94 protein-coding genes, 6 pseudogenes and 1 riboswitch are annotated in these 115188 nt (G+C 68.3%); of the genes and pseudogenes, 32 read left to right on the top strand and 68 right to left on the bottom strand.

What is annotated here, in order from left to right:
- The 12 genes from KF903_RS10750 to KF903_RS10695 form a co-directional block, all read right to left on the bottom strand.
- The coding region (locus tag KF903_RS10750) for a VWA domain-containing protein (protein ID WP_291214483.1) at window positions 1-1526 on the bottom strand (1526 nt) is incomplete at its 3' end.
- Window positions 1523-2524, bottom strand: coding sequence for a VWA domain-containing protein (locus tag KF903_RS10745; protein WP_291214481.1), 1002 nt, complete (start codon window positions 2522-2524; stop codon window positions 1523-1525). The genes KF903_RS10750 and KF903_RS10745, both read right to left, overlap by 4 nt.
- On the bottom strand, window positions 2517-3041 hold the full coding sequence (locus tag KF903_RS10740; RefSeq protein WP_291214480.1) for a DUF4381 family protein: 525 nt from the start codon (window positions 3039-3041) through the stop codon (window positions 2517-2519). The genes KF903_RS10745 and KF903_RS10740 overlap by 8 nt, the downstream gene beginning before the upstream one ends.
- The gene (locus tag KF903_RS10735) at window positions 3038-3964 is read right to left on the bottom strand and encodes a DUF58 domain-containing protein (RefSeq protein ID WP_291214478.1); all 927 of its coding nucleotides are present in this window, start codon (window positions 3962-3964) and stop codon (window positions 3038-3040) included. The genes KF903_RS10740 and KF903_RS10735 overlap by 4 nt, the downstream gene beginning before the upstream one ends.
- Window positions 3965-4124: 160 nt before the next feature.
- Entirely contained in the window at window positions 4125-5111 is a 987-nt protein-coding gene (locus tag KF903_RS10730) for a MoxR family ATPase (protein ID WP_291214475.1), read from the bottom strand.
- A gap of 91 nt (window positions 5112-5202) precedes the next feature.
- Window positions 5203-6360 carry an EAL domain-containing protein gene (locus KF903_RS10725; RefSeq protein ID WP_291214474.1) on the bottom strand — a complete coding sequence of 386 codons (1158 nt, stop codon included), beginning with the start codon at window positions 6358-6360 and terminating at the stop codon, window positions 5203-5205.
- Window positions 6361-6507: 147 nt separating this feature from the next.
- Window positions 6508-8745 carry a hypothetical protein gene (locus tag KF903_RS10720; protein WP_291214472.1) on the bottom strand — a complete coding sequence of 746 codons (2238 nt, stop codon included), beginning with the start codon at window positions 8743-8745 and terminating at the stop codon, window positions 6508-6510.
- A gap of 69 nt (window positions 8746-8814) precedes the next feature.
- Window positions 8815-11082, bottom strand: a complete 2268-nt coding sequence (gene pilQ, locus KF903_RS10715; RefSeq protein WP_291214470.1) for a type IV pilus secretin PilQ — start codon at window positions 11080-11082, stop codon at window positions 8815-8817.
- 23 nt (window positions 11083-11105) lie between these two features.
- Entirely contained in the window at window positions 11106-11636 is a 531-nt protein-coding gene (locus KF903_RS10710) for a pilus assembly protein PilP (RefSeq protein ID WP_291214468.1), read from the bottom strand.
- Window position 11637: 1 nt separating this feature from the next.
- Window positions 11638-12324 carry a type 4a pilus biogenesis protein PilO gene (gene pilO / locus KF903_RS10705; RefSeq protein ID WP_291214466.1) on the bottom strand — a complete coding sequence of 229 codons (687 nt, stop codon included), beginning with the start codon at window positions 12322-12324 and terminating at the stop codon, window positions 11638-11640.
- Window positions 12321-12953: a PilN domain-containing protein gene (locus tag KF903_RS10700; protein WP_291214463.1), complete on the bottom strand. Its 633-nt coding sequence runs from the start codon at window positions 12951-12953 to the stop codon at window positions 12321-12323. Before KF903_RS10700 ends, pilO begins: the two co-directional genes overlap by 4 nt.
- The gene (locus KF903_RS10695) at window positions 12953-14011 is read right to left on the bottom strand and encodes a pilus assembly protein PilM (RefSeq protein WP_291214462.1); all 1059 of its coding nucleotides are present in this window, start codon (window positions 14009-14011) and stop codon (window positions 12953-12955) included. The genes KF903_RS10700 and KF903_RS10695 overlap by 1 nt, the downstream gene beginning before the upstream one ends.
- 225 nt (window positions 14012-14236) lie before the next feature.
- On the opposite strand from KF903_RS10695, the gene KF903_RS10690 reads away from it, so the two are divergent.
- Both KF903_RS10690 and KF903_RS10685 read left to right on the top strand, forming a co-directional pair.
- Window positions 14237-16681, top strand: coding sequence for a penicillin-binding protein 1A (locus tag KF903_RS10690; protein ID WP_291214460.1), 2445 nt, complete (start codon window positions 14237-14239; stop codon window positions 16679-16681).
- A complete protein-coding gene (locus KF903_RS10685; RefSeq protein WP_291214458.1) occupies window positions 16681-17313 on the top strand; it encodes a hypothetical protein in 633 nt (210 codons plus the stop codon). Before KF903_RS10690 ends, KF903_RS10685 begins: the two co-directional genes overlap by 1 nt.
- A 92-nt stretch (window positions 17314-17405) precedes the next feature.
- Here KF903_RS10685 and KF903_RS10680 read toward each other — a convergent pair whose 3' ends face one another.
- The 5 genes from KF903_RS10680 to recG form a co-directional block, all read right to left on the bottom strand.
- On the bottom strand, window positions 17406-18698 hold the full coding sequence (locus tag KF903_RS10680) for a citrate synthase (RefSeq protein ID WP_291214457.1): 1293 nt from the start codon (window positions 18696-18698) through the stop codon (window positions 17406-17408).
- A 305-nt stretch (window positions 18699-19003) separates the two neighbouring features.
- Window positions 19004-19246: a type B 50S ribosomal protein L31 gene (locus tag KF903_RS10675; RefSeq protein WP_291214455.1), complete on the bottom strand. Its 243-nt coding sequence runs from the start codon at window positions 19244-19246 to the stop codon at window positions 19004-19006.
- Between the two features lie 168 nt (window positions 19247-19414).
- On the bottom strand, window positions 19415-20359 hold the full coding sequence (locus KF903_RS10670) for a nucleoside hydrolase (protein WP_291214453.1): 945 nt from the start codon (window positions 20357-20359) through the stop codon (window positions 19415-19417).
- A complete protein-coding gene (locus KF903_RS10665; protein ID WP_291214451.1) occupies window positions 20356-21102 on the bottom strand; it encodes a class I SAM-dependent methyltransferase in 747 nt (248 codons plus the stop codon). Before KF903_RS10665 ends, KF903_RS10670 begins: the two co-directional genes overlap by 4 nt.
- The gene (recG, locus tag KF903_RS10660; protein WP_291214449.1) at window positions 21103-23241 is read right to left on the bottom strand and encodes an ATP-dependent DNA helicase RecG; all 2139 of its coding nucleotides are present in this window, start codon (window positions 23239-23241) and stop codon (window positions 21103-21105) included.
- Window positions 23242-23323: 82 nt separating this feature from the next.
- Between recG and KF903_RS10655 the strand changes: the two genes are divergently transcribed.
- Window positions 23324-23890 carry a hypothetical protein gene (locus tag KF903_RS10655; protein ID WP_291214447.1) on the top strand — a complete coding sequence of 189 codons (567 nt, stop codon included), beginning with the start codon at window positions 23324-23326 and terminating at the stop codon, window positions 23888-23890.
- 22 nt (window positions 23891-23912) lie between these two features.
- Here the strand turns inward: KF903_RS10655 and KF903_RS10650 are convergent, their stop codons facing one another.
- The 3 genes from KF903_RS10650 to rpoZ form a co-directional block, all read right to left on the bottom strand.
- Entirely contained in the window at window positions 23913-24296 is a 384-nt protein-coding gene (locus KF903_RS10650; RefSeq protein WP_291214445.1) for a RidA family protein, read from the bottom strand.
- 53 nt (window positions 24297-24349) lie between these two features.
- Window positions 24350-26509 carry a bifunctional (p)ppGpp synthetase/guanosine-3',5'-bis(diphosphate) 3'-pyrophosphohydrolase gene (locus KF903_RS10645; RefSeq protein ID WP_291214491.1) on the bottom strand — a complete coding sequence of 720 codons (2160 nt, stop codon included), beginning with the start codon at window positions 26507-26509 and terminating at the stop codon, window positions 24350-24352.
- A 72-nt stretch (window positions 26510-26581) separates the two neighbouring features.
- Entirely contained in the window at window positions 26582-26875 is a 294-nt protein-coding gene (gene rpoZ, locus KF903_RS10640; RefSeq protein ID WP_291214444.1) for a DNA-directed RNA polymerase subunit omega, read from the bottom strand.
- A gap of 187 nt (window positions 26876-27062) precedes the next feature.
- On the opposite strand from rpoZ, the gene KF903_RS10635 reads away from it, so the two are divergent.
- The gene (locus KF903_RS10635) at window positions 27063-27884 is read left to right on the top strand and encodes a VacJ family lipoprotein (protein ID WP_291214442.1); all 822 of its coding nucleotides are present in this window, start codon (window positions 27063-27065) and stop codon (window positions 27882-27884) included.
- A 75-nt stretch (window positions 27885-27959) separates the two neighbouring features.
- On the opposite strand, the gene KF903_RS10630 is transcribed toward KF903_RS10635, so the two are convergent.
- The 8 genes from KF903_RS10630 to KF903_RS10595 form a co-directional block, all read right to left on the bottom strand.
- Window positions 27960-28259: an STAS domain-containing protein gene (locus KF903_RS10630; RefSeq protein ID WP_291214440.1), complete on the bottom strand. Its 300-nt coding sequence runs from the start codon at window positions 28257-28259 to the stop codon at window positions 27960-27962.
- A complete protein-coding gene (locus KF903_RS10625) occupies window positions 28259-28864 on the bottom strand; it encodes an ABC transporter substrate-binding protein (protein ID WP_291214489.1) in 606 nt (201 codons plus the stop codon). The genes KF903_RS10630 and KF903_RS10625 overlap by 1 nt, the downstream gene beginning before the upstream one ends.
- A gap of 65 nt (window positions 28865-28929) precedes the next feature.
- A complete protein-coding gene (mlaD, locus tag KF903_RS10620; RefSeq protein WP_291214438.1) occupies window positions 28930-29469 on the bottom strand; it encodes an outer membrane lipid asymmetry maintenance protein MlaD in 540 nt (179 codons plus the stop codon).
- A 10-nt stretch (window positions 29470-29479) separates the two neighbouring features.
- On the bottom strand, window positions 29480-30256 hold the full coding sequence (gene mlaE, locus KF903_RS10615) for a lipid asymmetry maintenance ABC transporter permease subunit MlaE (RefSeq protein ID WP_291214436.1): 777 nt from the start codon (window positions 30254-30256) through the stop codon (window positions 29480-29482).
- Window positions 30253-31149, bottom strand: a complete 897-nt coding sequence (locus KF903_RS10610) for an ABC transporter ATP-binding protein (protein ID WP_291214434.1) — start codon at window positions 31147-31149, stop codon at window positions 30253-30255. The genes mlaE and KF903_RS10610 overlap by 4 nt, the downstream gene beginning before the upstream one ends.
- Window positions 31150-31244: 95 nt before the next feature.
- Window positions 31245-31862, bottom strand: a complete 618-nt coding sequence (gmk, locus tag KF903_RS10605; protein WP_291214432.1) for a guanylate kinase — start codon at window positions 31860-31862, stop codon at window positions 31245-31247.
- 80 nt (window positions 31863-31942) lie between these two features.
- Window positions 31943-33961, bottom strand: a complete 2019-nt coding sequence (locus tag KF903_RS10600; RefSeq protein WP_291214430.1) for a serine hydrolase domain-containing protein — start codon at window positions 33959-33961, stop codon at window positions 31943-31945.
- Window positions 33962-33999: 38 nt separating this feature from the next.
- Window positions 34000-34863: a YicC/YloC family endoribonuclease gene (locus tag KF903_RS10595; protein WP_291214428.1), complete on the bottom strand. Its 864-nt coding sequence runs from the start codon at window positions 34861-34863 to the stop codon at window positions 34000-34002.
- A gap of 138 nt (window positions 34864-35001) precedes the next feature.
- Between KF903_RS10595 and rph the strand changes: the two genes are divergently transcribed.
- From rph to hemW, 4 genes are read left to right on the top strand one after another with little or no spacing between them, the layout of a single operon-like run.
- Complete coding sequence (gene rph / locus KF903_RS10590) at window positions 35002-35730, top strand: ribonuclease PH (protein WP_291214426.1); 729 nt, start codon at window positions 35002-35004, stop codon at window positions 35728-35730.
- On the top strand, window positions 35727-36137 hold the full coding sequence (locus tag KF903_RS10585) for a VOC family protein (protein ID WP_291214424.1): 411 nt from the start codon (window positions 35727-35729) through the stop codon (window positions 36135-36137). The genes rph and KF903_RS10585 overlap by 4 nt, the downstream gene beginning before the upstream one ends.
- Complete coding sequence (gene rdgB / locus KF903_RS10580; protein WP_291214423.1) at window positions 36134-36730, top strand: RdgB/HAM1 family non-canonical purine NTP pyrophosphatase; 597 nt, start codon at window positions 36134-36136, stop codon at window positions 36728-36730. The genes KF903_RS10585 and rdgB overlap by 4 nt, the downstream gene beginning before the upstream one ends.
- Before the next feature lie 11 nt (window positions 36731-36741).
- Entirely contained in the window at window positions 36742-37914 is a 1173-nt protein-coding gene (gene hemW, locus KF903_RS10575) for a radical SAM family heme chaperone HemW (RefSeq protein ID WP_291214421.1), read from the top strand.
- A 27-nt stretch (window positions 37915-37941) separates the two neighbouring features.
- On the opposite strand, the gene KF903_RS10570 is transcribed toward hemW, so the two are convergent.
- Window positions 37942-38382, bottom strand: coding sequence for a hypothetical protein (locus KF903_RS10570; RefSeq protein ID WP_291214419.1), 441 nt, complete (start codon window positions 38380-38382; stop codon window positions 37942-37944).
- A 144-nt stretch (window positions 38383-38526) separates the two neighbouring features.
- Window positions 38527-38781: riboswitch (cobalamin riboswitch) on the top strand.
- Window positions 38782-38903: 122 nt separating this feature from the next.
- Here KF903_RS10570 and KF903_RS10565 point away from each other — a divergent pair.
- From KF903_RS10565 to KF903_RS10555, 3 genes are all read left to right on the top strand, one after another.
- The gene (locus KF903_RS10565; protein WP_291214417.1) at window positions 38904-40727 is read left to right on the top strand and encodes a TonB-dependent receptor; all 1824 of its coding nucleotides are present in this window, start codon (window positions 38904-38906) and stop codon (window positions 40725-40727) included.
- A 97-nt stretch (window positions 40728-40824) separates the two neighbouring features.
- Entirely contained in the window at window positions 40825-43164 is a 2340-nt protein-coding gene (locus KF903_RS10560) for a DUF1631 family protein (protein ID WP_291214415.1), read from the top strand.
- Complete coding sequence (locus KF903_RS10555; protein WP_291214413.1) at window positions 43161-43508, top strand: PilZ domain-containing protein; 348 nt, start codon at window positions 43161-43163, stop codon at window positions 43506-43508. Before KF903_RS10560 ends, KF903_RS10555 begins: the two co-directional genes overlap by 4 nt.
- A gap of 91 nt (window positions 43509-43599) precedes the next feature.
- On the opposite strand, the gene KF903_RS10550 is transcribed toward KF903_RS10555, so the two are convergent.
- Complete coding sequence (locus KF903_RS10550; RefSeq protein WP_291214412.1) at window positions 43600-44283, bottom strand: TetR/AcrR family transcriptional regulator; 684 nt, start codon at window positions 44281-44283, stop codon at window positions 43600-43602.
- 584 nt (window positions 44284-44867) lie between these two features.
- Here KF903_RS10550 and KF903_RS10545 point away from each other — a divergent pair.
- Together KF903_RS10545 and KF903_RS10540 are read left to right on the top strand one after the other, a co-directional pair.
- Window positions 44868-45527: a protein-L-isoaspartate O-methyltransferase gene (locus KF903_RS10545; RefSeq protein ID WP_291214410.1), complete on the top strand. Its 660-nt coding sequence runs from the start codon at window positions 44868-44870 to the stop codon at window positions 45525-45527.
- Between the two features lie 40 nt (window positions 45528-45567).
- Window positions 45568-46956, top strand: coding sequence for a TolC family outer membrane protein (locus KF903_RS10540; RefSeq protein WP_291214408.1), 1389 nt, complete (start codon window positions 45568-45570; stop codon window positions 46954-46956).
- A 25-nt stretch (window positions 46957-46981) separates the two neighbouring features.
- Here the strand turns inward: KF903_RS10540 and waaA are convergent, their stop codons facing one another.
- Window positions 46982-48265 carry a lipid IV(A) 3-deoxy-D-manno-octulosonic acid transferase gene (waaA, locus tag KF903_RS10535; RefSeq protein WP_291214406.1) on the bottom strand — a complete coding sequence of 428 codons (1284 nt, stop codon included), beginning with the start codon at window positions 48263-48265 and terminating at the stop codon, window positions 46982-46984.
- 140 nt (window positions 48266-48405) lie between these two features.
- Between waaA and lpxL the strand changes: the two genes are divergently transcribed.
- Genes lpxL through KF903_RS10520 form a run of 3 tightly spaced genes read left to right on the top strand, consistent with a single transcriptional unit; the run spans window position 48406 to window position 53534 of the window.
- Window positions 48406-49326, top strand: a complete 921-nt coding sequence (gene lpxL, locus KF903_RS10530; RefSeq protein WP_291214404.1) for an LpxL/LpxP family Kdo(2)-lipid IV(A) lauroyl/palmitoleoyl acyltransferase — start codon at window positions 48406-48408, stop codon at window positions 49324-49326.
- A gap of 51 nt (window positions 49327-49377) precedes the next feature.
- A complete protein-coding gene (locus KF903_RS10525) occupies window positions 49378-52146 on the top strand; it encodes a DUF2339 domain-containing protein (protein ID WP_291214402.1) in 2769 nt (922 codons plus the stop codon).
- Complete coding sequence (locus tag KF903_RS10520; RefSeq protein ID WP_291214400.1) at window positions 52143-53534, top strand: DUF3999 domain-containing protein; 1392 nt, start codon at window positions 52143-52145, stop codon at window positions 53532-53534. The genes KF903_RS10525 and KF903_RS10520 overlap by 4 nt, the downstream gene beginning before the upstream one ends.
- A gap of 63 nt (window positions 53535-53597) precedes the next feature.
- Here the strand turns inward: KF903_RS10520 and KF903_RS10515 are convergent, their stop codons facing one another.
- The 3 genes from KF903_RS10515 to KF903_RS10505 form a co-directional block, all read right to left on the bottom strand.
- Entirely contained in the window at window positions 53598-54860 is a 1263-nt protein-coding gene (locus KF903_RS10515) for an O-antigen ligase family protein (RefSeq protein ID WP_291214398.1), read from the bottom strand.
- Between the two features lie 64 nt (window positions 54861-54924).
- Entirely contained in the window at window positions 54925-56031 is a 1107-nt protein-coding gene (locus KF903_RS10510) for a glycosyltransferase (RefSeq protein WP_291214396.1), read from the bottom strand.
- On the bottom strand, window positions 56028-56270 hold the full coding sequence (locus tag KF903_RS10505; RefSeq protein WP_291214394.1) for a zinc-finger domain-containing protein: 243 nt from the start codon (window positions 56268-56270) through the stop codon (window positions 56028-56030). The genes KF903_RS10510 and KF903_RS10505 overlap by 4 nt, the downstream gene beginning before the upstream one ends.
- Window positions 56271-56533: 263 nt before the next feature.
- On the opposite strand from KF903_RS10505, the gene KF903_RS10500 reads away from it, so the two are divergent.
- Window positions 56534-57793 carry a Yip1 family protein gene (locus KF903_RS10500; RefSeq protein WP_291214392.1) on the top strand — a complete coding sequence of 420 codons (1260 nt, stop codon included), beginning with the start codon at window positions 56534-56536 and terminating at the stop codon, window positions 57791-57793.
- Between the two features lie 158 nt (window positions 57794-57951).
- Here the strand turns inward: KF903_RS10500 and KF903_RS10495 are convergent, their stop codons facing one another.
- Window positions 57952-58533, bottom strand: a complete 582-nt coding sequence (locus tag KF903_RS10495; RefSeq protein ID WP_291214390.1) for a YceI family protein — start codon at window positions 58531-58533, stop codon at window positions 57952-57954.
- A gap of 143 nt (window positions 58534-58676) precedes the next feature.
- On the opposite strand from KF903_RS10495, the gene KF903_RS10490 reads away from it, so the two are divergent.
- Window positions 58677-59657, top strand: a complete 981-nt coding sequence (locus KF903_RS10490) for a mitochondrial fission ELM1 family protein (protein WP_291214388.1) — start codon at window positions 58677-58679, stop codon at window positions 59655-59657.
- A 69-nt stretch (window positions 59658-59726) separates the two neighbouring features.
- On the opposite strand, the gene KF903_RS10485 is transcribed toward KF903_RS10490, so the two are convergent.
- Complete coding sequence (locus KF903_RS10485) at window positions 59727-62102, bottom strand: protein kinase (protein ID WP_291214387.1); 2376 nt, start codon at window positions 62100-62102, stop codon at window positions 59727-59729.
- Window positions 62103-62367: 265 nt separating this feature from the next.
- Between KF903_RS10485 and KF903_RS10480 the strand changes: the two genes are divergently transcribed.
- Window positions 62368-64989, top strand: a complete 2622-nt coding sequence (locus KF903_RS10480) for a hypothetical protein (RefSeq protein ID WP_291214384.1) — start codon at window positions 62368-62370, stop codon at window positions 64987-64989.
- A 66-nt stretch (window positions 64990-65055) separates the two neighbouring features.
- On the opposite strand, the gene glnE is transcribed toward KF903_RS10480, so the two are convergent.
- A complete protein-coding gene (glnE, locus tag KF903_RS10475) occupies window positions 65056-67920 on the bottom strand; it encodes a bifunctional [glutamate--ammonia ligase]-adenylyl-L-tyrosine phosphorylase/[glutamate--ammonia-ligase] adenylyltransferase (RefSeq protein ID WP_291214382.1) in 2865 nt (954 codons plus the stop codon).
- Window positions 67921-68042: 122 nt separating this feature from the next.
- Here glnE and KF903_RS10470 point away from each other — a divergent pair, with 122 nt between their 5' ends.
- From KF903_RS10470 to KF903_RS10460, 3 genes are all read left to right on the top strand, one after another.
- On the top strand, window positions 68043-69854 hold the full coding sequence (locus tag KF903_RS10470; RefSeq protein WP_291214380.1) for an LTA synthase family protein: 1812 nt from the start codon (window positions 68043-68045) through the stop codon (window positions 69852-69854).
- A 247-nt stretch (window positions 69855-70101) separates the two neighbouring features.
- Window positions 70102-70542 (top strand): hypothetical protein, encoded by a 441-nt coding sequence (locus KF903_RS10465; protein WP_291214378.1) that lies wholly within the window; start codon window positions 70102-70104, stop codon window positions 70540-70542.
- Window positions 70543-70584: 42 nt separating this feature from the next.
- A complete protein-coding gene (locus KF903_RS10460) occupies window positions 70585-71079 on the top strand; it encodes a hypothetical protein (RefSeq protein WP_291214376.1) in 495 nt (164 codons plus the stop codon).
- Window positions 71080-71136: 57 nt separating this feature from the next.
- Here KF903_RS10460 and KF903_RS10455 read toward each other — a convergent pair whose 3' ends face one another.
- Window positions 71137-72672, bottom strand: a complete 1536-nt coding sequence (locus KF903_RS10455; protein ID WP_291214374.1) for an FAD-dependent oxidoreductase — start codon at window positions 72670-72672, stop codon at window positions 71137-71139.
- 298 nt (window positions 72673-72970) lie between these two features.
- Between KF903_RS10455 and KF903_RS10450 the strand changes: the two genes are divergently transcribed.
- Both KF903_RS10450 and KF903_RS10445 read left to right on the top strand, forming a co-directional pair.
- Complete coding sequence (locus KF903_RS10450; protein ID WP_291214372.1) at window positions 72971-73168, top strand: hypothetical protein; 198 nt, start codon at window positions 72971-72973, stop codon at window positions 73166-73168.
- A gap of 181 nt (window positions 73169-73349) precedes the next feature.
- A complete protein-coding gene (locus tag KF903_RS10445; protein WP_291214370.1) occupies window positions 73350-75887 on the top strand; it encodes a diguanylate cyclase in 2538 nt (845 codons plus the stop codon).
- A 126-nt stretch (window positions 75888-76013) separates the two neighbouring features.
- Here the strand turns inward: KF903_RS10445 and KF903_RS10440 are convergent, their stop codons facing one another.
- From KF903_RS10440 to KF903_RS10405, 8 genes are read right to left on the bottom strand one after another with little or no spacing between them, the layout of a single operon-like run.
- Window positions 76014-77204 carry an acetate/propionate family kinase gene (locus tag KF903_RS10440; RefSeq protein ID WP_291214368.1) on the bottom strand — a complete coding sequence of 397 codons (1191 nt, stop codon included), beginning with the start codon at window positions 77202-77204 and terminating at the stop codon, window positions 76014-76016.
- Entirely contained in the window at window positions 77201-78637 is a 1437-nt protein-coding gene (locus KF903_RS10435) for a bifunctional enoyl-CoA hydratase/phosphate acetyltransferase (protein WP_291214366.1), read from the bottom strand. Before KF903_RS10435 ends, KF903_RS10440 begins: the two co-directional genes overlap by 4 nt.
- A gap of 17 nt (window positions 78638-78654) precedes the next feature.
- On the bottom strand, window positions 78655-79791 hold the full coding sequence (locus KF903_RS10430; RefSeq protein ID WP_345777756.1) for an ABC transporter permease: 1137 nt from the start codon (window positions 79789-79791) through the stop codon (window positions 78655-78657).
- Window positions 79792-79795: 4 nt separating this feature from the next.
- Window positions 79796-82528, bottom strand: a complete 2733-nt coding sequence (rbbA, locus tag KF903_RS10425) for a ribosome-associated ATPase/putative transporter RbbA (protein WP_291214364.1) — start codon at window positions 82526-82528, stop codon at window positions 79796-79798.
- Window positions 82525-83595, bottom strand: a complete 1071-nt coding sequence (locus tag KF903_RS10420; RefSeq protein WP_291214361.1) for an efflux RND transporter periplasmic adaptor subunit — start codon at window positions 83593-83595, stop codon at window positions 82525-82527. The genes rbbA and KF903_RS10420 overlap by 4 nt, the downstream gene beginning before the upstream one ends.
- Window positions 83592-85058, bottom strand: coding sequence for an efflux transporter outer membrane subunit (locus tag KF903_RS10415; RefSeq protein WP_291214359.1), 1467 nt, complete (start codon window positions 85056-85058; stop codon window positions 83592-83594). The genes KF903_RS10420 and KF903_RS10415 overlap by 4 nt, the downstream gene beginning before the upstream one ends.
- A gap of 6 nt (window positions 85059-85064) precedes the next feature.
- Window positions 85065-85832, bottom strand: a complete 768-nt coding sequence (gene fabI / locus KF903_RS10410) for an enoyl-ACP reductase FabI (protein WP_291214357.1) — start codon at window positions 85830-85832, stop codon at window positions 85065-85067.
- A 2-nt stretch (window positions 85833-85834) separates the two neighbouring features.
- Window positions 85835-87514: an alpha/beta fold hydrolase gene (locus tag KF903_RS10405; RefSeq protein ID WP_291214355.1), complete on the bottom strand. Its 1680-nt coding sequence runs from the start codon at window positions 87512-87514 to the stop codon at window positions 85835-85837.
- Here KF903_RS10405 and KF903_RS10400 point away from each other — a divergent pair.
- Window positions 87450-87659 (top strand): hypothetical protein, encoded by a 210-nt coding sequence (locus KF903_RS10400; RefSeq protein WP_291214493.1) that lies wholly within the window; start codon window positions 87450-87452, stop codon window positions 87657-87659. The genes KF903_RS10405 and KF903_RS10400 overlap by 65 nt on opposite strands.
- 614 nt (window positions 87660-88273) lie before the next feature.
- A complete protein-coding gene (locus KF903_RS10395; protein WP_291214353.1) occupies window positions 88274-88510 on the top strand; it encodes a hypothetical protein in 237 nt (78 codons plus the stop codon).
- Here the strand turns inward: KF903_RS10395 and KF903_RS10390 are convergent.
- Together KF903_RS10390 and KF903_RS10385 are read right to left on the bottom strand one after the other, a co-directional pair.
- Entirely contained in the window at window positions 88461-89063 is a 603-nt protein-coding gene (locus KF903_RS10390; RefSeq protein WP_291214351.1) for a hypothetical protein, read from the bottom strand. The genes KF903_RS10395 and KF903_RS10390 overlap by 50 nt on opposite strands.
- Window positions 89064-89377: 314 nt before the next feature.
- Window positions 89378-90216, bottom strand: a pseudogene (locus KF903_RS10385) (TCP-1/cpn60 chaperonin family protein); the annotation flags it as partial.
- A 398-nt stretch (window positions 90217-90614) separates the two neighbouring features.
- On the opposite strand from KF903_RS10385, the gene KF903_RS10380 reads away from it, so the two are divergent.
- Window positions 90615-92198 (top strand): diguanylate cyclase, encoded by a 1584-nt coding sequence (locus KF903_RS10380; protein WP_291214349.1) that lies wholly within the window; start codon window positions 90615-90617, stop codon window positions 92196-92198.
- Window positions 92199-92372: 174 nt separating this feature from the next.
- Here KF903_RS10380 and KF903_RS10375 read toward each other — a convergent pair.
- From KF903_RS10375 to KF903_RS10360, 4 genes and pseudogenes are all read right to left on the bottom strand, one after another.
- Window positions 92373-92492 (bottom strand): annotated as a pseudogene (locus KF903_RS10375) (IS3 family transposase); the annotation flags it as partial.
- A gap of 362 nt (window positions 92493-92854) precedes the next feature.
- A pseudogene (locus KF903_RS10370) lies at window positions 92855-93133 on the bottom strand (TCP-1/cpn60 chaperonin family protein); the annotation flags it as partial.
- Entirely contained in the window at window positions 93132-93380 is a 249-nt protein-coding gene (locus KF903_RS10365; protein WP_291214347.1) for a hypothetical protein, read from the bottom strand. The pseudogene KF903_RS10370 and the gene KF903_RS10365, both read right to left, overlap by 2 nt.
- A gap of 60 nt (window positions 93381-93440) precedes the next feature.
- On the bottom strand, window positions 93441-94682 hold the full coding sequence (locus KF903_RS10360) for a M23 family metallopeptidase (protein WP_291214345.1): 1242 nt from the start codon (window positions 94680-94682) through the stop codon (window positions 93441-93443).
- Between the two features lie 67 nt (window positions 94683-94749).
- Here KF903_RS10360 and KF903_RS10355 point away from each other — a divergent pair, with 67 nt between their 5' ends.
- Window positions 94750-95754: a hypothetical protein gene (locus tag KF903_RS10355; protein WP_291214343.1), complete on the top strand. Its 1005-nt coding sequence runs from the start codon at window positions 94750-94752 to the stop codon at window positions 95752-95754.
- A 201-nt stretch (window positions 95755-95955) separates the two neighbouring features.
- Here KF903_RS10355 and KF903_RS10350 read toward each other — a convergent pair whose 3' ends face one another.
- Window positions 95956-97119, bottom strand: coding sequence for a transposase (locus tag KF903_RS10350; RefSeq protein WP_291214341.1), 1164 nt, complete (start codon window positions 97117-97119; stop codon window positions 95956-95958).
- A 32-nt stretch (window positions 97120-97151) separates the two neighbouring features.
- Here KF903_RS10350 and KF903_RS10345 point away from each other — a divergent pair, with 32 nt between their 5' ends.
- Complete coding sequence (locus KF903_RS10345) at window positions 97152-98486, top strand: choice-of-anchor Q domain-containing protein (RefSeq protein ID WP_291214339.1); 1335 nt, start codon at window positions 97152-97154, stop codon at window positions 98484-98486.
- A 136-nt stretch (window positions 98487-98622) separates the two neighbouring features.
- Here the strand turns inward: KF903_RS10345 and KF903_RS10340 are convergent, their stop codons facing one another.
- Together KF903_RS10340 and KF903_RS10335 are read right to left on the bottom strand one after the other, a co-directional pair.
- Complete coding sequence (locus KF903_RS10340) at window positions 98623-99744, bottom strand: transposase (RefSeq protein WP_291214485.1); 1122 nt, start codon at window positions 99742-99744, stop codon at window positions 98623-98625.
- An 81-nt stretch (window positions 99745-99825) separates the two neighbouring features.
- Window positions 99826-100077: a hypothetical protein gene (locus tag KF903_RS10335; RefSeq protein WP_291214337.1), complete on the bottom strand. Its 252-nt coding sequence runs from the start codon at window positions 100075-100077 to the stop codon at window positions 99826-99828.
- Between the two features lie 184 nt (window positions 100078-100261).
- Between KF903_RS10335 and KF903_RS10330 the strand changes: the two genes are divergently transcribed.
- Window positions 100262-100585 (top strand): hypothetical protein, encoded by a 324-nt coding sequence (locus tag KF903_RS10330; RefSeq protein ID WP_291214335.1) that lies wholly within the window; start codon window positions 100262-100264, stop codon window positions 100583-100585.
- Between the two features lie 33 nt (window positions 100586-100618).
- Here the strand turns inward: KF903_RS10330 and KF903_RS10325 are convergent, their stop codons facing one another.
- The 7 genes and pseudogenes from KF903_RS10325 to KF903_RS10295 all read right to left on the bottom strand — a co-directional run bounded on the left by KF903_RS10325 (window position 100619) and on the right by KF903_RS10295 (window position 107869).
- Window positions 100619-101551, bottom strand: coding sequence for a DUF6683 family protein (locus tag KF903_RS10325; RefSeq protein WP_291214333.1), 933 nt, complete (start codon window positions 101549-101551; stop codon window positions 100619-100621).
- Between the two features lie 185 nt (window positions 101552-101736).
- Window positions 101737-103014, bottom strand: a complete 1278-nt coding sequence (locus KF903_RS10320) for a hypothetical protein (RefSeq protein WP_291214332.1) — start codon at window positions 103012-103014, stop codon at window positions 101737-101739.
- Between the two features lie 121 nt (window positions 103015-103135).
- Entirely contained in the window at window positions 103136-103846 is a 711-nt protein-coding gene (locus KF903_RS10315) for a transposase (RefSeq protein WP_291214331.1), read from the bottom strand.
- Between the two features lie 114 nt (window positions 103847-103960).
- Window positions 103961-104356: pseudogene (locus KF903_RS10310) on the bottom strand (TCP-1/cpn60 chaperonin family protein); the annotation flags it as partial.
- 143 nt (window positions 104357-104499) lie between these two features.
- The gene (locus KF903_RS10305) at window positions 104500-105984 is read right to left on the bottom strand and encodes a choice-of-anchor Q domain-containing protein (protein WP_291214329.1); all 1485 of its coding nucleotides are present in this window, start codon (window positions 105982-105984) and stop codon (window positions 104500-104502) included.
- Window positions 105985-106067: 83 nt separating this feature from the next.
- A complete protein-coding gene (locus KF903_RS10300) occupies window positions 106068-106778 on the bottom strand; it encodes a hypothetical protein (protein WP_291214327.1) in 711 nt (236 codons plus the stop codon).
- A 146-nt stretch (window positions 106779-106924) separates the two neighbouring features.
- Window positions 106925-107869: a VWA domain-containing protein gene (locus KF903_RS10295; protein ID WP_291214323.1), complete on the bottom strand. Its 945-nt coding sequence runs from the start codon at window positions 107867-107869 to the stop codon at window positions 106925-106927.
- Between the two features lie 124 nt (window positions 107870-107993).
- Here KF903_RS10295 and KF903_RS10290 point away from each other — a divergent pair, with 124 nt between their 5' ends.
- Window positions 107994-110441, top strand: a complete 2448-nt coding sequence (locus tag KF903_RS10290; protein WP_291214321.1) for a serine/threonine-protein kinase — start codon at window positions 107994-107996, stop codon at window positions 110439-110441.
- Here KF903_RS10290 and KF903_RS10285 read toward each other — a convergent pair.
- From KF903_RS10285 to groES, 6 genes and pseudogenes are all read right to left on the bottom strand, one after another.
- Window positions 110377-110919: an ECF-type sigma factor gene (locus KF903_RS10285; protein ID WP_291214319.1), complete on the bottom strand. Its 543-nt coding sequence runs from the start codon at window positions 110917-110919 to the stop codon at window positions 110377-110379. The two genes, KF903_RS10290 and KF903_RS10285, sit on opposite strands and share 65 nt — an antisense overlap.
- 24 nt (window positions 110920-110943) lie before the next feature.
- On the bottom strand, window positions 110944-111252 hold the full coding sequence (locus KF903_RS14285) for a hypothetical protein (protein ID WP_343214986.1): 309 nt from the start codon (window positions 111250-111252) through the stop codon (window positions 110944-110946).
- Window positions 111250-111483 (bottom strand): annotated as a pseudogene (locus KF903_RS14280) (polyphosphate kinase 2); the annotation flags it as partial. The gene KF903_RS14285 and the pseudogene KF903_RS14280, both read right to left, overlap by 3 nt.
- A gap of 53 nt (window positions 111484-111536) precedes the next feature.
- Window positions 111537-112053: pseudogene (gene moaB, locus KF903_RS10275) on the bottom strand (molybdenum cofactor biosynthesis protein B).
- Between the two features lie 398 nt (window positions 112054-112451).
- Window positions 112452-114098, bottom strand: a complete 1647-nt coding sequence (groL, locus tag KF903_RS10270; protein ID WP_291214315.1) for a chaperonin GroEL — start codon at window positions 114096-114098, stop codon at window positions 112452-112454.
- A gap of 137 nt (window positions 114099-114235) precedes the next feature.
- Entirely contained in the window at window positions 114236-114526 is a 291-nt protein-coding gene (groES, locus tag KF903_RS10265; protein ID WP_291190108.1) for a co-chaperone GroES, read from the bottom strand.
- Between the two features lie 275 nt (window positions 114527-114801).
- Here groES and KF903_RS10260 point away from each other — a divergent pair.
- On the top strand, window positions 114802-115188 hold a 387-nt coding region (locus tag KF903_RS10260), incomplete at its 3' end, for a hypothetical protein (RefSeq protein WP_291214313.1).

Genomic DNA, 115188 nt, shown 5'->3' with positions numbered 1-115188 from the left:
GGCTGTTCGCCGTCGTGCGGGTCCTGTTGCTGACCCTGCTGCTGCTCCTTCGGCGACCCTTGCTGCTGGTCCTGGCCTTGGCGACCTTGCTGCTCCTGCTGTTGTTGCTGCTGTTGTTGCTGCTGTTGTTGCTGCTGTTGCTGCTGCTGTTGCTGTTGCTTGAGCGCTTCCTCGACGATGCGCCGGTTTTCGATCGCATCGGCCATGCCGGGCGCGCGCTTGAGCGCGTCGTCGTAGGCGGCCAGCGCGTCCTCGTATTGGCCCGCCTGGGCCAGTGCGTTGCCACGGTTGTAGGCGCCATCGGCGCTGCCGAGCCGCGCGTATTCGTCGGCCGCCTGCGTGTAGTCGCCCTCACGGTAGGCGGCGCTGCCACGCCAGGCCGCATCGGGCGCGACGTGCGCCGCGCGCTTGGCATCACCCTGCGCGAGCGCGGCCGCCGCCTGCTGGTCACGGCGCTGCCACAGGTCGGCCAGGCTCGCGGCCTGTGTCGATGGTGCCGGCAGGTACAGCGCGAGCACGAGCAGCATGAGCCAGCCGCGGCGGAAGCCGATCGCCGCCAGCGGCAGCAGCGCCAGCAGCAGCCATGGCCCGCGATCGCGCCAGCGATCACCCTGCGCCGTGGCGTGGCCGGAAGCATCCTTGGCGGCGGCGACGTGCGCCTGCTCGGGCAGCACGGCATCAAGATCGCGGCGATCGGCGGCGAGCGGCGCATACTGGCCACCGCCGGCGGCGGCGAGTTCGCGCAGCGCCGCCTCGTCGATGCGCGCGAGCACGACGTTGCCGCGGTCATCCTTGAGGAAACCGCCATTGGGCAAGGCGATCGGCGCGCCCGCATTGCTGCCGACTCCGAGCACCGACAGCGTGTAGCCCTGCCGACGCGCACGCCGGGCCGCCGCCAGCGCATCGGGCCCGGCCGAGTCGGCGAGCAGCACGATCTGGCCCTGGTGCTGACCGGCCTGCTCGATGAGTGCGGCGGCGCGGTCGATCGCCTGGCCGGTGGCATTGCCCTGCACCGGCATCGTCGAGGGATCGAGCGCCTCGACCAGATGGCGCACGGTGGCGACATCGTCGGTGAGCGGGGCGACGACGAAGGCGGCGCCGGCATAGGCGACCAGCGCCGTCTGGTAGTCGCGGCTGCGCGCGAGCATGTCGTCGAGCTTGAAGCGCGCGCGCTCGAGGCGGCTGGGTTTGATGTCCTGCGCCAGCATCGTCGGCGCCAGTTCGAGCGCGAACACCCGCGCGGCCTCGTTGCGCAGCAGCGGCATCGACTCGCGTTCCCACGTCGGACCGGCCAGGGCCAGACAGGCGATGAGCCAACCCAGTCCGGCCAGCACACGTGGCAGCCGCGCGGCCCTGCCGTCACTGCGCTCGATCAGGTACGGCAGCAGCTGAGGATCGACCGCGTGGCGCCAGCCACCGGCATCGCCGCCGCCGCGTCGCAGCAGCAACCACAGCAGCGGCATGGCGGCGAGCGCGAGCAACGCCCATGGCCGCAGGAAATGAAAATTGGCGACGAATCCGCTCATGCGTCCACCGCCTTGCGCCAGGCACCGCCGGCCAGTGGCGCGCCGAACGCGAACGCCGCGCACAGCAGGGCCGCCGCCAACGGCAACCAGTACAGTTCGTCGACCGGGCGCAGGCTTTGCGTGGCGTCGGCAGCCGGTTCGAGCGTGTCGATCTCGCGGTAGATGTCGGCCAGCTCCTCGCTGTTGCGCGCGCGGAAGTAGCGCCCGCCCGTGGCCTGCGCCATCTGCGTGAGCATGGCTTCGTCCAGGTCCCCGGACGGATTGACGTAGCGCGAACCGAACAGCGAGTCGACGCGCAGGCGATCGGCGCCGATGCCTATCGTGTAGATGCGCACATGGTTGGCGCTGGCCAGCTCGGCGGCCTGGCGCGGTTCCAGCTCACCGGCGTTGTTGACGCCGTCGGTGAGCAACACGAGTACACGCTGATCCTGCGGGCGGTCGCGCAGACGCTTGACGGCAAGGCCGACGGCATCGCCGATCGCGGTTTCGCGGCCGGCCAGGCCGATCGCCGATTCCATGAGCTGCTCGCCCACGGTGTGCAAGTCGAACGTGAGCGGCACCAGCAGATAGGCGCGCGATCCGAACAGGATCAGGCCGACGCGATCGCCGGCGCGGCGCCGGATGAAATCGCTGCCGATGGCCTGGATCGCGGCGAAACGCGGCGCCGCACGTCCGCCCAGTTGCATGTCCTCGATGCTCATGCTGCCAGAGGTGTCGATCGCGAGCATGAGGTCGCGACCCGAACGCGCCACGTCCTCGGGCGGTCCAAGCCACTGCGGCCGCGCGGCGGCCACCACGAGCAAGCTCCACGCCAGCAGCGCAAGCCAGCGCCGCAGCGGTGTCACTGGCGACACCTCGCGCTGCTGCGGCAAAGCCAGCCCCAGGTGTGGCAGATGCAGCATGGCGCCGCCCCAGCCATGCGCGCGCGGCAGCAGCCACGCCGCAAGCAGCGGCAAAGGCAGCAGCACGAACAGCCATGGCCAACCCCAATCAAACATGGTCGGCCCTCATCACCAGCACATGCTCGAACCAGCGCCGCGCCAGTGCGAGCAAGTCGCGCGCCTCGTCACCGGCGGCGGCGTCACGACGCCGATACGGCAGATCCAGCAAGGCGCGGCCGGCGCCATGGCGAAACGGTCCGCGCGCGGCTTCCGCCGGCGGAAACTGGCGATCGAGGAAGTCGAGCCAGGCTTCGCCCTGCAACGCGGCCGCGGCCGGATCGAGCAGCAGGCTGGTGCGGCGCAGGAGCTGCGAAACGGCGGCGGCCAGGCGTGCATCGTCGCCAGCGCGCTGCCCGTCGGCGACGATGCGCTCGAATTCGGCGCGCACGCGGGCGCGCCAGCGCCGTGCGCGCAGGCGGCGCCGCGCCACGCGCACGAGCCACCACAGCGCAACCACCACGACGGCCGCCAGCAGCCACCAGCCTGGTGCAGGCGGCCACCACGATGGCGCCGGCGGCAAATGGATGTCGCGCAGCGGCAGGGCCGGCGGAGTGCTGGCAGGTACTGCGCTCATGTCACCACCGCCGAGCGCCGTGCACGGGCCAACAGCGGCGCGAGCGCGCCGCGCAGATCGGCGTCGGTGTCGAGCTCGATCACGCGGATGGCCAGTCGCCGGCACTGATCGAGCAGGCCCGCGCGCGAGCTCGCGAAACGTTCGGCCCAGGCGTGGCGCACGCGCGCGTCGGCAAAGTCGACGATGCGTCTTGCCTCACCCAGATGCAGCGCGTAGCGCCCCGGCGGCGGCGCCGCCAGTTCGAGTGCGTCGCGCAGCAGCACCACGACGATATCGTGGCGTGCAACGAGCTCCGACAGCGCGCCCGGTGCCGTGGCGCCGAACCCATCGCTGAGGATCACCAGGCGTATGCCGGGCCGCAGCAGGTGGCGTGCCCGCGCCATCGCCTGGCTCAGGTCCTCGGTCAGCGCGAGGTCGCGTGCGCGGTCCCAGTCACGCAAGGCGCGCAACACGCGCAGCACGCCACGGCGCCCGCCGGCCGGCCGCACTTCGCCGCTGATGCCGCCGCCGAAGCCGAGGGCGCCGATGCGATCGCCGGCGCGACTGGCCATCCACGCGATCAGCGCGGCGGCGCGTGCGGCCTGCACGCTCTTGAACCGCTCGCGCGTGCCGAAATGCATCGATGGGTTGAGATCGACCGCAAGCAGCAGGGCCTGTTCGCGCTCTTCCTCGAACAGCTTGGTGTGCGGCTTGCCGGTGCGCGCGGTCACGCGCCAATCCATATGGCGGATCTCGTCGCCGGGTTGGTAGATGCGCGACTCGCGGAAATCGACGCCACGGCCGCGCCAGCGTGAGCTGCGGGTGCCTGCGCGCAGCGCCACCGAGCGCCGCTGGCGTGCCAGCGCGGCGCCTTGCGCATAGGCAGCAAGCGCGATGAGTTCATCGAGCGCTACGTGGACGGGGTTGCTGGTGGGGCTGGACATGGCATGACGGGTGGTCGGGGGCGGCAACGCTCGGGGGCAAGGTGAGGACCGGTCTGGCGGAGCGGCGGCGATGGCGGCGATCGAAGGTCGGGCGCGAGCCGGCCCCGATCTTGCCGGTGCATCCGGTGCACGAGGCAGCGCCATCAGGACTCGGCGGCGGTCACGGCAACGGCAGGCGTTCGAGCAGGGTCGCGATCACGCGATCGGCATCGATGCCTTCCGCCTCGGCCTCGTAGCTCAGCAGTACGCGATGGCGCAGCACGTCGGGCGCGATCGCGTGGACGTCTTCGGGCGTGACGTAGTCGCGGCCCTGCAGCCACGCATGCGCCCGCGCGCAGCGATCGAGTGCAATCGTGCCGCGCGGACTGGCACCGAAGGCAACGTAACGTGCCAGTTCGGCGCCGTGGGCGCCCGGATCGCGCGTGGCGAGCACGAGTTGCACGATGTAGTCCTCGAGCTGCGGCGCCAGATGCAGGTCGAGCACCTGGCTGCGTGCCGCGAACACCTGTGCCTGGCTCAGGCGCACGGCGGCCGTCGCGGTTGCCGCCAGCGATTGCCTGGCGCGGTCACGGGCGAAGCGCAGGATCGCCGCTTCGGCCTCGGCCTTGGGGTAGTCCACGCGCACGTGGAGCAGAAAGCGGTCGAGTTGGGCCTCGGGTAGCGGGTAGGTCCCTTCCTGCTCGATCGGGTTTTGCGTAGCCATGACGAGGAACAGCGCCGGCAGCGCGAAGGTGTCGCGGCCAACCGTCACCTGCCGCTCGCCCATCGCCTCGAGCAGGGCCGACTGCACCTTGGCCGGTGCACGATTGACCTCGTCGGCAAGCACGACGTTGTGGAAGATCGGGCCGCGCTGGAACTCGAAGCTGCCGGTCTGCGGACGGTAGATTTCGGTGCCGGTGAGATCGGCCGGCAACAGGTCGGGCGTGAACTGGATGCGATGGAAGTCGGCCTCGATGCGGGTGGCCAGCTCCTTGATCGCCGTGGTCTTGGCCAGGCCCGGCGCGCCCTCGACCAGAAGATGGCCATCGGCGAGCAGGGCGATCAGCAGGCGGTCGATGAGCGCGGCCTGGCCAATGATGCATTGGCTCAGTTGTTCGCGAAGGCTGGCAAAGGCCGAGTGGGCCGTGGGTGCTTGGGGCATGTCCATGGAAGAAGTGCTCTGGAGACCGACAATGGTCGCATGAATGCGCGCCGGGGCATGGACAACGCCCGGCGCGCAAAGTTTTGCCGCGTCGATCTCAGGCGTTCAGCACCTGCTCGATTGGCTGCGGCCGACCCACCAGCCAGCCTTGGGCATAGCGGCAGCCGAGGCGATGCAGCGTCTCGCGCTGCTCGCGCGTCTCCACGCCCTCGGCAATGAGGTCGGCGTCGAGCGCCCGCGCCATGCCGACCACGACGCCGACCACCGACCGCCCACGTGGCCGGTCGAGTGCGCGCACGAAACTGGCATCGAGCTTGATCTGGTCGAAGTCGAGCGTGAGCAATGGGCCCAGATTGGAAAAGCCGGTGCCGAAGTCGTCGAGTGCGACCGGCATGCCAACCGCGTGGCAGCGCGCCAACAGGCTGCCTATCCGCTCGTGGTCGAGCACGAGGCTCTCGGTGATTTCGATCTTGAGCCGGTTGGGCGGCAGGTCCCGCGCGCGGACCTGGCCGATGATGCGGTCGACGAGGCCGGGGTCGTCGAGCTGCCGAGCCGACACATTGAGCGCCACGAACGGCAGCGGCTTGCGCCCGCGCCGGCGCAGCTCGACCAGCACGTCGCAGACGCGCTCGAGCATGTAGTCGCCGATTGGCACGATCAGCGAAGTCTCCTCGGCAAGCCGGATGAACTGCGCCGGCGAGACGTCACCGCGTTGCGGGTGGGTCCAGCGCACGAGAGCCTCGTAGCCGGCGACATGGCCGCTCTCGATCTCCTCGATCGGCTGCAGTCGCACTTCAAGCTCGCGCCGATCGAGCGCCGTGCGCAGCTCGCTCTCGAGACGGATCTTGCCTATTGCGGACGCATCGCCGTGCGCGTCGAGGCGCGGTTCGTCGGCATCGTCGCTGCCACCGGTCAGCTTGGCCAGTGCGGATCGGTAGCGCGTCAGCTGGCTCAGCAGCAGGGCGCGTACCACCGGGTCGGCGCTGGCCAGGCGTTCGGCGAATTGGCCGGCATCGATGCGGGTCAGACGACAGGAGGTCAGCGCCCGCGCCGTGGCCGTACGTGGCGATGCGTCGAGCACGGCCATCTCGCCGAGCAGCATGCCGGGGCCGAGCTCGCCGAGCACACGGCGCTCACCAAACTGGCGCGTACTGATTTCGATGCGCCCGGATTCAATCAGGAAGGCTCCATTCGGCGGATCGCCCTCGCGGAAGATGACGTCACCGTCCGCGAACAGCTCGCTGTAGGACTGCATGGCGCGCCTCCCCAGGATGAGTCCACGCCGAGGCAGCGGGGACTGGATGGGGATCGTAAACGCGACTGAGCCGTGTGACCAGCGTCACGAAAAAGCGAAGGGCCGCATTGCTGCGGCCCTTGCTCGTTGCTCCATCCGAATGCTGCGTCAGCTGCAGGGCGGACTTGGCACGCTGGCGTCGGGAATGGCAACCGGCACCGTGAGCGCGGCCACACCGGGCGCTGTGAAGGTACAGCTGCCGCTCGTTCCGGCCGGACCCGTGAGGCTGAACATCGCGGCCGTACCACCCGGCCCCGTCATCGCCGTCGCCGGATTGGCGGTGACGCCGCTGCAGGCTGCCGACACCGTGACGCCGGCCGCGGGATTGCCCTCGGTGTCGAAGGCGCGGATGCCGATGTCGATCTGGCGTGCATGGTTGACGCACACGACCGAAGAGCCGCCGACCGAGATGAAGGACAGCTGCACCACGATGTCAACCGATGCCGAAGCGCCGCCGACACTGAAAGTGACCTTGCCCGAGCCGCCGGTGCCACTCGATGCCGGCACGCCGCTGGTCTGCACGACCGCATCGACGCAGCCGTTCGAGTCGGTCACGTTGTCGAGCGCCCCCGAGCTGCCGTTGCCGTCCACCGAGCCCGTGCCGCCGGCGAGGCTCAGCGCGAACGCGATGCGGATGCCCTGGATCGGCGAGTTCATCGCGTCCATGAGGCAGACGGTCACGTTGGTGGTGCGGTTGCCAGGAATCGGCGATGGGAAAGCGACGATCTGCAGCGGCGCCACACCCGGATAGACCAGCTGCACGGCATCGGTCACGCGGCGCGGCTGGCCGGTGACGCGATCGATGCCATCACCCTGCGCCCACATCGCAACGATGTGGCCGAGGGTCGCGGCGGTGTAATTCAGGGTCGCGTGGGCAACACCGATGTCGTTGGTCGTGGCCGCCGCAGTGATGTTGCCGTGCTGGCTGCGCCCGATCAGGTAGGGCAGGACCGCGCCATAGTCGACGCTCGTGCCGGTGGTGTCGTTGCGGTTGAAGGCCGAGGCGGTGGTCAGGTTCGTCGCGCTGTTCACACGCTGCACGGTCACCACGCTCTCGAGATCCTCGTTGCCGTGCGGCGCGCCATGGTGGGTCTTGCCGAACACCACAAGTGCATCGCCCGGGCCGGCGCCGCCGCCAGCGGTCGTGAAGTGACCGGTCGGTGCGGTGAAGGTGGTGCCGCCTTCCTGCGGATTGCCGTCATTACCGGCGAGCAGGAACTGGTTGGCCCATACACCCGCATCGGGCGTGCCCACGGGCTCGTCGATCGAACCAAAGCGGATCGGCGTTCCCGGCAGCACGGGGTTGCCCTGACGGTCGGTACCGAGCGCGCTTACGGTGAGGCTGTAGGTGGCATCGGGGTTGCCCGATGTGCCCGGTTGCACCGAGGTATCAGGGTCAACACTGTTGACGCGAATCGCGTCGACGTTGGGCGAAGTGATCGTGACGCTGTAGAGCTTGCCGTCGGAGACGATGACCGACGCCGTCGCCATCACCGGATCCTGGATGCCGTTGGAGACATTGTTGTCGGCACGATCGACCGTGGTCTGCAACTGGATCGGCCCCTGCGGGGTGCCCTCGCCAGCCTGGAACGAAACCACCGCCACGCCGCTGACCGTGTGCGAGGTGACCTTCTTGCCGGTGGCAGGGCCGCCGGCCGCATTGGTGCTGAGGACCGCGTCGCCCGTGGTGCCGAGGATCTCGAATTGGATGTTGTCGGTGCCGCTGGGCGGATTGGGGACGACCTGATTGCCGCCATCGCGCACGAGTGCCTGGAACTGCGGCGCATTGTTGCCACCCGAACTCGGCAGATAGGCCGCGGCCGAACTCGGTGTGACCTGGATCGAGGCCGGGCTGGGGCCGACGCCGCTGCTCACGGTGAAGGTGAGCGTGTTGCTGATTGTGCGGCTGGTGTTCGGGTCGATCGTAGAGGCCGTCACGGTCGCCGTGCCAGCGATGAGGCGGCTGTTGACCCATGCGGTGGCGACGCCGTTGGTGCCCTTGATCGTGAAGGAGCCCCACAGGTTGTTGCCGTCATCGTTGCCGTCCTGCACGAGGAAGGACAGCGCGGCCACATCCACCGGCGAGACGCTCACCGACACGTCCTTGCCGACCATGAGCGTGCCGTCGGCGTTGCGGATCGTGATCGTGATTTCGGCCTGGGTCGGGCCGTGCTGCGTGGGCAGGTAGCCCATCGTGTTGAGTGGCAGCGTGCGTGTGGTCGCCACGAGCTCGATCTTGCCGCTCTGCGGCGGCAGGGTCGCACCACCATCGCCGCCGCCACCACCGCAGCTTGCGAGCGCAAGGGTGGCGACGACGAGCCCCAAGGCCTTGCCAAAAAAGTTCATAGGTTCTCTCCAGTCCTGCAAATTCGGGCGCGCAACGCGCGAGTTCTCATGTTCGCCGTCCAGGCGCGCTTACTTCAGGTTGTCGCTGAGAATGCGGGGCGTGACGAAGATCAGCAGTTCCGCCCGGCTGTCCGAGCGAGCCGTGTTCTTGAACAGGTTGCCGATGAACGGCACATCGCCAAGCATCGGAACCTTGTTGACCTTGTCCGACTTGTTGACCTCGTAGACGCCGCCCAGCACCACGGTCTGCCCATTGTCGACGAGCACCTCGGTGCTCACCTCGCGCTTGTCGAGCGTCGGCACGCGGCCGCCACCCGGAATGTCGACGAAGCCCGAAACCGCGTCCTTCTTGACGTTGAGGTTCAGCACCACGCGATCGTCGGCGGTGATGGTCGGCGTCACGCGCAGTTCCAGATCGGCTTCCTTGAAGGCGACGGTCGGCACCGCCACACCACCGGCTGCAGCGCCACCCGAGTACTGCAGGTAGCCGACCTCGACACCCTGCTTGATGTTGGCCTCACGCTGGTTGGCGGTGATCACCTTGGGGGAGGAAATGACTTCGCCGCGGCCTTCGGTCTGCGCCGCCGACAGTTCCAGGTCGAGCAGGTAGTCGGCGCCCAGGATGGCGAGGCCGAAGCTGCCCGCTGGGTTGGTGGCGGGCAAGTTGACGTTGAGGCGATCGGCCAGCGTCGGCACGAGGATGCCGGCGCCAATCTGGCCTGGCGCAGTATTGGGCAGGCCGCGACCCGGTCCATTGAACCGGTTGTTGAGCACGACATTGCTCATGCGGTCGGTGCCCTGCGCGGTGCCGGCCGTGCTGACGACATTGCCGTTGTGGTCCATGTAACCGCCGCTGACACCGAACTTGGCGCCCAGTTCACGCGCGAAGCTGTCGGTAGCGATGACGATGCGCGACTCGATCAACACCTGCTGCACTGGTCGGTCGAGCACGGCGATGAGCTGGCGGATCTCCTGGATCTTGGACGGGATGTCGCTGACCAGCAAAGTATTGGTGCGGTCGTCATACGACACACTGCCGCGTGCCGACAGGAAGCCGCGATCCGCCTGGCCACCGCTGCCCTGTGCCTGCCCCCCTGCCTGGTTGGTCTGGGTTTCCTTGGTCAGCAGCGCGGCAATGTCCTTGGCCTTGCCGTAGCTGATCGGAATGTAGTCGGTGACCAGTTCCTCCTTGGTTTCCATCTTGAGCCGCGCATCGGCAATCGCTTCCTCGCGGTCGGCGATTTCCTTCTGCGGCGCGACCCAAATCACGTTGCCCTGGCGGCGCTTGTCGAGACCCTTGGCCTGCAACACGATATCGAGCGCCTGATCCCACGGCACGTTGATGAGGCGCAGCGTGACATTGCCCTGCACGCTGTCGGCAACCACGATGTTGAGATCGGACACGTCGGCGATGAGCTGCAGCACCGAACGCGTCGGGATGTCCTGGAAGTTGAAGGTGACGCGACTGCCGTTGTACTCGGGCTGCGCATTGCGCCCGGCGGTCTTGGGCTGCTCCTTCTTGGGCGCGATTTCCACCACGTACTCGTTGCCCGACTGGTAGGCCAGTTCCTGGTACGGCGGGGTCGCCACGATCTGCATGCGGCTGCCGTTGCCCTGGCTGCGCGTGTCGATCGACTGCACCGGGGTGGCGAAGTCGAGCACGTCGAGATGACGCGCCTGGCCGGCGGCGACCTTGGCGTTCATGAGATCGAGCACGATATTGCCGGCCTCCTTGCGCAGGTTGACCGCGGCGCCCGGGCCGTTGAAGCTGACCACCACGCGTCCCTCGCCGTTCTTGCCGCGGCGGAAGTCGACGTTGGTCACCTCCAGCGCAGTGGCATGCGTAACCGACTTGGTCGGATCGGACTTGGCGGCGGCAGCGGCCGCAGTGCTGGAACCGATGACGCCGCTGTTGATCGACACCACGACATCGTTGCCATTGATGCGCGTGTCGTAGCCGGCGGCGCGGAACAGATCGATCACGACGCGCGTGCGCCCCGCCGATTCCAGTGCCGAAACCGATGAGGTGGCGCCGGTGCCGATGTCGATGCGCCGCTTGCCGGTCGCATTGCGCGTGTCGGCGAAGTCGAGCGCGATGCTCGGCGGCGTCTCGGTGGCGAACGCCTGCGGGGCAACGGCCGGGCCGTTGAACTTGAGCGTCACCTCGACCTTGCCGCCTGGCAGTGCCGTGTATGCAATGTCCTGCAGCACATGCTGGGCCTGCGCTTGGCCGGCGAGTGCGACAGCACCGAGCAGGGACATCACCGCGAACACGGCGCGCCGTGCCCAGCGGTTGACGGGGCTCTGCCCCGGGTTGACTGCGAATGTCGTGGTCATTTTCTTCGTCCCCGATGATTCGATCATTGCTTGCTATCGCCGAGCGCGATGGTGGCTTCTCGCTCCATCCAGCCACCGGCCCCGTTGGGCACCAGTTCGATCATGTCGATGCGATCTTCGTTGATGGCCTTGATGCGCCCGTAGTTCTGGCCGAGGTAGTTGCCGACGCGGACGCGGTGCACCACGCCGTCGGGATCGCGCACGAGGCCCTCGATGGCGTTGCCGACACCAAGCGTGCCCGACATCTTCAGGCCGTCGAGCGGAAACGACTCCAGCGGTTCGCGGGTCCGGTTCTGGTCCGGGTGCGGTCCCTGCTGGTTGGCCTCCTCTTGTTCCTGCACGCTCGGTCCGAACGGATCGCGCAGGTCCTGGTCCTTGTAGGTGAACGCCTCGAAGGTCTTGATCACCGGCAGCGGTGCCAGCGGCGCGCCCTTCTTGGCCTTCTCCTTGGCAACCCACTGCTGCACGCTCTCGCTCGGCGTGCAGCCTTGCAGCCCGATCAGAGCCAACAGCAGCGCCGCGGCCAGTGTGCGATGAATGATGGATCGACTCATCTCACGCTCCTTTCTTCGCCGGGGCCGGCGCCGCGCCCTTCTGGGGTCGCTTGGCAGCCTGGATTGCAGCAGCCTCCTCGTCGTCGAGATAGCGGTAGGTCTTGACCGTACCCTCGAGGATGAGCTGGCCCGCTGCATTGCCGGATTTCGCACCCGGGCCACCCGCAGGCTTGAGCGACACGTCATGCATGGTCAGGATGACCACGCGTGGCAGCGACGCGACATTGCTGATGAAGGTGCCGAACTGGTGGTAGTTGCCGAGCATGCGCAGCTGGATCGGCTTCTCGGCGTAGAAGTCCTTCATGATTTCGCCGCCGGGCTGGAACAGCTGGGTTTCGATTCCTGCGCTGAGCGCCGCCTGGGTGATGTTGTTGAGCAGCTCGGGCATCTCGGTCTTGCTCGGCAACTGCCGCAGCATCGTCTGCAGCATCTCCTGCATGTCGGCCAGCTGCTTGCGGTAGGCGTCGAGGTTGACCACCTTGGCCTGCTTGTCGGCAAAGTCCTTCTTGAGCGACAGCTCCTGGTGGCGCGCGGTCTCGAGCTCTTCCTGCTGCGCACTGATCTTGAAGTACCAGCCGAAGAACAGGATGAGGGCGATGATGAGGATCGCGAAGAACGCCTTGACACCGGTCGGCCAGCCGCCGATGTTGTTGCGATCCAGATTGCGCAGATCGTCGAGGAAGCTCATTTCTTCTCCCCCGTAACGGTGGCGATGAGAGGTGCCTCGACCGTGGCCACGGCGCCCTGGGCCTTCTGCTGTTCCTCAGGCTTGCGCAGCTTGACGTCCATCGAGAACTGGTAGGGAAGCTTCTTGTCGCCGTCCTTGCCACCCGCGGTGTTTTCGGTCTTCTTGAGATCGGAATGGCCGAGCCAGGGCGAACGGTCGATGTTGAGCAGGTAGCTGGCGACGCGCTGGTTGGATTCGGCGCGACCGTCGAGCGTGATGGTGTCGCCGGCCTGCTTCATCGTGGTCAGGCGCACCCCATCGGGGATGGTCCGCACCAGCTCATCGAACAGATGCACCATCGTCGAACGATTGGATTGCAGCTGCTCGATGATGTCCTTGCGCGTGATGAGGTCGGCCCGGGTCTTGTCGAGCTCCTCGATTTCCTTGATCTTGGCGTCCAGCGAGGTGATCTCGCCCTTGAGGTAGTCATTGCGCGCCTGTTGGTCGTCGATGACGTGCTGCACCCACATCATCGCCACGAAGAACACCAGCAGCGCGCCGACTGCCGCTGCCAGCAGCATCATGTAGAACTCGCGTTCGCGCTGCTTGCGGCGTTCGGCTCGCCACGGCAGGAGGTTGATGTTGGCCATCAGTCGAAACTCCTGAGAGCAAGCCCGCAGGCGATCATCAGTGCAGGGGCGTCCTGCATCAGCGATTGGGCCTGCACGCGACTGGACAGGGACATGTCGGCGAGCGGATTGGCGATCACGCAGGGTACGCCCATGTGCTCCTCGACCTTGTCGGCGACACCGGCGATCGAGGCGCAACCACCGGCCAGCACGATCTGGTCGACGCGGCTGTACTCGCTGCCGGCGAAGAAGAACTGCAGCAGGCGCCCGATCTGCTGGGTCATGGCTTCCTTGAACGGCTCCAGCGCCTCGCTTTCATAGGACTCGGGCAGGCCACCCTGGCGCTTGGCCATGCCGGCTTCCTCGTAGCTCAGCCCGTAGCGGCGCATCACCTCGTCGGTGAGCTGCTTGCCGCCGAACACCTGTTCGCGCGAGTAGATCGTGCGCTGGTTCTTGAGCACGATCAGCGTGGTCATGGTGGCGCCGACGTCGACCATCGCGACCACCGCATCCTTGGGCACGCTGAGCTGGTCGGAAACCAGGCGGAACGCGTTTTCCATCGCGAACGCCTCGACGTCCATGACCTTGGCGGTCAGCCCGCCGAGGTCGAGCGCGGCCACGCGAAGGTCGACGTTCTCGGTGCGCGAGGCCGCGAGCAGCACGTTCACCATCTCGGGGTTGTCCTTGATCGGACCGAGCACCTCGAAATCGAGGCTGACTTCCTCGATCGGATAGGGAATGTACTGGTTCGCCTCGATCTCGATCTGCGCTTCCATGTCCTCTTCGGACAGGTCGCCCGGCATCGGGATCACCTTGGTGATCACCGCCGAGCCCGCGACCGCGACGGCGGCGAACTTGGTCTTGGCGCCGCAGCGGTTGTAGGCGCGGCGGATGGCTTCGCCGACGGCCTCGACCTCGACGATGTTCTTCTCGACCACCGCGTTCGGCGGCAACGCCTCGACCGCGTAGTGCTCGACGCGATAGCGCCCGCCGGCCTGCCCCAGTTGGAGAAGCTTGACCGCGGTGGAGCTGATGTCGACGCCAATCAGCGGCGGCTTTTTTGGTGTGAACAGATCCACACTTTCTCCCCTTCCCACGCGCCCTTACGAGCGAAAGATGCGCGACTACATTAAATGCAAGGATTAACGAAATTTCAATGGCTGTCCAGTCCCCGGACCAAAATTGCCACCAAACGGCCCCGAACCGCCCCCCGGACCGCCCCAAGCGGGGCCCGCAAACCGGGATAAGCTCTATACTCGCGGACTTACCGCACATACCTTGACTGCGATCACAAGTTCGAACGAATGAGAGTCTTTTTGCGCCTGCTGCGCTACGCGGCCTACCTCGGCGTGGCCGGAATCCTGATCGGCGCGGCTGCCCTCGGCACCGCCTACTGGCTGATTGCGCCGCGCCTGCCGTCGGTGGATGTGCTCAAGGACGTGCGCCTGCAGGTGCCGCTGCGGGTGGAGTCGGCCGACGGCAAGCTCATCGCGATGTTCGGCGAGACCAAACGCACGCCGGTGCGCATCGAGGAGGTGCCGCTGCAACTGAGGAACGCCTTCCTGGCCGCCGAGGATGCCGATTTCTACAAGCACTCGGGCATCGACCCGAGCGGCATCCTGCGCGCGGTGTGGCTGACCGCGACGACAGGCCGCAAGCAGGTCGCCGGCGGCAGCACGATCACCCAGCAGGTCGCGCGCATGTTCTTCCTCAGCCCCGAGGTCAGCTACACGCGCAAACTGTCCGAGATCTTCCTCGCCTTCCGCATCGAAAGCGCGCTCAGCAAGGACGACATCCTCGCCCTGTACCTCAACAAGAGCTTCTTCGGCCACCGCTCCTACGGCATCGCGGCCGCGGCCGAGTTCTACTACGGCAAGAAGCTCGACCAGCTCACGCTGGCCGAATGCGCGATGCTGGCCTCGATCCCCAAGTTCCCCTCCACCGGCAATCCACTCAGCCGCCCGGAGCGCGCCAAGGAGCGCCGCGGCTATGTGCTCGGCCGCATGCTCGACGACCACTACATCGACCAGGCCCAGTACAGCGCGGCGATGGCCGAGCCCGACACCGCCCAAGCGCACGAGCCGCCGGTCGAGGTCGACGCACCCTACTTTGCCGAACTGGTGCGACTGGAAGTAATGGAGCGCCTCGGCAACAACGCGCTCACCGACGGCTACCGCGTGCGGACCACGCTCGACGCGACCTTGCAGGAAGCGGCCAACAACGCGCTGCGCAACGGGCTGCTGCTGTACGACCAGCGCCACGGTTTCCGCGGTGCCGAGGGCCACGCCGATCTCGCCGTCGACGCCACCCCGGCGCAGTGGAACCAGGCATTGGCGCCCTACCGCCCGCTGGCCGGCCTGGTCCCCGCGCTGGTGACCGCCAGCGGCAAGGACAGCGCCACGCTGTACCTGGCCGATGGCCAGAGCATCCTGCTCGAGTTGCCGGCCCTGCAGTGGGCACGCCGCTATCTCGACGACGATCATCGCGGCCCCGCGCCGAAGGCCGCCAGCGACGTGCTCAAGGCCGGCGACGTCGTGCGCGTCACACGCGATGACAAGGGCACCTGGACATTGTCGCAACTGCCCAACGCCGAGGCCGCGCTCGTCGCCCTGCGTCCCGATGATGGCGCCGTGGTCAGCCTGATCGGCGGCTTCAGCTTCGCCCGCAGCAAGTTCAACCGTGCCACCCAGAGCGCGCGCCAGCCCGGTTCGGGCTTCAAGCCGTTCATCTATTCGGCGGCCTTCGACCGCGGCTTCACGCCGGCCTCGGTGCTCAATGACGCCCCGGTTTCGTTTCCCGATCCGTCCCGGCCCGATGGCGTGTGGACACCCAAGAACGACGACGATACGTTCCAGGGACCGATCCGCCTGCGCGACGCGCTGGCCAAATCGGTCAACCTCATCTCGGTGCGCCTGCTCGACGCGATCAGCGTGCGCTATGCACACGAATACATGTCGCGCTTCGGCTTCAGCCCCGCGCAGATCCCGCAGAGCCTGTCGATGGCACTGGGCAGCGCCGCCGTGGCGCCGCTGGCGATGGCGCGCGGCTACGCCGTGTTCGCCAACGGCGGCTACCTCATCGATCCCTACATCGTCAGCGAAATCACCGACCGCGACGGCAAGGTGGTCTATCACGCCGATCCCGCCGTGGTCTGCCACAGCTGCACCGACCACCCGCCGCTGCCGCCCGCGTCCGCCACGCCCGGACCGCTCGGCATCGGCATCGCCAACGCCACCGATGCCGCCGACGCCACCCACAGCGCCGGCCGCACCATCGACGCACGCAACGCCTATCTCGTCAGCTCGCTGCTGCGCGATGTGATCCGGCGCGGCACGGGCGCAGCCGCGATGTCGCTCAAGCGCAACGACCTGGCCGGCAAGACCGGCACCACCAACGACCATCGCGACGCCTGGTTCACCGGCTTCAACAGCACGATCGTCGCCAGCTGCTGGGTCGGTTTCGATGACTTCAGCACGCTCGGCCGCGGCGAATTCGGCGCCAAGGCGGCCCTGCCGATCTGGATCGATTTCATGCGCACCGCACTCAAGGATGTGCCCGAGCAGCCGTTCGACATGCCGCCCGGCATCGCCCGCGTGCGCATCGATCCCGCCAACGGCCTGCTGGCCGGCGCCGACGACCCCAATGCGATCCTCGAAGTCATGAAGACCGAAGACGCCGAGCGGCTGGCCACGCAGCCGCCGCCGGGACAGGACAGCACGCGCCAGCACGAAGCCTACGACGTGTTCTGATGCGCCACGGCCGGCACCCGCCCGCATCCTCGCGCGACGCGCGCCGGCGGGTCGCCGCTGCCGCGGCGCTGCTGATCAGCGACAGCGGACTGCGCGATTATCGGCTGGCGCGCGACAAGGCCGCGGCGCGGCTGGGCATCCACGATCTGGCCAGCCTGCCCGACACGCAGGAGATCGAGGCCGCCCTGCGCGAACACCAGCGCCTGTTCGGCGGCGACCGGCATGCACGCACGCTGGCGCGCCTGCGCGCGGTCGCGCGCGAGGCATTGCGCTTCTTCGCCGAGCACGAGCCGCGCCTGGTCGGCGCGGTGCTCGACGGCACCGCCGACGAGCATTCGGCGGTGTGCCTGCACCTGTACACCGACCACCCGCTCGGCGTGATGACGCTGCTCGCCGAGCACGGCATCGCCTGCACCGAGTCGGCGCGCCGGCTGCGGCTGGATCGGGCGCACAGCCGCGAGTTCGCGCTGCTGCGCTTCGCAGTCGACGACACCACGATCGACGTGACGCTGCTGCCCTACGACCTGTTGCGGCAGGCGCCGCTCGACCGCACCAACGACCGGCCCATGCAACGCGCGACACTGGCGATGCTCGAGCGGCTGACGGCCGAGGCCGAACCCGCCGCGTCGTGATGCAGTCGACGCCGCAGGGGCCGCGCCGCGCACGGGCGCGCCGCCGGCGTGCCGGCAACCCATCGGTGTGGGGCGTGGCCGCCGGTCGCGGCTCAGCGCTTGCCGAGGGCGACGTAGTCGCGTGGCGTGGCGCCGGTGTAGATCTGGCGCGGGCGGCCGATCTTGGTCTCGGGATCGACGTGCTGCTCGAGCCAGTGCGACACCCAACCCGCCGTCCGCGCGATCGCGAACATGACCGTGAACATCTCGGTGGGGATGTTGAGCGCCTTGTAGATGATGCCCGAGTAGAAATCCACGTTCGGGTAGAGCTTGCGCTCGATGAAGTAGGAATCCTTGAGCGCGGCCTGCTCCAGCTCCATCGCCACGTCGAGCAGCGGGTCGCTCACGTGCAGGTCGTCGAGCACCTTGTGGCACATCTCGCGGATGATCGTCGCGCGCGGATCGAAGTTCTTGTACACGCGATGACCGAAGCCCATGAGGCGGAAGCCCGAATTGCGATCCTTGGCCTTGGCCACCGCGTTGCCGACGTTCTTCGCATCGCCGATCTCGGCCAGCATCTTGAGCACGGCCTCGTTGGCGCCGCCATGCGCCGGCCCCCACAGCGCGGCGATGCCGGCGGCGACGCAGGCATACGGGTTGGCGCCGGTCGAGCCAACCAGGCGCACGGTCGAGGTCGAGGCGTTCTGCTCGTGGTCGGCGTGCAGGATGAACAGCAGGTCGAGCGCCTTGGCGACCACCGGGCTGAGGTTGAGCGGCTCGCTCGGCACCTCGAACATCATGTGCAGGAAGCGCGTGACGTATTCGAGGTTGTTGCGCGGATAGCGGATCGGCCAGCCGATCGAATACCGGTAGGCGGCGGCGGCGATCGTCGGCATCTTGGCCAGCAGGCGGATCGCGGCCAGGCGGCGCTGCTCGGGATCATTGAGGTCGAGCGTGTCGTGGTAGAACGCCGACAGCGAGGCGATCGACGCGCACAGCATCGCCATCGGATGGGCGTCGTAGTGGAATCCGTGCAGGAAGTTCTTGAGCGCCTCGTGCATCATCGTGTGATGCGTGATTTCGTGCTCGAACGTGCTGAACTGGGCCTGGTCGGGCAGTTCGCCATTCATGAGCAGGTAGGCGACCTCGAGAAAGCTCGATTGCTTGGCCAGCTGCTCGATCGGGTAACCGCGGTACAGCAGCACGCCCTTGTCGCCGTCGATGTAGGTCACTGCGCTGCGCGTCGCGGCGGTGGCGACGAAGCCCGGGTCGAAGGTGAAGTAGCCGGTGTCCTTGTTGAGCTTGCCGACGTCGATGGCTGGTGCGCCCATGCTGCCGCTCACGATCGGCAGGACGGTGCTGTGGTTGCTGGCGGAATCGGTCAGGGTGACGGTTTTGTCGGACACGGCGGGATTTCCTTCGATTGACTGCAGGCAGCGCGGCCGCGCACGGCCATCGCCCCGCAACAGGTACAGGCGCGCGGTGGTTCGGACCATCGCGACAAGACCGCCATTATCGCATGCGTCGCGGCACCGCACGCATGCGCATGGTCACGCCTGCGACCAAAGTACGCCCGCGCCAACGCCTGACGCCGGCACGGGCCGGCGTCAGGTCGAGAACAACGCAGTGGATCGCGGCCCCTGCGCCGCGCATGACGCACGCGGCCCGGTTCGGCGCGCTCGCGCGGCGCGACCGGCGCTGGGCAGCGTGCTTACTTGGCGTAGCGGCGGCGGAACTTGTCGACGCGGCCGGCCGTATCGACGATCTTCTGCTTGCCGGTGAAGAACGGATGCGAGTGGCTGGAGATTTCCACCTTGATCAGCGGATACTCCGCGCCGTCCTGCCACTTGATCGTTTCCTTGCTCGTCATCGTCGAACGGGTGAGGAACGCGAAGTCGGTCGAGATGTCCTGGAACACGACGGGCTTGTAGTTGGGATGGATGTCGGCTTTCATGGGGTCAGCTCCGCGGGAACGCCCGCGACAAAAGAGCGGCATTGTAGCGGGCACGGGCTGCGCCACGCAATCGTGGCGGGATCGTGCCGGGCCCGTGGGCCGGCCCGCATCCGCGCCGCCATCCGGGCCGCTCGCCGTCCGACCGCAGTGGCGGTGCCGCTCCGCCGCTCAGGTGGCCTGTGCCAGTCCCAGTCCGCGCGCGACCAGCGCCTCGAAGCGCGCCTGGTCCACTTCCAGAACGATACTGGCGTTGGGTGCCTGCCCGTTGCGCCCCTCCCAGTCGACCACGGTCGCACCGCGCGTGAGCGTGCCGGCGAGTTCGATGCCGACATGGCGCCGTTCGACCCGGCGCACCAGCGCGGGCTCCAGCGCCACCGCCATCGCCAATGCATCGGCCACAACCATGCCGCCGCGGCCGTTGGCGGCGTTGAACGCGCGCGCCTTGGCGCTGATCGCCGCGTAGAAGCGCGCCCGCTCACCAGCACCCGCCAGCAGCGCGTCGAAGCGCGCAAACGGCAACGCATGGCGCACGCAGGCTTCCCAGTCGACCAGTTCGAACTGCGGCCAGTTGGCGAATACCACATGGGCCGCTTCCGGATCGAAGCCGATGTTGAATTCGGTCGGCACACGCTCGAAATTGCCGCGCCCGGTCACCGCGCCACCCATCACCACGAGCCGGCGAATGCGCGTCGGCAGGGCCGGATCCAGACGCAGCGCGAGAGCGAGGTTGGTCAGCGGTGCCAGCGCCACCAGTGTGAGCTCGCCGGGCCGTTCGCGCGCAAGGCGAACGATGGCATTGGCCGCATGTTCGGCGCTGGCGCGAGTCGACGCGGGCACATAGCCGACATCGCCAAAACCGTCGCTGCCGTGGACGAAGGCGGCATCGGCCGCCGGCAGCACCAGCGGTGTGGCGCAGCCGGCATGCACGGGCGTCGCCGCGCCGGCGTGTTCGACCAGCTTGAGGGCGTTGGCGACCGTATGCGCAAGCCCGACGTTGCCCGCAGCGACGGTCAGCGCGGCCACCTCGGCCTGCGCATGCGCCATCAGGATCGCGAGGGCATCGTCCACCCCGGGGTCGGTGTCGATGAGCAGGTGCAGGCGGGATGGAGTCATGGGCCCTCCTTGCGGGCAATGATGACGGCACGCGGCACGAACCAGGCCACGCTGGCGGCAGGCCGGTGCACGGCCACATGGCCGAAACCGGCCGCGCGCACGCGCGCGGGCAGGTCGCGCCCGTAGTCGCGCCAAACCAGGATACCGGCGCCGCCACGCAGCGGGTCGGTGTGCCAGGCAGCCGGCAACAGGTGTTCGATGCGGCCATCGCGCAGCCGTGCGCGCTCGATCGTGTGCGCGCCATCGTGCAGCGGCACGGTGAACGCCATCCAGCCGCGTGGCCGCAGCACGCGGTGCAGTTCGGCCAGCGCGCGCGCATCGTCAGGCACGTGTTCGAGCACCTCGGTGTGGGTGACGAGGTCGAACGAAGCGGTGGCAAGACTCAGCCGCTGCACGTCCTCGTTGCGCACGCCGTCGCGCACTGCGCCGGCAGCGAGTTCGGGCAGGTATTCCGACACCGTGAGGCTGCGCGCGTGGCGCCGCAGCCAGGCTACCAGCGGGCCGCGGGCCGACAGCTCGTAGGCATCGCACGCGGCCAGGTCGATGCCGCTCGCGTGCAGCGCCGCGGCCAGCGCCAGATGCACCGGGCTGGCCCCGCAGCGGACGCAGCGCACCCCCTGCTCGGAACGATTCAGCCGCACGAGCAGCGTCGGCCCGCACAGCGGGCAGCGGGCGCCACTGCAAGCGAGCGCCCCCGGCTCGAGCACCGCCAACGCCTGGCGCAACTGCCGCAATCCGGCCATTCAGGCCCCCGCGTAGTGGATCGTGCTGCCGACCCAGCGCGCCACGATGCGCTGCGCGGCGGCCGGGTCGCGCTCGCGCAGGCGGGTGGCGATCCGCTGCACGAGCGGCAGCAACTCGCCATCGCGGGCAAGGTCGGCAATGCGGAATTCCACTGCGCCGGTCTGGCGCGTGCCGAGCACTTCGCCCGGCCCGCGCAACTCGAGGTCGCGTTCGGCAATGCGGAAGCCGTCGTTGGTTTCGCGCAGCACCTGCAGCCGCGCCCGCGCGAGGGCCGACAGTGGCGGCTGGTACAGCAACACGCAGCTCGAAGCCTGCGCGCCGCGACCGACGCGACCGCGCAACTGGTGCAACTGCGCCAGACCCAACCGTTCGGCGTTCTCGATGATCATGAGGCTCGCGTTGGGCACGTCCACGCCGACCTCGATCACGGTCGTCGCCACCAGCACGTCGAGTTCGCCCGCTTTGAACGCCTGCATCGTCGCCTGCTTCTCGCGCGGCTTGAGGCGGCCATGGACGAGACCGACGCGCAGCCCCGGCAACGCCAGCGCCAGCTCCTGCCAGGCGACCTGCGCCGCCTGCGCGTCGCGACTGCGACCGCGCGCAGCGTCTGCCTCGTCGGCCTCCTCGATCAACGTGCACACCCAGTAGGCCTGGCGACCCTGTCCACAGGCCTCGCGAATGCGCTCGACCACCTCGCCGCGGCGCGACGCCGCCACCAGCACGGTGCGGACCGGCGTGCGCCCGGGCGGCAGCTCGTCGACCACCGACACGTCAAGGTCGGCATAGGCGGCCATCGCCAGCGTGCGCGGGATCGGCGTCGCGGTGAGCACGAGCTGGTGCGGCACGCGATCGCCGTGGCGTCCCTTCTCGCTCAAGCTCAGGCGCTGGTGCACGCCGAATCGGTGCTGTTCATCGACGATGACGAGGCCGAGCCGGCTGAACACCACCGCCTCCTGCATGAGGGCATGGGTGCCGATCACCAGCGGCGCGCCGGCTGCCACCGCGGCGAGCGCGCTGCTGCGCGCGCGCCCGCTGACCTTGCCGGCCAGCCATACCGGCTCGACGCCGAACGGCTCGAACCAGGCGCGCAGCGTCTGCCGATGCTGCTCGGCCAGCAGCTCGGTCGGCGCCACCAGCGCCACCTGCACGCCGGCGTCGATCGCGCGCGCCGCCGCCAGCGCCGCAAGCACGGTCTTGCCCGAACCGACATCGCCCTGCACGAGGCGCAGCATCGGCGTCGCCTCCGCCAGATCGGCATCGATCTGCGCGACCACCCGCTGCTGGGCGGCCGTCAGGGCGAACGGCAGCGCGGCCAGCAGGCGCTGCGGCAGACCCTGGTTGCCACACAGGGCCGGTGCCCGTCGCCTGCGTACGCGGTCGCGCAGCTCGCGCAGACCCAGGTGATGGGCCAGCAATTCCTCGAAGGCGAGGCGACCCTGCGCCGGGTGGGTACCGGCCAGCAGCGCGGCCACGTCGGCGTCGCGTGGCGGCCGGTGCAGGACCAGCAGGCAGGCGCGCAGCGAGGCGAGTCCGGCCTCGTGGCACAGCGCAGCCGGGATGAGCTCGAGCGCCGCCGCCTCCGGCAGCCGCTCGAGCGCACGCGCGACGAGTTCGCCGATGCGCCGCTGGCCAATGCCCTCGGTGGTCGGATACACCGGCGTGAGTCGGTCCTCGAGCTGCAGCGGCGCCGCCTCGGCCAGGAGGCGATATTCGGGGTGGATGATCTCGGGCCCGTATTGGCCTTGGCGTACCTCGCCAAAGCACAGCACGCGCGCGCCGGGGGTGAAACGCTCGACCTGCGCGCGCTGGAAATGGAAGAAGCGCAGCGTCAGCGTCTGCTGCGATGCATCGACCAGCGCGACGCGCAACTGCGGCCGATAGCGGAAACCGCGTTCGACCGCGTCGACCGTAGCGAGCACCTGCGCGCTCGCACCGACGCGCAAGTCGGCGATTGCCGTCAGCCGCGTGCGATCCTCGTAGCGCAGCGGCAGGTGGAACCACAGGTCCTGCAGATGCCGGATCCCGATTCGGTCGAGCCTGGCCGCCAGCGACGGGCCGACGCCGGCCAAGGTGCCGACCGGGGCGAGGCCGGCGTCGGCGAAAGCGGCCGGCGATGGTGCGGGCGAAGTACGCGGCATGCCGCTAGCGTAACAAGCCACGCCGCGGCTGCGCGCAGTGCGCGCGTGTAGCATTCGCAGCACGCCACGGGGACCGCGCGCAATGACCGAGTTCGAATACATATCCGTGCTGCTGTCGATCATCATCGGCCTGGCCGTGACACAGCTGCTGTCGGGCATCGCGCGCCTCGTGCGCGACGGGCGTTCGCTCGCGCCGGCGTGGTGGATCATGGCGCTCGTCGCCACGCTCCTGCTCGGCAGCCTGCAGATCTGGTGGATTTCCTTCCAATGGCGGCGCATCGAGGATTGGACGTATTTCTCGTACGTCACCTTCATGGTGCTGCCGTCGATGATCTACGTGCTGTCGTATCTGGTGCTGCCGGCGGACCTGCACCTCGACGGCGCCACACTGGTGCGCGAGTTCATCGCGCGGCGGCGGCCGTTCTACGCGCTGCTGGGCCTGGTCCCGCTCGCCTCGTACTTGCAGCAGTGGATGCTGGTCGGCGACGTGCCGCTGCACGACGTCGACACGTTGCTGCGTCTGTTCTGGCTCGTCGCCGCCGTGCCGGGGTTCGTGTCGCCGCGCGTGGCCGTGCAGGCAACCGTCGCGGTCGCCTCGCTCGCGCACATGCTGCTCTACATCAGCCTGTTGTTCGTGCAGCTGCATTGAGTCGCCACGGCGCGCCCGCGCGTCACTCGAATACGGCGACCATGTCGATCTCGACTTGCGCACCGAGCGGCAGCGCGGCGACGCCGATGGTCGAGCGTGCCGGGTACGGCTCGCGGAAATACTGCTTCATCGTCTCGTTGACAATGGCAAAGTTGCCAAGATCGGTGAGGTAGATGCCCACCCGCACCACGTTGCCGAAACCGGCGTCCGCGGCGGCGAGCACCGCCTTGAGGTTTTCGAACACCTGCCGCGCCTGGGCGGCAATGTCGCCATCGACGAGCTTGCCGGTCGCCGGATCCAAGGGCGTCTGCCCGGACATGTAGAGCGTGTTGCCGACACGGACCGCCTGCGAGTACGGGCCGATCGCCTTGGGGGCCTGGTCGCTGTGCACGATGCTGCGCGTCATGTCGTGGTCCTGTGCGGGCAAGAAAGGGCGCACAGCATAGCAAGCACGGCTGCCTACAGTGGATAGCGACGCACCGTGTTGACCACATGCAGGCGCCGCACGTGGCGGATCACGTCGGCAAGGTGCTTGCGGTTGGCGATCTCGATCGTGAACAGCAGCGTGGCGGTTTCGGTGTCGCGTTCCTTGTACTCGACATTCTCGATGTTCGAACTCGCCTCGGCGATGGCGGCGGCGACCTGGGCCAGCACGCCGGGCTTGTTGGCGACATCGATGCGCAGCTCGACGCGGTAGTCGCCCTGCACGTCGGCGGCCCATCCCATCTCGATGCAGCGCTCGGGTGCCTTGCGCAGCTCGGGCACGTTGGGACACTCCAGGCGATGCACCACGATGCCCTTGCCGGCCGACAGATAGCCCATGATGTCGTCGCCGGGCGCCGGGTGGCAGCAATTGGCGAAGGTCAGCACGCCGCGTTCGCTGCCGTTGATGAGGATCTTCTCGCCACTGGCCACGCGGGCCGCGTGCGGGTGGTCGCCATGCGCCAGCAGCAGCGCCTGCGCCTCGGTGTCGGCCACCCGGTTGCCGAGCGCGATGTCGGCCAGCAGTTCCTCGAAGCGCTTGTACTTCTGCTCGGCGAGGTAGTGCTCCAGGACCGCCGTGGGAACCGCCTCGAGCGAGGTGCCCAGCGCGGTGAACGCGCGATCGAGCATGCGATGGCCGAACTCGACCGCGTCCTCGTGCTGCAGGCGCTTGAGATGGTGGCGGATCGCGGTGCGCGCGCGGCCCGACACCACCCAGTCGAGCCATTGCGGGCTCGGCGCCGCCGACGCCGCGGTGACGATTTCCACGGTCTGGCCACTGCTGAGCGGCGCGCGCAGCGGAATGAGCTTCTTGTCGGCACGGGCGGCGACCGCATGGTTGCCGACGTCGGTGTGCACGAAGTAGGCGAAATCCAGCGCGGTCGCGTTGCGCGGCAGCGACAGGATCTTGCCCTTGGGCGTGAACAGGTAGACCTCGTCCGGGAACAGGTCGACCTTGACGTTTTCGATGAATTCGATCGAGGAGTGGGTGTCGCTCTCCTGATCGACCAGACCCGACAGCCATTCGCGTGCGCGCGACTGCGCGCTGTTGGCTGGCGCTGCGGCGGTCTTGTAGGCCCAATGTGCCGCCACGCCGCGATCGGCGATCGCATCCATGTCCTCGGTGCGGATCTGGATCTCGATCGGCGCACCGAACGGCCCGAACAGCACCGTGTGCAGAGACTGGTAGCCGTTGGCCTTGGGAATCGCGATGAAGTCCTTGAAGCGGCCGTCGAGCGGCTTGTACAGGCCATGCACCGAACCCAGCGCCTGATAGCAGTGCGGCACGCTGTCGAGCACGATGCGGAAGCCGTACACATCCATCACCTGCGCCAGCGATTTCTGCTCGGCGCGCATCTTGTCGTAGATGCTCCACGGTGACTTGATGCGACTGACGATGCGATGGCGCAGCTTGTCGGCGGTCAGCCGCACATGCAGCGCCTCCTCGATGCGCGTCATCGCCTCGCGGCGATTGCCGAGCATGGCCTTGATGCGCGCCGAAATGACGCGATGGCGGTCCGGGTAGAGCGCACGGAAGCCCAGGTCCTGCAACTCGGCCTTGAAGCGGTTCATGCCCAGCCGCTGCGCGATCGGCGCGTAGATCTCCAGCGTCTCGCGCGCGATGCGCCGCCGTGACTGGGTTTCCTTCGCACCGAGCGTGCGCATGTTGTGCAAGCGGTCGGCCAGCTTGATGAGGATGACGCGCAGGTCGCGCGCCATCGCCAGCAGCATCTTGCGGAAGCTCTCGGCGTCGGCTTCCTGGCGACTGCGGAAACGCACCTTGTCGAGCTTGGTGACGCCCTCGACGAGTTCCACCACCGGCATGCCGAATTCGGCCCCCATCGCCTCGCGCGTCAGCTCGGTGTCCTCGAGCGTGTCGTGCAGGATCGCGGCAATGATGGTCTCGGCGTCGAGCCGCAGCTCGGCAAGGATGCCGGCCACCGCCACCGGATGGGTGATGTAGGGCTCGCCGGTCTGGCGAGTCTGTCCCGCGTGCGCGGCGGCGCCCACTTCGTAGGCGCGGCGCACGCGCGCGATCTGCTGGCGCGGCAGATAGCGGGACAGTTGCTGTTCGAGCGCCCGAACGTAATCAGGCGTTGCACCGGGCTTGCTGCGCGCTGCTGCGCGCCGGGGCATGAAAAGGGCCATGCCGCGAGCCGCCGCGTCACGCTGCGTGCGTGGCTGGGCCGTACGCGTGTCGCTCGCGCATCACAGGTCGTCGCCGCCCTTGCCCAGATCGTCGTCGACCTCGGCCACCGCCCACTCCAGCGCCTCGCGCTCCTTGCGCTCGCGCTCCTGGCGGTCGATCTCGTCGATCATCGCCTGGTCGACCTTGCGCTCGGCGATCTCGCGCAGCGCGAGTACGGTCGGCTTGTCGTTCTCGGCATCGATCGATGCCTCGACGCCCTTGGACAACTGGCGCGCACGCTTGGTCGCCATCAACACGAGCTCGAAGCGGTTGTCGACCACTTCGAGGCAATCTTCCACGGTAATCCGCGCCATCGGGGAAATCTCCGGTAAAATCAAAGCCAATTCATGGCTTTACGGACGCGCATTGTAGCCCCGCGCCGTTGTGCAGTGCAATCAGGATGGCGCCGAGGCTGCACTGCAGCAACGTTTTCGCGTAGCCTTGCGCCGCGGAAGGGACAACCCGGCAGGTGCCGGCAACGGCGCGGCGCAAAGACATCCAATGGCTTACAACCCAACCCATATCCTGCCCCGCTGCGCGGGCATCGCGGTGCTGTTGGCGCTGCTCGCCACCGGCTGCACGATCGCCAAGCCGCGCACGGACGATCCGCTGGAGAAGTTCAATCGCAAGATGTACGTGTTCAACGACGCCGCCGACAAGGCGGTGATCCGGCCCGTGGCGGTGACCTATCGAAAGCTCACCAACGACACCACCCGGCGCCTCATCGCGAACTTCTTCGCCAACGTCAAGATGCCGATCACGATCGTCAACGACGTGCTGCAGGTCGAGCCCAAGGCGGCGCTGCGCAACAGCGGACGCTTCGTGGTCAACACCACGGTCGGCATACTCGGCCTGTTCGATCCGGCCAGCGAGCTCAAGCTCACGCCGGATGAAACCGATTTCGGGGTGACGCTGGCGCGCTGGGGCGTGCCCGAGGGGCCCTACCTCGTGATCCCGCTGGTGGGACCGACCACGGCGCGCGACATCTGGCGCATGCCGGTCGACCAGTTCTTCGACCCGCTGTACTGGTACGGCCGGCGCAACGACAGCTGGTTCCTGAGCCAGTACTCGCCGCAACTGGCCTATCTGGTCACGCTGCGCTCGCGCGGTATCGACGCCGAGGGTCTGCTGGAAGGCATCTACGACCCCTACGTGTTCTATCGCGATGCGTATCGCCAGCGGCGCCTGTACGAGATCTACCACGGCGAACCGCCCGATGACGTGATCGAGCACATGCAGGGCGTCGACGACGTCGATATCGACGAGCTGCTCCAGCAGCAGCACGAATACGAGCAGCGCCAGCAGCAGCCGCAGCGGCACTGACGGCTGCGGGTCGCGGGTCGCGGGTCGCGGGTCGCGCCCGCACCGGCGCCGCGCGGCGCAGACGCCGGCCTTCGCTCAAGCCTGCAGCAAGTCCTCGGTGCCGCACAGCCGCGCCAGCGCCAGCAGCTCAGGCGGCAGGTTGCGGAAACGCAGGCGCGTGCCGGCGGCGCTGGCATGCGCGGCCCACGCCAGCAGCACGGCGAGCGTGGCGCTGTCGCAGCGCTGCAGTCCTGCCGCATCGACGTCGGCGGTCGCCACGGCGCCGGCAACCAGCTCGCGCCAGCGCGGTGTCGCCGCCGCGGCGTTGTCAAAGCCCAACCGGCCACGCAGGCGCAGGCCATCGCTGCCGCGCTCGATCGCGAACGCGGCGTCCATCAACCGCCCCGCTGCGCGCTGTCCATCGCTTCGAGCACCTTGTCGCCCTGCGTCTCCAGCCGCGTGGTCAGCGCGTCGAGACTCGACTTGGCGATCTCGGCACTGACCTGATTGCGGTAGTTGGTGACGTAGGAGATGCCCTCGATGATGACGTCGTAGGCCTTCCATTCGCCGTCGCGCGTCTTGCGGAAGGCATAGTCGACGGCGACGGTCTTGCCGTCGTCGAGCACGACCTGGGTGCGCGCGATGGTGCGCTTGTCGCTGAGGTCACCCTTGCTCGGCAGCACGCGCACGCGACCGCGCGTGTAGTTGAGCAGGCCCTCGGCATAGCGGTGCGCGATCGAGTTGTAGAAGGCCTTGGCGAAGCGCGCGCGCTGCGCGGGGGTCGCCGTGCGCGCGTAGGGCCCCAGCACGAGGATCGAAGCGTAGTCGATGTCGAAGTGCGGCAGGAACAGCCCGTCGATCAGCTTGATGAGCTTTTCCGGATCGTGCCGCAGCTCTTCCTTGCGACCGTCGACGGCCTTGCCCAGATCATCGGCAATGCCCTGCACGACCTGGTCGGGCGTGGGCTGGGCAGTGTCGGCCAGCAGCCGCGGCGCCGCCATCGCCAGCACCAGGACCGTGAATACGAAACCGAGCTTGCGCAACAACATGGAGCCTCCGTGTTCGATCAGGACTTCTTGGGGGTCGCGGCCGGATGCTCGCTGCCGGTGTCCCCACCATCGGTCTTGGCCGCATCGGCCGGCTTGGCCGGTGGTGCGCCATTGACGAGGAACTTGCCGATCAGGTCTTCCAGCTGCATCGACGACTGCGTCAGCACGAACTCATCGCCATCCTTGAACATGTCGGGCGAGCCGCCGGCCTGAATTCCAATGTACTGGTCGCCCAGCAAACCGCTGGTGAATATCGCCGCCGAGGAGTCATCGGGGATCTCGTGGTAGCGCTTGTCGACCGACAGCCGCACCTTCGCATCGAGCCGCTCGGGATCGACCTCGATCGACTCCACCGAGCCGATGCGCACGCCGGCGATCTTGACCGGCGCGCGCAGCTTGAGCTGACCGACGTTGGTGAAGCGCGCGTTGAGCGTGTAGCTGGGGCCTTGGCTGAAATTGGCGATCGAGGTCGTCTGCGTCGCGAGATACGCCAACGCGGCGAAGCCGAGCAGGATGAACAGGCCGGAGCCGATCTGGTAGGAACGTCGCTGCGCCATGGGCACGGTCTCACATCAGGAAAGCGGTCATCACGAAATCGATCGCCAGCACGACGATCGAGGAAAACACCACCGTGCGCGTGGTGGCGTAGGCCACGCCCTCGCTGGTCGGCGCCGTGGTGTAGCCCTGGAACACCGCGATCAGCGCCACCACCGCGCCGAACGCCACGCTCTTCCATACGCCGTTGATCACGTCGGTCCACACGTCCACGCTCGAGGTCATGTTCGACCAGAACGTGCCGTTGTCGAGACCCAGCCACGATACGCCGACCAAGTGGGCGCCGAAGATGCCGAGCGCATTGAACACACAGGCCAGCAGCGGCATCGCCACGATGCCGGCGAGGAAACGCGGTGCGGCGACGTAGGCGATCGGGTCGACCGCCATCATCTCCATTGCGGCGAGCTGGTCGGTGGCGCGCATGAGCCCGATCTCGGCCGTGATCGAGGTGCCGGCACGACCGGCGAACAGCAGCGCCGTCACCACCGGTCCGAGCTCGCGGTACAGCGACAGCGACACCACGGTGCCGAGCGCCGCGGTACCGCCGAAGATCGACAGCACGTAATAGAGCTGCAGGCCGAGCACCATGCCGACGAACAGGCCGCAGGTCATGATGATGACGAGGCTCATCGCGCCGGTGAACCAGATCTGGCGCACGGTCTCGCGGTAGTGGCGCAGGCTCGCCGGCAATGCCGCGAGGATCTGCAACAGAAACAGGCCATGCGCACCGATACGCGCCAAGCCGTCGGCGATGCCGGCGACGATGCCGCGGCGCAGCTGCGCGCTCATGCCCGGGGCTCCGCCGCGCGCGTCGTGGCGGCCGCCTGCCGCGCCGCGGCCGACGGCGCCGACGGGTGGTCCGCCGCGAAACCGAGGTCGGCAGCGTAGTCACGCGCCGGGTACTGGAACGGCACCGGACCATCGGCCTCGCCACCGAAGAACTGGCGCGTCCACGGCGAGGGATCGTCGCGCAGGGCCTGCGGCGGCCCATGCGCAACGATCTTGCCACCGGCCAACAGGTAGACGAGGTCGGCCACGCGCGCCACCGCCGAGAACTCGTGCGCGACGAGGATGCTGGTGACACCGAGCGTGTCGTTGAGGGTGCGAATCAGGCGCAGCACCTGATTGAGCGCAATCGGGTCGAGGCCGACGAACGGTTCGTCGTAGAGGATCAGCATCGGATCGCGGATGATCGCGCGCGCCAACGCCACGCGCCGCATCATGCCGCCCGACAGTTCGCTCGCCATGAGGCCGGCGGCACCGCGCAGGCCAACCGCCTCGAGCTTGGTCAGCACGATGTTGCGGATGATTTCCTCGGGCAGCCGCAGGTGCTGGCGCAGCGGAAAGGCCACGTTCTCGAACACGTCGTAGTCGGTCAGCAGCGCCGAGTTCTGGAACAGGTAGCCGATGCGTTCGCGCAGCTCGAACAGCGCCTGCCGCGACAGCCCGGTCACATCCATCCCGTCGATGCGAATCGAACCCGCGTCGGGACGCCGCTGTCCGGTGAGATGGCGCAGCAGCGTGGTCTTGCCGCAGCCGCTGGGCCCCATCACTGCGGTGACCTTGCCGCGCGGAATGTCGAGATCGACGCCATCGAAAATGGTCTTGCGCCCAAGCACGGTACGCAGTCCGCGCACCTGCACGAAGGCCTCATCGACGGGGCTGGCTGGCTGTGGACTCAAACGGGACTCCCCTTGCCGCGGCCGTCCGCACGACGGCACCAACGATCTACCTTAGCCGATCCGACGCCGCGCTGGCGATCGCCCATGGCAGCGCTTCAGTCGGCCTTCAACAGGTCGTCGAGCAGCGCGGCATGGCGGCGCAGCTGCAACACCGCGCGCAGCCGCTGGCAGCACACGATCGCATGCAGCTCGGCCAATGCGGCGGCGAAGTCATCGTTGACGACGATGTAGTCGAAGTCCGCCGCATGGGCGACTTCCTCGCGCGAGTTGGCCAGCCGCCGCGCGATCGTCGCCGCGCTGTCGGAGGCGCGCGCGCGCAGGCGCCGCTCCAGTTCGGCGCGCGACGGCGGCAGGATGAACACGCTCACGCTGCCCGGATGCGCCGCGCGCACCTGCGCCGCGCCCTGCCAGTCGATCTCGAGCAGTACGTCGCGCCCCTGCGCCAGCAGCGGTTCGACCGCCTCGCGCGAAGTGCCCTTGAGATCGCCGTGCACGTCGGCGTACTCGTAGAACGCACCACGCGCCGCCATCTGCTCGAACATCTGGCGCGACACGAAGTGGTAGTGCTGGCCATCGACCTCGTTCGGACGCGGCAGGCGCGAGGTGTAGGACACCGACAAGGCGATGTCCGGTGCGCGCTCGAGCAGCGCGTTGACGAGGCTGGTCTTGCCCGCGCCCGAGGGCGCCGCGACGATGTAGAGGGTTCCGCTCACGCCGCACCGGCCTGTGCAAGGGGGCGAGGATGAAAGCAGCCGACCGGCGCCGCGTCAACCGGCAGCGCGGGTCGGGCCGCTCATTGCGCCACGAACACGTATTCGTGCTGGGCATCGCGCAGCACGAGGCCGCGCCGGCCGCCCTCGGTCGTCACGATGAACTCGAAATCGTGGTTGCCTGGTGAGATCGTGCTGAACGACACGCTGCCGTCATCGTTGCGCCGCGAAGCGACTTCGCTACGCCAGGCGCCGAAATCGAACCACGTCGCCGCGTCGACCTGCCGCACCACGAGGTCGCCGAGGGCCGCGCTGTGGTAGCGCCCCGCGAGCGCGGCCACGGCAGTCGGATCGGCCGGCACCTGCAGGCGCTTGCGTTCGGCCTGCAGCTCGCTGCGCTGGCGCGCTGCCGCCGCCGCAACGTTGGCCGCCGCCTGCGGCTCGCCGTCGAACAGCACCTCGAGCAGGCGGCGCTGGAACGGCCCGCGCAGGTACACCCCCGGATCGGAGTTGGTCAGGATGACGGCGCCGACGTTGGCATCGGGCAACCACAGCATGTCGGAGTGGAAGCCAAGCAGGTCGCCACCGTGGTGCACGACCGGCACGCCCCAGGTGTGGTCGACCATCAGGCCCATGCCATACACCGCGTCCTTGCCCAGAGCGACCTGCGCCTTGCGCCGCTCGAGCAGCGGCGCGGCATCGATGTAGCGCGTGCCATCCGGCAACCGGCCCTGGGCCAGTTCCATCTGCACGTAGCGCAGCATGTCGTTGACGCTGCTCCAGGCCGCGCCGGCCGGTCGCGCCGGGATCACCGTGTAGTTGAGGTCCATGCTGGCCGCGACGGTATGGCCATCGACATCGAGTCCGTGTGGCAGCGCGTGGTTGCCGCGCAGCGCGCGTGCATAGTCGAACGTGGTCGAATGCATCGACAACGGATCGAACACCAGCGACTGCATCGCCGCATCGTAGGCGGCGCCCAGCTCAAGCCCCGGAAACTCCACATGGCCACCGGCGTAGCCGGCCGCGGCCGCCATCGGATTGGAGTACTGGAACAGCGCGCCGAACGCGCTGGTCGGCTGCATCGTGGCGAGCGTGCGCAGCACGCTGTCGGGGCTGGCGCCGTCGCTGTCGAACAGCCACTCCAGATCCTGGCGCGGCAGCCCCGTGCAGGCGCAGATCAGGTGCCGCACGAGCACCCGGCGCGTGGTGTCGGCATCGCCGAGGCGGAACTGCGGCAGGATCCGCGTGACCGGCGTATCCCAATCCAGCCGTCCCTGCGCCACCAGCTTGGCCAGCATCAGCGTGGTCAGCGCCTTGGTGTTGGACGCGATCATGAACAGCGTGTCGGCATCGACCGGCGCCGCCTGGCCCAGTGCGCGCACGCCAAAGCCACCGGCGAACACGACCTTGCCGTCCTGCACGATGCCGATCGCGACACCCGGCACCTCGAGTTCGCGCCGCGCGTCTTCGACGAAGCGCTTGAGTTCGTCCACGCGCGCGGCGTCGAGCGCATGGGGCGTCCTGCCGGCGAACGACTCGCGACTGTGGCCCTTGGGCAGCAGCCGGTCGAGCACGAGCTTGACCTGCGCGCTGCGCTTCTCGCCGGTGGCCGCGCTCATGTCATAGATCACCACGGTCCAGGCGGCGTCGGCGCGCAGCGCCATGGCGAGCACCACGCGCTGCTCGTTGGCCGATGTTTCGTAGCTGTACAGGCGCATTTGCCGCCAGCCATCGCGTGCCGGCACGTCGCTGGCCGACTTGAGCGGCCAGCGCGCACCGCCCGGATACGCCGCCCACGCCGCGGCCACCGCCGCGTCGGCGTCGGCGCCCGCGACATCCACCAGGGCCAGGCGCGAATCGCCTTCGGGCGCGGTCAGCATCACGACCGGCGCCGCGCGGTGGACGCGCCAGTCCTGCGGGGCGATGAACGCATTGCCGCCGATCGTGAGCTGCTCCGTATCGGCCGCAAGGGACTCGCCGCTGTCGCTCGCTGGCGCGCGCGCCGCCTCGGCTGCGTGACCCGGCTTGCGCACGGCGCTGCCATGACAGGCCGCCAGTGCCAGCGCGAGAGCTGCCAGCAAACCCATTCCCAGCTTGTTCATGCCGCTCTCCCCGTCTGCCCCGGCAACGCCGTGTCGTGTCATTCCAGGTTCTGCACCTGTTCGCGCATCTGTTCGATCAGTACCTTGAGCTCGACTGCGGCCTTGGTCGTGCGCGGATCGGCCGCCTTGGAGCCAAGCGTGTTGGCCTCGCGATTGAACTCCTGCATGAGGAAATCGAGCCGCCGGCCAACCGCCTCGCGCAGCAGCAGCACGCGGCGCGCCTCGGCGATGTGCGCCGCCAGCCGGTCGAGCTCCTCGTCGACATCGATGCGCTGCAGTTGCATGACCACTTCCTGCTCGAGCCGACCGGGATCGAGCGGTTGCTTGAGTTCGGCCAGTCGCGCCTCGAACCTGGCGCGCAGCGCGGCGCGCACCTCGGGCAGGTGGCCGCGCACTTCGGCAACGAGGCCTTCGATCGTGTCGAGCCGCTCGCGCAGGAAGCCGCCCAGGCGCGCACCTTCGCGTTCGCGCGTGGCGACCATGTCCTCGAGGGCGCGATCGAGCAGCTTGAGCGCGGCCGCGCCGAGCGCATCCTGATCGAGCTCGTGGTCGCGCAACACGCCAGGCCAGTTCAGCAGCGACACGAAGTCGACGTTGAGCTGCGGGAACTTCGCCGCCAGCGCCTGCGCGGTGTCGGCCAACCGTGCCACGTAGCCCTCATCGACCGCGATCGCCTCGGCATTGGCATGGGTGGGCCTGTAGCGCAGCCCAAGGTCGACCTTGCCGCGCGCCAGCCGGGCGGCGACGCGCTCACGCACCTGCGACTCGAGCGCGCGCAGCTCGTCGGGCAGACGCAGGCCCAGTTCGAGGTAGCGATGGTTGACCGAGCGCATCTCGATCGACAAGGTGCCGTGCGCGGCGTCACTCTCGGCGCTGGCAAAGGCAGTCATGCTGCGCAACATGGCGATTCCGTGGCAAGGAGCGGACTGCAGTATGCCATCGCGGCGTGGCGAAGCGCCCGGCTGATCCTGCGCCGCGCGCCGGCGGTGTCGCCGGCACGATGCGCTAGACTCGCCGTCCTTTCGTTGGATCGGCTTGCCATGTCCACCTTCTCCCGACCCAGCGGTCGCGCCGCTGATGCGCTGCGCACCGTCACCCTCCAGCGTCACTACACACGCCATGCCGAAGGCGCGGTGCTGGTCAGCTTCGGCGACACCCGGGTGCTGTGCACGGCCAGTGTCGAGGACAAGGTGCCGCCGTTCCTGCGCGGCAAGGGCGAGGGCTGGGTCACGGCCGAGTACGGCATGCTGCCGCGCGCCACCGGCCAGCGCACGCAACGCGAGGCGGCGCGCGGCGGCCAGGGCGGCCGCACGATGGAGATCCAGCGCCTCATCGGCCGCGCCCTGCGTGCCTGCATCGATCGCCAGGCATTGGGCGAGCGCACGATCACGCTCGACTGCGACGTGCTGCAGGCCGATGGCGGCACGCGCACAGCCGCGATCACGGGCGCCTATGTGGCGCTCGTCGATGCCGTCAACTGGCTCAAGGCGCGCGGCTCGCTCAAACGCGAACCGATCTTCGGCGCCGTCGCCGCCGTTTCGGTTGGCATCTACCGCGGTGTACCGGTACTCGACCTCGACTATGCCGAGGATTCGGCCTGCGACACCGACATGAACATCGTCATGAACGATGGCGGTGGCTTCATCGAACTGCAGGGTACGGCCGAGGGCCATGCCTTCCGCCGCGACGAACTCGACGCGCTGCTGGCACTGGCCGGCAACGGCATCAGCGAACTGTGCGCGTTGCAGCGCGCCGCGCTGGGGCAATGAACGCGCGCCACATCGCGCACATCGCGCTGCTGGTGCGCGACTACGACGAGGCAATCGCCTGGTATGCGCGTGCGCTCGGCTTCGTCGTGCTCGAGGACAGCGCGCTCGACCACGGCAAGCGCTGGGTGCGCATGGCGCCAACGCGCGACGCCAGCTTCAGCCTGCTGCTGGCACGCGCCACCACGTCCGAGGCGCTGGCCTGTGTCGGTCACCAGCACGGCGGCCGCGTCGGCCTGTTCCTCCACACCGATGATTTCGCCGGCGACCACGCCCGGCTCGTCGCCGCCGGCGTCGCCTGCGAGACGCCGCCGCGCGAGGAGGCGCATGGCACCGTGGTCGTGTTCCGCGACCTGTACGGCAACCGGTGGGACCTGATCCAGCCCCGCGCGCGCGTGACCGCGCCATGAGGCTCGTGCTCGCCAGCGGCAATCGCGGCAAGCTGGCCGAAATGCGCGCGATCCTCGCCGACACCGGCATCGAACTCGTGCCGCAGGCTGAACTGGGCATCGCCGATGCGCCTGAAACCGCGTCGACCTTCATCGAGAACGCGTTGGCCAAGGCCCGCCATGCCGCGCGGGCGAGCGGCCTGCCCGCGCTGGCCGACGACTCGGGCCTGTGCGTGGCCGCGCTCGCTGGCGCACCGGGCCTGCACTCGGCGCGCTATGCCGGCGGTCACGGCGATGCGCAAGCCAACATCGCCAAATTGCTCGACGCACTGCGCGAAGTGCCGGCGGACCGGCGGCAGGCGCATTTCCACTGCTCGATCGTGCTGCTGCGCGCGGCCGACGACCCGGCGCCGCTGCTCGCCGAGGGCCGCTGGCCAGGCACGATCCTGCATGCGCCGCGCGGTGCACAGGGCTTTGGCTACGATCCGGTGTTCCTGCCCGACGACGGCGGCGGGCGCAGCGCCGCCGAACTCGATGCCGCCACCAAGAACCGCAGCAGCCACCGCGGCCAGGCGCTGGCGCGGTTGCATGCACTGCTCGTGCGCCACGCCTGAAGCACGCCACGATGTCGCCGTCCGCCGTGCCGCTGTCGCTCTACATCCACATTCCGTGGTGCGTGAAGAAGTGCCCGTATTGCGACTTCAACTCGTACACGCAGCACGGTGCGCTGCCGGTCGACGACTACGTCGCCGCGCTGCTGACCGACCTCGACCGCGACCTGCGCGAGCACGCGGCGGCGGTCGCCGGGCGATCGCTGCACAGCGTGTTCTTCGGTGGCGGCACGCCGAGCCTGTTCGCGCCGACGGCGATCGCGCGCATCCTCGATGGCGTCGCCGCGCGCATCGGTTTGCCGGCAAGCGCCGAGATCACGCTGGAGACCAATCCCGGCACGATCGAACATGGCCGCTTCGAGGGTTATCTGGCCGCCGGCGTGAACCGCATCAGCTTCGGCGTGCAGAGCTTCGACGACGACAAGCTGCGCCGGCTCGGTCGCATCCATTCGGCGGCCGAGGCCGAAGCCGCGGTCCGTGCCGCGCACGATGCCGGCGTCGCCAACATCAACCTCGACCTCATGTACGCGCTGCCCGAGCAGTCGCTCGCCGGCGCACTGGCCGACGTCGGGCGCGCGATCGCGCTGGCACCACGGCACATCTCGCACTACCAGCTCACGCTGGAGCCGGGCACCTTGTTCGCGGTGCGCCCGCCCAAGGTTCCCGATGAAGACGCCGCCTGGGACATGCAGGAGGCCTGCCAGCAGGCGCTCGCAGCGGCCGGCTACGCCCAGTACGAGGTGTCGGCCTACGCCCGCGACGGGCGCCAGTGCGAGCACAACCTCAATTACTGGCGCTTTGGCGACTACCTGGGCATCGGCGCCGGCGCGCACGGCAAACTCGGCGAACCGGCGTCCGGGCGCAGCGTGCGCACCAGCAAGTACAAGCTGCCGCGCAGCTACCTGCAGCACGCTGCCAACGGTGAGGCGCTCGGCAGCTCGAGCGCGATCGCCACGCGCGAATTGCCGTTCGAGTTCATGCTCAATGCGCTGCGCCTGAACGCCGGCGTGCCGCGCGCGCTGTTCGCGCAGCGCACGGGGCTCGATGACACGGCCATCGCAGCCACGCTGCAGCGCGCGCACGCACGTGGCTGGCTGGCCGACGACCCCGCGCGCATCGCCGCCAGCGAAACCGGTCGCCGCTTCCTCAACGACGTGATCGAACTGTTCCTGCCCGACCGCCCGTGACGGCCCGCGCGGGCGCGCGGCGCCGGCTCAGGCGAGCAGGAACATCGCCTTGGCCAGGAACACGATGCCGATCATCAGCACGAGCACGCTGCGATGCGTGCGGCGGAAGCGGCACGGGTCCATGCGGCCGCGCAGTGCCGCCCACATCGTGCTGAGGAACACGCCGAGCACGCCGAGCGCAAGCAGCACCTTGAGTCCGAGCATGAGGCCGAAGCGCGAACCCAGGCAGGCACCGCCAGCGCACTTGACCTCGAACATCGCCGCGCCCGACAGGTACAGCAGGGCGACCGCGAATGGCATGACGCGACGCGCGCGACGCAGGATCAGGCCCTCGATGCGCTCCATTTCGGCCGCGCCGAGCGACGCGTGGAGCGATTCGAGGATCACCACCTCGAACGTCACCGCGCCGGCGAACACGATCGCGCAGGCCAGGTGCACGAGTTGGATCCAGCCATACCACTCGATCATCACGCATCCTCCATCACCGCGGCCCGGCGGCGGCATGTGCCGCCCGACCGGCCAACAAGAATGATCCGCAGTCGCATCATTGACCTTGACCGGCGTCAAACCGGTGCGCGCCGGCTGGCGATGCGGCGTCGCGGCGGAGCCGCTACACTTGCGCCCCTCTCAGGTGTCTGCCGCTTGCTGCGGCGGATGAAACGGGAAGCCGGTGCGGCCCGTCGTCATGCGTTCGACCCGAACCCATGCGCAAGGCCAAATCCGGCGCTGCCCCCGCAACGGTAAGCGGACCGGGGTGGATCGAAAGCCACTGTCGCGACGCGATGGGAAGGCGATCCGCCCTGGCTGTCGGCCACAGCCGACAGCCGCCCGCGAGCCCGGAGACCGGCCTGGGATCCCCGCGCGCCGCCGGCGTGCGGGTCATGCTCCAGGCGTTGCGGTGGGCAACGGGCGGGCTCGGACGCCTGTCGTCCGCGCACGTTCCCGACCTTCGCTGCCCTGGTTTACGCGGGTGTGCGAAGGAGAATCCCATGAAGTGCGTGTGCTTCCTCACTGCGGCCATTGCGGCCGTCCTGTCCATGCCGCTGCACGCGGACGACATCAGCGAACAGCCGACCGTGCAGGTCACCGCGTCGCGGGTTGCGGTCGCGATCGACGCGACGCTGGCTGATGTCAGCGTGATCACGCGCGAGGAGATCGACTCCAGCGTCGCGCGCGACGTGTACGACCTGTTGCGTCTGCAGGCCGGCGTGGACATCTACCGCACCGGCGGCGCCGGCGCGCAGACGGCGCTGTTCCTGCGCGGCACCAACGCCAACCAGGCACTGGTGCTGATCGACGGCGTGCGCGCGGCCTCGGCCACCACGGGCGGCTTCACCTTCGAGCAACTGCCACTCGACGCCATCGAACGCATCGAGATCGTGCGCGGCCCGCGCGCGAGCTACTGGGGCGCCGATGCGATCGGCGGCGTGATCCAGATCTTCACGCGCCGCCTCGATGGGCCGCGCGTTGCACTCGGCTACGGCAGTTGGCACGACGCCGACGGCAATGCCGGCATCGGCCACTGGAATGGCGACGAGGGTTACAGCGTGCAGGTCGGCGCACGCCACGTGCGCGGCTTCTCGGCGACCAATCCGAGCCTGTGCAATGGACCCAACGACCCCTACTGCAGCTACGACCCGGACGCCGATGGCTACCGCAACAGCAATCTCGCCGCACGTGCCGCGTACCGCTTCGGCGGCCAGTTGCTGGCCGGCTCGATCTACCGCAGCCAGGGCCAGTCGCAATTCGACCAAGGCTATACCAACGTCATCAACCAGGTCGGCGGCGTCACGCTCGACGGCGCGCTCGGTGACAACTGGACGCACCATCTGGGCGCCGGCGCGGCACGCGAGGATCTGACCACGCCGGCCTACGGCTCGGCCTACCGCAGCCGCCGCTGGAATGTCAGCTGGCAGAACGAGATCGCCCTGGGCGAACAGCAGCAGCTCATCGCCGGCCTCGATTACACGCACGAGGAAGGCGAGTCGCTCGACCTGTTCGCCGGCGCGGCGCGCGTGCGCGACCAGCGCCACGACACCGGCTTGTTCGCCGGCTGGCGCGCCCGCTGGGGTGCGCTCGACAGTGAGCTGTCGGGCCGCTACGACGATAGCAGCGCGTGGGGCGGCACCGGCACCGGCGCCCTGGCGCTGGGCTGGCGACTGGGCGATGCGTGGCGCAGCTACGCGAGCTTTGGTCAGGGCTTCCGCGCACCCACGATGAACGAGTTGCACGATCCCGGTTACGGCGGCTGGTACGCAGGCAACCCGGCGCTGCAGCCGGAGCGCTCGCGCAGCGCCGAGGTCGGGCTCGAGTTCACGCCCGATGCGTCGCAGCGCGCCAAGGCCAGCCTGTATTCGACGCGCATCAACGACCTCATCAGCTTCACCGGCGACCAGAACCAGGCCATCAACATCGCGCACGCCGCCATCGATGGCGCCGAACTCGGCTACGAGCTGCGGCAGGGCCCGTGGGCGGCCGTCGCCAACTGGACCTGGGAGCGGGCCCGCAACGCCGATACGCGGCAGCGGCTGCTGCGCCGCGCCCGCGACAAGGGTTCGCTGGTCATCGAACGGGCGCTCGGCGAGCAGGTGAACATTGGTGCCGAGATCCTCTACAACGGCCACCGCAACGACATCGGCAATGTCACGCTCGGCGGCTATACGGTGCTGAACCTGCGCGCCCGCTATGCGTTCAACGAGGCCTGGAGCCTCAATGCGCGGCTGGAAAACCTCGCCGACCGCGACTATGTGGTCGTCCACGGCTACAACGTGCCGGGCCGCTCGGCCTTCGTGCAGGTGGTTTGGCGCCCCTGAGCCACCCCTGTTCGCGTGCCGGCCTGCATGCAAGAATGCGTAAATCGCGCTGTCGACGGCGCGATGATGCAGGGGCGCGAAGGACGCGGGGACAACAATGAACGGTTCGGTCAAGTTCGGTGAAAAGCCCGGCAGCGCGGCGTCGACACTTGCCAGTCGCCGCGATCTGCCGGTGCGCGTGCGCACGCTGTGCGAGGGCCTGCTCAAGCGCGCCCGCGAGTGGTTTGCACCAACGCTCGAACAGGCGCTGGCCGACATCGAGAACACGATCTTCCAGATGGCTGAGCGCGCCGGCAACAGCGGCGAGCAACAGCAGCACTTCGAGGCGTTGCGCAGTTTCAAGGAGAGCCGCAGCCTGATCGCGCCGCGCTTCCTGCGCAGCATCGAGGGTTCGCTGGCGGCGATCCGCCGCGCTGACGAACCGCCACTGCGGGCTGCCGGTCCCGGCAGCCGGCGTGCCGCGCTCGAACTGGTCGATGCGGCCGTGCTCGAGGAAGACCTGGCGCTGCGCGAAGTGGCCGCGCGCGCCGAGATGCGCAGCAGCCAGCCACTGCATGCCTTCGCGCATCGGCTTGCCGTGATCGCGGCCATTTCGCCCGACCACGAGCCGATGCCGCTGGGTCCGGTGGCGCTGGGCGAAGCCATGCGCAGCGCGCTCGGCGGGATCGACCTCGGGCTTGAATATCGCGTGCTGGCCTATCGCCAGTTCGACCGTTTCGCCCTGGCCGAGCTGTCGCGCTTCTACGACAGTCTCAACCAATGGCTCTGCGGCGAGGGCATCCTGCCCACCCTGAAACTGGGCTTTCGTGCGCCGGGAAGCGGCGCTGCCGGCGAAGCCGAGGCCGAGTCGGCGGCCAAAAAAGCCGCCAAGCCGGTCGACGCCGCCAAGGGCGAGGGTGCGCCAGCGGACCAGGCCGCGCCTGCCGAGCCGGGCGCGCCGGCGATGCCACCCGCGCCGCAGGGCATCGCCGCGCAGGCGCGCGCCGCCGCGGGCTTGCCGCCGACCACGCAAGCGGCGGCCGAAGCACCGCAGTTCTCGACGCTGCGCAACCTGCTCGCGGCGCGTCGCCGCGTGCAGGGGCCCACGGCGGCGACGCCGACGGCACGCGTGCCGTCGATCGCCAAGGATGACCTGCAGCAGCTGCTCGGCGCCATGCAGCGCGACGCCGCCGCCGGCGGCGGTCGCCGCTACGACGCCGAACGCTTCCGCAACACGCTTGCGGTCAAGCTGCGCAGCGCCGGCGAGCGTGGCAGCGCGGTCGGTCTGGCCGGCGAGGACCAGGACACGGTCGAACTGATCAACATGCTGTTCGACTACGTCACGCGCAACATCCGCGAGGACAGCATGGCGCGCCCGCTGGTCGGGCAATTGCACGTGCCCGTGCTGCGCGCGGCGCTGACCGACAAGACCTTCTTCACCCGCCGTGACCATCCTGCGCGCGAGCTCATCAACACGATTGCCGAGACCAGTGAACGCTGGCTCGACGACGCCGACGCCGACCCCGAACTCGCCGAAAAGATGCGCATGGTGGTCGATCAGGTGTCGTCCTCGTTCAACGGCGATCCGGCCGTGTTCGAGAGCATGGCGCACGACCTGGACCAGCACCTCAAGCTGCTGATGCGGCGTGCCGATGCGACCGAGCGGCGCCACGTGGAAGCCGCCAAGGGCCGCGATCGCCTCGAACTCGCGCGCGAAACCGCACGCGCCGCGGTCACCGGCCTGCTCAAGAACCGCTCGCCCTCGCCGCGCCTGCGCACGCTGCTGGAAGAGACCTGGACCGACGCGCTGGCACTGAGCGCGTTGCGTGGCGGCGCCAGCAGCGCCGAGTTCATGCAATGCCTCGATGTCGCGGCCGAATTGGTCGCGCGCGGCATGCGCCCGCTCGGCGGCAGTGTCGAGGACACCAAGCTGCGGCGCGAAGCGGCGACCCACCTCGCTGCGGTCGGACTGCACGAGGATGAAGTCAACGGCCTGCTCGACAACCTGTTCGCCGAAGCGCCCACCGATGCGGCGCTGGCGCAACTCGAACGCATCGACAAGGCGCTGCAGGAGAAGCCCCGGCTTGGTGGCGAAACCGCCAAGCGGCCCGAGAAGCCGGCCACGCCACTCAGCGCGGCCGAGCAAAAGATGCTCGACCAGATCATGCGCACCGCCTTCGGCACCTGGTTCGAGTTCACCAAGAACACCCAAGGTGAAACCGTGCGGCGCAAGCTGGCGTGGTTCTCGCCGATGACCGGCAACTGCCTGTTCGTCAACCAGCGCGGCGCGCGCATCGAGGATCTGACGCTGGAACTGCTGGCGCGCGAGATGGCCTGTGGCCGTGCCCGCGTCGCGCCGGTCGAACGCGGCCGCTTCGTCGATCGCGCCTGGAAGGCGATCGTCGACCTGCTGCGGCCACGCGGCAGCGCACTGCCAATCGGTGAGGTGACCGCATGAGCGCGCAGCAGAGATTCCGCGCGGCGCGCAAGCGTCCGGATCATTCCATCGCCATCGTCGACCAGATGACCGGCGAGCGCATCGGCCACCTCGGCAACCTGTCCTTGACCGGCATGATGGTGGTGAGCGAGCGGGCGATCGTCGAGGATGCGCTCTACCAACTGTCGTTCACGCTCGGCAACGGCGTGCTCGAGCACAATGTCGCCGTCGGCGCCCACCAGCAGTGGTCGGCACCGGGCACCGTGCATGGGCAGCAATGGGTCGGCTTCCACTTCATCGACATTTCCGAGCGCGACGAAACGGCGCTGCAGCAATGGCTGGAGACGGCCGAAGAAGTGGAGTGAACGGCGGCGGCGCGCGCCACGCGCGCGGTCGCGGTGAACCCCATCCACGCCGCGGCGTCAGGCGCCCGCCATCGGGCCGACGGCGATCGTGTCAGGCGCTCGGCGCGCCGCCTGCAACAGGCGAGCGGGCCGCATAGGCACGCAGGAACATGTCGACGCTGGCACGCAGGTGGTCGTCGATGTCGGCCTGGGACGGTTGGCTTGGGCAGCCGCACAACAGGCGCGCATGCAGTTCGCCCTTGAGCAGGCAGAAGAATTGCGAAGCCGCACGCGGAACGTCGGCGATGACGAGTTGACCGGCCGCGACTTCCTGCTGCAGGAAGGCCTGGAAGCCGGTCTGCAGGCGCTGCGGGCCGGCCTCCCAGAACAACTGCGCGAGCTTGGCCGATGCGATCGAGCCCGAGGCCAACAGCCGATGCAGCGCTATCGATTCGGGTGCCGCGACCAGTGTGAAGAACGCGCGCGCGATCGCCTCCAGCTGGCCGCGCACGGGCCCCTGCAAGTCGACATCGAACAACGCCTCGGGCATCTGCTCCTCGCAGCGCTCGCGGATCGCCGCCGTGAACAGCGTCTCCTTGTCGCGGAAATGGCTGTACACCGTGAGCTTGGACACGCCGGCATCGGCCGCGATCGCATCCATGCTGGTGCCCTCGAAACCGCTGTCAGGGAACAACCGCTTGGCGGCGGCCAGGATCGCGGCGCGTTTCTCCAGGTCCTTGGGACGACCCGGGCCGCAGGGTCTGGCAACACTGGGATTGGCGCTGGCAGGTTTCATGGATGACGAACGACACTGGTTGCGGAAGGCTGGTTTCGATACTATACCGGCTGGTTTGCTAATGGTCATGCCGATGCGGCATGTCTGCGACCCTCGATTGTGGTGCGCCGCTCCGGTGGGCGCCCTGTCGAAGGTCAAGATGCAGGTCGCCGCTGCCGGTTCAAGTCTCTCGCCGCACCGTCCCGGATCACCTCCCTCCCCGCGACCGGGCCGGTGCGGTCGGGAGCACCCCGCAAACGCGGGGTGCTTGCCACCGCAACACGCAGCATGGCGACTGGCATGGCTCTTGCTGGTGGTGGTTGAGGTTCGGCCGCGAGCGCCATCGAGCAGGGTGCCGCGACCACGCTGCCGCAGGCCGGCCGCAACACGCGGGCAGCGGGCCGCACCGTACACTGGCAACCGTGTCCGGCGTGTCCGTGTCCGGTCAGGTGGACAGCCCGCGGCTGGCGCCGGACCGGTACGCCAGGCGCGGTGACTTCCGGCACTACGAGTCGCCCACCGCGTGGCCAAGGATGCGTTTGCCCACGCGGTGACATGTCCCTATCCTTTCCAGTTCTTTTGCCCGCACTGCCAGGAACCCGCACATGTCGATCGATACCGAACTGGCCCGACACACCATGGTGGAAAACCAGATTCGTCCGTGGGAGGTGCTGGACGTGCGCGTCCTCGACACGCTGCGTGAGCTGCGTCGCGAGGCCTTCGTGCCCGAGCATTTGCGCCACCTCGCCTTCGCCGACATGGCACTGCCGCTGGGCCATGGCGAGTTCATGTTCAAGCCCGTGATCGAAGGTCGCATCCTGCAAGCGCTGGCGCTTGCCGCTGACGAGCGCGTGCTCGAAGTCGGCACCGGCAGTGGCTTCCTGACGGCCTGCATGGCACGCCTTGCGGCGTCGGTGACGAGCGTCGAGCGCCATGCCGACCTCGCCGACGCGGCGCGCAAGCGCTTGGCGAGCGCCCACATCGGCAACGTGCGCGTGGAGACGGGTGACGCACTCGGCGAAGCACGCACCAGCGAAACCTTCGATGTGGTCGTGCTTGGCGGTGGCGTGTACGCGATACCCGAACAACTGCGCGCCTGCGTGCGACCGGGCGGCCGGCTGTTCGCGTTCGTCGGCGAATCGCCTGCGCTGCAGGCGGTGTTGGCCACGCGCGAGGGCCCGGCGCAATGGACGCAGCGCAGCCTGTTCGAAACCGATGTCCCCTACCTGCACAACGCCGAGCCGCCGCGCCGTTTCAGCCTGTGACCCGCGCCGACTCCGCATTCCCGTTGCCGAGGACTCCCCGATGACCCGTATCCGCATCCTGCCCCTGGCCCTGCTGCTGGCCTGTTCCACTGCCGCCCAGGCCGAAGACCTGCTGCAGATCTACCAGCTCGCGCGCAGCAGCGATCCGACGCTGGCGGGTGCGCAGGCGACCAAGCTCGCCACCGACGAAAACGTCGACCAGGCGCGCGCCCAATTGCTGCCGCAGATCGGCATCAACCTCAATTTTTCCGCTGCCCACTCCGGTGAAAACGGCAGTCTGCAGATGCCTGTCGATCCGCTCAACCCGAGCCTGGGCTACGTCACCGTCGACGGCGTGACGCACTCCACGCGGACCCGCAGCACGAGCGCCACTCTCAACCAGAGTATCGTCGACATCAGCAAGTGGACCGCGCTCAAGGCCAGTCGCTACACGGCGCAGGCCGGCGCGGCAACCTACGATGCGGCTCAGCAGCAGTTGCTGGTCGGCACCGCACAGGCCTACTTCAACGTGCTCACCGCGCTCGACGCACTGAAGTTTGCCGATGCCAACGAAAAGGCGCTGGCGCGCCAGCTCGAGCAGGCGCAGCAGCGCTTCGACGTCGGCCTGGCGGCAATCACCGACGTCAACGACGCCAAGGCGCAGCACGACCAGGCCGTGGCCACCGTGATCAACAACCGCAACGCGGTCGACACCGCGCGCGAAACGGTGCGCCAGCTCACCAACCAGGAACCGGGCGAGTTCAAGCACCTGCGCGAGGACGTTCCGCTGGATCATCCCACGCCCGACGATCCGGCTGCCTGGGTCACGGTTGCGCTGGCGCACAATCCGTCGCTGCAGGCCGCGGCCTACAACGTCGACGCCGCCAACGCCAACATCAACAGCGCGCGCGCCGGTCATCTGCCCACACTCAATGGCTCGCTCACCTATGGTCGCGCACCGACCTGGGGTGACACGCGCTACAACGGCTATCCCTCCGCGCCCAACCATGCCGGCGACCCGAAGTGGGGCAGCACCGTGATGCTGAGCCTCCAGGTGCCGATCTTCAGCGGCGGCTACACGCAGTCGCGCGTGCGCCAGACGATCCACCAGCGCGACTTCGCCCAGGACCAGTTCGAGCTGAATCGGCGCCAGGTCGAGGCCGCCACCCGCAACAACTACCGTTCGGTGATCGCCGGCGCGAGCGCGGTCGAGGCCACGCGCGCGGCGGTGGTGTCGGCGCAGAGTTCGGTCGAGGCGACCCGCGCCGGCTACGAGGTCGGCACCCGCACCATCGTCGACGTGCTGATCAGCCAGCAGACGCTGCTGCAGGCGCAAAGCCAGTATTCGGCGGCTCGCCATGCCTTCGTGATGAACGGTTTGCTGCTCAAGCAGGCCGCCGGCGTGGTCGAGCTCAAGGACCTGGAAGCGATCAACGCGCTGCTCGAGTGAAGCCAGCGGGCGCGTGGACCGGTCATCAGGGCGGCGCCGACGCGCCCATCACGCGCTCCACCAGCGCCATCGTGCGCGCCACCGCGCCGCGCTCGCGTTCCACCGCCGTGAACGCCGCCTCGCCCATGCTGCGGCGTTCGGCGTCGCGCGACAGCAGGCGCAGCACGGCGGCACCGAGGTCGCTGCCATCGTCGATGCGCAGCACCGCGCCCGCATCGACGAGGTTCTGCGTCACCTCGGCAAAATTGAAGGTCTGCGGACCGACGATGACGGGCCGCGCCAGCGCAGCCGGCTCGAGCAGGTTGTGACCACCGACCGGCACCAGACTGCCACCGACGAAGGCGACATCGGCCGCAGCGTAGAAGTCGAGCAGTTCGCCCATCGAATCGGCGACGAAGCATTGGCAGACCGGATCGGCGTTGCCATCCTCGCTGCGCGTGCGCGTGTTGAAGCCATAGGCGTGACTGGCGGCCGCCACCGGCTTGAATCGTTCAGGGTGGCGCGGCGCAATGAGCAGCAGCGCATCGGGAAAGCGGCGCAGCACTTCGGCATGCGCCTTGAATACCGCCATCTCCTCGCCTTCGTGGGTGCTGGCCGCAATCCACACCGGGCGCTGCGCGCCAGCAGCCTCGCGCCATGCCGCGCCGCGTTCGCGCACGCCGGCCGGCACCACCATGTCGAACTTGAGGTTGCCGACGGTCGCCACGCGCTCGGGCATCGCGCCCAGCGCCAGCAGGCGGTCATAGTCGGCGCCCGATTGCGCGGCCACCATGCTGACGCAGCGGATCGCGCGCCGCGCCAGCGGCTGGATCGGCCAATAGCCGCGCAGCGACTTCTCCGACAGCCGCGCATTGGCGACCACGATCGGAATACCGCGCTCGCGACAGGTGATGAACAGGTTGGGCCAGATCTCGGTCTCCATGATCAACGCCAAGCGTGGCCGCACGCGATCGAGAAAGCGCCGTACCGCACTGGTGAGGTCGTAGGGCAGATAGACATGGAACACGCGATCACCGAACACGCGCAGCACGCGCTCCGAACCGGTCGGCGTCACCGTGGTGATGACGAAGCGTGAGTCGCCGTAGCGCTGCATCAGTGCCTCGATCAGCGGCAGCGCCGCATTGACCTCGCCCAGCGACACCGCATGCACCCAAATGCTGTCGTGGATGCGCGGATCGGGAAAGAAGCCGAAGCGCTCCCGCCAGCGCGCGAGATAGCCGTGGTACTTGATGCCGCGCGCCGTGAGTCGGTACAGCACGAACGGCGTCAGCAGGTACAGCGCGAGGGCGTAGAAGAAACGCTGGAGCACGAGGCGGCGCGCATTGGAAGGTGCGGCAGTATAGCGGCCGCGATCGCGCGGCAGGACGGCGCACGACGGCAGGCTTCGTAGACAGGCCGGCGGGCGTGACCCAGTCCACAGAAGCGGCATGCTCGCGCATAATCGCGGCGATGCCAGCGAGCCCGCCACCGTTTCGACCCGCCCTGCTGTCGCCGCTGCATTGGCCGGCCTGGTTCGGGCTGGGCCTGATCTGGCTGCTCGCGCACCTGCCGCGCGGCGCGCTGATGCGCGCCGGCCGTGGCCTGGGCTGGCTCATCGCGCGCCTGCCCGGTGAGCGGCGACGCGTCGCGGCCACCAACCTCGCGCTGTGCTTTCCCGAACTCGAAGCGGCCGCGCGCGCGGACCTGCTTGAGGACAACCTGCGCGATGCCGGGTGCATGCTGGCCGAATTCGCGCTGGCCTGGCTCGGCAGCGATGCCGCGATCGCACGCGTCCCGGTGACCTTCGACGGGCTCGAGCACCTCGCTGCCGCCCGTGCCACCGGGCGTGGCGTGCTGCTGGTCGGCGCGCACTTCTCGCATCTGGAGCTGTGCGCGCGACTGGTGTCGCGCCGCATCCCGATCGCCGGCATGTACCGTGTGCACGCCGACGCCGCGTTCGAATGGGCGATCAAGCGCGCGCGCCTGCGTTACGCCGAGGCGATGTTCACCAAGGACGAACTGCGGGCCTCGATCCGCCACCTCAAGCAGGGCGGCGTGCTGTGGTATGCCCCCGATCAGGACATGCGCGGCAAGGATGCCGTGTTCGCACCGTTCTTCGGCGTGCCCGCCGCCACGATCACGGCGACGCATCACCTCGCACGCCTGTCGGGCGCCGCCGTGATCGCCTTCTTCCACCGCCGCACCGCCGACGGCTATGCGATCCGCCTCGAAGCGCCGCTGCCCGACTTCCCGAGCGCGGACGTGGTCGCCGACACCACGCGGATCAACGCCCGCATCGAGGCCATGGTGCGTGAGGCGCCGAGCCAGTACCTGTGGCTCCACAAGCGTTTCAAGACCTGCCCACCCGGCACACCCTCACGGTACGATTGATCCGCACAGGATGCAGGCCTGCCCCCTGCCCTGTCGCCGGAGGACAGTGCAATGGGATTTCTGATCATCCTCGGTGCCTGCATCGCGGGCCTCGTCATTGGCGCGAGCGGCAATGACACCGACCTCGCACTCGGCTTCTTTGGTGGCCTCGCGATCGGCATCGCCTACGTGCGGCTGGGCGCGCTGCGCCAGCGCTTGGACGCACTGCAGCGCGAATTGCACACGCTGCGCAGCACCACCGCGAGTCGACTGCGCGCTGGCGCCGATGCGGCAACCGCACCCATGCCCGATCCCGCTGCGGCAGCGACACCGCCGGCACCGGCCCCCGGTGCCACGCCGGCGATCGCACCGGCGCCACCAGCGGCGACCAGCGACACGCCGACCATCATCGCGCCGCCGCCACCACTGCCACCACTGCCACCACTGCCGCCGCGAGCAGCGCGGCCAGCCGCGCCGCCGCTGCCGGTGCCGGCAACGGTCGCCACCACCGTCGCAGCACCGGCCGTGCGCAGGAGCGAGCCTGATTGGTTCGACCGCGCCGGCAGCACGATCCGCCGCTGGTTCAGCGAGGGCAACGTACCGGTCAAGATCGGCATGCTCGTGCTGTTCGCCGGCGTCGCGGCCCTGCTCAAGTACGCCGCCGACCAGGGCTGGCTGCGCGTACCGATCGAACTGCGTCTGAGCGGCATCGCCGCGGCCGCGATGGCGGCCCTCGCATTCGGCTGGCGCGTGCGCAACGCGCGCCGTCCGTTCGCGCTGTCGCTGCAGGGCGGCGCGATCGGCATCCTGCTGCTCACGGTATTCGCCGCATTCCGCCTCTATCCACTGCTGCCGGCCAGCGCGGCGTTCGCGCTGCTGATCGTGCTGGTCGCCGGCGCCGGCATGCTGGCCGTGCTGCAGGACGCGCTCGCGCTTGCCGTGCTTGGGCTGCTGGCCGGCTTCGCCGCACCGATCCTCATCGCGACCGGCGGCGGCGACCACGTTGCGCTGTTCGCCTATTACCTCGTGCTCAACCTCGCGATCCTGGCCATTGCCCGATACAAATCGTGGCGCGTGCTGAACCTGCTCGGCTTCCTGTTCACGTTCGCAATCGGCACCGCGTGGGGCGTGCTGCGCTACGAGCGGCCGCTGCTGGCCAGCACCGAGCCTTTCCTGCTCGCGTTCTTCGCGATCTACCTTGCCGTGCCGATCCTGTACGGCGCACGGCGCAGCGCCACGCAGCGCGATCTCGTCGATGGCACGCTCGTGTTCGGCAACCCGCTGTTCGCGTTCTCGCTGCAGGCGGCGCTGCTGCAGGGCGAGCGCATGCCGCTGGCCCTGATCGCACTGGCCGCGGCCGCGCTGTACCTGCTGCTGGCCTGGTGGCAACGCCCGCGCCAGCGCCTGCTCGGCGATGCCTTCGCGGTGCTCGCCGTCGGCTTTGCCACGCTGGCCGTGCCGCTCGCGCTGAGCGCGCGCGCGACCGCGAGCACATTCGCGCTCGAAGGTGCCGCGCTGATCTGGCTCGGGCTGCGCCAGCAACGCCGCTTGCCGCAGATCGCCGGCACCGTGCTGCAGGCCTTGGCTGCGTGCGCATTCGTGGCGGGGGCCCTGCTGCAGTTCGAGCCCCACGAGCGCGCGCTGGCCAATCCGACCTGCGTCAGCGCACTGCTGCTCGCGCTCGCCGGCTGCACCAGTGCGTGGCTGTACCTGCGCGCGGGTGGCAACCGGCGTGCGCTGCTGTTCTACCTGTGGGGCCTGCTGTGGTGGTGCGCCGCCGCGTTGCGCGAGATCGACCGCTTCGTGCCGCCGCGCGAGCATGGCGCGGCACTGCTGGCCTGGCTCACGGTCAGTGCTGCGCTGGCGGCGCTGGCCACCCGCCGGCTGCGCGCATCGGCGACGGCGATGACGGTCACCGCCGCCTGCATCGCCAGCATCGGCGTCGCGCTGTGGTTCGGCGTGAGCCAGGTGCAGCCCTTCGCCGGGTGGGGGCTCGCCGCGCTGACGCTGTTTGCGGTCGGCGGCGGCTACGCGCTGACCGTGCTCGGCCAGCGCGAAGATCGCACCGCGGCCGTCGCGCACTGCGGCTGGGTGTGGAGCTGGGTCCTGTTCACCGGATTCGCCCTGCATCGGGTGGCGCTCGGCGCCAATCTCGGCAGCGGCTGGGACCTGGCCCTGTTCGTGACGCCGCTGCTCGCGGCCTGGGCGCTGGCGCTGCTGCGCCCGCGCTGGCTCGGCGTGCCGCTGTCCGCGCGCATCGCGCAGTGGCGCAGCGCCTTGCTGCTGCAGCTGGGTCTGCTCGCCTGCTGCCTGTTCGCGCTGACGTTGTGGCATGACGGCGCGAGCACACCGCTGCCGTGGCTGCCGCTGCTGAACCCGGTCGAGCTCGTCCAGCTGGCCACGCTGGCACTGCTCGCGCGCTGGCTCGGTGATGCGGAACTGGCCGCCAGCGCGGCGCCGCTGCGCGCGCCACTGCTGGCCGGCGCCGGCTTCGCCTTCATTACGGCGGCCACACTGCGCGCGACCCATCAGCTCGGCGGCGTGCCGTGGGACGACCAGTTGTGGAACTCCAACCCCGCCCAGATGGCGCTCACGCTGGTGTGGAGCGTGCTCGGCGTGATCGGCTGGATCGTCGGCTCGCGCCGCGGCCAACGCGCCCTGTGGCTGGCGGCCGCGATCCTCATGGCGGTGGTGCTGGCCAAGCTCATGCTGGTCGACCGCGAGCGGCTCGGCAACCTGTTCGGCATCGCCTCGTTCATCGCTTATGGCCTGTTGTGCACGATCGTCGGCTACTTCGCGCCGGCGCCGCCGCGCGCACTCGCCGCGGAGAAATCGACATGAAAAAAGTGCCCGTGCTGCTGCTCGGCATCGCGTTGGCCATGCCCGCTGCACTGGCGCGCACGCCGCGCGACTATGCCTGGCTGTTTCCGCTGCAACTGCCCAGCGCCAGCACCAACAATGCCTGGCGCGTCGAACTCACGCCCGCCGTGTACGCGCACGTGCATGATCCGACCTTGCGCGACATCGCGGTGTTCAATGCCGACGGCCAACTGGTGCCGCTGGCGCGCGAGAGCCGGGCGCCGGTCACCACCGAACACGAGATCCGCGCTACGGTACCGATGCTGGCCCTGCCCGCCGCGACGATGCCCAGCGGCAATGGCGCCGACCTGCACCTGCTGGTCGAGCGCGACGGCAGTGGCCGGCTGCGCCGCCTCGACTTGCACGAGGCCGACGGCACGCCCGCGACCAGTGCCGGAGCGCGCGACTGGTTGCTCGATGCGAGCGCGCTCGATGGCACCCTCGAACAGCTCGACCTCAACTGGGACTCGCCGCAGGGCGACGTGGTGGCACGCTTTGCACTGAGCACCAGCGACGACCTGCAGAACTGGCGACCACTGGCGAGCGGCACCGTGTTCGCGTTGCAACAGGGTGGCGACCGCCTCGACCGCCATGACCTCGCGCTCGGCGGGGTACGCACCCGATACCTGCGCCTGCAGCGCAGCGACACTGGTGCTGCCCTGCAGGGTCTGCGCGCGCAGATCCGCTGTCGCTCGCGCAGCGATGAGGTGCCGCCGCTGGTGTGGGTCGATGCGCAGTCGGTCGCCGCTGACGCCGCAACCGCGGACGATGCTGCCGGCACGACGCAGCGCTTCGACTATGCGCTGCCGGCCACGCTGCCGGTCGAACGCGTGCGCATCGAACTGGCCAGCGACAACAGCGTGGCCCGCTTCGCGATCGCGGGCAGCAACGGCGGACGCACCACGCCACTGGCGCAGGCCACCGCGTTCCGCCTCGACAATGGCGGCAACAGCCTGCGCAACGACGATGTCCGCCTGGCCAGCGACACCCGCCTCGGCCGCCTGCAGCTGCGCACCGGCGCGCCGCTGGCGACCAGCCCGCGCGTGCAGGTCGCGTTCCGACCCGACCGCTTCGTGTTCCTCGCCGAAGGCAAGCCGCCCTACTCGCTCGTGGTCGGCAGTGCCAGCGCGCGCCTGCCCGACTATCCGGTCGATGCCGCGTTGGCCAGCCTGCGCGCGCAGCTCGGCGCGCAATGGCAGCCGCCGCTGGCGACGATCGGATCTGGCGTGCCGAGCGGGGGCGACAGCGTGCTCAAGGCACCACCGGTGCCGATCTCGTGGTCGCGCTGGCTGTTGTGGATCACGCTGCTGGCCGGCACCGTGCTGGTCGGGGCACTGGCCCTGGGCATGTTGCGTGAGCCGCGCCGCTGAACGCCTGCCGCAAGCCTGCGCAGGCAGCGTGAAGGCGCCGATGCAGGCCCGCAGGGCGACCCGCTAACCACGCTCGCCGTTCGCGCGCGCGGGCACGGCGGGCGATGACGCGAGCGCCGCGCAATACAGCGCGAGCAACCACCAGAACAACAGGCCCCACCACGCCGAGTAGAAGGCGAGGTGGGTATTGAGCGGAAAGCACATCGCCAGCAGCGCCAGCCCCGGCGCGAGCGCGCGCTCGCGCGCCGCGGACGCGGCGCGGCGCCAACCGCGCAGCGCCAACCAGACACCACCGAGCCAGCACATCAGGCCAACCAGGCCGGTTTCGCTGAGGACCTCGAGCACGATCTGGTGCGCATGCGCGGCGCCGGTGTCGCTGCTGGTGTCGACGAAGGCATCGTCGGCCGCGGCGTAGCGTGGATAGGCATAGCGGAAGCCGCGCACGCCGACGCCGGTCAGCGGTTGCGCGCGGATCATCGCCGCCGCCGTGCGCCAGATGCGCACGCGGCCGGCACTGGCCTGGTCGATGGCCTGTTCGGTGCCGTGCAGCACGAGCAGGCTGCGCTCGACGCGCGCGTCGAGCCGCAGCGAGCCATGCCATGCGGCCGCAAACAACGCGGCCGCGGCGAGTGCGAGCGCGGCGCCCGACCACAGGAAGCGGCGTGCGTCGCGCGTGTGTCGCCACAGCACTGCCAGCAACACGATCGCGTAGGCGAGCCAGGCCGCGCGCGAACCGGCCAGCAGGATCGGCAGCGCCAGCAGCGCCATGGCAACCGCGAGGCCGCGTCCACCGCAACGGGTACGCGCGGCCAGCAGCACGAACGGCGCCAGCACCGCGAGGGTCGGGCCGAGCTTGAGGTTGCCGGCGCCGAATACGCCCGAGATGCGTTCGCGCTCGGCGGGGCCGCCCAGGCTCCAGCCCGTCAATGCCTGCAGCCAGGCATCGAGCGCCCACAGCGAGATGATCACGCCGGCACTGGCCAGCAGGCGCGGCCACTGCGCGGCGTCACGCAGCGCCCAGGCGACGAACACGGCGAACGGCAGGAAGCGCAGCGTGACCGCAACGGTGGACCAGGTCTTGGCTGGCGCCACGGCCGCCGCGGTCGACAGCAGAGCCGGCACCCAATAACAGGCGAACAGCGCGGGCGCGAGCCATACCGCAGGCGCGCTCCAATCGATGCGCCGACGCAGGCCGAGCACGAGGCCCGCACCAGCCATCAGCACGAGCGGCAGTTCCGCAGTGCGCCCGACCGGCAGCAACAGCAGCGGCGCCAGCACGAGCAGCAGGGGCCACGAGCGGCGCAGTCCGGCGATCAGGGCGTTCAAGGCGGATTCCGCGGCGAGGGGTGGCGCATTGTAAGACGCGCCCGGCAGCCGCCACGCGCCGGCTTCAGGCCGCCAATTCGGCGTAGAGAGCGAGCGTGGCCGCCTGCATGTCGGCCAGGCGGTAGCTTCTGAGCGGCGCGATCGGCGGTGCCGCGCGCAGCAGTTCGGCGGCGCGCTCGGTCAGCCGTTGACGATCGCCGAGTGCGACGCGACCGGCCGGATACAGATCGGTGAGCAGCTCGCCGACCCCGCCGTGATCGTAACCGAGCACGGGTTTGCACAAGGCGAGGGCTTCGATCACGGTGCGACCGAACGACTCGGGCTTGACCGAGAGCTGGAGGATGAGACTCGAGGCGGCGTAGACATCGCGCGTGTCGTCGCGCTGCGCGCTCAGTGCCACCCAGTCGGTCACATCGAGCTGCCGCGCCAGTTGTTCGAGCTCGGCGACATAGCCTTCGCGCCCCGTCTGGCGCACGCCCAGCAGCAGCAGCCGCACCGCGATGCCGCGCGCCTTGAGGTCGGCGACGAGACGGATCGCATCGGCATGCCCCTTGAGGCGCGTGCCACGACCGGGCAAGGTCAGCAGCGGCGCGCCGGCAAGCTGCGGAAACTCGGCAAAGAACCACTCACGCCAGTAGTCGTCGGGCTGCCAGCCATACGGATACTGCTCGGGATCCACGCCCCGCGGAATGACCACCAGATGGGTCGGGTCGGCAATGCGGTAATGGCGCAGCAGATGGTCGCGCACGGTGTTCGACACGCAGATCACCCGTTCGCCGCGTGCCATCACCGAGCTGTAATATCCGGGCGAGTTGAGGCCGTGCGCGGTCGTCACGAAATGCGCGCCGCGCACGCCGCGCAGCGCCAGTCGTGCCAGCCAGGCCGGCATGCGCGAGCGCGCATGGACGATGTCGGGATGGAGCCGGCGCAACAACGCGCGCAGGCGCGGCAACTGGGCGAAGCTGCGCGGCGACTTGGCCGCGATCGGCAGCTGGATGTGCTCACTGCCGGCGCGCGTCAGCGCGCTCACCATGCGACCTCCGCTCGAGACCACGATCGAGCGGTGTCCCGCTGCGACCAGGGCCTGGCCGATCTCCAGCGTCGAGCGCTCGGCACCGCCGGCTTCGAGCGCCGGCACGAGCTGTACTACGGTCAGGCGTCTCCCATTCATGCCCACTCGGTCAGCGGCAATGCGCTCGGCCGGTAATCGGCCAGTTCGTACTCGGCGCTGCAATACGGGCAGCGCACGCGGCCACCATCGGCCGCGACAGGCAGGAACACGCGTGGGTGCGAATCCCACAGCGACATGCCCGGCATCGGGCAACTCAGCGTCAGGTCGCTCGCCGCCACCTTGTAGTGGCGCTGCGCGTTGGCCGGAACGGTCCGCTCCAGTGCGGGATTGGGACGCATCGCACGCTCCATCGAAAAAACCCAAGTCTAGCAGGGGCGACGCCGCGCCACGGCGGACCGGCGGCGTCGGCGCAGCACGGCCGGCCATGCCTGCCGGGACTGCGCCATCGAGATCACAAGCACGATACGTGCCAGCGCGGCGCATCGCCGGATCGTGATGCAGTGCACGATCACGTCGTGACGCGCGCAGGGCGCGGCCGTCGCGGCAACCGGCTTAGAATCCCGTGCTGCACCGTCAACGGCGGCCAACCGGGAGGAACACCGTGGATTTCAACAAACTCATTGAGCGTGTCAAGGCCATTCTGCTCAGTCCCAAGACCGAGTGGCCGGTCATCGCCAGCGAACCGGCAACGGTCGCCGACCTGTACAAGAACTACATCGCAATCGTGGCCGCGATCCCGGTCGTAGCCGGCTTCATCAAGGGCAGCCTGATCGGCTATGGCATGTTCGGCATCCACGTGCGCACCCCGATCGGCACCGGCTTGGTCGGCGCCGTGGTCGGGTATGCGCTGAGCCTCGCCGTCACCTACATCATGGCCTTGGTCATCGACGCACTGGCGCCGAGCTTCGGCGGCCAGAAGAACCAGGTGCAGGCGCTCAAGGCCACGGCGTATGCATGGACCGCAAGCTGGGTGGCCGGCATCGGCGTGCTGGTGCCGTTCCTCGGCTGGCTGTTCGCCCTGGCCGGACTCGCCTACGGCATCTACCTGCTCTACCTGGGCCTGCCGCACACGATGAAGTGCCCGCAGGAAAAGGCCGCCGGCTACACCGCCGTGAGCATCATCATCGGTATCGTGCTGAGCTGGATCGTCAGCCTCGTGGTGGCCGGCATCGTCGGCACCGGCGCCCTGTTGGGCGGCGCGGCAACGAGCGCACTCAGCGGCTCGGGCAGCGAGGTCAGCTTCGACAAGGACGGCGCGCTGGGCAAGCTCGATGCGTGGAGCAAGAAGATGGATGCCGCCGGCAAGCAACTGGAAGCGGCGCAGAAGTCAGGCGATGCCGATGCGCAAAGCAAGGCGCTCGGTGCCGTGATGGGCGCCGCACTCGGCGGCGGCGACCAGGTCGAGGCACTGGCGCCCGACCAGCTCAAGCCCTTCGTTCCCGACACGCTGGGCGGCCTGCCGCGCACGAGCATGTCGGTGCAACGCAACGGCGTCATGGGCATGCAGGTGGCGACCGCCAGTGCGAGCTACGGCGACGATTCGGGCCACAGCCTGCAACTGGAAGTGACCGATACCGGCTCGGCCAAGGGCATGATGGCGATGGCCGGCTGGGCTGCGCTGCAGAACGAGAGCGAAACCGATCGCGGTTACGAGAAGACCTACAAGCAGAACGGCCGCATCGTCCACGAGCAATGGGACAAAGTCGACAAGCACGGTGAGTTCTCGCTCGTGCTCGGCGACCGCTTCACGGTGAAGGTATCGGGCAACGCCGAAAGCATGGATCAGCTCAAGGCCGCCGTCGCGAGCCTCAACCTGGCGGGCCTCGAGGCACTCAAGGGTCACGGCGTCAAGAACGGTTGAGCGGCCGTGAACCGGTCAGCCCGCGGATCGACCGCGGGCTCGGACTGAAGGTGCCGGCAGCGCGCGAAGCGAGCCGGCAACCGGCAACTCATTGCGGGCGGCGCCATGGCGCGACCCGGTCCAGAACGGAACCGTGCCGCGTTGCCGCCCGGCACTCATCACTTGCCGGCGTCGGACACCATGGCCTCGGTGGTGATGCGCAGGCTCACCTCGTCGCTGACATTGGGTGCGAAGGCGCCCACGCCGAAATCGGAACGCTTGAGCGTGGCGGTGGCGTCGAAGCCGATCGCATCCTTCTTGCGCATCGGATGCGCCGCGGCCTTGTTGAGCGTCACCTCGAGCACGACCGGCTTGGTGACCCCGTGCAGGGTCAGGTCGCCAGTGACGCGGAAATGCCGGTCATCCTTGCCGGTCTCGACCTTGGTGCTCCTGAAGGTCGCCTGCGGAAACTGCGCGACGTCGAAGAAATCGGCCTTCTGCAGGTGCTCGTCGAGCGCCGGCACGTTGGTGTTGATGCTCTTCATGTCGATGCTGACTTCGACCTTGGCCTTGGTCGGTGCCGCGGCATCGAAATCGAGCGTGCCCTCAATCTTGCCGAACTGGCCACTCGGGTGCGAGTAACCGAAGTGGTTCCAGCTGTACACGACCTGGGTGTGGCCCGGATCGAGTGTGTAGGTGGCGGCAAAGGCGGAGGCGCTGGCCAAGCTCAGGGCGCTGGCGAGGACGAGGCGAGGAATCATCGGGTATCTCCCTGCAGTGGAAGGAACAGTCGGGTTTGCAACAATGCGGCAGGCGAGACCCAAGCTCAAGCCATGGCGCCCGAATGCAGTGTTGCCGGCACGGGAACGATCACCGCGCACGGTCGCTGCATTACGCTTGCACGATGAGCGCGCACCCGACTCCGACCTGCTGGGCCATCAGCGACGGCGCCGCCGGCAACGAACGCCAGGCGCTGGCGCTGGCGCAGGCGCTGGGTCTGACGCCACGCGTGATCCGCCTGCGCCTGCACCAGCCCTGGGCTGCGCTCGCCCCGCGCCTGCTGGCCGGTGCGGCGTGGGCGCTGCGCGACGCCGACGACGCGGCGTTGGCGCCGCCGTGGCCCGCGCTGGCGATCGGCTGCGGGCGCCGTGCGGCACTGGCCACGCGCGCCTTGCGCCGCTGGAGTGCGGGCCGCTGCTGGTGCGTGCAGATCCTCGACCCACGCATCGACAGCGCGGCGTTCGACCTCGTGATCGCACCGGCCCACGATCGCCTCGCCGGTGGCAACGTGATCGCGAGCATCGGCGCACTCAATCCTGTCGACGCCGACTGGCTCGCCGCCGGCCGCAACCGGTTTGCCGCCCTCGGCACCCTGCCGGGACCGCGCACCGCCGTGCTGGTCGGCGGCAGCACGCGCGCGCAACGACTCGACCAGACCTATTTCGATGCGCTGCTGGAACGCCTGCAGGCCCAGCATGCGAGCCACGGCGGCAGCTTCATGTTCAGCGTGTCGCGGCGCACGCCGACGGCCGTCGCCCACTGGCTGCGTCAGCGCCGCGCAACCTTGCCCGGCATGTTCTGGAGCGGCCCCGCCGATGGCGACAACCCGTACGCCGGCCTGCTCGGTTGGGCCGACCGCATCGTGGTGACGCCCGATTCGGTCAACATGATCAGCGAGGCCTGCGCGACCGGCCGGCCCGTCCACACCTTCGCGCCGCGCCCGCTCGGCGGCAAGCTCGCCGCATTCCACGCCGCGCTGCGCGCCAGCGGCCACCTGCGCGAGCTCGGCGACCCGGCCCCGCCCGTGCTGCCGCCACCACTGGCGGAAACCCGCGAAATCGGCGCCATCGTGCGCGAACGCTGGCTGCGCGAGCACCCAGCCTGACGGCGCCGCCACGCCCGCCCTGCAGCGGAGCTGTCCACTGCGGGCCTGGCGCTGGCCGTGCACCCATGCTCAGTGCGGCGTCACGCACAGCGCGGACATGCGCTGTGCCTTGTTTGCGCAGGCCGCAGCGATGAGGTCGCCGACGTAGTCGCGAGTCGACTGCGGAACGTGCTCGAGTCCGGCCATGCGCGTGCGGGCGCGTTCGAGCAATACCGCCGCATCGGTATGCCGGCCCTGCTGCATGCGTACCGCCGCCAGCGCCGCCAGCGCGTTGACCTGATGGAAGTGACCCTGCCTGGGGTACATGCGCCCGGCCATCGCCACCGCATCCTGCGCGGCTTGCTCGGCCAGCCCGAGTTGCCCACCGTCGAGCGCGAGGCGCGCCAGGTTGGTCATCGGAACCAACACCATCGTGTGATCGCCGCTGGCCGCGCGCCGCTGCATCGCCAAGGCGCGCTGCTGCAATTCGATGGCCCGCGGCATCTGGTCGCGCAGGGCCGCCACCCGTGCCCGATTGTTGAGGATCACGGCCAAGTGCGGACTGCCGTCCGGATAGGCCTTCTCGAGGATCGGCTGCGCCATCCCATACAGTTGGTCGGCCCGCTCCAGATCACCCAGTCCGCGGTAGGCTTGGGCCAGACTGGCCAGCGTACGCGCCCGATCCTCGAGGCTGTCCTTGTCGGTGCCGGCACGGTCCAGATCGACCGCCTGCTGCAGGTATTGCCTGGCGCGCGGGTAGTCCTCGTACACGAGGTACAGCACGCCGAGGTCATTGAGGATGTCCACGTGCAACGGCGAACCGGTCTGGCCACTGCGCCCCAATCGCTGCAGCGCCTCATCGAACAGGGCCTTGGCATCATCACTGCGATCCTGCTCCTTGCGCACATTGGCCAAGGCCGACATCGCGGTGATCACGCGTGGATCATCGGGACCGAACAGGCGCTCGCCATCGTCGCGGGCACGTTGCAGCTGGGCAGCGGCGGCGTCGAGTCGGTAGCGCGCGTACAGACTCTGCCCCAACGCGTTGCGCAGTTCCACCGTGAGATCGGGGCGTCCGGCGAAATGGGTGTCGATCCTGTCGACGGCGGCGTCGACTGCGGCAGCCATCGTGAGCTCGCCACCGCTGTCGTTGGGGTTGGATGTATTGATGAGATCGAGCAGGAAGGCATTGACGCGCTGGGTATCGGCCATCGCCTGACGAGCCTGGCGGGCCTGCACCAGCGCCATCGCGCTGGCGGCAAGAATCACCACGATGGCCAGCGCCACCGTACCTGTGCCGAATCGGTGGCGGCGCACGAAACGCGCCGCGCGATAGCCCAGCGAATCGGGATGCGCCTGCACTGGGCGCCCCTCCAGATAGCGGCGCAGATCCTCGCCGAGCATGCTGGCCGATTCGTAACGCCGAGCGGGCTCCTTGTGCAGCGCCTTGGCCACGATGCGCTCGAGATCGCCGCCGATGCCGGCCATGCGCGCGCGCCGTACGGCAGCGGGCAAGGTGGCCTCGCCCAGGGCACGACGCAGGGTCGGCGGCTGGGTGTCGCAGACCACGCGCTCGCTCTGCGCAGGACTGAGCCCATCGAGCGAATAGGGCCGCTTGCCACTGAGCAGCTCGTACAACACCACACCGAGCGAATACACATCCGATGCGGTGGTAAGAGGTTCCTGCCGCACCTGCTCGGGGCTTGCGTAGGATGGTGTCATCGCACCCGCCGCCGTGGGCTGGTCGATGCCGCGCGTACTGAGATCGAGGGTGCGTGCAATGCCGAAATCAAGCAGGCGCGGCTCGCCATCGCCGCCGACGAGGATGTTGCCGGGCTTGAGGTCGCGATGCACGATGAGGTGACGATGTGCAGCCTGCACGCCGTCACAGACCTTGCAGAACAGCGCGACTCGCGCCGCCACGCCGAGCTGGTGCTCGTCGCACCAGCGCGTGAGCGAGACGCCGTCGATGTATTCCATCACCAGCCAGGGCACCCCATCGGGGGTGCTGCCGCCGTCGAGGATGCGCGCCACGTTCGGATGTTCGATGCGCGCCAGCAAGCGACGCTCGTTGTCGAAGCGTGCGGCGAAATCGGCGCGTTCCGCGGCGCTGGCCCATGGGCTCAGGCGCATGAGCTTGATCGCCACCTGCTGTTCGTAGGTACCGTCGGCGCGCTCACCGAGGTAGACCACGCCCATGCCACCGGCATCGAGTTCGCGCACGATGCGCCAGACGCCGATGCGTTCAACGTTGGCTGGCCCCGCGTCGGCGCGCACGCGCGTGGCCTCGTGGACCGGCGCCTCTGCCGCCTCCGGCGCGTTGTCGCCAGCGAGCTGTTCGCGCAGTCGCGCCCGCAGCTCGGCTGGCACCTCCTGCGCATCAAGCCAGGCCAGACGGGTGCCAGGGGCGCGCGCCTGTGCCGCCGCCAGCAGGCGCCGCAGCAACGCATCGGCATCATCGTTCACACCGAACCTCCGTGCTGGAATGCAAGCCAAGTCTAGCCAGCAGCGCCGTGTCATGCAGCGCACCGGGCCGCTGCGGTACGGCAGCCGAGTCTGCCGCCGGCAGCGCCTGCAACCGAAAGTTCTTGCTTGACTGTGGGCAAGGCAGGAATATCGGCGGTTCGGGCGCCACTCATCGCATCTTCCACCGAGGTTCGATGAGTGACAGCCCGACACGCGGACAAGCGCGTGACAGGGGGTTTCTCGTCGAACCCAAATGGGGACCATCATGTTGAAGCACCGATCCATCATTGCCTCGTTGCTGCTCGTCTCGGGCCTCGCCCTGGCGGCAAGCAATGACACCACGCCACTGGGCTTCGCGGGCGGGCTGCGCGCGGTCGACCAGGTCGCCGGCACGCAGCTGGGCGCACTCGACCTCGCCAGCATTGCCGAACAGGACGCGCAGCGCGAAGCCAGCGGCCAGCCGATGCGCTTTGCCATCGCCCACGACAGCACGCTCAGTGCGCGCGCGGGCGGCACTTGGGAACAGCGCGGCGACCGCAGCATCTGGCGCTACCGTGTGCAAGCCAAGGGCGCGGCCTCGCTCAATTTCGGCTTCACGCACTTCAAGCTGCCGGCCACGGCGCGCCTGTTCATCTACGCAACCCAGGACCACGCCGACCTGGCCGGCCCCTACAGTGCAGCGACCCACAATGCGCTGGGCCAACTGTGGACACCGATCATCGCCAGCGATGACGTCACCATCGAGCTCGATGTGGCCAGCAGCGAGCGCGATCGCGTCGAACTGCAGCTGGGCAAGATCAACCAGGGCTATCGCGGCTTTGGCACGCACAGCAAGGGCTATGCGCAGCCGGCCATGGCCGTGCACGGCGAGGGCAAGTCGGCCTGCTCACCCGACGCCATCATGTCGGGTGCCTGCAACATGGACGTGGCCTGCATGGACAGCGCCGATCCGTGGAACAACCCTCGCCGATCGGTCGGCGCCTACACGATGAGCGGAACCGACACCTGCACCGGCTCGCTGGTCAACAACACGAGTGGCGACCGCAGCATGCTGTTCATCACGGCCAGCCATTGCCAGGTCGTGAACAACCCGGCGGGGATCGTCGTGTATTGGAACTACGAATCGCCGACCTGCCGTACGCCGGGCACGAGCGCCAATAGTCAGGTGCTGCCACGCCCGAGCAGCACCAGCAGCGGCTCGACCTTTCTGGCACGGACGCGCAATCCATTCTCGAGCAGCGACTGCACCAATGGCGCGGTGTGCTCGGATACCACGCTGGTGCGCCTCAACGGCACGCCCGATCCGGCCTGGAACCTGTACTGGGCCGGCTGGGACCGCAGCACCACGGCTGCACACTGCGTGCCGGGCCCCAATGCCAGCTCCGACGTCGGCGAGTGTGCCTCGATCCATCATCCAGGCGTCGACGAGAAGCGCATCACCTTCGTGCAGCAGGACTTCGTGCTCGGCGGCATCAGCGGCGGCAGCAACACCCACTGGCACGCCTACTGGGACCCGACCCCGCCGATCCTGCCCAACATTCCGGCGCCGCAACCGACGACACTGCCGCCCGGCGTGACCGAACCGGGCTCGTCCGGCTCGCCGTTGTACAACGCGAGCCAGCGCTTCGTCGGCGTGCTCAGCGGCGGCAGCTCGGCCTGCGGCGCCACCGGTGAAAATCTCTCCGACTATTATGGCCAGCTCGCGGTGGCATGGAACGGCGAAGGCACCACCACCACGCGCATGAAGGATTGGCTCGATCCCACCAGCAGCGGCGCCACCTCGATCGACGGCGTGGGCATGGCGCCGTTCACGTTCACGCTGACGCCCTCTTCGGTCGCGGTGTGCAACACCAGCAGCAGCGCCAGCGTGACCTTGAATGCCAGCTACGACGCGGGCTACAGCGGCACCGTCCTGCTGGTGGCCACCGGCAACCCGACGCCGAGCACGGCAACGTTCACGCCATCCATGCTGGTGCCGCCCGCCGCCAGCTCGGTGTTCACGCTTGGCGGCCTGTCCGGCGTCGCCCCCGGCAGCTACAACGTGACCGTGACCGCCGACGACGGCACCGACAGTGTCAGCAAGTCGCTGCCGTTCACGCTGTCGGCACCCCTGTCGGGCAGCATGGCGCTGGTCGCGCCGACCGACGGCGCAACCGGAGTCGGCACCAACCCGACGCTGAGCTGGAGCGCGCTCGCCGGCGCCGACAGCTATACGGTGGAAGTCGCGACCGACGCCGCATTCGCCCACATCGTCTACACCCAGTCGGGCATCACCGGCACCAGCCAGGCCGCCAGCGGGCTCAGCCCGACCACGACCTACTACTGGCGCGTCAAGCCGAGCAATGGCTGCGGTGACGGAAGCCTGTCGCCGGTCTTCCACTTCACCACCGCGAACATCATCTGCAGCACGGTCAATCAGGCCATTCCGGACAACACGCCCGCCGGCATCAACAATACGATCACGCTCAGTGACAGCTCGCTGCTGAATGGCCTCACGGTATCGATCAAGGCAAACCACACCTGGGTGGGTGACCTCAAGTTCACCTTGAGCAAGGGCGCCACCAGTTCGGCCCTGATCGACCGTCCGGGCGTACCGGGATCAACCTTCGGCTGCAGCGGCGACAACGTCGACGTGATCCTCGACGACGCCGCCAGCAGCCCGGTGGAAACCACCTGCAACTCGACGCCACCGGCACTCAGCGGCACGCTGTCGCCCAACGCGCCCGGGCTCGCGCCGTTCGTCGGCCAGACGCTGGCCGGCACCTGGACGATGAACGCGTCCGACAACGCGGGCGGCGATACCGGCACCTTCCTCGAGTGGTGCCTGATTCCGCAGCTCGCACCGAGCGACGTGATCTTCCAGGACGGCTTCGACCTCGCCCCATAGGTCGCCTCGCCTGCCGTTGCAAAGGGGCCGCGATGCGGCCCCTTTTTTTTTGCTGGCAGCGGCAGGTTACGGTGCGACGAGGCCGACGCCGGCGGCAAGCGCGTGCACGACCGTCGCCGCCTGCTCGATGTCCGCATCGCGTGCAACGATGCGCGGCTGCGCATCGAGCGTGCAGCCGATCGCACGCGCCAGCAAGCGCTCGTGCGCCCGCGCCAGCGCAGCGGCATCGTCGGCCGCGAATATCCCGAGCCCACCGAGGCGCGCGATGAGCTGCGCACTGTTGCCGCTGTCGATCAGCAGCGGATGTGCCGCCGCGTGGGTGAGCACGAGCGCCTGCAACAGGAACTCGATGTCGACGAGTCCGCCGACGCCTTGCTTGAGGTCGAACCGCTGCGCGTCGGAGCGATCGCGCTCAGCGCGCCAGCGCGCCCGCATCGCGGCCACCTCCGCACACACGAGCGCGCCATCGCGCGGCGCCGTCAGCAGCGCCGCCCGCAACTGGCCGAAGCGCCGCGACAGGCCCACATCGCCCGCCACCGCCCGCGCACGCACCAGCGCCTGCAGCTCCCAGGTCCAGGCTCGTTCGCGCTGGTAAGCCTCGAATGCGGCCAGGCTGAGCACGAGCATGCCCTTGCTGCCATCGGGCCGCAGGCGCACGTCGACTTCGTACAGCCGCCCCGCGCGCGTGAGCACGCCGAGCAGGTGCACGATGCGCTGCACGAGGCGGGCGTAGTAGCGCTGCGCGTCGAGCGGGCGCGGGCCGTCCGATTCGCCCTGCGCCAGCTCGCCGTCGTACAGGAACACCAGATCCAGATCCGAACCGAAGCCGAGCTCGGCACCGCCGAAGCTGCCGTAGGCGATGATCGCCAGGCCACTGCCCTCGCCCGCCTGCAACGGCAGGCGACCATGCGCGGCCAGCAGGTCGCTCTCGGCGATGCGCAGCACGGCATCGAGCACCACGCTCGCCACCTCGCCCAGCGCGCGCGCGGCCGCCACGGCGTCCAGCTGTGCACCGAGAAACGCCAGGCCGATACCGAACAATGCCGACTGGCGCACCTCCTGGATCAGCTCGATCTCGGCCTCGGCATCGACCTGGGCCAACGTCGCCAGCCGCCGCGCGAGCTCGGCTTCGAGCACGGCGCGCTCAGCCCACGAACTTGCGTTGCGATCGTCGAGCAGTTCGTCGAGCAGCAGCGGGTGGGCGATCACGCGCTCGGCGAGGAACGCGCTCGCGGCGAACACCGCGCTCACGCGGCGCAGCGCCGCCGGTTGCTCGTCGAGCAGCGCCAGGTACACCGAGCGCCGCGCCACCGCGTGCACCAGGCGCAGCAGGCGCACGAGGCACGATGCCGCCGCGTTCTGCGCGGCGGCGGCCGCGAACAGCGCCGGCATGACGCGGTCGAGCCGTTCGCGCGAACGATTCGACATGTTGCGATAGGTGATGCTGCCCAGCAGGGCCTGCAGTTCGTCGGCGACCACGGCCGCCGGCACGAAGCCGGCGGCGGCGATCGCCGCGGCATCCACTTCGCCCGCGCCGCGCAATTGCTGCCACAGCTGCTCCCACTGGGCGTGGCTGCGCCGCTCGTCGCTGCGCGCCTCGACCGCCATGAGCGCGGCGAACTGCTCGGCGACTACCGTGCGCTGCCGCGCGAGGGCGTCCTCGAGCAGCGCCACTTCGGCAAAGCCGAGCGCCACCGCGATGCGCTCACGCGCCGCTTCGTCGTCGGGCAGGGCGTGACATTGCTGGTCGTCGAACATCTGCACGCGGTTCTCGACCCGGCGCAGCAGCAGGTAGGCCTCGCGCAGCGCGCGCGCGCGCTCGATCGGCATCAAGCCGCGCTGGGCGCAGGCTGCCAGCGCCGGCAACAGGCCACGCACGCGCAGCGTCGGTTCGCGGCCACCGCGGATGAGCTGGACGAGCTGCACGATGAACTCGATCTCGCGGATCCCGCCCGGACCGAGCTTGAGGTTGCCGGCCAGATCCTTGCGCGCGACTTCGGCGTCGATGAGCGCCTTCATCTCGCGCAGGCCGGCAAACGCGCCGTAATCGAGATAGCGGCGATAGACGAACGGGCGCAGCATGTCGAGCAGACGCGCGCCGGCACCTCGATCGCCAGCCACGACGCGCGCCTTGATCCAGGCGTAGCGCTCCCAGTCACGCCCCTCGCGCTGGTAATACTGCTCCATCGCGGCGAACGACAGCGCCAAGCGGCCGGCGTTGCCGAACGGTCGCAGGCGCAGGTCGACGCGGTAGACGTAGCCGTCGGCATCATGGTCGGCGAGCAGGCTGACCAGCGCCTGGCCCACGCGCGCAAACCAGGCCGCCGCGTCGAGCGGGCGCGCGCCGTCACTGCTGCCGTCCTCCTCGTAGGCGAGGATGAGGTCGATGTCCGAGGAGAAATTGAGCTCGCCGCCGCCGAGCTTGCCCATGCCGAGCACCACCATGCGCATGACCCGGCCGCGCGCATCGCGCACCACGCCATGGCGCTGCGCCACTTGCCGCTCGGCGCCGCGCAGCGCCTGTTCGATGCAGGTTTCGGCCAGCAGCGAGGCGCCGGCGAGGATCGTCTCCACGCCATCGTCACCATTGACGTCGCGCCAGATCAGGCGCAGCGCCTCGCGCAGGCGAAAGCGCCGCAACAGGCTGCGCAGCGCTGCCGGGTCGGCAGCCTCGTCGAACACGCCGGCACGGGCGTCGGCATGGCGCGGGTCGCTCATCAGGCGCAGCGCATCGGGCGCCAGCAACTGCGGGTCGCGCAGGTAGCTGCGCCAGGCGAACTCGCTGGCCAGCAGCACGCGTTGCAGGCGCTCGTCGACGCCGGCGTCGTCGTGGAATGGCACCTGTGCAGCGCGGCAGTCCGCCTCCAGCCGCGACAGGCGTTCGGTGGCGAAGGCGACCAGCGGGCGCGGCCAGCGGGCGGGATCGGACATGGCTCGATTGTGGCAGGCGGCACGGCGCGGCGGCCAGCGCGGCGCCGACACCAAATTCCACCCCCGGCGCGGCCCGCAGTTAATGCACGGTTGCCATTGGCGTGGCATCGTCGCGTCCCAGCATGCCAGCCATCGACCCCATCCTGCCCAGCCAGCCGTGGCGCCCGCGCGTGCAGCGTGAACGCCGCGTCATCGCCGGCTGCGCGATCCTGTTGCTGTTGCTGGTGGCGCATCTCGACCCGGGCATCGATTTCGCGCACGGCGAAGCGTTCACTGCGGTGCTGCACCGGCTCGCGCTCAACGTGCTGCCGGTGCTGGCTGCCTTCGTGCTGTTGCTGAGCCTGACCCGACGGGCCCTGCTGTCGACCTGGCTCGTGCTGCTCGGCGCGGTCGGCCTGTACGCGGCCAACGCGGCCAAGCTCGGTGCACTGCGCATGCCCCTGCTGCCGGGCGATCTGCTGTTCCTGGCCAACCCGGGACCGGCGCTGCGCCTGTTCTCGGAATACCTGCGCGTCGACGTGCTGCATGCGCTGCTGTTGCTGGCCGGCGCGGGCGTCACCATCGTGCTGCTGCGCGAAGCCCCGCTGCGCGTGCTCGGCTGGCGTGGCCGCCTCGGCGCGGGGGTGCTGGCACTGCTGATCGGCAGCAGCCTGTATGCGGGCAGCGGACCCTGGCGACGCGTGTACGACAGCAACGCGCTCGGCTTCCAGCCGTGGGCACTCGACCAGACCGCGCTGCGCGCCGGACTGGTCGGCAGCATGCTGCTCTACCACTGGGAACTGGGTGGCAATGGCATTCCCGACGCCGACCGCACGGCGGCGGTCGCGCTGCTGCGGGCGCACGCGCCGGAGCTGCGTGCGGGCCTGGCGCTCACCACCACGCGCGAGACCTTGCCCGACATCGTGGTGGTGCAGAGCGAGTCGCTGTTCGACCCGGCGCGCGTGCGCGAGGTCCTCACCGGTCGTTGGCTGCGGCAATACCACTCGCTCACGCGGCGCGCCCACAGCGGCGAGTTGACCGTGCCGACTTTCGCCGGCGGCACGATCCGCACCGAATTCGAGGTGCTCACCGGCGCGCCGCTGGGCAGTCTCGATGGCATCCAGTACCCCTGGCTGGAGCTCGACGAGGCGGTGTATCCGGGCCTGGCGCGCGTGCTCGACGCCCATGGTTACGCAACCACGGCGCTGCACCCGAACGCGATGTCGTTCTGGAACCGCGACCGCAGCTATCCGGCATTGGGCTTCGGGCGCTTCCTCGACGAGGGCGCCTTCCCACGCGACCGCATCGTTGGCCTGTTCACGTCCGATGCGGCCCTCACCGACCGCATCCTGGCCGAACTGGCCGGCGACGGGCCACCGCAGTTCCTGTTCGCGATCAGCATGGAGGCGCACGGCCCGTTCGACTGGCGCCCCAACCTCGACCCCGCCCGCCTTGCCGCCTTGCCGCTGCCCGAGCGACTCGATGAGGGAGCGCGCCTGTGGTTCGGCAACTACCTGTACCTGCTCGACGATGCCGACGCCGAGCTCGGCCGGTTGGCCAAGGCGCTCGCACGGCGCAAGCGGCATACGCTGCTGCTGTTCTACGGTGACCACCTGCCCGACCTCGGGCCGGTGTATGCGCAACTGGGCTTCGACGACGGGCGCGACGAGATGGCGCAGAGCGTGCCGTGGCTGCTGCTCGACAACCGCAACGCGCGCCCGCAGCGGCGCGACCTGCACGCATGGATGCTGCCCGCGCACCTGCTCGAAGTCGCCGGCATCCGCGATGATGCCTACTTCAACATCATCGCCACGCTGGGCCGCTCGCCCGATTTCGCCGTCGACGATCCGTCGACACGCGCCGGCATCCACGCCTTGGCACAGCTGCACCTGCGCGGTGAGTTGGGATCACTCGTCGACGAGACACTCGGCCTTGCCCCAAGTGATCCGCTGTAGCGCCGCCCGCCGGTTGCCACCCGCCCGCATTCGGCAACGCAGCCAGGCCAGCGCGGTCACGCGCCGTCGGGCAGGCAGCGCGGACAGCACGCGGCGCGGAACGTGATCCAGTGGACATCGCGCATCGGGCGCGCCGCACACACTGCCTGAGCAGCACCACTAAAATGCCGCGCGACGGCTTGATGTCCGCGCGACAATCGCCTGGGGAAGCGGCTCGCGCGGACATCCACCGTCACCTCCTGAGGTCATGGAATGGCCGAGCGCAGCGATGCGTCCGGCACCACCGGCTGCCATGGAGACGCCGACGATCACCCGCCCGTACTGCCGCCGCGCAGCGCGCCGCTGCGCCGCACCCCTGCATTTCGCCCTCGCCTTTGCCGCGCTGCTCGGCTTGAGCTCACCCGCCTGGGCGGTGCTCGACCCGCTCGACAATGGCGTGGTCGGCGATGGCCAGATGAAGGTCTGGACCGAATTCCTCGGCGACACCGTGAAATTGCAGATCGCCTATCCAGGCGGCAGCGGTCCGGAAGATGTCATGTACGAAATGCAAACCCTTTATGACGTGGGCGCCAACGGTTCGGCGGTGAATCTCGCACCGACCAAGCTCGGCAACCCGACCTGCGATGCGACCACCAATTGCATCAACGGCCAGGGCAACTTCAATGGCCCCAACGGCAGCATCGACTGAACCTCGCGCGCCTGCCTGCCAATCAACGGCAAGCGCTACCACGTGACCGTCAACTTCAATGCCTTCCAGCAGCCCTTCGGCAAGATCCGCATCATCAGCCTGCTCGCACCCAACATCGAATGGAGCAACCAGGATGATGCGGTCGGCGTGTTCGGTACGCCCGGCACCGCGGGATTCCGCATCCTCTCGATCGATCAGAACCTGCCCAAGGGCTTTACGCGCGGCATCGGGCCGTTGCAGAACATGACGTTCGCGGGCTGGGCTGCCGCCGATGCCGACGCGCTGGAAACCCGCGTACGCTCGACGACACCACAGACCTTCACGCTCAATGGCGACGTCAATACGACCGAGTTGCCGCAATACAACGACACGCGTAATCCGGGCATCCGGGTCTACGGCGATCGCAACCCTTGGTATCGCGCCGGATACGGCTTCGCCTTCGACATCGGGGAAACGGCGATGCAGGCGTCGTATTCGTTCTTCATCGAAAACCTGATCCAGCCGGTGATCTTCACCGACGGCTTCGAGCGGCCGTGATCGCGGGCCACGACCGGGCGCGGCTGCGCCCGGGTGCACGCAGTGCGATGTCCGCGATCAGCCGGCCGCCGCCGCTTCGAGTTGCCGTTCCAGTTCGAGGTTGAGTCGATCGCGGCCGACCGTGACCGCCGCCAGCAGCACGCCCTGGTGCGACAGCCGCACGCACAGCTCGCCGGCCGCGAGCGAGCCTTCCATGCGCGCCTCGTCGAACTCACGCGCATGCCCCGTGTAGCGCAGGTCGGTGCCATAGTGGTGGCTCCAGAAGAACGGCACGTCGGCAAATGCCTGTCCCACGCCGAGCAGGTTCGCTGCGGCGCACTGGCCTTGGCGCTGCGCATGCACCCAGTGTTCGATGCGCGTGTAGTGGCCGCGATAGGCAAAACGCGCGATGTCGCCGACCGCGTAGATGTGCGCATCGCTCGTGCACAGTTGCGCATCGACCACCACGCCGCCCTGCTCGACCTGCAAGCCGGCGGCACTGGCCAACGCGCTGCGCGGCCGCACGCCCACGCCGACCAGCACCGCATCGGCCGCGATCACGCGGCCGTTGTCGAGGCTGAGGCTGTGCGCCGCAGCGTCGTAGGCTGCCGGTGAACACTGCAGGTGGAACTGCACGCCGTGCCGGCGGTGCAGGTCGACCACCTGCGCGGCCAGCTCGGCGCCGACGATGCGCGCCATCGGGTCGGGTTCGCGCGCGACGACGTGCACCTGCAGATCACGCGCGCGCAGCGCCGCGGCCGCTTCGAGGCCGATGAAGCCGGCGCCGATCACGGCCACCGAACGCGCGCCGGCAAGCGCGCCGATGAGCCGGCGCGCGTCGGTCATCGAGCGCAGCACGTGCACGGCCGGCGCAGCGAAGCCGGGCAGCGGCAGGCGCACCGGCTCGGCGCCGGTCGCCAGCAGCAGCTTGTCGTAGGACCAACGCCGGCCATCGGCGCTGCGCAGCTCGCGCGCGGCGGGATCGAGCGTGGTGACCTCGCAGTCAAGCTGCAGGTCGATCTCGAGCTCGCGCCAGCGTTCGGGTGGCTGCAACGGCATCCACTCGGCCGGCGCGCTGCCGGCGAGGAAATCCTTGGACAGGTTGGGCCGGTCGTAGGGCGCATCGGCGTCGGCGCTGAGCAGGCTCACGGCGCCGTCATACCCGAGCTCGCGCAAGCGCAAGGCCGCTGCCGCACCGGCGGCGCCACCTCCGACGATGACGATGCGACGCGGCATGTCGATCGCGGGCCGAGCCGGCGCGGCTGGGGACGCGGGCAAGGCGGCACCGACCCGCACCGTGTCGGCGTCGACCACGACACTCCAGACCGGCAACGGCGCCAGCGCCGGCGCGGCCAGGCAACGCCCGCTGCACAAGTCGAACCGGGCATGGTGCCAGGGACAGCGCACCTGCCCATCGACCACGAGTCCTGCGTCGAGCGGCGCGCCGTAGTGCGTGCAGCGCCCGCCCACGGCGAACACCTGCTGGCCGCGTCGTGACAGCAACACCGGTTCGTCACCGACGTGACCGGCCAGCGTGCCACCGTCGGGCACGCTCGCGAGTGCGACGCCAAGCGCCAGATCCGGACCCATTGCCGACCCTGCCTGTGTGCCCATTGGCGCTCCTCCGTACGTGGTTGTACGCATTGCCGGCGTACTGCCGCGATCATACGCCTCGTGCGTTCGATGCCGGCGCCGCGCACGGCGTTCCCGCGGCCCCCACGCGGGCAGGTCGCTGGCAGGCAACCGCTGCGGATCCGCGCCACCACGATGGGCCGCGCCCGCGGACGATCCAAGGCTGTCGGTGGCGTGCGCGCTGTGCTAGCTTTCACCGACGGGGATCGGTGGAGTGCGGCGCGGCGCCGATGGCAGACGCCACCGATCGGGAGGGAGCGTGACGAATCTGGTTCGACTGATGCAGGCGCTGGGCGCGGATGCCGCCTTGGCCAGCGAGTACGCCCGCGATCGCGAGCTGGTGATCAAGCGTTTCCAGCTGACGGACGAGGAGCGCAAGGCGCTGCTCGACGAGGACCTGGCCGCGATCCGCAAGCTGACTGGACTGACCGACGGCATCTACGTCACCAACAGCACGATCATCGCTTATGACAAGTAAGCCGCGACACCGCTGTCGCGTCGCGGCGACGTCTTGGCGTCGCCTCGCGACACGGTGCCGCAACATCGGGCGCCAGGCAGCCGCGTGCGTGGCCGCGTGATGCGCGATGGGCGCAGAATCCTGTTCCACCTGCCGGAGGCGCGCCCTGAAAGGGGTGGCCCGCCGCGCTGAAGGCCGGCCCATGCGCACGCCAACCGCGGCGCTGCGCTGGATTGCATTGCTCACTGCCCTGTGCGCGGCCATCGCCGCGCCCGCGCAGGAGCCCTCGCTCAGCGACCGCGTGGCCGCGATCGAGCGCAGCAGCATCAGCGAGCCGCCGCATGACTCGGCGCGCCTGATCAATGCGCTGCTGGCGGAACACCCCGAGCTGCCGCCCGAGCTTGCCTACCGGATCGATCTCGTGCGGGCCCGCAACCTTGCCCTGGCCGGTGACTACGCCGCGGCCATCGACCTCGGCAAGAGCATGCTCGAGCGCGCACCCTCGGCGCCGCTGCGTACGCGCGCGCTCACACTGCTCATCAACTGCGCCACCAACGCGGCCGATTACCCGCAGGCCTTCGGCTATCTCCGGCAGGCATTGGACTCGACCACCGATGACAGCCCGGGCGCAGCCGCCGTGTTCAGCCTGGCGTCGTACCTGTACCGGCATGTGGGCGAGGATGGGCAAGCGGTCGATTTCAGCTCGCGCGCGCTGGCGATCTCACGCGCGGCCGGCGATGCCCGCGACGAGTGCATAGCGCTGTCGAACCTGGCCAACGCACTCAGCGCGATCGGACACGCTGCGCCGACCGAAGAGATGCGCCACCAGCAGGTGGCGGCCTGCACGCGCGCCAACGATCCGGTGTTCACGGCCGACGCGCTCAAGGGCATCGGCCAGGCGCTCATGCTGCGCCATTCGCCCAAGGAGGCCATGTCGTGGCTGCGCCAGGCACGCGCCAAGTTCGTCGAAGCAGGCTTCACCACCGGCATCCTCGAGACTGACATCACGCTGGCCGAGGCGGAGCTGGCCGCGGGTGCCGCGACCCAGGACGCCGCCGCGCGGGTGCGTGACGCGCTGCCGATATTCGAGAGCCAGCATGCCTGGGACAACGTCGAACTCGCCCACCGGGTGCTGAGCCAGGTGGCAGAAGCTGCCGGCCAGACGACCGAAGCCCTGCGTCATCTGCAGCAGGCCAACCTGGCGCGCAACCGTCTGGACGATGACGCCCACCAGCGTCGCCTGGCCTATCTGCAGATGGAATTCGATACGGTCGCCAAGGCGCGCCGGATCAGCGCACTGGAGAGTGATCGCCAGCGCCAGCAGGCCCAGCTCGAGGCGCACGCGCGCACCCAGTCGCTGCAGGCACTGGCCCTGCTCGGCGTGTTGACGCTGGTCATGATCCTGCTCGTGGTGTTGTGGCGCACCGTCATGCAGCGCAAACGCTATCGCCACGCCGCCGAGACCGACGGCCTTACCGGTCTGTACAACCACCAGAGCACGCTGGCGCGAGGCCAGGCACTGCTGCTGCACTGCCGGCGCGGAGGCCTGCCCTTCACGGCCATCGTGGCCGACATCGACCACTTCAAGCGCATCAACGACCAGTTCGGGCACGCCGCAGGTGACGCAGTGCTGCGGGCACTGGGCACCCTGCTGAGCGCTGCGTTCCCGCAGCCGCATGTGATCGGCCGCAGCGGTGGCGAGGAGTTCACGATCCTGCTCGATGTGGACACCGCGACGGCGCGCGCGCTGGTCGAACGATTGCGTGCACGCATCACGCCGCTCACGGTACTTGACCAGCCGGTCGAGTACAGCCTCAGCTTCGGCCTCAGCGCCGCGCGTGATGCCAAAGCCTCGCTCGAAGACACGCTGCGGGCCGCCGACCTCGCCCTGTACCGTGCCAAACGCGGCGGCCGCAACCAGGTCGTCGATGCCTCCAGCGGGCCGGCTGCCCAGCGCACCGGCGCGGGCCTGGTCGTGGTCGGCACCGGCATCCAGCTCGGACGCCACCTCAGCGCGCGCTGCCTGTCGGAGATCCAGGAGGCCGAGTGCGTGTTTGCGCTGACCGACGGCGCCACGCGCGCGATGCTCGTCGAGCTGCGCCCCGACCTGATCGACCTGTGTCGCTACTACGCCCCAGGCAAGGATCGACGCCAGACCTACCGCGAGATGGTGGCCGCCATCATGCCGTCCGTTGTTGCCGGCAAGCGCGTGTGTGCCGTGTTCTATGGCCACCCCGGCGTGTTTGCCGATGTGCCGCATGCCATCATCGCGAAAACCCGCGCGGCGGGGATCCCTGCGCGCATGGAACCAGGCATCTCGGCCGAAGCCTGCCTGTACGCCGATCTCGGCATCGATCCTGGCCGCCATGGCGTGCAGTCGCTGGAAGCCACGCAGTTCCTGCAGGAACGACGTCGCATCGATCCGCGCAGCCTGCTCGTGTTGTGGCAGGTCGCCCTCGTCGGCGACGTCAGCTGTACGCGTTTCCATGCCGAACCGGCCGAACTGCAGGCGCTGGTCACGCGTCTGCTGGAGGACTACCCCGCCGATCACGAGGTCATCCTCTACGAAGCAGCGCGACTGCCGGTGGAACAATTCCGCGCCGAACGCCTGCCCTTGAAGGATCTGCCGGGCGCGCGTTACGAGGAGTTCACGACCCTCGTGGTGCCGCCACTGTGCGCCGCGCCGCAAGCGAATGGCAGTGCAGCCGTCGACGAAGTCGATTCTGGCACGCCAGCCTGAGTCATCCGGTCAGCGCTCCGCCTTGCCGACCGATGACCTGCAGCGACAGCACGGGGGTGGCACACGCCCCGGTCGAATGCGCGGCCGACACGGCTTGGTGCAGTCACCCGGCTTGATCGCTGCCACTCATTGGCTGTCCAACACGCGTGTGGCGTGCCAGGCGGCCACCCATTCCTCGTTGGTGCGCTCCACGGCCACCGGGATGCGGCTTGCCGGGCTGGAGATGATGTCGGCGTTGCCTGCATTGGCCTGCGCATCGAGGGCCACACCCAGCCAGCCGAGGTCGGCGCAGATGCGTTCACGGATGGCGGCGTTGTGCTCGCCGATGCCGGCGGTGAAGACCAGCATGTCGAGGCCGCCGAGCACGGCCACCAGCGCGCCGATCTCGCGCACGATGCGGCGCACGTAGAGCGAGAGCGCCGCCTGCACGCGGCAATTGTCGGCCTCTTGCGCCAGCAGCACGCGCGGGTCGGACGACACGCCCGACAGACCCAGCAGGCCCGAGCCGTGGTAGAGCAACTGGCCCACGTCGTGCAGCGAGAGCTGTTCGATCTCCATCAGGTAGAGCACGGCACCGGGGTCGAGCGCGCCGCAGCGCGTGCCCATCATCAGACCGTCGAGGGCCGAGAAGCCCATGCTCGTGCCCACGCTCTGCAAGCCCCGCATGGCGCACAGACTGGCGCCGCTGCCCAGATGGGCGACGAGGGTGCGTCCACGCGCGGCGTCGCCATGGCGCTCGGGCAGCGCCAGCGACATGTATTCATAGGACAGGCCATGAAAGCCGTAGCGGCGCAGGCCCCGCTCCCAGGCGTCCCAGGACAGCGGCAGCATCTTCTCGACCTGCGGCAGCGTGTGGTGGAAGGCCGTGTCGAAGCAGGCCACCTGCGGCAGATCGGGCCTGCCGTGCAACAGCGCGGCGATGGCTTCGAGCGCAAACGGCTGGTGCAGCGGCGCCAGCGGTATGTAGCCGCGCAGGTCGGCCAGCACGCCCGCATCGACCCGCACCGGGTCGAAATACTTGGCGCCGCCATGCACCACGCGGTGCGCCACCGCTGCGATGCGGTGACCGCCCTGCGCGACGCGTTCGCGCACACGCGTGCGAATGTGCAGCAACGCCGCGTTGTAGGGCTGGGCAGTGTCGAGCACCACCGGGCCCGGCGGCACGCCGGTTTCGCCGAAGGTGGGCGCGGGGCCGGTGATGCCGTCCACCTTGCCATTCCACAACGCCTTGCGCGGCAGCGGCCGAACGCCCGCGTCGAACAATGCGAACTTGATGCTCGACGAGCCGCAGTTGAGAACCAGAACCAGATCGCTCATATCGGCGCCAGCTTGTAGTGGTGCGCCAGCAGGACGCCGACCGCGCACGATGCAAGGCGTGTCTCGCGTGAGTCGGCGCGGCTCGTGAGCACGATCGGCACGCGCGCGCCGAGCACGATGCCGGCCGTCGCCGCATCACCGAGGTATTCGAGCTGCTTGGCCAGCATGTTGCCGCTCTCGAGATCCGGCACGACCAGGATGTCGGCGCGGCCGGCCACCTCGGAGACGATGCCCTTGGTGTGTGCCGCGGCCATCGACACGGCATTGTCGAACGCCAGCGGGCCGTCGAGCAGACCGCCCGTGATCTGTCCGCGGTCGGCCATCTTGCACAGCGCTGCCGCGTCCAGCGTGGCCGGCATGCCGGCGTTGACGGTTTCCACTGCCGCGAGGATGGCCACGCGCGGCTGCCCCACGCCAATGGCGTGCGCCAGGTCGATGGCATTGCGCACGATGTCGGCCTTGTGCTCGAGCGTGGGCGCGATGTTGATGGCCGCGTCGGTGATGATGAAGGGGCGCGGGTAGGCCGGCGTCTGCATCACAAAGCAGTGGCTGACGCGGCGCTTGGTGCGCAGGCCACCCTGCGTGGCGACGACGGCGGCCATGAGTTCATCGGTGTGCAGGCTGCCCTTCATCAGCGCCTGCACCCCACCTTCGAGCACCATGGCCACCGCGCGCGCGGCGGCGGCGTGGCTGTGCGGCACGTCCTCGATCGTGATGCCGGTCAGGTCCAGACCAGCCTGCTCGGCCACGGCCAGCACTCGTGCACGCGGCGCCACCAGCACCGGGTCGATGAGGCCGGCCGCGTGCGCGTCGAGCGCGCCGCCCAGGCTCAGTGCGTCGCAGGGGTGGACCACGGCCGTGCGCAGCGCGCCCAACGGGCGCACATGCTCCAGCAGGCGATGCACGCCGTCCTGGCCCACGCGCAGGCGCACCTCGGGCAGCGTGGTGCGCGCGCGCTCGACGCGCTCGGTCGGGGCAATCACCTGCGCCTCGCCGCTGATGACGGTGGCGCCGTCCTGGTTGATGCAACTGCAGGCCAGCGTCAGGCGCTTCCTGGCCTCGTCGCGTGCGCTCACGGTGACCGTGATGCGCAGCCGGTCGCCCACGCGCACGGGCGCGAGGAACTTGAGGGTCTGCCCCAGGTAGATCGTGCCCGGACCGGGCAGGCGCGTACCCAGCACGGCCGAGATCAGCGCGCCACCGAGCATGCCGTGGGCGATGACGCCGTGAAAGCGCGTGGAGGCGGCGTAGTCGGCGTCCAGATGCTGCGGGTTCACGTCACCCGAGAGCACGGCAAACAGCTGGATGTCCTGGTTGGTCAGCACGCGTTCGATGCTGGCGCTGTCGCCGACGGCGATCTCGTCGAAGGTGCGATTGCGCACGATGGAAAGATCGTCCTGCGATGGGGTGGGGGCGGTTGCGGTGTCGGACATGGGACTCCTTGCAGGCATCAGGCCATCTGGCCAATGGTCTTGCGGAAGCGCGACAGCGAGAGCGCAAACAGTGTGCTGCCGATCAGCGCCAGAATCAGAAACGGCTTCAACACGACGTCGATCCCCGCGCCGCGGTAGAGGATGGCCTGCGCCAGTTCGACGAAATGCGTGGTCGGCGCCAGCTGCATGACGCGCTGCACGAACAGCGGCATGGATTCAAACGGCGTGCTGCCGCCCGAGAGCATCTGCATCGGCAGAATGGTCAGCATCACCAGCAGGCCGAACTGCGGCATGGTGCGCGCCACCGTGGCGAGGAAAATGCCCATGGACGTGGTGGCAAACAGGTGCAGCGCCACCCCGGCGAGGAACAGCGGCGCCGAGCCTTCGATCGGCATGCCCAGCACGCCGCGCAGCATGAAGAACAGCGACAGCGCCGCTGCGAGGAGCACCACCAGCCCCATGGACCAGACCTTGCCGAGCATGATCTCGGTCGGCGTGACCGGCATGACCAGCAGGTGCTCGATGGTGCCATGCTCGCGCTCGCGGATCAGCGCGGCGCCAGTCAGCAGGATGGATACCAGCGTGATGTAGTTCACGTACTGCATGGCGCCGCCGAACCAGGCCTGGGTCAGCGACGGGTTGAAGCGCATGCGCACGTTCAGATCGACCGGCAGCGTGCTGCTGGCGCGGTAGCGACGCACGAAATCCTGCACCTCACCGAGCACGATCTGCTGGATGTAACCGCTGCCGCTGAAGGCCTGGCTCATGCGCGTGGCGTCCACGTTCAACTGTACGGCCGGCGCGCGGCCGGCGAGCACGTCGCGCTGGAAGTCGGGCGGAATGTTGATGACGAAGGTATAGGCGCCGGTGTCCATGCCGGCGTCCATCTCGTCACGCGTGATCAGGGTCGGCTGGGTGAACAGCGGTGGGTAGAAGGCAGCGACGATACGCTGCGACAGCGGCGAGTGGTCTTCGTCCACCACCGCGATGGCGGCCAGATGCAGCGTCTCGGGGATCGCGCGCGCCGAGGAATACACGGCCACGCTGAACAGGTAGACGATGAGCACGAGCATCATCGGGTCGCGCCACAGGCTCCACAGCTCCTTGACGCCCAGGCGCACGATATTGCTCAGGTGGCGGATGACGGCGTCCACGCGCTCATGCCTCCTGCTTCTTCAGGAGCGCCAGCGCCGTGCCCATGACCACGGGCACCGCGAGCAGCAGCGGCACCAGCGCACTGCCCAGCTCGCGCAAGCCCAGCGCCTTGCTGAACACGCCGCGGCTGATGATGAGCATGTAGGTGGACGGGAAGATGTCGCCGATCAGCCGGCCCGCGCCCTCGAGCGACGTGACCGGATGCAGCAGGCCGCTGAACTGCACCGCCGGCACCATCGTCACCACCAGGGCGATGAACATGGCCGCGCTCTGGCTTCGGGTCATCGACGAAGCGACCAGGCCGATCCCGGTGGCGACGATGGCATAGACCAGCGTTGCCAGTGCCAGGGCCCAGAAGCTGCCGGTGATGGGCACGTCGAAAATGGTGATCGATGCCGCGCACATGAGCAGGAAGTTCACCATCGCCAGCCCCACATAGGGCAGCTGCTTGCCGAGCAGGAACTCCAGCCGCGTCACCGGCGTGACGTAGAGGTTGATGATGGAGCCCAGCTCCTTCTCGCGCACCACGGCCAGCGCCGTCAGCATGGCCGGCAGCATCAGCAGCAGCAGCGCAATCACGGCGGGCACCATGGCCGGCAGGCTTTTCACGTCGGGGTTGTAGCGGTAGCGCGTCTCCACGCTCGCCGTCTGCGGCACCGACATGCCGCGTTCGGCGAGCTGCTGCGCCAGCCATTTCTGGTGCAGGCCGCCCACATAGCCGCGAATGGTCTCGGCGCGCTGTGGCATGGCGCCGTCTATCCACGCGGAGATCTGCACAGCGCGCCCGCGCAGCATGTCGCGCCCGAAGCCCGACGGAATCTCGATGGCCAGCGACAACTCGCCGCTGCGCATGCGGCGATCGAGATCGGCCTCGTCCTTGATGGCGGGGCGTTCGCTGAAGTAGCGCGAGCCGGCCAGGTTGAGCGCGTAGTTCTGGCTTGCCTCGCTGTGGTCGCGGTCGAGCACGGCGTATTTCAGGTTCTCCACGTCGAGCGTGATGCCGTAGCCGATCACGAACATCAGCACCAGCGAGCCCAGCAGCGCCATCGCGGCGCGCACCGGGTCGCGCTGCAGCTCCAGCGTCTCGCGCCACAGGTAGCTGAACAGGCGCTGCAGGCTGAAGGGTGCACGGTGCCCGATCGCGGCAGGGGCCGGCGTGGCCCGAGTCTCGATGACCGGCGCCTCGTCTGCCGTGGGTGCATCGCCAGCGGCTTCGACGAGATAACCGATGAAGGCCTCCTCGAGCGTGGCCGCACCGCGCTTGGCAATGAGTGCAGCAGGACGATCGCTGTCGAGCACGCGCCCTGCGTGCATCATGGACATGCGGTCGCAACGCGCGGCCTCGTTCATGAAGTGGGTGGAGATGAAGATGGTCACCCGGTCACGGCGCGACAGGTCGACCAGCAGCTGCCAGAAGCGGTCGCGCGCGATCGGGTCCACGCCCGAGGTCGGCTCGTCCAGGATCAAGAGCTCGGGCTGGTGCACCATGGCCACCGCGAGTGACAGGCGCTGGCGCACGCCCAGCGGCAGGCTCTCGGGCAGCGCGTCCAGCTCGTTCTGCAGGTCGAAACGCTCGACCATGGCCTGCACGCGCGCGGCGCGCTGGTCGGCAGGTACGTGGAACAACTGCGCGTGCAGCAGCAGATTCTGGCGCACGGTGAGCTCGCCATACAGCGAGAACGCCTGCGACATATAGCCCACGCGCCGGCGCGTATCGATGTCATTCGGGTCGACCGCCTTGCCGAACAGCGAGGCGCGGCCTTCGCTGGCGGGCAGCAGACCGGTGAGCATCTTCATGGTCGTCGTCTTGCCGCAGCCATTGGAGCCCAGGAAGCCAAAAATCTCGCCGCGGCGGATGCGGAAGTTGACGTGATCGACGGCCGTGAAGTCGCCAAAGCGCATCGTCAGGCCCTGGGCCTCGATGGCCACGTCCGCGTCGTCCACCTGCAGCGGCGGTATCACCACCGCCTGGTGGCCACGCTTTTTTTCCTCGGGCATGAGGGCGATGAAGGCCTCCTCGAGCGAGTCGCAACCGGTGCGCGCCAGCAGCTCCTGCGGCGCGCCGGTGGCCAGCACCTGGCCCTCGTCCATGGCCACCAGCCAGTGAAAGCGCTGCGCCTCGTCCATGTAGGCCGTGGCCACCATCACGCTCATGCCGGGGCGCTGGCGGCGGATGCGCTCGATCAGATCCCAGAACTGTGCGCGCGCCAGCGGATCGACGCCGGTGGTCGGCTCGTCGAGGATGAGCAGATCGGGGTCGTGGATCAGCGCGCAGCACAGGCCGAGCTTCTGCTTCATGCCGCCCGAGAGCTTGCCTGCGGGGCGCTGCAAGAAGGCATGCAGGCCGGTGGAGCGGGTCAGCTCATCGATGCGGCGGCGCCGCTCGGCGCCCCCATGCCCGAACAGGCGTGCGAAGAACTGCAGGTTCTCCTCGACCGACAGCGTGGGGTAGAGGTTCTTGCCCAGGCCCTGCGGCATGTAGGCGATGCGCGGGCAAACGGCATCGCGGTGCGCCTTGCTCGCCATGTCGCCGCCGAGCACCCGCACGCTGCCGGCCTGCACGGCGCGCGCGCCGGCGATCAGCGACAGCAGGCTCGACTTGCCCACGCCGTCGGGGCCGATCAGACCGACCATGCAGCCGGCCGGCACCTCCAACGTGACCCCGGCCAACGCCTGCGTGGTGCCGTATTGCTGGCGCACATCCCGCAGCCGGACGACGGGCTCGCTCGGCGTCATGGCTTCATGACGTTGGCGAGGTCGGCGGGCCAGGGTTGGCGGGCGTCGAGCCGCACCCAGGCCACGCCCGGCAGGCCGGTCTTGACCTGCTCCAGGTGCCTGGCGAGCAGCGCACGGTCGATGCGCGCCTTGACACGGAACATGAGCTTCTGCCGCTCGCTCGCAGTCTCCACCGTCTTGGGCGTGAACTGCGCCGTGCTGGCGACGAAACTCACCTGCGCCGGGATCACGTACTGCGGCGCGGCGTCGAGCACGATGCGCACCTCGGACCCGAGCGCCACGCGGCCGGCCACGGTCTCGGGCAGGAAGAAGGTCATGTAGACGTCCGACAGATCGACGAGGTTGAGCACCTTGCCGCCTGCGCCCAGCACCTCACCGGGCTGGGCGACGAGGAACTGCACACGCCCGTCGCGCGGCGCCACGAGCTGCGCATCGTGCAGCTCGCTGTCGATGCGCGCCACCGTGGCCACGGCGGCATCCACCGAAGAGACAGCGCCGGTCGCCTGCGCCTTGGCCGCTGCCACCGCTGCCTGCGCTGCGGCGACCTGTGCCTTGGCGGCATCGAGCGCCGCCTGCTGGCCGCGCACGCGGGCACGGTCGTCGTCGAGCTCCTGGCTTGAGGACGCGCCTTCCTTCTCCAGCGTGGTCGAACGCGCGAGGCGACGCTGCGCGGCATCGAGCTCGGCCGCGCGCGCGGCCGCCTGGGCCTCGGCGGCGCGCACATCGCTCTCGCGCAGTGCGATCTGGGCGCGCGCGGTGTCCACGCCGTACCTGGCCTGGGCCTGGCGCGCGACGGCCTCGTCGCGCTGTGCCTGCAGGCTGCTGATGTCCATGCGCGCCAGCGGTTGTCCCGCTTTGACGAAGTCGCCCTCATCGACCAGGATCGCCTGGACGCGGCCCGGCAGCTTGGTCGCCACATCGACCTCGGTGGCCTCGATGCGGCCGTTGCCGCTGATGAAACCTTCACCCAGACCGTTGCCGCGCTGGCCGCTCCAATAGGAATAGCCACCGACGGTCAGCACGAGCACGATGGCAGCGGGACTCCACTTCTTGACGGTCGGGTTCATGGCGCGGCGCTCGGTTTTCCGGAAACGGTGGGGGTGTCAGCGCCGCCGCCCAAAGCGGCGTACAGCGCCACGCGGCTGGCCAACAGGGCGCGCCGCATCTGCGTGAGCTGCTGCTCGGTGGCCAACAGGTCGCGCTCGGCATCGAGCACCTCGAAGAAGCGCGTGGCGCCGTTGTCATAGCGCAGGCGCGACAGGCGCGCGCGTTCGGCCTGGGTGGCACGCATGGCGGCAAGCACCTGCACCTGCTGCGCCAGGCCCTGTTGCGCGGCGAGCGCGTCGGACACATCGCGAAACGCGCCCTGGATGGCCTTCTCGTATTGCGCCACGGCGGCGTCGCGGCGCACTTCGGCCAGATTGAGGTTGTTTTTCAGCCTGCCGGCCGTGAACAGCGGCAGGCTGATACTGGGCTGAAACAGCCAGGCGCCGGTGCCACTGCCAAACAGGTCGCCCAGCTCGCTGCTGCCGGTGCCCGCCATGGCCGTGAGCGCGATGCGCGGCAGAAAGGCCGCGCGCGCCGCGCCGATCTGCGCATGGGCGGCCATGAGCTGCTGCTCCGCGGCCTGGATGTCGGGGCGGCGCGTGAGCAGGTCGGACGGCAGGCCCGCGGGCAGCGGGCGCAGCGCGTCGGCTGCGGGCAGGCGGGCTGTGGCGGCCACCGGCGTGGCTGCGCCGACGATCAGGTCGAGTGCATGCTGCTGGGTGGCACGTTGCTGCTCGAGCTGCGCCACCAGCACCTGGGCCTGCTGGTGCAGCATGCGCACCTGGGTCAGGTCGAGCCGCGAAGTGGCGCCCACTTCGACGCGCCGGCTGAAGATGTGCAGCGATTCGGCGCGGTTGTCCAACGCACGCTGCGCCAGCGCAAGGCGCTCGTCGGTTTCGCACAGGGCCAACCATGCGCTGGCCGTTTGTGCGATCAGGCTGACTTCGGCGCCCCGCCTGGCCCACGCGGCGGCAAAATATTGGCGCAGCGCCGCGTCGCTCAGGTTGCGCACGCGACCCCACAGATCGAGTTCCCAACTGCTGATGCCGACGTAGGCGCTGTAGCTGGTCAGCGTGCCCGGCACCATGGCGGCTATCGAAGGCGGCAGTCCCACGCCCAGATTGTCGGGAACACCGATGCGCGCCATGCCGGCGCTGGCGCCGACGCTGGGGAGGCGGTCCGCGCGCTGGATGCCATGGGCGGCACGGGCCTCGGCCACACGCAGCGTGGCCAGACGCAGGTCGCGGTTGTTCGCCAGCGCCTGCTCGATCACTGCCTGCAATGCCGGGTCGGTGAAGTAGTCGCGCCAGGTGGGCAGTGCAGCCTGTGCACTGCCTGCCCCGGCAGCCTCGGCATAGTGCTGCGGCACGGGCATGGCTGGCGCTTCGTAACGCGGCGCCAGCGAGGCACACCCGGCCAGCAGCAGCGCCGCAGCAGCGGCGGCCAGGACGGGCGACAGTGACTTGTCCGGTGATGGGTTCATGGCCGCTCAACCCATGATGTGCACGCCGGCGTCGACGTACAGCGTGCCGCCCGTGATCGAGCGCGCCGCGTCGCTGGCCAGGAAGGCGCACAGTGCGCCGACGTCGTCGATGTCCACCAGTCGACCCAGCGGTGCGCGCTGCACGGCGTCGGCCATGAGCCGGTCGAACTGCGCAATGCCCGATGCGGCGCGCGTGGCCAGCGGCCCGGGCGAGACTGCGTTCACGCGGATGCCCTTGGGGCCCAGCTCGGTGGCCATGTAGCGCACGCAGGATTCCAGCGCCGCCTTGACCGGCCCCATGAGCCCGTAGTTGTCGATGACCTCCGCGCCGCCCAGGTAGCTCATCGTCAACAGGCTGCCGCCTTGCTGCATCAGTGGCTCGGCCAGACGCGCCATGCGCAGGAAGGAGTGGCAAGAGATGTCCATGGCGCGCGCAAAGCCCTCGCGCGAGCAGTCGATCACGCGGCCATGCAGGTCGGCGGCCGGTGCGAAGGCGATGGAGTGCAGCACGAAGTCGAGCTGCCCCCATTGGCTGGCGACGACGTCGAACACAGCCTCCAGTTGACCCGGCTGCTCCACGTCGAGCGGCAGCTGGATGCCGGCCTCGAGCCGCTGCGCGAGCGGCTGCACATGCGGCTTTGCCTTGTCGTTGAGCCAGGTGACGGCGAGGTCTGCGCCGGCCGCATGGAAGGCGCGCGCGCAGCCCCAGGCGATGCTGTGCTCGTTGGCAATGCCGACCACCAGGCCCTTCTTGCCTTGCAGGTTGCGGGTCATGTTCATTTCTCCAGCACGTACTGGCCCGGCGCATCGGCGAGCGGCTTGTAGCCGCGCGCACCCATGGGCGGTGGCGCCACGGGCTTGCCCGAGCGCGCCTTGATCCATTCCAGCCAGGCCGGCCACCAGGAGCCCTCCACGCTGGGTGCGCTGACCAGCCAGTCGTCGGGTGCCTCGTAGTTGCCGCCCGCGGGCCGCGTGCGGATCTGATAGCGACGCCGCGGGTTGCCCGGCGGATTGACGATGCCGGCGTTGTGCCCGCCGCTGGTCAGGGCAAACGTGATCTCGGTGGTCGTCAGATGGTGCAGCTTGTGCACCGAGCGCCAGGGCGCCACGTGGTCGGTCAGCGTGCCGACCATGAAGATCGGCAGCGTGATGTCGCTCAGCGACACCGGCTTGCCGCCCACGGGATAGCGGCCACCGCTCAGGTCGTTGTCCAGAAACAGGCGACGCAGGTACTGCGAATGCATTTTGGCCGGCATGCGCGTGGCATCGGCGTTCCAGGCCATGAGGTCGTTCATCGGCGTGCGATCGCCAAGCAGGTACTCGTTGACCATGCGCGACCACAGCAGATCGTAGGAGCGCAGCATCTGGAACGCACCGGCCATCTGCCCAGCCTTGAGGTACCCGGTCTGCGCCATCTGCGCCTCAAGCAGACTGAGCTGGCTTTCGTCGATGAACAGCGCCAACTCGCCCGGCTCGGAAAAGTCGGTCTGTGCGGCCAGCAGCGTCATCGAGGCCAGGCGCTCGTCGCCATCGCGTGCCATGGCCGCGGCGGCGATCGCCAGCAGCGTGCCGCCAAGGCAGTAGCCGGTGGCGTGCACCTTGCGCCTGGGGACGATCGCGGACACGGCATCGAGCGCGGCGTGAAAGCCCAGCTGCAGGTAATCGTCCATGCCCAGGTGGCGATCTTCGTAGCCCGGGTTCTTCCACGAGATGCAGAACACCGTATGGCCGTGATCGACGAGGTAGCGGATCAGCGAGTTGTGCGGCGACAGGTCCAGGATGTAGTACTTCATGATCCAGGCCGGCACGATGAGGATGGGCTCGGCGTGCGCGGCCGCGGTCGTGGGTGAGTACTGGATCAGCTCCATCACGTCGTTGTGCAGCACCACCTTGCCCGGTGTAACGCCGACATCGCGACCGACCACGAAGTTTTCGGTGCCTGCAGGGGGATCATCGGCGACCATGCGCTGCAGATCGTCGACGGCATTGAACGCACCGCGCACCAGGTTGGCGCCGCCCTGCTGCAGCGTGCGCTGCAACACCACGGGATTGGTGACGAGTTGGTTGCCGGGCGAGAACACATCGAGCAACTGCCGCGCCGCGAAGGCCACCATGTTTTCATGGTGCTTCTCCACCCCCGTCACGCCGTGCGTGGCGGCATCCCACCATTGCTGGGTGAGCAGGAAGGCCTGGTGCATGTAGTTGAACGGCCAATTCTGCCATTCGGGAGCGGCAAAGCGCCTGTCCTGCGCAGGGGGCGGCACGGCGAGGCGAACCTGCCGGTCGGGACCGGCGCTCATGCGTTCGATGGCATAGAGAGCCAGCTCCTGGGCCTGTCGCACCGCAAGGTTGGCCAGCTCGATGCGCTTGCCCGGGGACGATGCCAAGTGCATGGCCCAGTCACTGGCCGCTTGCAGCATCGCCACCGGCGACAGCGAGAGCGTGCCCCGCGCCATGGTGGCGCGAAAAAGCGTATCGATCCGTTCCGCCAACGGTGTTGCGGGCGAAGGCGCGTCGTGCATGAGGGGATTTCCAACGACCAAGGCAAACTGCGCAGTAATTCTAAGCGCTTCGCCGGTCATCGCCTTTGATGCAGGCTGAATGGCCTGTGCAAACGATGTGGGCGATTTCCGACGGCCCTGGACGCCGACAGCGGCGCGCAAACTGCAGCGTGCGCGCGACAGCCGCCTGCCCCGCTGCTCGTCGGCACCGGGATCCTGTTCGCGGCCGTCATCGCGGAGGTCGGCGGTACACAGCCGGTTCCCGCTGCGAATCGATCACGCGCCGGGACGGACCCTCAATCGCCTGGTGCGCCGGTGAATGCCTATACGGCTGACTGCAAGTCCAATTGCCATGGACGGCATGAACCGCGTCGGGGGGCAGTCGTTGTGGCGCGGGCAAGCCAACAACCGCCCGTTCGATCGCAATCGCCGGCACCCTCGACGGGATTCATCGGTGGTGCGTGACTGGCGGAGGCGTCTCATGATGCGGATGCGGCTCGTGATGTGGGCGCTCGTGTGCTTGTCGACGGCACCCTGTCATGCCTTCGATGGCGAACGGGATGGCCGATTCGGCACGAACGGGCAAGTCGCCGTCATCGGGCCGAGGAATCACGGCGCCAGTACGAGTCGCCCGACCGGCGATCTGGCCATGCTCGCCGACGGTCGCATCCCGAGGGCGGCTCCGCTCGATGACGGCAGCGTCCGGGCCGGCGCATGCGTGGCGATGGAACACCGAACACGTTCGGCGGCGATGCCAACGGACGCATCACACTGCCCGCCTGTGGACCGGCGCGCAACGTCGTGCTGGTCGCCGCTGGCGACGACGGCGCCTTCGCGTGGGCGGGGAATTGCCTGGCGCATCTGAACGGCGACGGCAGCATCGACGCGGCGTTCGGCAACGTCAGTCTGCGCACCACGACTGTGCAACCTGTCCTTTTGACAACGTGGTGAAGCAGCCGAAGGAATTGTCGTTGCGCGCGCATTGCCCGCTCAGCCCGGACCGCGCGGGCAACAACATCGGATCGCCACTGTACAGGCAGCGTCCCAGACTGCATTGGCCGCCGTCGTCGCACGGCTTGCCGCCATCGTCCGCGACGCGGATGCATGTGAGGCGGCCAGCCCTGCCGGCCATCTGCATCGTTCCGCCGCGGTCCTTGCAGGCCGCGAGTTCAGTCGCCTCCACGCATTGCGGCCCCATTCGTCCAACCTGCCAGCGGCCGCCACGAGCTTCGCAATCAACCCTTCGCGGTTCGCGCAGGCAGTGAATCGCGGATTGCTCCTCCCACCGGCCGCCGCTGGCGAGACAAGCCTCGCGCTCACTGCCTGGCTGCGCAGCCGTGCGCGGCTTCTTCACCGGCTCGGGCGGTGGATCACGCGTCGCGATCGCGCCCGCCGCCATCCGGTCGACCACGTCGACACCATGGAGCACGACAGCCACCGTTGCCAGCGCAATCACGACGACATGGATCAGCACTCGCAAAATCATCGGCGATTCCTTGGTCACGGTCGAATCTTCACACGCCCGACACCAACGAGTGTCATCAATTCTGCTGAGGAGGCTTCTCGGCATTGTGCCGATCGCGTTCTCAACCGCCACGCCTTGTCCTGCCCGGTGATTTTCGGACAGGTTGGCGGCGTGTGGCAGCGTCTGCCGCGTCACGACCTTGCGCCCGCCGTCGCGACGCGTGTCAGACAACGGCGCGCTGCAGGCCGGACGATTCCGGACCGCGTACCGGCCAATGCAGATTTCCAACCGCACAAAACACAAAGCCCGGCACAAGGCCGGGCTTCGCGGTAACGCTTGTCGCAGGGCGCGGATCAGAAATCCATGCCGCCCATGCCACCCATGCCGCCGCCGGCCGGGCCGTGGCTGTGGGCTTCTTCCTTCTTCGGCGCCTCGGCGACCATCGCTTCGGTCGTGATGACGAGGCCGGCGATCGACGCGGCGTTCTGCAGCGCGGTGCGCGTCACCTTGGTCGGATCGAGGATGCCCAGTTCGACCATGTCGCCGAACTGACCGGTCGCGGCGTTGTAGCCGAAGTTGCCCTTGCCCTCGGCAACCTTGTTGAGGATGACCGAGGCTCGCGGTCGTAGTCGGAGCTGGTCTCCTCGATCTGCGCCTTGATCTGCTTGATACGAGACTGGATGTTGGCGGCCTCGCCGGCACCGTCGATGATCGTCGTGTTCTCCTTGGAGATCACGATCTTCTTGGCCTTGCCCAGATCCTTGAGCGTGGCCTTCTCGAGCTGCAGGCCAACTTCCTCGGAGATGACCTGGCCGCCGGTGAGGATCGCCATGTCTTCCAGCATCGCCTTGCGACGATCGCCAAAGCCCGGCGCCTTGACCGCGGCGACCTTGTCCATCGCCTCGGCAACCAGCTTGCCGATGTTTTCGTCCCCGTTGGCGGAGATCGTGCCGACCTGCGCGATCGACTTGGAATCGGCCGACGGCTTCGAGATCTTCTTCAGCTCGTCGACGGCGCCGGCCACGGCCCTGTCAATGCCGCGCTTGAGGTCCATCGGGTTCATGCCGGCGGCGACGGCCTTGAGTCCTTCGCGGATCAGCGCCTGCGCGAACACGGTCGCGGTGGTGGTGCCGTCACCGGCGACGTCGGAGGTCTTGGAAGCCACTTCCTTGACCATCTGCGCGCCCATGGAAATCGTCGCGGTGCATCGATACGGGGGGCAGACTCGAAGCGAACGCGCATTGGTAGTGGATGCGACCGGCCCGGATGCGGATGCGCCACAGTCAAGCCGGTCAGACGGTTGCGGCATGCGTGGTGGTTACAACACGTTCGGTCGCAGATCCGCGACCAGGACACGGTGGAGAACTCTTGCACGAAACATTCGATCGCTCGTCGCTGCAATTGGGCGCACCGCACCGCGCTTCTCGCGTGCGGCAAAATCGCATAGAGTTGCGGCAGCAAGGCTAATGGTTCGTGCCGATGTATCGGTGGCTGCTGCGCTTGGGGCTCCTGCTGTGCGTTTGCTGGCTGCAGCCGGGTCTGGCCGAGCCTGTTCCTCTGCGCGTTGTGCACTTGACCGAACCGCCTTCCATGAGCAAAGCGCCTGTCCCGGCGGCTGGGCTGGCCGATGCGGAGCCTACGCGTATCGCGAAGCTGATGACGCCACTTCGCGGGATCGACTGGTACCAGTTGCAGCTCGCGTCCGATTGGCAGGCTGATAGTACGCCGCTGCTGACGATCCGCGGCATCCTGACCGCACGCGCGGCAGTGTATGCGCCACCCGACTACGAGGCACAGGTCCTTGGCATATTCACGGCCAAGCTCGATCCAAGCTATTCGCGCCGTGCGATGGTCTATCCGCTACCGCATGACCTGCGCACAGATCAGCCGATCTATGTGGCGGTTGGCAGGCCCGGGCAACCGGTACCCCTGCAGGCAAGCATCGAAGACAGCTCCTCCTACCATGCCGCCGACTTGCGATTCGTGCGGGCAAACACCTTCTTCATTGCCGTGCAGGTCTCGATGCTGCTGGTGTTCGTCTGCTTCTGGCTGCTGTTGCGCGAGCGCACCTACATCTACTTCATCGGTTACCAGTTCTTCCTGGTGATGTATCTGATGTCCCAGACCGGGGAACTCTACAGTCTGCCCGGTGGCGCAATATTCGCTGCCGGGGGTCTCCGGTTCACGAACTGTCTGACCGCCCTGGTGCCCGCGTTCGGCATTCTGTTCCTGCTGGATTTCGTGAGTCTGCGCCAACTGACGCCGCGCTTGGCAAGGGCGCTGGTCCTCGCTTGCGGGCTGTATCTTGTGCTCGTCATCCTGCTGGCTCTGCCGATCCCCTTCTTTCTCTCAAACCTGTCCATCAATACACTCAATGTCCTGCATATCGCCGCCACGCTGGCGGCACTCACGGCGAGCGGCATCGCCTTGACGCGCGGCAACCGGCAGGCTGGTTTCTTCCTGCTCTCGTGGTTGCCGCTGCTGATTCTCCTGATGGTGCGCGCAACGCAGCAATTCATTAATCTGCTGCAAGCGCCGTGGATGGAATACGCCTTCGCCGCCAGCATGGCCTACGCTGCGCTCATCATCGCCATCGGTCTGGCCGAACGCACCGCACAAGCGTGGCGCGAGCGCGACCAGGCGGCGGATCTCGCGCAGTTCGATCCACTGACCCGCGTACTCAATCGCCGTGCCATCCTCGCGCAACTGGCCGATGCTTGGACGGAATCGAAGGCAACTCGCGCGCGCATGGCGGTCCTGTTCCTGGACATCGATCATTTCAAGCAAATCAACGATGGCCATGGCCACGCCGCCGGTGACGCCTGCCTCATAGCGGTCACCCAAGCGATGCGCGCCGAGCTGGGCGACGCGGATCGGCTCGGGCGTTATGGTGGTGAGGAGTTCGTGGTTCTGCTGCGCGGCGAACACGCAGCGCTCGCTCGGCATGTGGCCGAGCGCATTCGCGTGCGTGTGGCCGCGCTCAGGATCACCTTCTACGAACGCGCGATCCCGTTGTCGGTGAGCATCGGCGTGGCCCTGCGCGAAGAGGGGACGCCCAGCGTTGAAGCACTAGTTGATTACGCCGATCAGGCTCAGTACCGAGCCAAGACCGGCGGCCGCAACCGCGTGTTCGAGTATGGCGCTGGCGCGGCCGTTGAACCCGTGCCGGCTTGAGTCTGTCATCAAGTACGGGCGCGGGTTCAACTCTGAAGTGCAACACCTGATCGTGTGAGGAGGCTCAGGTGCGTTAGCCTGTGCAGCTTCACCGGCAAGTGGAAACAGCGCATGACCTATAAGCACCTGAGCCGTGATGAACGGTGATCCTGCCCCCGTTTCACGGACACCCGCCTAAGTAGCGCGTGCCTGCTCGAACTGCTCCGGGCCGAGATAACCCAGCGCCGAGTGCAGGCGATTTCGATTGTAGTCAACCTCGATGTACTCGAACACGTGCACACGCGCCTGTTCGCGCGTGGCGAGCCGCGCAGCCAAGGAGTGGAAGTCGGCGATGAACCAGTTCGCGATAATCTACGGAGACCGATTCGCGCTCAATCGCTGATCGGAACCGACAACGAAGACCGCCTCACACACAAAAAATCAGACAGGCCCCTGGATTCAGCGTCACCGGCCGCATTGGGCGGCGCGGCGTGGAGCGCCCGCCTCGTCCGCCAGCCACGCGCCGATCACGCGCTGCGCGATGGCCAGCACCGGGCCGATGCTGTGCGGTTTGCCGGCGAACAGGAAGCGCCGGCCAATGCAGATTTCCAACCGCGCAAAACACAAAGCCCGGCACAAGGCCGGGCTTCGCGGTAACGCTTGTCGCAGGGCGCGGATCAGAAATCCATGCCGCCCATGCCGCCCATGCCACCCATGCCGCCGCCAGCCGGGCCGTGGCTGTGGGCTTCTTCCTTCTTCGGCGCCTCGACGACCATCGCTTCGGTCGTGATGACGAGGCCGGCGATCGACGCGGCGTTCTGCAGCGCGGTGCGCGTCACCTTGGTCGGATCGAGGATGCCCAGTTCGACCATGTCGCCGAACTGACCGGTCGCGGCGTTGTAGCCGAAGTTGCCCTTGCCGTCGGCGACCTTGTTGAGGATGACCGACGCCTCATCAACCGGACTTTCGGGAGTAATACAACTGCCGTCCACGCGGCGCTACCACCCAGCCATCCAACCGCCGCAACGTGATCGAACGCCGCAACGTTTGCGGAATCGCAACCGGAAAGGGATCGCCACGCACGACATTGTTGTTCGGTGCCAGTGCGACGACGTCTTGCAATTTGTTACCGAGCGCATGGCGCTGCGGACGCGCAGGCGTGAAGAGAATGCGATGAACGCTGCCAAGCCGGTCAAGAAACATCACAGTCCGTTTGCGCGCGGTGCACCTCCGCAGCACACCATGCTCGGCTGCGGAGCGGATCTACGGTTCCGGGAAATCCACGACCGACAAGCTCAACGGCAATTGGTTGCGATGTTCGAGCGGCTTCATCTCACGCACGATGCGATCGCTCTTCTCGTCGAAGTATCCGGTTAGGTCGAATCGCTCGATGCGGAACGGAATGCCTTCGGACAACGCGAAGTTGCGCGCGTCCATCAACTGGAAGTGCAGGTGCGCGAAGGTCGAGCTACCGTTGTTGCCGAGTGCGGCGATGACCTGCCCTGCGCGCACCTTGTCACCCGTCTTGACCTTGATGCTGTCGGCTTTCAGGTGACCGTAGAACGCGAACGCGCCGTCGCCGAGGTCCAGCACTACGTGATTGCCGCCGGCTTCCGGCAAGCTCGGTTCGGGCAAAGGCGCGTTCGGGACCAGATCGGCGTAGCGCGACAGCACGTCGATCACGGTCGCATCCGCCACGGCGAGCACCGGCGCGCCGAAGCCGTAGTAGTCCGCGTTGGCCTTGCCGTCGCCACGATGCACTTCACCGTTTTCGTCGAAGCGCGCGAAATCGATCGCGAAGCGTTCCGGCAGGCGCAGATGACCATCGACCGCGCGCTGGCCGCGGCGGTGATGGTTGGCTTTGTCGCAACACGCTTCCAGTACGCCCCAATTGGAACCTGCAAGCGGCGCGCGGATCAGGCGCGCAGGCTTCGTATCGACCGTGGCCACCACAGCCGGTACGGGATTCTCAGCATCCGATGCGCCCGCTGCAGTCAACCGTGCGCGCAACTCGCCGGGAACGGCGGTGTTGGCGGCCAGTGCGACATCGATCCACACTGTCGCCGTCGCGCCGGAATCGATGCGCGTGCCGGCAGCCATCGGATCGCCGAGTGGACTCATGCGCGCCGCCAGCGATTCACCGCTGTAGCGGACGAGCGGCGCCGCCGCACCGGCCCCGACCTCGGCCGCGGTGATCGTGACGGCCTTCTTGCCGGTATTCGTTGCAAGGATCTCGTAGGTCAGGTGCGTACGGCCGTCGCTGGCGGCAACGGCTTGCGGGGCCTTCGGTACCGTCAGGACGAGCGGAAACAGCGACAAGGTCGTACTCGACGTCGGTACGGCATCTGCCACGGGCGGCGCGCCTAAAACAACGGCCGCGGAGATGGCACCGAACAGCACGACGGTGAGGGCGCGGACGCATTGAATGAAGATCGGATGGCGCATGGAGCTCCCCTTGTTCTGGTTCTCACCTTGATCGCGCGCAACGGCGGCGAAAAGGATCATCGAGTGCTCGCGCAACAATGGCCACCCGTCGGCCGCACTGCTGGGAGACCACCGCGCCGGCTTCGACTTGGCGCAGCAAGGTCAATGGCAACGGGTCAACCGCGAACACGCGCGCGGCCTCGTCGATGCAGGTGATGACTGGGACATCCCGATCCTCAAGGGCGAGTACATCCCCGCCAACGGCGGCACGCTCGGCGGTTTGGGACTGACCTTTACCGAAACCACGCCCCACGTATTTGGCGTGTCCACCTTCTACTACGACGTGGCCGGCAACCCCGTCACCGATGCCACCGGCGGCATCGTCGAGTACGTTGATGATGTGACGACCCAGACCACCGGCATCGTCGCCCGCGTGAACATGAGTTTCTACCGCATGAGGAATGGCCCCTGCCGTGGTTGCGCCGACCACCCGCGCGATCAGGTGCAGACCAGCGACGTGGGCACGTTCGAGTGGACCGGTCCGCGCTCGGGCCGCTACACGGTCAACGGCCAGTCGCAGGACATGGTCGAGGCCATGAGCGGCCCGCCGCTGGTGGCGGCCACCGACTTTTCCGGCGTGTGGATGGTCGTTCGGCGCTTCGTGTCCGGCGAGCCGCCGGACTACGCCATGAGTGGCGACGGAATCGTGCGTGGAGGCGTGGTGCAGGTGATCCCAGTCACCGAGGCGCGCAGCTACCGCATTGACAACGTGGCCCTCGGGCAGCCGCCCGCCGGCGTGCCGCTGCCGCCCGCCAACTCGCGACGCTATGACGTGCGCTGCATCGGCCCCACCTACTTCGGCACCGACCCCGCGCACCCCGGTCCGCGGTGCGCGTTCGACGAGTTGTCCCCGAACGCCAACGAGATGACGCTGTGGTTTGACGATCTCAACCTGGGGCGCGCGCTCAATGTCGTGCGCGACCAGATGAACAACAATGAGCGCGTGATCCGCAACAACGGCACCGAGAAGCCACGCCTCTACGCGACGTCGGATCGCATCGTCTGGCGGCAGAAACTGCCATCTCCCTATGACAGGGGCATCGGCGTGTCGGAATGGGTGATGGTGCGGCTGGATACCTTGCCACAGCCGTGAATGGGCTTTGCTGGAACCTGGGCTGCGCTCAGCAGCCCGATACGGGGTATAGGAATTTCAAACGGCGTTTTCGTGGAGTCTGGCGGGCAGGCGGCGGTCGTGCAAGCACCGGTTCTGGCAGCGAACCGGACGACCACGCGTTGGATTTCGGCAGCTCGGGGCCGCTCATCGGCGCCATCCCTGGGCAGCTCTGACCGATGCTCAACAATGGGCCGAGCGCAGCCCTGCGGGGTCGGTCCCGCATCGGGTCGGATCCCGGATTCGCCGTCGACGGCGTAGCCGGCAGTTCATCACGCGGCTGCCGCCGGCGGTGCGCGCGCTGCAGGCCTGTAGTGCGCGTCTTCCCGCGCACCGTGCTTCTCGAAGTGGGCCAGGATGGCGCGGATGGCTGCGGGTTCCTCGATGCTGGCGACGATCCGCACCGCGCCGCCGCAGTGGACGCAGGGGGGTCACGTCGATGGAGAAGACCCGCTTGAGGCGTTGCGCCCAGTTCATCGCGCGGCGCTTCTCCTCGGGGCTGCGCGGCTCGTCGTTGGCGCTGACCTCAACCGGTGCAGCATCGGTCGCAGGCCGCTTGCCGCGCCCCGAAGGTGTCAGCTGCGCACGCAGGGCGGCGTTCGGGGCAAACACGCCGTGGAACTCGTGTGCCTCCGCGACAACGCCGGCATGCAGCGAGAAACCGCCGACCTGCCCGGCGCCACCTTCCAGCGAACCCTCGTCACCAGGCAGCGTTTGCAAGGTGACCACTTTGCGTCCGGCGTGCTTTCCGGTTGCGACACGGTAGGTGATCGAACTCATCCGCAGCCCGTCCATGCCGTCGTCGCTACCCGCGCTGTCGGACAGGAACACGGATTCGTCTTCGCCTTCGAGCCAGCCGCGCCGCGCCAGGTGCCGGCAGACGCGATGCGCGATCGTGCTGGCCAACTGGGTCAACTGCGCGGACGTGGGCGCGCGGGTGCGGTGCAGGCGCGGTTTGCGCTGTGGTTGCTCGACGTTCTCGTACACGCCATCGAGCCACAGCATGTGGACATGCACGTTGAGGTTGAGCGCGCTGCCGAAACGCTGGATCAGCGTCACCGCGCCGCATTGGGCGGCGCGGCGTGGAACGCCCGCCTCGTCCGCCAGGCACGCGCCGATCACGCGCTGCGCGATGGCCAGCACCGGGCCGATGCTGTGCGGTTTGCCGGCGAACAGGAAGCGCAGCGGGTACGGGAAGCTCAGCACCCACTGCCGCCCCGGGCGCGCGCCGAACACGTCTTCCACCAGATGCCGTGCTGACTCGGCCATGCGCCGGGCGCCGCAACTCGGGCAAAAGCCGCGCTTCGCTTCGCTCCGGCGAACTTGAACAAGCGCGTTGATCGACACGGATCGTCCTTGCATCCGGCCGAATCCGGCACGTGCCTATCTGGAGCGGATTTTCCGCAAGACCGGATGCCATCGCCAAGCCGAACTGGTCGGACTGCTGGCCGGGCTCGCCCACGTTGCGCCGCGTCCCGATCTGGATATCAGCCCCTTGCAGCAGCCTCATGCGATTACCGGCATTTGCCAGTAGTCGGCGCACCGTTTCCCTGCGTAAGGTTCAGGCCGCCGTCGCTGCGAGCGACAAACCGGGGGCAAAAATCATGTGCCGACGCATCGCTCTAGTTGCACGTCAGGGGACGGAGGCCATCATCAGTCTCCTGCTGTTTGCGCTTGCTGCTGTCCTTATCGCGGGCAGCGCCCGCGCGGCCACGTTCTGCGTGACATCGTCGGCCGAACTGCAAAATGCATTGAACGCCGCTGCCGCAAACGACGAAGACGACGAAATCCGGATCTATGCAACCACGTTTGTGCCGCCGACCACGCACGGCTTCAAGTACGACACCCTCAAACCGTATTCACTCACGCTTGCAGGCGGTTACATTGCGCTTTTGGGCAACCCTTGCGCCATGGCTTTGCGGAACGCAAATTCAACCGTAATCGATGGTGGCGGAAGCCGTCGTTTGTTCGGATTTGTCGGATATGCGAACACTGGCGATTTACGCATAACGCGACTGACCTTCCGCAATGGCATCAATGAGACCAATTCGTCGCCGGTGGACATCGGCGGCACCGCCCTATACAACGGCAACATCACACTGGATCGCGTCGTGGTGCGCGATAACATCAGCGCAGTACAGGTGATCTTCGCGAGTTCGGGCGGTAGCGTAGTAGTGCAAAACAGCGTATTCGCAGACAACACGCTCGTGCCTGGCTACGGCGGTCGCAAGGTGGCGCAATTCCAGAGTGTCAATAGCAACGGGCCATCCGGTGGCGTGGTGTTCAATGGCAATACCGCGGCCGGCAACGTGAGCACGGTTCTGAACGGTAGTGCGGAGGTAGTCCTGGGCGTATCCAATGGATCGCTACGCGTGGCTAACAGCAACTTCTGGGGTAATTCCAGCCTTGATCTTGAATTTGCCGACTTCGGCAACTCGACGATAACAATCCGCGACAGCAATATCGGCATCCATTCGTACTGGGGCCCGGCGATTTCGACGCATAACCTTTACAGTATTGATCCTGCCTTCATCGGCAACGGCAACTACCGACTGGCCGGTAACTCGCCATTGCGCGATCTCGGCGACAACATGGCCTTTGGCGGCATCGGTAGCTACGACGCCGCCGGTGGATCCCGCGTGATGTTCGGACAAGTGGATATCGGTGCTTACGAGATACAGGATGACAGCATCTTCAAGAATGGGTTTGAGTGAACTATTGAAAAAGGCGAAACAGGGGGCGTGGCAACTCTGACCGATTCTCAACAATGGGCCGAGCGCAGCCCTGCGGGGTCGGTCCCGCATCGGGTCGGATCCTGGATTCGCCGTCGACGGCATAGCCGGCAGTTCATCACGCAGCTGCCGCCGACGGTGCGCGCGCTGCAGGCCTGTAGTGTGCTGCTTCCCTCGCGCCGTGCTTCTCGAAGTGGGCCAGGATGGCGCGGACGACGGCAGGTTCCTCGATGCTGGCGACGATCCGCACCGCGCCGCCGCAGTGGACGCAGGGGGTCACGTCGATGGAGAAGACCCGCTTGAGGCGTTGCGCCCAGGTCATCGCGCGGCGCTGCTCCTCGGGGCCGCGCGGCTCCTCGTTGGCGCTGACCTCAACCGGTGCAGCATCGGTCGCAGGCCGCTTGCCTCGCCCCGAAGGTGTCAGCTGCGCACGCAGGGCGGCGTTCGGGGCAAACACGCCGTGGAACCGGGTGAGGTGCGCGCGCGGCGGCGGAACGAGCGCCGCCAGCTTGGCGATGAAGTCCACCGGATCCCACTCGACATGGGTGGTGCCGTTTCGCCACGGGGTCTTGAGTTCGTAACGCACCCTGCCCTGCGCTGAGATCGACAGCCGCTTCTCGCTGATCGCCGGGCGTGTGATGTACCGGCACAGCTTTTCGTAGACGCCATCGAGCCACAGCATGTGGAAATGCACGTTGAGGTTGAGCGCGCTGCCGAAACGCTGGATCAGCGTCACCGCGCCGCATTGGGCGGTGCGGCGTGGAACGCCCGCCTCGTCCGCCAGCCACGCGCCGATCACGCGCTGCACGACCCCCTGCACCGGGCCGATGGCTTCGGGCTTGCTGGCAAACAGGAAGCGCAGCGGGTACGGCAAGCTCAGCACCCATTGCCGCACCGGGCGCGGGCCGAACACGTCTTCCACCAGATGCCGTGCTGACTCGGCCATGCACCGCGCGCCGCAACTCGGGCAGAAGCCGCGCTTCTTGCAGGAAAACGCCACCAGCCTCTCCGCGTGGCAGTGCTCGCACACCACCCGCAGGAAGCCATGATCGAGCACCCCGCAGCGCAGATAGTCATCGAACTCCTCGCGTACATAGTCCGGCAGTGTGCGGTCCTCCGCTTCGAGGCGGGCAATGAAATCCGGGTAGTGCGCGTGGACCGGCGCGTACAGCAGCGTGCGTTCGGGCGCGTGGCGGGCGTAGCGCGGCGCGGCGTGGGCGGTCGGCCGTGGCGTGCGCACCTCGGCCTGCCGCGAGAATGCGGCGAGGCGCGGCACGGGGCGCTCCGATGCAGGGACGGCTGCTCAGGGTTGCGCCCGCGATCACACGTTCATATAGGCGTTTTCCGATCTTCGCGTCAGACATTGCCGCGGTGCGGACAGATGGCCCCGCCTCGGACGCCAGAAAGCACAGCCGTTGTATGTCCCAACGGCGGCAGCACGATCGTTGACGGCACCCGATGGCAGGTCATGGTCAATGCGGATGCCGCTCAACGGTCGCGCAAAGAAATCGCGAACCAGCAACATGTCGTCGAACTGTTGCTGGTAGCGCGCTTCGACGACGAGCCAAGTCACGTTGGGGACGCCACCGGCCATCGGCGTGCGATCGCCACCGGCGCCGCGTACGATCCCACCCCCAACGCGATACTTGCGGACCTGGCGCGACGCGAAATCGTACAGGTACCCCTTGGAGCCAGCACCGCGACTCGCTGCTGCGGCAGTCCACTGTGACTGCGTCCAGCATCCGCAATGCTCCATGATGAGGTCCGCCGTAGCGGGTCGCACCAAGGCAAACAAGGCAACCACGACCACGCTCAATGTCGATCTGGGCCGCGCGCGCGAAGCGCTGGACGAGTTCGCCCACGCGGAACGCATCATCGCCGGCAAACAGGTACTGCCCGGCACCGATGCGAAGATCCTCGCCGGCTACGGCATGGCATGGGGACAACTGGGCGACGCGGGCAGGCGCGCGGACTACTACCGCCGCGCGCTGGCCGCGCTGGACAAGGCCGACAGCGCGCCGTTGCTGGCACTCAAGCGCAAGATTGCCGCTGAGGCGGATGCCGGTTCAACGCCGCAATGAACGGCATGCGCTGACCGCGCGCTTGCCCCTCGCTCAACCGCTGCGCCTGCCGCAGCGGAAATCGTCTCTCTTGATGCTTTCGCCGGGGTGCGGGTTGGTGTAGTCGTTCTTGCGGAACACGATGGCATCGCCCCGGCGCGCGCCGCGCCAGCCGTTATAGGCACCGCCGCTGAAGCTGACCACGTCCGCCGTGGCGCTGATCGTGCCACCGCCCGACTGGGCGGAATAGCGATTGCCCGAAATGGTGAACCACATCCCGGTGGGCCGGTACTGGGTGACGAAGCTCACGCCATCGAACTGCATTGCGGCCATCAGGCAGTCGTAGCGGCCGTCGAGTGGCCCGCCGCCGCCCGCAGCACCTGCGCTCTGCTGTGCCGGAGCCGGGGTCGTCGTTGCCGTCGCCGTCTTGGCCGGCGACAGCATCGCCAGCAACTCCTGCGGTTCGGAATGCAGGATCTTGCGGCTGTACTCGGCGGCCAGCGTGCGCGCCTGCTTGATCTGCGCCGCGTTGCCCTTCTGGTTGCCGTCGATGTACAGCAGTACCGGCAGGCTGGCGCTGGCGATCAGGGTGTCGTACAGCGCGGCTTTCTCCTTGTTGCTCACATTCGCCATGGCTGGTGCCAGCTTGGCGCTGAAGTCGGCGAACACCCGATCCTCCACGGCGGTCGATGGCGCTTCCCCACTCAGCACCGTGGCGAGGCCGACGACGAAGCCCGCATAGGCACCGGCGACATTGTTCTTCCACCCCCTCGGCCCGTAGGGCTGCTCAAACAACTCCTTTTTGGCCGTGGTGATGGCCTCCAGCAGTTCCCGACGTTGCTGCGGGTTGTCTCCCAGCTGGTCGGCGAAGTTGCGCAAGGTGTCGTCGCCGGCCACGGGCGCGAATTTCAGCGCCGCGGATTGGGCGAACGCCGTTTCGCCGGCCAGCAGCAGGGTGAAGGCGATCAGGAGGCTGCGAAGCTTCATGGCGTCTCTCCTTCGCCCCGCAGAAAACGGGGTCAGGTTTACTTCCTGGCGAGATCAGTTGCCCGGAGCCTGCCGCTCAGGCGATCCATTACGCACCATGAACCTGGCGCCGGCCGTTCCTTGACGCCGGAAGTGAACCTGACCCGGTTTTTCCCCGTCCGCGCGCGCAGAGGCCTGTCGCCCCCTCAATCGACAAACTGTGGCTCGAAGCCGTTGCGGTAGATGACGTCCCACGACGGCACACCGAACGGCGTGCCGAGATAGCCCGGGCCGAGCGTCTCGCCGGAGAAATCACGCAGCGGTACGGCGTTGTAGGCGGCGTCCTCGTTGAAGACGATCACGCGGTGGTCGGCCGCACCGTTCGACGACGCGCTGCTGCTGCTGACCATGATGCGGCGTTCGTAGGGGTCGTGGCCGATGCCGATGAAGTAGTGGCCGGCAGGACGGTTCAGCCGGGTGAGGCCGCCGGCGATCGTGTAGAGCGGCACCGCGGCGCCGCTGGCCGTGTCGGGGAACACGGCGACGCGACCGATCAGGCTGAGGTCGGCGAGCGTCGTTTTCCCGAGCACATAGAGGAGATGGGTGCGTGGATCGTGGGCGATGGCGACGCCGCCGGCGACGCCGTTGCCGGTCATCATGCGCGTCGGTGCCGTGTAGCCGCTGGCCGTTCGCGCGTGGAAGATGACGCGGCTTGCGTTGGTGCCGGGCTCGAAATCGATGACCGCGTATTCGTCGGTGCCGGGCAGGTAGGTCAGCGAACCGGGGCTGTTGAGCTGGGTGGTCTGATTCGAGCCTCCGCCCCACAGGATCGTGCGGACAGGCGAGACCGCATCACCGTTGCCGTGCAGCGGATAGGTGGCGATGCAGCAGTTGGTGGTGATGACGCCGAGTTCGTCGTGGGCGAACACCGGCGCGTTCGCGCGAGTCTGCGAGAGTACCGGTGGATTGATGACGCGCAGCGGGGCGACGTTGCCGGTGGCGAACGCCGGATAGACGCGGATCGCCCGGCCGTAGAAGTCCGAGAGGTAGAGCAGGCGCTCGTTCGGCTCGTAGGTCACCCACATGGTGTCGACGGTGCCCATCGCAGGGCCGCTCATCTCCCAGGACGCGGCACCCGTGCCGTCCACGTTGGGGCCGAAGATGCGCAGCGGCAGGTTGGTCTGGCCGGCGCGCGCAATGCCGCCGATGCCCATGTCGGCACGGGCTGGCAGGGCGAAGGCCAGGATGGCGAGGAAGGCGGACAGCAGGCAGGTGCGCATGGGAGGGGTTCCGGTTGTACCCGCCCATAACGCAATTCGATGGCGGAACCCGCAACCTGGGTTCACCAAGCCTGGATTGGGGTATAGGAATTTCAAACGGCTTTTTCGTGGAATCTGGCGGGCAGGCGGCGGTCGTGCAAGCGCCGGTTCTGGCACCGAACCGGACGACCACGCGTTGGATTTCGGCAGCTCGGGGCCGCTCATCGGCGCCATCCCTGGGCAGCTCTGACCGATTCTCAACAATGGGCCGAGCGCAGCCCTGCGGGGTCGGTCCCGCATCGGGTCGGATCCTGGATTCGCCGTCGACGGCGTAGCCGGCAGTTCATCACGCGGCTGCCGCCGGCGGTGCGCGCGCTGCAGGCCTGTAGTGTGCTGCTTCCCTCGCGCCGTGCTTCTCGAAGTGGGCCAGGATGGCGCGGACGACGGCGGGTTCCTCGATGCTGGCGACGATCCGCACCGCGCCGCCGCAGTGGACGCAGGGGGTCACGCCGATGGAGAAGACCCGCTTGAGGCGTTGCGCCCAGTTCATCGCGCGGCGCTTCTCCTCGGGACTGCGCGGCTCCTCGTTGGCGCTGACCTCAACCGGTGCAGCATCGGTCGCAGGCCGCTTGCCTCGCCCCGAAGGTGTCAGCTGCGCACGCAGGGCGGCGTTCGGCGCAAACACGCCGTGGAACCGGGTGAGGTGCGCACGCGGCGGCGGAACGAGCGCCGCCAGCTTGGCGATGAAGTCCACCGGATCCCACTCGACATGGGTGGTGCCGTTTCGCCACGGGGTCTTGAGTTCGTACCGCACCCTGCCCTGCGCTGAGATCGACAGCCGCTTCTCGCTGATCGCCCGGCGTGTGATGTACCGGCACAGCTTTTCCAGCTGGTGGCTCTCGTGTGCCTCGGCGGCAACGCCGGCATGCAGCGAGAAACCACCGACCTGCCCCGCGCCACCTTCCAGCGGACCCTCGTCACCAGGCAGCGTTTGCAAGGTGACCTCTTTGCGTCCGGCGTGCTTTCCGGTTGCGACACGGTAGGTGATCGAACTCATCCGCAGCCCGTCCATGCCGTCGTCGCTACCCGGCCAATGCACGTCTCCAGCCCGGAAAACACAAAGCCCGGCACAAGGCCGGGCTTCGCGGTAACGCTTGTCGCAGGGCGCGGATCAGAAATCCATGCCGCCCATACCACCCATGCCGCCGCCGGCCGGGCCGTGGCTGTGGGCTTCTTCCTTCTTCGGCGCCTCGGCGACCATCGCTTCGGTCGTGATGACGAGGCCGGCGATCGACGCGGCGTTCTGCAGCGCGGTGCGCGTCACCTTGGTCGGATCGAGGATGCCCAGCTCCACCATGTCGCCGAACTGACCGGTCGCGGCGTTGTAGCCGAAGTTGCCCTTGCCCTCGGCAACCTTGTTGAGGATGACCGAGGCTTCCTCGCCGGCGTTGGTGACGATCTCGCGCAGCGGCGCTTCCATCGCGCGCTTGGCGATCACGATGCCGTGCTCCTGGTCCTCGTTGTCGCTCTTGAGCTTGGCGATGCCGGCCAGCGCACGCACCAGCGCACTGCACAGCCGGAGCATCGCGGCTGAAGCCGCTCCCACAAAAGTAATGCTGTGTGGGAGCGAGGACTGTTGTGGGAGCGACTTCAGTCGCGATTGGCTAGTAGCGTCGTCAGCGCCTGCTCATGTACTGGACTCCATCCACCTCAGCGCAGCAACGGCACCTCGAAATCGTCGGCGAACAGCGAGGCTTCGCCGACGGTTTCGAGTGCGCCGATGTCACAGGCGGCCTGTCCGTCGGCATCGGCGTCCTGCGGGCGTGCCTGTCCGCGCACGTCGGTGGTCGTGCAGTCGCTCGCGCCCGGGGGATCGACCGGCAGTGGTTTGCCGGCGTCCAGCGCGGGGCTGCCGGCGAACAGTTCGACGGCGGGCATGCCGGCCGGATCGCCGACGGGCCTGCGCAGAGCGCGGATGCGGAAATCACCGGTCCAGACGGTGCTGTCGGTTGCCAACGCCGAGCAGCTGGAATCCGGGAAGAGGTTGCGTCCGCCGCCGACCGCCGCCACGGGCAGGTTGGCCAGGTCGCAGGCCGGTGCATTGCCGGCCACCGGAGCCAGCAGATTGTGTGTAAAGGCGTCGACGACGGTCTGTGCGCCGCCGTAAAGCAGGTGCGCGGCGCTCTGGTTGCCACCATCGTTCTTCCAGAAGGTCGTGTTGCGGATGTCGCTGCTGACGTTGAGCAGCGAGGTTGCGATGCCGCCGAAGTTGCCGACGATCTGGCTGTCGCGGATGAACAAGCGGGTGACGAAGGCGCTGGCGGCGTTCTGGACCTCGATGGCTGCGCCCTGTTGCGCGGAATTGCCGACGAGCAGCGAGCGCACGACACGGATTTCGCTGGTGGTGCGGCTGCGCACCGCGCCGCCGATCGTCCGTACGGATGCCGAATCGCCGAGCGATGCGTTACCGACGAACACGACGCGGTCGAAGCGGCCACCCGCACGGGCCTCGATCGCACCGCCACCGGCTTCCGTTGCGTGGGCCGACGCTTCGTTGCCGAAGAAGCTCGTGTTGGTGATCTCGAGCGCGCCCGTGCTCATGATCGCGCCGCCGTAGGCCGAGCCGTTGTCGTTGCGCACGCGATTGTCCTCGAAACGCGAATCAATGATGGTCAGCGGCGAGTAGGCATATACCGCGCCGGCAAACGCGCTTCCCGAGGACTGGAACGACACGCAGTTGAGCACGAAGACGGCTTCGAGCCGCAGCGTGCTGGTCGAGTTTGGGCTCGAGATGCATCCGCCGGCATCGAGGTTGGAGTAGCCATTGCGCAGGGTCAGGCCCTTGATCGACACGCGCGCGCCATCGCCGACCTGGATGAGGCGCGTGCTGCCGTTGCCGTCGAGGCTGATGCCGGTCGGCGCGGTCGCGTCGATCGTCAACACGAGCCCGTTCGGAATCGTGATGCGGCTGGCCAGGGTGATCGTGCTGTTCGCGGCGATGTCGAAGTAGATCGTGTGCGGGCCGGTGCTGTTGGTCGCCGCGTCGGCGATCTTCTGCCGCAGCGAGCCGGTGCCGGCGTCGTTGGTATTGGTGACGAGGTAGGTCAGAGCCTCGGCGCGCGAGGGTGTGATGAGGGCGATGGCCGCGGCGAGTGCGGACGCAAGGATCGAAGTGCAGGAGCACGGAAGTTTCATTCGAGGGATTCCGGTGTGTGGACTGGATGACTGCCGGCGATGACGACGGCCGGGGCGATGGCTGGTCGTATTCAACGGGTTGCTCAACGCCCGGAGTTCGGCATGTCCTTCAGCGGCAATGCGTCGTAGGTGAAGCGGCCGCTGGCCGAGGGCAGGCGGTCGGTGGGCAGCTTCTTCGCCATCTGCGATGCCGGCAGGTCGCGCGCCGTGAAACTGCCGGCGATGGCGTAGCTGCCGTCAGCGTTGCGTTCGAAGCGGTCGATGGTCACTTCGACGCCGTTCTTGTCCCTGCCTTGGTAAAAGTCGAACATCGCGTTCGCCTTCGGCCGGTAGCGCAGGCTGGCGCGGGTCAGGGCCAGGGTCTTGTCGTCTAAGCTCAGGCCAAGGTCGAGGTGACCGCCGTCGCTGGCCGTGCCTTTCAGCGTGACCTGCAGCGACTGGATGATCCCGATATGGCGAACTTCCGAATCGTGGAAGGTCTTGCCGGCCATGCCGGCGACGATGTCGCGCACGTCGTCCTTGCCGACACGGGTATCGACGCCGAGCTTTTCCAGCTTGCGGTTGGCGTCGTCGAGTGCGCGCTGGCCCTTGCCGGTGTCGAGCGCACGGTCGGTTTGCGCACCGATATCGTCGGCCACCCGGGTGGCGATCGAGCGGAACGCCTGCACGCCCTTGCCAACGTCGGCCTCGATGCTGCCCTGCACGCTCTGGCCAGGCTTCAGCAGGGCATCGCCGGACGCCAGTGCGCCGGCTTCGGCGGCGTCCTTCGCAGCTTCGTCGATGACCGCCTGCATGCCGGCGGTGTTGCTGCCGGCCATCACCGGCGACGAGGCCTCCTGCTTGCAGCCGGCAAGCAGGGCGAGGGAACCCGCGAACAGGATGGTGTGGATTTGGATCATGCGGATGCTCCTGGCAATGTCGGGATGTGTCGTGGTCTGGGTCATTCGGGGCGATGCAGGGGTGTGTCGCCGCAGGCTACGTGGTAGCCGGAGACGCTGCCGCTGACGTCGCCGAGATTCGGCGTATCGCCACGGGCATCGACGTACTTGCTGTGGAAATCGGCGTGCAGCCAGAGGCGGGCGCGGCAACCGGGCGCGCAGCGCGCCGAGCGCACGCGGTCGTTCCATTCGTCGCCGATATATTCGACAGGGCTGCCGACATCCGGGCGCATCCACTCGCCGCTGTATCCGTCGTCGTCGAAGAACAGGCAGCCCTCGGTCGGTGCTCCAGGATGCTGTGCGGCCTGCGGCTCGGCGGCGGCGATGCTCTCGCGGATCGTGCGCAAGGCCGCGCCGAGCTGGTCGGCACGCTCGGCTTCGAGGTAGCGGCCGCCGGTGCGTTCGGCCAGGCAGGCGAGCTGGCGGCCGGCCTCGCTGTCGCCGGCCACGTCGAAGCCGATCACATGGGCGGTGAAGTCGACGCCGCTGGCTTCGAGTTCATCGGCGAGTGCGCAGGGATCGGCATGGCAGGTTTCGAGGCCGTCGCTGACCAGGATGACCGTGACCTTCTGCTCGTTCGAGCGCAGCGTTTCGGCGGCCAGTCGCACAGCCGCCGAGATCGGCGTCTTGCCGACCGGCGTGATCCGGTCGACACGCGCGGCAAAGGCCGCCGCATCGACCGGCGTGGGTGGGGCCAGCACCTCGATGTCGGTGCAGTCGCCCTTGCGGCGGTGGCCGTAGGCGACCAGGCCGAGTTCGACCGATGGGTTCCAGTCGTCGAGCATCGTGCGCACGGCCTCGCGGGCGATGGTGATCTTGGCGCGCCCGTCGATGCGACCCCACATCGAGCCGGAAGCATCGAGGACGAGCATGGCCTGTTCGGCGGCCAAGGCGCCGGGAATTGCGGCGGCAAAGGCGGTGGCGACCAGGGATTTGCGCAGGATCATGGGGGGCTCCCGTCGGAAGAAACCGCCTTTACGAGATTCGGCGACGAATCCGGACATGCGCGACGCGCGTCGTGCGCGCGGGGGATCTGCGGCAGAATGCGGCCGCATTCCTCGGGAGGTGGGTGTGGAGCACCGCGACAACTGGCGTGAAGTCGAATCCCTGTTCGATGCGGCCTGGGAAATCCCGGCAGCGGAACGGGGTACCTGGCTTGCCCGGCAGGCGGTGGCGCCGGCGGTGGTCGAGGAGGTGCTCGCCCTGCTCGATGCGGCGGGGGCGAGCGCGGGCTTCCTCGAAGCGCCGGATGCAGAGGCCGTGACCGGGACGGCGGCGCTGCTGCCGTTCGAGCGACTCGGGTGCTGGCGCCTGTGCGGCCTGCTCGGTCGCGGCGGCATGGGTTCGGTGCACACGGTCGAGCGTGACGATGGCCAGTTCGCCCAGCGCGCCGCACTCAAGCTGATCGACACCATCGACGCCGCCGCGGTCGCGCGTTTCCATCACGAGCGCCAGGTACTGGCGACCCTCGACCACCCCGGCATCGCGCGCATCATCGATGGCGGCGAGGCCCCGGACGGGCGGCCGTTCATGGTCATGGAGCATGTCGACGGCACGCCGATCGACGCCTACTGCGACCGCCATGCAATCGACCTGCGCGGGCGCGTGCGCCTCGTGCAGCAGGCCTGCGACGCGCTTGCGCACGCGCATGCGCGACGGGTCGTGCATCGCGACGTCACGCCATCCAACCTGCTGGTCGATGCCGATGGACGCACGCGCCTGATCGACTTCGGCATTGCCGGCGTCGGTGGTGCCGACGCGAAGGCCGGTGCGATGTCGTGGGACTACGCTGCTCCCGAACTCGCCGAAGGCGGCGTGGTGTCGACCTCGACCGACGTCTACGGTGTGGCCGCCGTGCTCTATCGACTCGTCGCCGGACGGCCGCCGCGCTCGTCGGCGGGCGCATCGCCACTGGTCGCCGTGGCCGGACTGCGGGCCGGGATCGTGCCGCTGGCCGACGTGCTTGCCGGCCAGCCGTGCCGACGCGGCGAACGCGCCCTGCTCGCCGACCTCGACGCGATCCTCGCGCGTGCACTGGCGCGCAACCCGGCGGAGCGTCCGGACGGAGTGCTGGCGCTTCGCCACGAACTCGAACGCGCACTGGTCGGTGATGTCGTGGAGGCGCGTGCCGGCGAGCGCCTGCATCGTCTCGTGCGCGGTGTGCATCGTGCGCGCTGGTGGCTGGCTTCTGTCGCGGCCATCGTGCTCAGTCTTGCCGTCGGCATCGGTGTTGCGGTCATGCACGCCCGCGAAGCGGCGCACCAGCGCGACGAGGCGCTGCGCGAGCAGGCCCGCCTCGAGGCGATCCAGCAGGCGGTCTTCCACATGTTCCGCAGCGCCGGCGAATCAGGGGGCAGCGAAGTGCGCGCGGCCGATGTCCTCGGCGCCGCGGCACGCCGCATCGGTGACGAGTTCGCCGACGATCCGGCGCGTGGCGCACCGGTGCTGCACGCGCTCGGTGAGCTTTATTTCCTGCTGACCGACTACGAGGCCGCCGCACCGCTGCTCGAACGGCTGGCCGCTGCGAATCCGGACGTGGTCGATCCCGCCTTGGTCGCAGCGGCGCGCTACGATCTCGCGCAGGTCGCGTATCGCCAGGGACGCATCGATGATGCCGCCGCATCGCTGGCGCAGGCGCAGGCGTTCTGGCTCGGCGAGCCGGTGCGCTGGGAATCGCGCCTGGTCGACAGCCGCCTGCTCGAGTCGCAGGTGCTGCGGGCGCGCGGCGACACGGCGGCGGCGATCGCCCTGCTCGAAGCCGCCTTGCCGCGCCGCCTTGCGATCAGCGGCGAAGCCCATCGCGAAACCGGCGTGCTCTACAACAACCTCGCGGTTGCCCGCTTCGATGCCGGCGATCTCGCTACCGCGCGCAATTGGTTTGCCGAGGCGCGCTCTGTCTGGCGCGACAGCGGCCTCGGGCAGTCGCCCGATGCGCTCAACACGCTCAACAATGCCGGTGCCGTCGAGCTTGCCGCGGGCCAGCCGCGCGAGGCCGAAGCCCTGTTCGAAGAGGCACTCGCATTGCGCGAACGGCTGTACGGCGAATCGGCGGCGACCGCGGCCCTGGTCTCCAACCTCGGCAAGCTCAAGCTGCAGGGTGGGCAGGTGGAGGCCGCAGTGCGCCTGCTGGAACGCGCCGCGCGCATGGCCGAGCGTTATGCCGGCAAGGGCAGCCTGCATCATGTCGCGGCGCTGGGCGGCCTCACCGAGGCCCTGCTCGCGCGTGGCGACGTGGCGGGCGCGGAAGCGGCGGCGCTGGAGGCGAGTCCAGCACCTGCCGACGGCGAGCATGCCCAGGGCGTTGCCGCCGCGATGTCGATGCTCGCCCTGGCGCGCGTGCGCCAGGCGCAGGGAAGCAGCGACGAGGCCACGCAACTGCTCGATCGCATCGATGCGGAAGTCGACGGCCTGTCGGGCGCGGCGGCGGCACGCCTGCGCGCGCAGGCCGCACAGCTCAGGGCGTCGCCGGTGGCTCCGGCGCCTCGCCCAGTTCGCGGTACAGCCACGCCTTCGCCTTGATCCAGTCGCGGCGCACGGTTCGGTCGCTGATGCCGAGCACGCGCGCGGTTTCCTCTTCCGAATAGCCGGCGAAGAAGCGGCATTCGACGATGTCGGTCAGGCGCGGATTGAGCGCGTCGAGCCGCGACAGCGCCTCGTCGAGTTCGACCATGCGTTCGTCGCTCTGCCAGTACGGATCGAAGAGCTGGTCGTCGAGCGACACGATGTGGCCACCACCATGCTTGGCAGTGAGCGTGCGTCGCGCGTGGTCCACCAGCACCTGGCGCATGGCCAGTGCCGCGGCACGCAGGAAATGCAGTTCGCTCGCCCATTCCGCGCTGCCGAGCAGGCGCAGGTAGGCCTCGTGGACGAGCGCGGTCGTGCGCAGGGTTTCGCCGGCGCGCAGGCGGCGCCGTTCGCGGCGCGCGTACACGCGCATGTTCTCGAGCAGCAGCGGGGCGAGTTTCGCCGCGTCCGTGCGCATTGCTTCGTCAGTCATGCCCTGGAGTCGGTCGCGCCGGCATCAGTACGTGTCGCGGACCAGGAACTTCTTCGGCACGTGCTCGCGTGCCGGCCCGGCCTTGAGCGGCGGCAGCTCGAACTTCGGCGGTGCCGCCTCACGCTCGGGCAACTGCTTGAGCAGGTGCGCGATCAGGTTGAGGCGGCCGCGGCGCTGGTCGTTGAAGTCGACGACGAACCATGGCGCGTGGCGCGCGTGGGTGGCTGCAAGCATGACGTCGCGGGCCTTGCCGTACTTCACGTAGTCGGCGCGCGCCTTGACGTCGACCGGCGACAGCTTCCAGCGCTTGCGCGGATCGCCGGCAGCCGGCAGGTGTTCGACGTAGCGCTGGAAGTACCACTGGCTCTGCTGGCGCTCGCTCGGCTTGGGGAGGGCGACGCGGCGCACGAGGCGGTCGTTGAGCGGCGCTTCGATCGCCTTGATGACGCCGCCCTTGTCGGCCGCGTCGCGGCCTTCGAACACGATCGCCACCCGCTTGCCGTTGGCGCTGACCCAGCGTTGCTGGTCGATCAGCTCATCGTGCAGTTTGTCCAGCGATTCCTCGTAGACCTTGCACTTCATGTTTGCCATGGCGGTTTCCTTGAATCGAAAGCCAGTCAGCGCTCGCCGAGGCGCGAATGCAGACCGGCGAGGCTGCAGCGGCGCGTGCGTGCATCGAGCTGGCTCGCGATGTTCCTTTCCCAGGCGGTGCGGCAGGCCGAGGTCGAGCCGGGCGGGCAAAACACCAAGGTTTTCGTTGGCGAGGTCGGCGAAGGCGCGCGACTGCCGGGTCGAAGTGCCGATCTCGTCGAAGCCGAGCGCGCGAAACAGTTCGCCGAAGCCCGGCATCGGTTTGTCGAGCAGCGGCCCGATCGCCTCGGGCGTCGAGTCGCGTCCCGTGAAGCCGGTGCCGCCGGTGACGAGGATGCCGTGCACGTGCTCGTCGGCGATCCACTGCGAGGCGATCGCGCGCGTGCGGTACCTGTCGTCGCGCACGATCGCGCGGTCGCGCAGGCGATGGCCGGCCTGGCCGAGGGCGAGATAGTCGCCCGAGGTATCGTCGTCCGGCGTGCGCGTGTCCGGCACGGTCAGCACGCAGAGGTCGAGCGCGATGAAGTCGGCTTGCGCGGTCATGCCGCTAGCCTAGCAGGCTGCCCGGAAGCAGTCCCTTTTCCCACCGGGAGAAGGTGGCGCGCAGCGCCGGATGAGGGTACGACCGAAGCGTCACAACCGGGCCTTGCAACGACATTCAGTGCCGTACTCCGCTCGTACCCTTGTAAGTTTGTTTTCCCGTCACCAGACCGATATCCCTTTGATTGCGAGATCGTGGGTGAGCATGGATCGTTGCACAGGATTTCTCGCGCCGTCCCGGCCTGGTATCAGCGCTTTCCCACGCCGTGTGTCAGACCACGGCGCGCTGCAGTCACAAGGGTTCCGCACGGCATGCCGGCCAATGCACCTCTCCAGCCCCCGAAAACACGAAGCCCGGCACAAGGCCGGGCTTCGCGGTAACGCTTGTCGCAGGGCGCGGATCAGAAATCCATGCCGCCCATGCCACCCATGCCGCCGCCAGCCGGGCCGTGGCTGTGGGCTTCTTCCTTCTTCGGCGCCTCGGCGACCATCGCTTCGGTCGTGATGACGAGGCCGGCGATCGACGCGGCGTTCTGCAGCGCGGTGCGCGTCACCTTGGTCGGATCGAGGATGCCCAGCTCGACCATGTCGCCGAACTGGACCGGTCGCGGCGTTGTAGCCGAAGTTGCCCTTGCCCTCGGCAACCTTGTTGAGGATGACCGAGGCTTCTCGCCGGCGTTGGTGACGATCTCGCGCAGCGGCGCTTCCATCGCGCGCTTGGCGATCACGATGCCGTGCTCCTGGTCCTCGTTGTCGCTCTTGAGCTTGGCGATGCCGGCCAGCGCACGCACCAGCGCCACGCCACCGCCCGGCACCACGCCTTCTTCCACCGCCGCACGCGTGGCGTGCAGGGCGTCTTCGACGCGCGCCTTCTTTTCCTTCATCTCGACTTCGGTCGCGGCGCCGACCTTGATCACCGCCACGCCGCCGGCGAGCTTGGCCACGCGCTCCTGCAGCTTCTCGCGGTCGTAGTCGGAAGAGGTCTCCTCGATCTGCGCCTTGATCTGCTTGATGCGCGACTGGATGTTGGCGGCCTCGCCGGCACCGTCGATGATCGTCGTGTTCTCCTTGGAGATCACGATCTTCTTGGCCTTGCCCAGATCCTTGAGCGTGGCCTTCTCGAGCTGCAGGCCGACTTCCTCGGAGATGACCTGGCCGCCGGTCAGGATGGCCATGTCTTCCAGCATCGCCTTGCGACGATCACCGAAGCCCGGCGCCTTGACCGCGGCGACCTTGACGATGCCGCGGATCGTGTTGACCACGAGCGTGGCCAGCGCCTCGCCCTCGACTTCCTCGGCGACGATCAGCAGCGGCTTGCCGGCCTTGGCGACGCCTTCGAGCACGGGCAGCAGCTCGCGCACGTTGGAGATCTTCTTGTCGTACAGCAGCACGTAGGGCTCTTCCAGCTCGACCTGCTGGCTCTGCTGGTTGTTGATGAAGTACGGCGACAGATAGCCGCGGTCGAACTGCATGCCTTCGACGACGTCGAGCTGGTTGTCCAGCCCCGAGCCGTCCTCGACCGTGATGACGCCTTCCTTGCCGACCTTGTCCATCGCCTGCGCGATGAGCTGGCCGATGGCCTCGTCGCCATTGGCCGAGATCGTGCCGACCTGGGCGATCGACTTGGAGTCGGCCGACGGCTTGGACAGCTTCTTGAGCTCGTCCACCGCAGCGGTCACGGCCTTGTCGATGCCGCGCTTGAGGTCCATCGGGTTCATGCCGGCGGCGACGGCCTTGAGGCCTTCGCGGATCAGCGCCTGCGCGAGCACGGTCGCGGTGGTGGTGCCGTCACCGGCGACGTCGGAGGTCTTGGAAGCCACTTCCTTGACCATCTGCGCGCCCATGTTCTCGAACTTGTCGGCCAGTTCGATTTCCTTGGCGACCGACACGCCGTCCTTGGTGATCGTCGGCGCGCCGAAGCTCTTGTCGAGCACGACATTGCGGCCCTTGGGACCGAGCGTGGCCTTGACGGCGTTGGCGAGGGTGTTGACGCCGCGCAGGATGCGCGCGCGGGCGTCTTCGGAGAAGCGGATTTCTTTGGCTGCCATGGGGAAAACTCCGGAATTCTTGATGGGTGATTGGTGATTCGGAAAAGCCAAGGCGGGACTCGAAGGTGATGCGGACCGGATCCGGAGCAGAACCTGCTCTCACGAATCACGAATCACGAACCACCCGTCCCGGCGCATCACTTCTCGACGACGGCGATGAGGTCTTCTTCGCGCATGACCAGCAGTTCCTGGCCATCGACCTTGACCTCGGTGCCCGAGTACTTGCCGAACAGCACGATGTCGCCGACCTTGACCGCCATCGGACGCACCTTGCCGTCCTCCTGGATCTTGCCGGTACCGGCGGCCACGACCTCGCCCTTGATCGGCTTTTCGGCAGCAGCGTCGGGGATGACGATGCCACCGGCCGACTTGGTCTCGGCTTCCAGGCGCTTGATGATGACGCGGTCGTGCAAGGGACGAAGCTTCATGGATGTCTCCATCAACAGGTTGATTTGAAAGGAATTACCAGACGTTGTTAGCACTTGATTGCGCTGAGTGCCAATTCTAGCGGAACGCGCCTGCCCGGTGGAAGGGCAAGCCGCGATGCCGCCACAGATGGAGCCTGGCCCGCCCACTTCAAGTCCGACCGGCACCGTCCGCCGCTGCGCCGTCGTGCAGCGCAGCGCGCCATGCCGGGGACGCTGGGCTATGCTCGCGGGCTTCTTCAGGCCGCGGGGTGCGGCCTCGTTGCCTTGGGGGTTCCATGCGATTCCGACACACACCGGCGCGCGCCGCGCTCGCCGCCATCCTCGTTGCTGCCGCGCCGGCGGCCCTGGCCCAGTACGTTTCGCTGGTCGGCGGCACGCCGCCGGTGCAGAGCTTCGACACGCTGGCCGCCAGCGGCACCGGCTCGACCCTGCCCGACGGCTGGTATTTCACCGAAACGGGCAGCAACGCCAACACCACCTACGTGGCCGACGACGGCACGCTCAACAGCGGCAACACCTACAGCTACGGCGCGGCCGGCAGCAGCGAGCGCGCGCTCGGCATGATCCGCTCGAGCAGCCTGGAAGCGACCATCGGCGCGCGCCTGCGCAACGACACGAGCACCGCGCTGAGCGAGATTGCCGTGGCCTATACCGGCGAACAG

The sequence above is a fragment of the Dokdonella sp. genome, from assembly GCF_019634845.1.
Taxonomy (GTDB): Bacteria; Pseudomonadota; Gammaproteobacteria; order Xanthomonadales; family Rhodanobacteraceae; genus Dokdonella_A.
The sequence above is the reverse complement of the archived record's forward strand: the minus strand, read 5'-3'. Positions and strand labels throughout refer to the sequence as shown.

Excerpts from the sequence above, each read along its gene's own strand:
- KF903_RS10540 (WP_291214408.1), top strand. The coding sequence starts at position 45,568 with ATGACCCGTATCCGCATCCTGCCCCTGGCCCTGCTGCTGGCCTGTTCC.
- rpoZ (WP_291214444.1), bottom strand. The coding sequence starts at position 26,875 with ATGGCGCGGATTACCGTGGAAGATTGCCTCGAAGTGGTCGACAACCGC.
- KF903_RS10745 (WP_291214481.1), bottom strand. The coding sequence starts at position 2,524 with ATGTTTGATTGGGGTTGGCCATGGCTGTTCGTGCTGCTGCCTTTGCCG.
- KF903_RS10740 (WP_291214480.1), bottom strand. The coding sequence starts at position 3,041 with ATGAGCGCAGTACCTGCCAGCACTCCGCCGGCCCTGCCGCTGCGCGAC.
- rdgB (WP_291214423.1), top strand. The coding sequence starts at position 36,134 with ATGAGGCTCGTGCTCGCCAGCGGCAATCGCGGCAAGCTGGCCGAAATG.
- KF903_RS10285 (WP_291214319.1), bottom strand. The coding sequence starts at position 110,919 with ATGACTGACGAAGCAATGCGCACGGACGCGGCGAAACTCGCCCCGCTG.
- KF903_RS10665 (WP_291214451.1), bottom strand. The coding sequence starts at position 21,102 with ATGGCCGGATTGCGGCAGTTGCGCCAGGCGTTGGCGGTGCTCGAGCCG.
- KF903_RS10670 (WP_291214453.1), bottom strand. The coding sequence starts at position 20,359 with ATGACTCCATCCCGCCTGCACCTGCTCATCGACACCGACCCCGGGGTG.
- rph (WP_291214426.1), top strand. The coding sequence starts at position 35,002 with ATGTCCACCTTCTCCCGACCCAGCGGTCGCGCCGCTGATGCGCTGCGC.
- groL (WP_291214315.1), bottom strand. The coding sequence starts at position 114,098 with ATGGCAGCCAAAGAAATCCGCTTCTCCGAAGACGCCCGCGCGCGCATC.
- KF903_RS10560 (WP_291214415.1), top strand. The coding sequence starts at position 40,825 with ATGAACGGTTCGGTCAAGTTCGGTGAAAAGCCCGGCAGCGCGGCGTCG.
- KF903_RS10570 (WP_291214419.1), bottom strand. The coding sequence starts at position 38,382 with ATGATCGAGTGGTATGGCTGGATCCAACTCGTGCACCTGGCCTGCGCG.
- KF903_RS10360 (WP_291214345.1), bottom strand. The coding sequence starts at position 94,682 with ATGATCCTTTTCGCCGCCGTTGCGCGCGATCAAGGTGAGAACCAGAAC.
- pilQ (WP_291214470.1), bottom strand. The coding sequence starts at position 11,082 with ATGACCACGACATTCGCAGTCAACCCGGGGCAGAGCCCCGTCAACCGC.
- KF903_RS10450 (WP_291214372.1), top strand. The coding sequence starts at position 72,971 with ATGCAGGCGCTGGGCGCGGATGCCGCCTTGGCCAGCGAGTACGCCCGC.
- lpxL (WP_291214404.1), top strand. The coding sequence starts at position 48,406 with ATGCCAGCGAGCCCGCCACCGTTTCGACCCGCCCTGCTGTCGCCGCTG.
- KF903_RS10650 (WP_291214445.1), bottom strand. The coding sequence starts at position 24,296 with ATGACGCGCAGCATCGTGCACAGCGACCAGGCCCCCAAGGCGATCGGC.
- KF903_RS10400 (WP_291214493.1), top strand. The coding sequence starts at position 87,450 with ATGGCCCAGTCACTGGCCGCTTGCAGCATCGCCACCGGCGACAGCGAG.
- KF903_RS10545 (WP_291214410.1), top strand. The coding sequence starts at position 44,868 with ATGTCGATCGATACCGAACTGGCCCGACACACCATGGTGGAAAACCAG.
- KF903_RS10330 (WP_291214335.1), top strand. The coding sequence starts at position 100,262 with ATGAGGTCCGCCGTAGCGGGTCGCACCAAGGCAAACAAGGCAACCACG.
- KF903_RS10440 (WP_291214368.1), bottom strand. The coding sequence starts at position 77,204 with ATGAGCGATCTGGTTCTGGTTCTCAACTGCGGCTCGTCGAGCATCAAG.
- KF903_RS10700 (WP_291214463.1), bottom strand. The coding sequence starts at position 12,953 with ATGGCCAACATCAACCTCCTGCCGTGGCGAGCCGAACGCCGCAAGCAG.
- KF903_RS10495 (WP_291214390.1), bottom strand. The coding sequence starts at position 58,533 with ATGATTCCTCGCCTCGTCCTCGCCAGCGCCCTGAGCTTGGCCAGCGCC.
- KF903_RS10645 (WP_291214491.1), bottom strand. The coding sequence starts at position 26,509 with ATGCCCCGGCGCGCAGCAGCGCGCAGCAAGCCCGGTGCAACGCCTGAT.
- KF903_RS10525 (WP_291214402.1), top strand. The coding sequence starts at position 49,378 with ATGGGATTTCTGATCATCCTCGGTGCCTGCATCGCGGGCCTCGTCATT.
- KF903_RS10600 (WP_291214430.1), bottom strand. The coding sequence starts at position 33,961 with ATGAACAAGCTGGGAATGGGTTTGCTGGCAGCTCTCGCGCTGGCACTG.
- KF903_RS10675 (WP_291214455.1), bottom strand. The coding sequence starts at position 19,246 with ATGAAAGCCGACATCCATCCCAACTACAAGCCCGTCGTGTTCCAGGAC.
- groES (WP_291190108.1), bottom strand. The coding sequence starts at position 114,526 with ATGAAGCTTCGTCCCTTGCACGACCGCGTCATCATCAAGCGCCTGGAA.
- KF903_RS10470 (WP_291214380.1), top strand. The coding sequence starts at position 68,043 with ATGCCAGCCATCGACCCCATCCTGCCCAGCCAGCCGTGGCGCCCGCGC.
- KF903_RS10555 (WP_291214413.1), top strand. The coding sequence starts at position 43,161 with ATGAGCGCGCAGCAGAGATTCCGCGCGGCGCGCAAGCGTCCGGATCAT.
- KF903_RS10445 (WP_291214370.1), top strand. The coding sequence starts at position 73,350 with ATGCGCACGCCAACCGCGGCGCTGCGCTGGATTGCATTGCTCACTGCC.
- KF903_RS10365 (WP_291214347.1), bottom strand. The coding sequence starts at position 93,380 with ATGTTTCTTGACCGGCTTGGCAGCGTTCATCGCATTCTCTTCACGCCT.
- KF903_RS10685 (WP_291214458.1), top strand. The coding sequence starts at position 16,681 with ATGCGCCACGGCCGGCACCCGCCCGCATCCTCGCGCGACGCGCGCCGG.
- KF903_RS10325 (WP_291214333.1), bottom strand. The coding sequence starts at position 101,551 with ATGAAGCTTCGCAGCCTCCTGATCGCCTTCACCCTGCTGCTGGCCGGC.
- fabI (WP_291214357.1), bottom strand. The coding sequence starts at position 85,832 with ATGACCCGCAACCTGCAAGGCAAGAAGGGCCTGGTGGTCGGCATTGCC.
- KF903_RS10305 (WP_291214329.1), bottom strand. The coding sequence starts at position 105,984 with ATGAAACTTCCGTGCTCCTGCACTTCGATCCTTGCGTCCGCACTCGCC.
- KF903_RS10520 (WP_291214400.1), top strand. The coding sequence starts at position 52,143 with ATGAAAAAAGTGCCCGTGCTGCTGCTCGGCATCGCGTTGGCCATGCCC.
- KF903_RS10565 (WP_291214417.1), top strand. The coding sequence starts at position 38,904 with ATGAAGTGCGTGTGCTTCCTCACTGCGGCCATTGCGGCCGTCCTGTCC.
- KF903_RS10315 (WP_291214331.1), bottom strand. The coding sequence starts at position 103,846 with ATGAGTTCGATCACCTACCGTGTCGCAACCGGAAAGCACGCCGGACGC.
- KF903_RS10725 (WP_291214474.1), bottom strand. The coding sequence starts at position 6,360 with ATGCAGTCCTACAGCGAGCTGTTCGCGGACGGTGACGTCATCTTCCGC.
- KF903_RS10455 (WP_291214374.1), bottom strand. The coding sequence starts at position 72,672 with ATGGGCACACAGGCAGGGTCGGCAATGGGTCCGGATCTGGCGCTTGGC.
- mlaD (WP_291214438.1), bottom strand. The coding sequence starts at position 29,469 with ATGGCGCAGCGACGTTCCTACCAGATCGGCTCCGGCCTGTTCATCCTG.
- KF903_RS10435 (WP_291214366.1), bottom strand. The coding sequence starts at position 78,637 with ATGTCCGACACCGCAACCGCCCCCACCCCATCGCAGGACGATCTTTCC.
- KF903_RS10480 (WP_291214384.1), top strand. The coding sequence starts at position 62,368 with ATGTTGAAGCACCGATCCATCATTGCCTCGTTGCTGCTCGTCTCGGGC.
- KF903_RS10465 (WP_291214378.1), top strand. The coding sequence starts at position 70,102 with ATGGAATGGCCGAGCGCAGCGATGCGTCCGGCACCACCGGCTGCCATG.
- KF903_RS10595 (WP_291214428.1), bottom strand. The coding sequence starts at position 34,863 with ATGTTGCGCAGCATGACTGCCTTTGCCAGCGCCGAGAGTGACGCCGCG.
- KF903_RS10295 (WP_291214323.1), bottom strand. The coding sequence starts at position 107,869 with ATGATCCTGCGCAAATCCCTGGTCGCCACCGCCTTTGCCGCCGCAATT.
- pilO (WP_291214466.1), bottom strand. The coding sequence starts at position 12,324 with ATGAGCTTCCTCGACGATCTGCGCAATCTGGATCGCAACAACATCGGC.
- KF903_RS10300 (WP_291214327.1), bottom strand. The coding sequence starts at position 106,778 with ATGCAGGCGGTCATCGACGAAGCTGCGAAGGACGCCGCCGAAGCCGGC.
- KF903_RS10735 (WP_291214478.1), bottom strand. The coding sequence starts at position 3,964 with ATGTCCAGCCCCACCAGCAACCCCGTCCACGTAGCGCTCGATGAACTC.
- KF903_RS10655 (WP_291214447.1), top strand. The coding sequence starts at position 23,324 with ATGACCGAGTTCGAATACATATCCGTGCTGCTGTCGATCATCATCGGC.
- KF903_RS10505 (WP_291214394.1), bottom strand. The coding sequence starts at position 56,270 with ATGCGTCCCAATCCCGCACTGGAGCGGACCGTTCCGGCCAACGCGCAG.
- KF903_RS10405 (WP_291214355.1), bottom strand. The coding sequence starts at position 87,514 with ATGGCGCGGGGCACGCTCTCGCTGTCGCCGGTGGCGATGCTGCAAGCG.
- KF903_RS10585 (WP_291214424.1), top strand. The coding sequence starts at position 35,727 with ATGAACGCGCGCCACATCGCGCACATCGCGCTGCTGGTGCGCGACTAC.
- KF903_RS10420 (WP_291214361.1), bottom strand. The coding sequence starts at position 83,595 with ATGAACCCGACCGTCAAGAAGTGGAGTCCCGCTGCCATCGTGCTCGTG.
- KF903_RS10490 (WP_291214388.1), top strand. The coding sequence starts at position 58,677 with ATGAGCGCGCACCCGACTCCGACCTGCTGGGCCATCAGCGACGGCGCC.
- KF903_RS10690 (WP_291214460.1), top strand. The coding sequence starts at position 14,237 with ATGAGAGTCTTTTTGCGCCTGCTGCGCTACGCGGCCTACCTCGGCGTG.
- KF903_RS10630 (WP_291214440.1), bottom strand. The coding sequence starts at position 28,259 with ATGGACGCCGCGTTCGCGATCGAGCGCGGCAGCGATGGCCTGCGCCTG.
- KF903_RS10510 (WP_291214396.1), bottom strand. The coding sequence starts at position 56,031 with ATGAATGGGAGACGCCTGACCGTAGTACAGCTCGTGCCGGCGCTCGAA.
- mlaE (WP_291214436.1), bottom strand. The coding sequence starts at position 30,256 with ATGAGCGCGCAGCTGCGCCGCGGCATCGTCGCCGGCATCGCCGACGGC.
- KF903_RS10720 (WP_291214472.1), bottom strand. The coding sequence starts at position 8,745 with ATGAACTTTTTTGGCAAGGCCTTGGGGCTCGTCGTCGCCACCCTTGCG.
- KF903_RS10320 (WP_291214332.1), bottom strand. The coding sequence starts at position 103,014 with ATGAGCGGCCCCGAGCTGCCGAAATCCAACGCGTGGTCGTCCGGTTCG.
- glnE (WP_291214382.1), bottom strand. The coding sequence starts at position 67,920 with ATGTCCGATCCCGCCCGCTGGCCGCGCCCGCTGGTCGCCTTCGCCACC.
- rbbA (WP_291214364.1), bottom strand. The coding sequence starts at position 82,528 with ATGACGCCGAGCGAGCCCGTCGTCCGGCTGCGGGATGTGCGCCAGCAA.
- KF903_RS10415 (WP_291214359.1), bottom strand. The coding sequence starts at position 85,058 with ATGAACCCATCACCGGACAAGTCACTGTCGCCCGTCCTGGCCGCCGCT.
- KF903_RS10710 (WP_291214468.1), bottom strand. The coding sequence starts at position 11,636 with ATGAGTCGATCCATCATTCATCGCACACTGGCCGCGGCGCTGCTGTTG.
- KF903_RS10635 (WP_291214442.1), top strand. The coding sequence starts at position 27,063 with ATGGCTTACAACCCAACCCATATCCTGCCCCGCTGCGCGGGCATCGCG.
- KF903_RS10730 (WP_291214475.1), bottom strand. The coding sequence starts at position 5,111 with ATGGACATGCCCCAAGCACCCACGGCCCACTCGGCCTTTGCCAGCCTT.
- KF903_RS10395 (WP_291214353.1), top strand. The coding sequence starts at position 88,274 with ATGCGTGGCGATGGAACACCGAACACGTTCGGCGGCGATGCCAACGGA.
- recG (WP_291214449.1), bottom strand. The coding sequence starts at position 23,241 with ATGCCGCGTACTTCGCCCGCACCATCGCCGGCCGCTTTCGCCGACGCC.
- KF903_RS10625 (WP_291214489.1), bottom strand. The coding sequence starts at position 28,864 with ATGGCGGCGCCGCGGCTGCTGGCCGACACTGCCCAGCCCACGCCCGAC.
- KF903_RS10550 (WP_291214412.1), bottom strand. The coding sequence starts at position 44,283 with ATGAAACCTGCCAGCGCCAATCCCAGTGTTGCCAGACCCTGCGGCCCG.
- hemW (WP_291214421.1), top strand. The coding sequence starts at position 36,742 with ATGTCGCCGTCCGCCGTGCCGCTGTCGCTCTACATCCACATTCCGTGG.
- KF903_RS10380 (WP_291214349.1), top strand. The coding sequence starts at position 90,615 with ATGAGCAAAGCGCCTGTCCCGGCGGCTGGGCTGGCCGATGCGGAGCCT.